The organism is Prosthecobacter debontii (assembly GCF_900167535.1).
Taxonomy (GTDB): domain Bacteria; phylum Verrucomicrobiota; class Verrucomicrobiia; order Verrucomicrobiales; family Verrucomicrobiaceae; genus Prosthecobacter; species Prosthecobacter debontii.
Window position 1 is genome coordinate 458,828 of record NZ_FUYE01000001.1, and the last position, 115,343, is coordinate 574,170.

The following is a 115,343-nucleotide window of genomic DNA, read 5'->3' on the forward strand; positions in this document are numbered from 1 at the left end:
AGACCGGCAAAGAGATAAGTCACAGGATCTGAGAGGAAGGTGGTCTTCAGCCCCATGTTATCCACGCTACCACGCTGGATGACGGCCACTTCGCGGGTTTCATTCACCGCCTTACCGCGGCGGGCAGTGCACCATAGATTCCACAGCATGAGGCCCATGCCCACCAGATATAAGCTGCCGCCGATGATACGGAAGGCCATCATCGGCCGGATGGCAGTGAGGGTTTCGATGAAGTTCGGATACGTCAGAGCTGTGCCGGCGGCATTGGTGGAGTTCAGCATCAGGCCCTGCATGATGCCTGAGACCCACATGGCAGCCACATAGAGAAGGATACCCACCAGGGAAATCCAGAAGTGGAAATTGGCCATCGAAGTGGAGTGGAGCTTCGTTCCATACAGGCGTGGGGTCAGCCAGTAGAACATCCCAGCGGCCATGAGACCGTTCCAGCCGAGGGCACCGCTGTGCACGTGACCGATGGTCCAGTCCGAATAGTGAGACAGGGCATTCACCGCACGAATGGAGAGCAGAGGGCCTTCGAAGGTGGACATGCCGTAGAAGGTCACCCCGGCGATGAAGAACTTCACCACAGGGTCCGTGCGCAGCTTATCCCAGGCTCCGCGCAGCGTCAGCAGACCATTCAGCATCCCGCCCCAGCTGGGTGCCCAGAGCATGAGACTGAAGAACATGCCCAGCATCTGCAACCACTTGGGCAGGGAGGTATTTAGCAAGTGGTGCGGCCCCGCCCAGATGTAGATGAAGACCAGGGACCAGAAGTGAACGATGGACAACCGATAGGAATACACCGGACGCTCCACAGCCTTCGGCAGGAAGTAATACATGATCCCCAGGATGGGGGTGGTGAGGAAGAAGGCGACGGCATTATGCCCATACCACCATTGCACGAGCCCGTTCTGCACGCCCGCGAAGATGGTATAACTATGAGTCCAACTGGTCGGGATAGATAGGTGGTTCACGATGTACAGCATGGCCACCGTGATGATGGTGGCGATGTAGAACCACAGAGCCACATACAGAGAGGGCTCATTGCGTCGGGCCAGCGTCCAAAAGAAGTTCACGGCGAAGACCACCCAGATCAGCGCCACGGCGATATTGATGGGCCAGATCAGCTCCGCATATTCTTGGCCACGAGTAAACCCGAGCGGGAGAGTGACGGCTGCGCTGGCAATGATCGCCTGCCAGCCCCAGAAGTGAATCTTGGACAGCAGGTCCGACGCCATCCGCGCCTTACACAGACGCTGGGTGGAGTAGTAGATCCCCGAGAACATCATGTTCCCCACGAAGGCAAAGATCACCGCGTTCGTGTGCAGCGGGCGCAGGCGACCGAAGGAGAGCCAGGGCGCAAGATTGAGCTGGTGAAAATTGAGCTGAGCGGCGATGAAAACACCCACCAGCATGCCGATGATGCCCCATCCGATGGAGGCCCACATGAACTGGCGGACGATCTTGTCGTCGAACTCAATGGTTTGTTTTTGGGTGGCGAGGTTCATGACAAAAGGGTGCTGGGATTAGCGGCGGTCGGTTTGATCCGCCTCCAGCGGCAGGAGAGAGATCTGCTCCAGAGAGCGACGCTGGCGCTGGCTGCGCTCGGCGAAGAACAGGACGGCGAAGAGCACTGCAAAGGCGAGGCTCATGAAGATGGTGACAGCAAAGACTTCCATACTGGTGCCAAGAAACTCCATGCCTCCCGCACCTGCTCTGCACGCCTTGTTTGTTCATGCACCAATTTTGCTGGCCAGAAATCGCACAGTCTCGGCGTTGTAGCGTTCCTGCCATGAATCGCCGCCGTTTTCTCCACACCACCGCCGCCTCAGTGTCCGCCCTGGGCTTCCCCGCCATCCTGCGCAGTGCCTCGCCAAATTCCATGCTTCAGGTGGCCAGCGTCGGTGTCGCTCGCATGGGTGGCAATACCATGCGCAGCGTGGGGCGGCATGAGAAGGTGAAAATAGTCGCCCTCTGTGATGTGGACGCCAAGCACATGGCCATGGCCGCCAAAGACTTCCCTGACGCCAGCCAGCTCAAAGACTGGCGTGAGCTCCTGGCCAGCCACGCTGATAAATTCGATGCCATCACCATCGGCACCCCAGATCACATGCATGCGGCCCCCGCCGTGCTTTCCCTGCGGGCGAAAAAGCATGTCTATTTGCAGAAACCCATGGCCCCCACGCTGCACGAGTGTCGCGTGATCACTCAGGAAGCGAAGAAAGCCGGAGTCGTCACTCAACTGGGCAACCAAGGCCGCTCCAGCATCGAGGCGCGCATGACCGTGGAGATCATTCGCAGCGGGGCAATTGGCAAGGTGAAGGAGGTCATCATGTGGGAAAACAAGCCCCTCAACTGGTGGCCGAAAAACACCGAGCTCCGCCCCGAGGGGGATCCTTTACCCGAGGGACTGGACTGGGATCTCTGGTGTGGTGTGCGCGCTCCCGTGCCCTATTTGAAAGACACCTACCATCCGCAGAACTGGCGCGCCTGGTTTAACTTCGGTTGCGGTGAGATGGGAGACATGGGCTGCCATCACTTCGACACCACCTTCGATGCCCTCAAGCTCTCCACCCCCATCCGTGCCCGCCTTACGCATGGAGGCAGCAGTGGCCCGCTCTGGGGCGAGAAACGCATCGTCGAGCTGGATTTCCACGGCAGCGAGTTCACTGCCGATGACACAGTGCGCGTCACCTGGAACGACGGCGGCATGGATCCGGACATGACCAAGGTGAAAATGCCGAAAGTCCTCACCAAATTCCCCGCCTCAGGCACCTACTGGGTCGGCACGGAGGGCGCCATCTTCAAACCGTATGGCCAACGTCCCTTCGTCCTGCCTGAAGAGAGCTTCCCGGCGGAGAAATACCCGAAAGGTCTCAAAGGCCAGGATCACTACTTCGATTGGGTGGACGCCATCTTGGACGGCCGCAAAAGCTGCGCCGACTTTACCCACGGTGGCCCACTCACCGAGTCGGTCCTCGTTGGCACCCTCACCGACCGCTTCCCCGGTCAGTGGCTGGAGTTCGATCGCGAAACCTGCACCATCTCCAACCACGAAATGGCCAACCAACTCGTCAAACGCGACTACCGCGATGGCTGGAAGGTGGAAGGCTTGGGGTGAAGAAACCGAAACCTCCTGTTGGAGGAAGCCAAAACACTTTGTTGGCTCTTCGGCGTTAAGCCAAAGGGGCGAATGATTGTCACATGCGGGTTAAGCCACCCGCATTGGATGATGATGCCTGCGTTTGGCTCAATTCCTCCACCATCTCCTGAAGCGTCTTTAAGCCGAGGCCGATCTTCTGGAAAAAGGAGTGGTGGTGGTGGATGAGCCTGAACGCGGGGTGGGGAGCCCAGCAGGCGCGCAGACGGGCATCGAGGGCGATGGCGCGGTCTAGGGTTTCGTTGCGGATGGGATTCCCGCCTTCGATGGAGTCGCCTCCGACGGCGGCGGTTTCGAAGAAGATGGCGGCATCGTAACGCGCTAACTCGGCCTCGCGGGTGGTGTTTAGAGTGTCGTAGTAGTCCTGCTCGCCACCGGGCCAGTAGGCGGCCCCATCCACGGTGCCACGGTCGCAGAGCAGGATGCGGCCGGGATAGAGCATCGCGTATTCTTCCTCCAGGTGGCGTTGGACGTGGAAGATGGCGCTTTGCACATGACGCTGGGCGGCTGGCAGGGTGGAGCGGGGAAGGCCTCCTTGAAAAAGCAGCGTGGCGGCCTCAGGCACGATGACCACTGAATCGCCGATTTCACGTCGAAAGAGGTCGGCTGAGGTGGTCTTACCGCCGCCGGGACCTCCGGTGAGGGCGATGCGGAGCGGACGAGGGGATGCAGTTTCCATGATTCCATCTGAGCACATAGGATTTTCGGTTTCAAAGCAAGATCGTTCCAAAAGCCACGTGCTAGGCAGTGCGCCCCAACCTCGATTCCCCATGAAACCACTGCAGTTCCTGTTCACTTCTCTGACTCTGCCTTTAGCCCTCTCGGCTGCCGATGTGTGGCCGGATCCAGCGGAGGTGACAATGGCGATGAAAAAGGCAACGTCGTTTTACACCGAGAAACTGGCGGTGCATGGCGGTTACGCGTCTTCTTGGGAGAAGGATTTGAGTCAAGCCTATGTGGAGGGGAAGAAAGGTCGCGAATTCATTTCGATTCAGCCCCCAGGGACGACCACCGTGGGGTTGTCTTTGGTAAGAGCGTATTTGGCGACAGGCGATCAGCAATTTTTGAAAGCGGCACGGGCGGCAGCGGGGGCCTTGATCGAAAGTCAACTTGCCAGTGGGGGGTGGCCAGCCGAGTTTGATTTCTCGGGTGAATACGACAAGAAATTCCATCTGCGTCGGCAGGTGCTGGCGGGGGATACCCAGGCTGGAAAACGCAGTGCCTACAGCACGCTGGATGATAACAAGACCCAATCCGCACTGCTCTTTTTGTTGGAGTTGGCGCATCTGCCCGAGACTCAGGACGATCAGGCACTGCAGGAATGCTTAAAAGTAGGAATGGATAGTTTGTTAGGGGCTCAGTACCCGAACGGTGCTTGGCCGCAGCAGTTCGATGCCCCGGCTGACTCTGCCACACCCGTGATCCCTGCGCGTTACCCGGCAGATTGGCCCCGCACCTTTCCCCATGAGAAATACGTGAGCTTTTACACGCTGAATGATCATAACATGCAGAAGATAGTTCAGCTCTTGCTGCGGGCCTATGACCTCATCAAAGAGGAGCGTTACCTCAACTCCGCGAAGAAAGCGGGTGACTTCTTCATTCTTGCCCAGATGCCGGAGCCTCAACCTGGGTGGGCGCAGCAATACAATCATCAGATGGAGCCGGTATGGGCACGTAAATTTGAGCCACCTTGTGTGACGGGTGGAGAAAGCCTGAGCACGATGGAGACGCTGTATGAGCTGTATGTGGTCACCGGAGATGAAAAGTATCTGAAACCTCTGCCCGCAGCCTTTGCGTGGTATGAGCGCTCTGCTTTGCCCGATGGTTTGTATGCACGCTTCTATGAGCTGAAGACGAATAAGCCTCTGTTCTTTGTGAAGGATACCTATGAGCTGGTCTATACCGATGACAATCTCCCCACGCACTATGGTTTCAAGTTGGACTATGTGACGCGTGACCTCGCTCGTCTCAAAGAACAGATGCAGAGGTCTCGCGAAGAGCTTCTAGCGAAACGGCATGCACCTGACACGGAGAAGAGCTGGACCAGTCGCGCGAAGGGGGCGGTGGATAAAACGGTGCAGGCTCTGAAGTCTCAAACCGCCGAAGGTTACTGGCTGAAGGGTGATGAAATCGATGCCGGAGAGTTTGTCCGTCACTTCAATGCCATGGCCGCTTATGTGGAAGGAGCCAATAAAGGAGGCGAAGCTTTTGCAAAAGCTCAGAAGCGGTGAGTTGAAAAATTAGTTAGGGGTTGTGCCTTCGGCTGAGGCGGGTTTCAGTCGCCAACTCGCCCCTCCCTGGAAGGATGTGATTTGCACAGCATCGGTTTGGAACTCCATGCCGATGCTGCCAGTCACCTCCAGGTCCAGTAGGGGGATTTGGTGGTGTTCACAGTAGTGGCGCAGCCTCTCGGGCAGGCGCTCTTCCATCGGAAAAGTGTTGTTGGAACTGATGACCACTTGAGGAGCGGCAGCATGGATGAGTTCAGGCAGCCCTGAGTAATCCGCGCGATGCTGGTGACGAATGAGGATGTCGCATTGCAGCGGGGTGCGTCTGCTCAAAAGGGTCTTTTCCGTGATGAAGCCAGCATCGTTAAGATAAAGCACTTTCCATGGGCCGATGTGCAGCATGAGAACGAGGCCGCGATCATCGGCTTTTTCATACCGGTCTTGAGTGCCGGGATAGAGGACTTGGGCGGTGATGGGCAGAGGCGGATTCGGGGCTAGGGACAAAACGTCCTCGATTTGATGCCGACGCCAGACGGTACTGTTGGGGCGGTATTCACTGCTCAGCTTTTTCAAACTGGCAAACGGTGGATCATAGGCCCAGGGCTCTAGATGACTGGTGTGAATATGTGGCACATGCTGCGCTTTGACAACCCATGAGGTCGCACCGACATGAGCGATGTCGGCATGACTGAGGATGAGGCCATCCAGATGATTGATGCCTTCATGGCGTAGAAAGGGGCGCAGCACACTGCGCCAGGCTCTCAGGCTTCCCGTATCCAAGAGCCATCGCTTCTCACCGCCGCGAATGTAACTGGCTCCACCGCCGCTGGAGAGGTGAAAGACGCGCATCTCCGCAGGGGCAGGAGGACCTTGAAAACGGAGGTCCAAGGTATGATTGGCCATTGGCAGGTCTGCAAAGGTACCGGCGAGAAAGACCATGCCTTTCGCGAGGTAGGCATTGAGTTGGTTGATGCCGATCACGGCCCAGGTTTGTTGCAGAGCGGCCATCATCAGGCTGCTGCAGGATAGAATGAGACAGAGTCCTGAGGCGGGGACTAACAGAATGTTTGCCACGACGGCGACGGGGGTGATGGTCTGAAAGTGACCGATCATCAGAGGTAAGCTTCCGGCCCATGCGGCCACGGAGACACAGAGTAGAGACGAGGCTTCTCGACGTGTGCCTGACCACACCCGTTGAGGGAAAGAAACCAAGGCGGTCGGAAGGAAAGGATCCAGTCGATACCACGAGGCCGCACGTGCTTGAAGCCATGTGGCCGCCAGTGCGATGGCGAGCAGCACCCCGAACGAAAGCTGAAAGCCCGGTGTGAAAAGCTGGTGTGAGTCATAGATCAGTAAGAGCAGAGCGGAAGCACCGAGGGAATTGAGCAAGCGTGGATGGCGGCTGATCAAGGGGCCCATCAACAGGATGGACGACATGAAGGCGGCCCGAGCGGCTGAGGGCCGCCAACCCGTGATGAAGGCATAAACAAAGACGATCACGATGACGGCGAAGATGACCCTGCGGGTGCCAAAGCCACGGAACGACCAGAACACGATCTGACCCAGCATCACAACATGCAGGCCACTGACCGCAAAAACATGCAGCGTGCCGCTATCCCGGAAGGCGTCTTCGATATCTTCCCCGGCCGCGTCGGAGGCTCCCAAGGCCATGGCGAGGATGACGGCTGCATGTTCCCCTTCATTCTCCAAGCCTCGGGTCAGTTGGGTGGTGATCCACTGGCGTGACTTCTCCGCCGCATTCAAAAGATGAAAACGCAGTCCGAGGCCCTCGGGCTCGACGAAGGATAGACTCCGGGTGCGCAGGATGGCGATCCAACCGCTGCGCAGACCGTAGTTCACAGGGTCGAATTGACCAGGATTCATGGCCGGTTGCGGCACAGACAGCCTGCCTTGGATTTCATAACGTCCGGGTTTATCCAACTTCCACCCCGGTGGCAATTGCACCTTGATCCGTGCTCTCATGGGCAGAAACGGCCCTCCGGCGCCCCAGCGCATGTGAGTGACTTCACAGAGGGCAGTGGCTGCATCGAGTTCGGAGCCCTCGACCCAGGGCAGGAGCGTGCCTTGGAGAGTGGCTTCATGCGGACGAGCTGGCAATGAGAGCAGATGAAGCCGTAAGGGATGGTCAAAAGTGGCCTCCATTCGATAAGCATGCAGGAGCGCTAGGCTGATCAGCACGGCGGGAAAAGCCCGAGCAAGGCTCGGTCGTCGAGCAAAGGGTAGCCATGTCAGCAGCGTGATGAGAATCAGGAGCCAACTGGGTTTCCAACTCCAGTGGTCTGCGATCAGGATGCCTAGCACTGCGGCTAGCGAGAGGAGGAGAATGGGGTTCTTTTCCGGCCATGCGAAGATGACGGATCGGAGCAACTTCATCATGCCGATGACTGGTGAGCGTTAGCGAGGTTTAGGCTCCTGTGGATTTCGCCCGTTGTTCCATGATGAGCTTGTATTCCATCTGCTCCATTTCATGCAGCTTGTGGTTCGCATTGGCGCTGTGACGGGTGTTGGGAAAATCGGCGACGATTTGCTCCAGCAGATGGCGTGCGGCGGTAAAGTCTTTGAGAGTATCGAGCTGCACTTCGACCATGCGAAAGCGCAGAAAGGCTGCATCCTCTTCCGGCCACTCGCAAGCACTGAGATGCTTTTGAAGTACTTGCAAGGCCCGCTGCGGATCATTCAAGCGTTTGGCACAGATGTTGGCGATCTCGGCAATCGGGTAGGTCTGCGCAGGATCATTGGCCAGAGCTTTCTCATGCTCGGCGATGGCCCCTTCATAGTCTCCCTGCGCCAGTTTGGCTGCAGCCTTGAGACCCGTTTCATCCGGACGAATCTCCTCGCCCGATGAATAGACTACCGTGCCCACCGCATCGGCAAACCAGGGCAACACATACTTTACGAAGAGGAAGCCTGCGAGGGCTCCCATGGCAATGAAGTAAACCAGCATCATACCCTCGTTATCCCGCACCCGGTCATAACCGAGTTTGACCAGCACCAGAAAGAGGGCAACGAGGCACAGGCGGATGATCTGTGTGCGGTTCATGGAATCACACTAAAGAACCCGCCTGCTCCTGGCAAGCGTCAAGGTTTCTGTACTTCCACACCGGCTTCTTTAGCCACCTCTTCTTTTTTCTTTTCCACGGCAGCATCGGTGAGATCCAGCAGTTTGGGCGGAGTGCCGCCTTTCGGCACGTAATTCAAGGCAACACCATTGATGCAAAAGCGGCGCTTGGTGGGGGTGTTTGCAGAAACACTTTCTCCCTCGAAGACGTGACCCAGGTGTGCTCCGCAGCGTTTGCAGAGGGTTTCTACTCGGGTCATGCCGTGGGAGTTATCCACACGCTCGAACACATTCTTGGCGGTGGAGGCATCGTAGAAGGAAGGCCAGCCACAGCCGGAGTGAAACTTTTCTTTGGAGGTGAAGAGCTCAACACCACAGCACACGCAGTAGTAGGTGCCTTCACCTTGCTTTTCGAATTCTTCATAGATCGCGCCATAAGGCCGCTCCGTGCCAGCTTGGCGGGTGACGGCATACTGTTCTGCGGTCAGGAGCTTTTTCCATTCGGCTTCGCTGAGGGTGACTTCGGGCTTAGGCATGGGGGTAGGGGATTGAGGTTTGTCCTCGGCGCAGGCCATGAGGGACAGCAAGGACAGGGCAATGAAAAGCAACGTGTTCTTCTTCATGATGGATGTCTCGAATAGATTACAAACGTGAGAATCGGCTTGGGTTTGCTTATTCCAGCAAAGTTTAGCCTTTCGTCACGCTGAGGCGTAACTGGGCGAGTTCCTCCTTCGCCTCAGCGGGGTCTTCGACCGTTTGCAGGATCTCGTCATGCAGGGCTTCCTGATAATCGACCAGCATGCGCATGAGCGAGGTGCGGAGAGCTCCATAGGTCACCCCGGCAGCCTCGGCGAGTTGCGGACCGTCAATACCACGCAGGCTACCGCCATCCATCAGCACCGGACGAAGGACCTCGAAGAGACGCTCGCGGCCTTTCTCTTTATACTGCGCTCCCACGCGATTGAGGGCGGCACCGAGCAGGGTGAGGGTCCATTTACGTTGGTAGATTTGATCGGGTGTTTCGTGGGATTGGAAGCACTCGTGTTGATACCGCCTCTCGGAGTCCGAATGCGGATCGTCCTCCACGCTGAATTCCTTGCGGCGGTGTTTATGCAGGCTTTCCCAACTGATGATGAAACGGTCCAAGCTGACATGCAGCATGCTGCGCAGACGTCCCTTAGAGGCATCGGCGGCGTTGAAGCTTTCATTACGCAGCAACTTCATAAAGAAGTCCTGAAGGATGTCATCGGCATCGTAATGATGATATCCACGGCGTCGTAAATAACAAAAAAGCGGGTAGCGATACTGGCTGATCAGTTCATCCAATGCCCGCTGGGCATCCTGCGGCGTGCCTCGGCGCAGACGCGCAATCAGCGTCCACTGAGTCTTGGGCAGATGGCTTTCCGGTGGGGGGGCGGACATGACAATGCGGTGAGAATAATCAATTCCCTATCAATGCTCAAGCACGTGCTCTTTTGAACAATTTTAAAGGGTGCCAAATCGGGAAGGAAGTGTTGATAATCAAACACTTAAAAGTTGCTTATCAGGTCGATATTTTTAAAAGCGCACTGCCGCAGACCCGTCGGCCGGCTAGCCATCAGTCACCCGGAGATCATAACAAAGGATGCGGGTGCCATTCTTGCGGTCCAGTGACTCCGCCTGCTGGTGAATGTAGAGCAGGCCATGGCTCAGGGCAGGCAGGCTCCAGGTATTGAGCGCATAAAAAAGCTGAGTGCGTGAGGTTTCCTCGCAGCCTGAAGGTGACAGCTTGAGCCAGTGAAGGCTGCCCGTTTCGCCCAAGCAGAGAAAGGCGCCCTCCACCTTCAAGAGACTCGCGCGCAGAATGCTCAGATGCATGGGACTGCTGCGCCCCATCGCCTGAGCAAAGGCGGCATCGTCCCACTCGATGTTTTTCGACCAGACTTCGACCCCAGTGTCAGCATTCACACAAACGAGCCGGGAGTTGTTTTCACGTTCGCCGTCGATGGCATAGAGATGACCGTTGTCGTAAACCGGGGTCATCCAATGGACGCCGAGCTTCTTGGACTGCCAGATTTCCTTGGCTTTGAACTGCTCGTCGTATTCCACCATCACACCACCGTGGGGGCGGTTTTTGGGATAACAGGTGGTGATGAACGCGCGGTTCTTCTCAGGGATCGCTACGGGACTGCTGCCGGTGGCTTGGATGTATTCTTCATCTCGCCAGGGGAAGCGGTCATGCAGCGTGCCGGTAGCGGGATCAATACAGAGCAGACCGCCGATGGCAGGATCACTCTCGCCACCCGCATAGATCAGCACCTTGGTCTGACCATGTAGCTTGGCGGAGATGGGTGAAGCATAGCTGGCTCCCCACTCGTCTTCCACTTTCCACAGCACCTCCCCTTTTTTGAGATCAAAGGCGGCGACGCTGACCCCCTTTGTCGCCAGTTTGGCGGCGCGGTCACGGCGATCTTCGAAGCCATCGAAGGGCTCGGCTTTGCCTCCAACATTCACGATGACTCGGCCCTCCACAATGAGTGGGGACGACCCGGCTCCAAAGAAATCCTGCGGCACGTTGTAGTCTTTGCGCAGATCGTGTGTCCACAGCTCCTGGCCCGTTTTCAGATCATAAGCATGAAGGAGAGAGGTGACGCCGAGCGTGACCACCACGCCGTCGGCGATGACTGGACTGCCCCGCGGGCCATTGCTAAAGCCATAACGATCTTGGTATTCGACCGGGTAATCCCGCACCCAGAAACGCTTGCCGGTTTCACGATGCAGGCATTCCACCGTCTCTTTCCCTTCGAGGGCATGAAAGATCACGCAGTAGTCCCCTACGATTGCAGGAGAGGTGTAGCCTTCACCCACAGCCACTTCCCAGACCTTAGTGAGACCGGATTCAGGCCAAGCTTTCAGCAGGTGGGTCTCGGGTGAGGAGGCATCGTCATGAGGCCCCAACACGCGTGGCCAATCGCTCGTTACCGCCTGAGCTGCTAGAGGCTTTGGCTCGGTGTGAAAGGTCAGCCGGTCAAACGTGGCAGGTTCTTGAGCCAGCAATGACCCGGCCATCAAGACGCAGACGAGGGAAAAGGATTTCATGAGTGAAGTGGGGGAGCAGCCTGAGAGATCGGTTAAATAACGCCTTTGATCAGCGGGTTTTCATCCAAACGCACGACTGAGGAAAAACAAGACGCGCCTAAAACACACTCGACGCCGCTGGAGACTTTGTTCAAACTTGGACCTGTTATGCAAAAACTCACTGCTTTCGCCTCCCTTCTCGCTCTCAGCTTATTGGCCTCCTGCACCTCCTGCCCGCTGGGTCATGAAGTCACCTCCAAAGGCAAGGTGGAGCATGTCGTCCTAGTGTGGCTGAAGAAACCGGGGAATGCAGCGGATCGTGCGGCTGTGGTTGCTGCAGCGAAAAAATTCCAGCGCGAGATCCCTGAGATCCAGCACCTGAGCGTGGGCACCCCTCTGGCCAGCGAGCGGCCCGTGGTGGATGACAGCTTCGATGTCGGGTTGGTCATGCGCTTTGCCAATGCTGCGGACCTGAGCACCTATGAAAAGCATCCCGTGCATGTGAAAGCGGTGGCAGACACGCTCAAACCCGTGGCGAAGAAGCTGCTGGTCTATGACGTGGTGACGGAATAAGCCGTGCAGTAAAAAAACAAAAATCCGGCCACCCCTTTCAGGATGGCCGGATGATGAGGTGACCGATGCTGAAGGGACGCAATCAGAAGCTGATGCGGACACCCACGGCCACGTTGTGCGACTCGTAGTTTGAGCGTGCAAGCTGGCCTGTGTAGAACGCATAGGCCGCCACGGCGGGATTGAACTGCACGGTCAATCCTGCCGTCACAATCGCGGCGTCGCGTCCCATTTCAGGGCCATCCACCGTGAAGGATGGGCCAGGGCCACCGGAGAAGGAGGACTCGATGGATTGCGTCGCATCCATGAACTCATGCTGCCAAGTCACCCGAGCTTGTGGAATGATGCGGGCACGCCCTGCTGGGATGGTATAGCTGATGCGGGCACCCAGATTGGTGCGCAGAGATTCCTGATCTTGATCGCGATAGCTCAGCGGAGCTAAGGAACCGGATTCCCGGAAGCCGTCCATTTGCACCCGCGTGTAAGCGACGGATGCCACTGGACCGAGGGAAAGGGCACCCACACGGAAATCATAACCGGTGTTCAGCATGGAAGTAAACTCCCAGCCATTGGTGTCTCCCGTGGCGCTGCCGAGCAGACCCGTGCGATCCGTGTCATAACTGTTGTAGGCAAGGCCGAGCAGACCATCGAGATAGAAGCCACCTTTGAAGTAAGTGCCGTAGAAAGCCGCACGATAGCTGTCGGCCTCAATGTCACCGCCGTTGACCAAGCTGGTGTCCATATTCATGTAACCGCCCATGATGCCCAGAGCCAGGCTCTCGTTGACCAGATAGTCGGCACCGATCATGGCACCGAACATGTCGAAGTCATAGCCTGCGGCATTGGAGGTGCTGCCGACGTTGGCATTGCCTCCCAGACCCTGGAAGAACATGTTCCACCGGCTTTCCTGGCTTTGATAAGCTGGGGCAGGTTCCTCCACAGATTTTCCACCGGCGGAGGCCGTGATGGTCTGGCTCTCTTTATCCCCCATGGGTCTTCTGGCACCCATGCGCACATAGTCCAGATGTTGGATGATGCTATCGGCCTGAATTTCTGCCGCGTGAAAACCCATCTGGAAGATGGCCGTCATCTCCTCAGGGGCGATCAGTTCATAGGCGGCTGCCAAGGTGCCGATAGCTTGGCCGTTGAGGAAGGTGAGCAAGCCTCCTGCATTCCCGGCATTCAGCGCTGCAAAACCTTCGAGCCCCACGGCCACGGATGTTTGATTGGAGGTTAGGCCCGGCACGGAGGTGTAGGGATCACGCACCCAATTCACTGTGGCGGCATTCACATCATAAGTGATCGTGGGATAAAGCAGCGTGTCTCCTTGGCTGTAAACGAAGGTCTGATCGAACTCTGTATTGTAGATGGTGGCCACGGGGAAGTTGGAGGCAAAGGAGCCTGTCAGTCCGCCCGTGGTTTGAATGATGGTCTGGGAATCGCCTGTTGGATTGCCATTCCAGGCCGCTTCAGGGACATAGGTGCCGGTATCATCATACAGGGTGACGATACCGCCCGTGAGATTGCCTGTGCCAGTCACATTGAAGTGAGTGTAGGTCCCTAAAGCGGTGCCTTGCAGGTGCAGGCTGAGCTCGCCGCCGCTTTGCACGAATCCGCCGACATTGATTTGAAGAATCTGGCCATCCAGCGTGTCCACAGTGCCCTGCTGGATCTCTAAGGTGCCGGTGCCAAAGGCCGTGGAGGTCAGAGCCAGAGGAAGCGGATTCCCCACCAGCACCGTGCCGGGGGTATTGATCAAAGTGCCACCGGCAAAGGTGTTGGTGCCCAGAAGGATGGTCGTGCCTGTGCCCGTGATTTCCATGCTGCCCGCGCCGCTGATGACGCTGGCGGCCGCTTGGGTATTGGTGTTGGCGGAGATCCAGTGGACTTCACCATTGTTGAGGATGTCGTTACTCCAGATGCCCCCTTCGGCGAGGTTGATGTGGAGTTCGCTGCCGGGATTCACCGTCACATCCGAGGCATCGTTGAGGGAGCCGCTGCTGCCATCGCCGACTTGCAGGGTGCCGCTGGTGACCACCGTGGCCCCGGTGTAGGTGTTAGTGCCTAGCAGCACTACGGTGTCCAAGGTGTCAATTTCCACATCACCCGTGCCACTGATCACGCTAATTGCTGCCTGGGTATTGGTCCCGGCTGAAATCCAGCGCACGTCGCCGTTGTTGAGGATGTTGTTGCTCCAGATGCCCCCATCCGCCAGATTGATTTCCAGCGTGGCCCCTGCATCCACAGTCACGAGCGAGCTGCTGGCAATGGAACCTCCGGAACCATCACCGATCCGCAGAGTGCCATCTGCGACGAGCGTGGCACCCGTATAAATATTATCTCCAGACAGAAGCAATAAACTGCCGCCGTCTTTGACCAAGCCAACGCTGCCTGAGACGATGCCACTGATGACCAGGCCATCGATATTGTTCACTTCAATGGTGTCAGATCCACTTGCCAGCACGAGGTCAGACCCGATGGTCACCAGCCCCGCGAGGGCATTCACTTGAATCGCAGGCAACACGCCTGTCCCAGAGATGGTCAAGGTGCCTGTCCCGCTGATGCCGACCGCCACAGGATCATTGATGGTGAGGCTAGAAATTTCAGTATCTGCCGTCAAGACGGTGTTTTGATTTGCTGGGATAATGCCCGTGACGGAGAAAACCACATCGGCCCCGGCAGAGAGGTTTTGGTTCACGGCACCAGTGGTATCGGGTGACCAGTTAGCATCCTCCCAGTTAACACTGGAGCTGCCATTCCAAAATTGGGTCTGAGCTTGGCTTTCTTTAGTCAAAAGTGCTAGAGATGATAGAAGAAAGCAACTGCCTAGCAGTGTTTTGGGGACCCATAATCTAGAAGGGTTTTTCCTCTTTCTGGCCAAATTGGCAGCGGGAATCGAAGAGTTAATCATGACAGTTATGGTTATTCGGTGTTTGGGTGCCTCCGATGTTTAGATGACAAATCCGTCACAGATTTACCGGGAGGCACCAACCGTTCGACCTGGCTGCCAAATGTGGTTGTATGATTGTTTGATCTGAATCGCTAAAAAAACCTTATGAGACCATCCGTATTTCATTGGAGAGCGGTCCGGTCTTTCCTTTGTCAAAAGTGTTTGCGGAGGGGCATTGAACATTTCATCTCTGCTCATGCCCAAGCCGCCTCCAACCGCCCGTCAAAATCGTCACTCGTCTTCCAGCACGGGACAAATCCGGGTGTATGATGAAGATGATCTGGGCAGCCTCATGGAAGGCGTGGAAAGCCCTCTGGTGCTCATCTTGGACTGCGTCCAGGACCCGCATAATCTGGGGGCCTGCCTGCGCACCGCCGATGCCGCTGGCTGCACCTGTGTGGTGATGCCCAAAGACAAATCCGCACCCATCTCGGAGACCGTGATGCGCGTCTCCTGCGGGGGCGCGGAAAACGTGCCGCTGGTGCGAGTGACCAACCTCGCTCGGGCCATGGAAAAGCTGAAAAAGCTCGGCATCTGGATCGTCGGCACCGCCGATGAAACGAACCAGTCACTCTACGACATCGATCTGAAAGGCCCGATCGCCATCGTCATGGGCGCGGAAGGTGACGGCATGCGCCGCCTCACCGGTGAGCATTGCGATTTCCTCGCTCGCATCCCCATGTCAGGCTCAGGCCGAGTGCCCTGCCTGAACGTCTCCGTGGCGACAGGAGTGAGTTTGTTTGAAGCCGTGCGCCAGCGTCAGGTGAAGAAGTGAGGGATTGCATCGCTTCCATGGGTATGCGAACACCTACCTATGGCGCCTCCTGTCCTCTACATCATCGGCGGTTGCAATGGTGCCGGGAAGACAACCTTTTCCCGTGAGTTGTTGCCTTCGATTGGGATTAAACGCTTTCTCAATGCGGATGAGATTGCCAAGGGATTGTCTCCGCTGGATCCTACCTTGGTTGCTTTCAAGGCTGGGCGGCTCTTATTGGATGAGGTCGAAGGTCTGCTAGTGGCCAAAGCCAGTTTTGCCATTGAGTCCACCCTCAGCGGTAAAACCTACGTCTCTCTTATTCGGCGGGCCAAGGAACTGGGCTATCGGTTTGTGCTGCATTACCTGACGATTGGATCGTATCAGCAGGCCATTGAACGGGTGCGTCTGCGTGTCGGCCTGGGTGGTCACCATGTGCCGGATGCCGATGTTGAGCGTAGGTTTCAGCGCAGCTTGCGGCATTTCGTGGAGGACTACCTGCCTCTTGCCGACGAGTGGCATCTGTGGGACAATACCTCGCCACCTTCGGTTGAAATTCTTAACTCTCAGCAGGATACAGCAGACACGGTTCAGCACTGGATTCAGCAAACCAAGCTTATGGAAACTCCACCGCGCCCTATTTTAGAATCCACACGGATTGGCCTGGAAGCTCATCAGCGTGCCACAGCTAAGATGCTGGACTTCTATAAGCGCATGGGAATCAAGGTGACACCGCAGATGACGCTGGCTCCTGAGCGGAAGAAGCGGGCCAAAAAGCAGGCTTAATCACAATCCCGCTTTTCCCCTCGACTCACCACCCTTCTCACTGCTTAATTCTCCGGCGATGTCGGACCCTTATGAGATGGATGGCGAAATTCAGTCTGCGGTGAATTCCATCGCGGCATTGAGGCAAGCGCTCAATGAAGTGTTGTTTGGTCAGGAGGAGTTGATTGACCTCGTGCTCTGCGGGGTGATCGCTCGTGGACATGTGCTGCTAGAGGGCCTGCCAGGACTGGGCAAAACGGAGCTGGTGAAAGGCTTGGCCAAAGCCCTCAACCTCACCACACGCCGGGTGCAATTCACGCCCGATCTGCTACCGGGAGACATCACGGGCAATCCAGTGCTTCAGGAAGTGGAGGGCCGTCGTGAGTTTGTCTTCCAGCCGGGGCCGATCTTTACCAACCTACTCCTGGCGGATGAGATCAATCGCGCTTCACCCAAGACGCAATCGGCTTTGCTGGAAGCGATGCAGGAACGACGTGTCACCGTGCTCGGCCACACGCACACCTTGCCAGATCCCTTCTTTGTTTTGGCAACCCAGAACCCGATTGAACTGGAAGGCACCTATCCGCTGCCGGAGGCGCAGGTGGACCGCTTCCTTTTCAAGCTGGAGGTGCTGCGCAACAGCGCGGAGGTGCTGGCACGCATCGTGGCAAATCGTGAGTTGGGGATGGAGCCGGAGGTGCCGGCCATCACGACACGAGAAGAGTTTGCTCAGATTCAACAGACCGCACGGCGCATTTTTCTGCCGGAGATTGTGGCGGATTACATCGCTCGCATTGTCGATGCCACGCATCCGGGGCAATCCAAAGCCGCTGAAGGAGTGCGCTATGGAGCTAGCCCGCGAGCTGCCTTGAGCTTGGCTTCCGCAGTCAAGGCGCGTGCCTTAATGCATGGCAGGCCCAACGCGAGTTTCGAAGATGTGCAAGCCCTGGCTCCGGCGGTGCTGAACCATCGTGTGTTGCTGGACTATGCCGCACGCATGGATGGGCGCAGCAGTGCCTCCGTGGTGCGGGCCATCTTGGCCGAAGTGCCGGTGCAGAAACTGAGTGTGCCTAAAACCCTGAAGGAGGCGGCATGAAACACTGGTTTCTTATGGTTAGTCTCGGCTGGGTGGCCCATGCTCACTCACAGGACGTCATTACCGATGATTTTTTGGACAAAGGCCTAGGTTCTCGCTTGGCCATCCGCAGCGTCTTTGATCCGATGCCGCCGGCAGGTTATGCCCCGGTGCGGATCGTTGCCACCAATGGAGCGTCGGCCGACAGTGTCTGGCGATTTCAATTCAGTTCTGAAACGCAGGACTATCGGCGCAAACAGAGCCATGTGAGCACGTTGAATCTCCCCGTGCCTGCTGCTTCCACCCAATCAGCAGTCTTTCTGGTGCCGTTGGTGGCGAATTACAGCAATGGCTCTGGCTATGGCAACAACGGCCATGCGCTGAACATCGAATTCTCTGGAGGCGAGGTGAGGAAGTTTTCGGCCTATGATAACCGCGTCAGTGAATTTGCAGCGGTCGCGATTAGCAAACCATTGGCGGATGGCAGTCTATCCGCGCTGGAGGAGGAGGTCGAAAAGCTGAACAAAGCGGGCAGTCGCTATTACGGCGAATCGATTTTTGGCAGCCGATTCACGGCGGAAGATTTGCCGGAGGATTGGTTAGGTCTAAGCGGTTTTGATTTCATCATGCTGACGGACCTGGAGTGGCAAAAGGTATCGCCGGGTGTGCGTATGGCTCTACTTCAGTGGTGTAGGTTTGGTGGAGCCCTGCATTTTTATTACACTGGCGCTCGACCCGCCTCGCTGCCTCCCGACAACCCCGCGTATGGTCTGGGTGAAATCCAGAGCTATACCTGGAACGGCAGCAAGCTTCCGGTCAAGGAAACCGTCAAACGCTACCGAGAAGAGAACTCGCACTTCAGTCAGCTGATTGAAGGTCATGCGAAGAATAAAAAGTGGGGGCTTTTGCAGGCTCTAGGGACACGCAATTTTAATTCCTGGCAGGTTGTCGCCTTCCTGGTCATTTTCGGTGTCTTGGTCGGCCCGGTGAATCTGTTCATCTTGGCTCCTTCGGGGCAGCGGCATCGGCTCTTCGTGACCACACCGTTGCTGTCGCTCGGGGCCAGCGCCGTCATGGTGGGACTGATTCTTTTCCAGGATGGTATCGGTGGAAAAGGTGCCCGGGTGACGTTCATCGATCTGGAGCCTGCTGAGGCGACGGCTTATGTCGTGCAAAAGCAGTTTGCCCGCACCGGCATGTTGTTGGGGTCCAGCTTTGAGGTCAAGCAGCCGGCCTTGATTGAGCCTCTGGCTTTACCGTCTTCGCCCTGGGTGAAATTGGATTTTTCGGATGCTTCACAGCCCGTTAACCTGCGTCAGGAGGGTCCGCTGCGCAGTGGAAATTACTTCCAGAGCCGCGCGGAGCAGGCGCAGATGATCCGTGCCTCCATCTCCACCCGAGCTCGCTTGGAGCTTCAACCCGGAGCTTCGCCTGAGGGCCCCCCGGTGGTGGTGTCTGCACTCGGATTCACGGTCGAAGAGATGTTTTATGTGGATGCGGGTGGCAAGGTCTGGTCTCTGGCCTCGCCTCTGGCAACAGGCCAAAAAGCTGCTCTGACTCCAGCCACCATGGATCAGCTGACCGACTGGTGTGCCCGACGAGGTGAGGCGTTGGCTGTGAAGACGCTTGGCAAGTATTTGACGGAGCCTCGCAATCACTTCTTCGCTTCGGCTCAAGCCGCCCCAGGGTTCACTCAAGAGACGCTCCCCTCCATCCGCTGGCAGCAGAATGAGGTCCTCGTTCATGGCAGCCTTCCTCCCCCCTGACCCTATGCATCAGCCCGCATCCCCAGCCCTTGAGATGGATCGCAGTCAGCCTGCGATTTGGGTGGAAAATTTACATCGTTCCTTTGGCCAACTTCAGGCCGTGCAGGGAGTCTCTTTCCGCATTGATCACGGCAAGGTGGTGGGGTTTGTCGGGGCCAATGGCGCAGGGAAAACGACGACCATGCGTATCCTCGCTACCCTGGACTACCCCAATGCGGGCATGGTGAAAATCGGCGGGCATAATGTGGTGCATTATCCAGAGAAAGTGCGTCGTTTGTTAGGCTGGATGCCGGACAGCTTTGGCACTTACGAGCACATGACCGTGCTTGAGTATCTGGACTTTTACGCACGTGCCCTGGGCTACAAAGGCCAGGAGCGCCTGCAGCGCATTCAGGAAGTGATGGACTTCACCGATCTCACGCCGCTGGCAGATCGCATGAGCAACAAGATGTCCAAGGGACAAACTCAGCGTCTGTGCCTGGGTCGTGCGCTTTTGCACGATCCCCAGATTCTCATCATGGATGAACCCGCTGCGGGGCTGGACCCGAAGGCGCGCGTGGAGCTAAAGCAACTCATCCGCATCCTGGCCGATGAGGGGAAGACCATCCTCATCAGCTCCCACATTCTCAGCGAGCTGGGCGAGATGTGCGACAGCCTGCTCTTCATCGATAAAGGCCGCATTGTGCATCATGGCGATGCGGAGTCCATGACGCGGGGCAGTGCGCAGGCGGGCGAGACGCTGGTGAACGTGCAGGTGTTCGGTGAGCCGACCCAACTGGTGCAATGGGCCCTGACCGCGCCCATGATCCAGGTGGTGGAGGAGACGAAGCGCGGTGCACGTTTACGCATCGAATCGAAAGATGAAGCCACGCTGGCAGGGGTTTTGCGCCGAATGATAACTGATGGATTGCAGGTCACTGATTATCACCGTGAAGAGCGAAGGCTCGAAGATGCCTTCATCGACATGCTGGGGCAGATTGACAAAGGCACTTTCAAAGGCGACTCCGCTGTGCATGGGGAATGATGTCCATGAGATGCGGGGCCACCTCCGGTTGGTAAGCTGGCGGGCAGGACTGGCCTCAGTCGTGTTACTGACAGGGGGGGGGCTGTTCGGTGCGGACGATCTCTCGGGGCCTCATGTCATCGAAGAAGCCGGCGTTTCCGTTCAGGTGGTCGGGGGAGACGGCATGGACTGGTCAGACGTGGGTTCAATGCTGAAAGATCAGCTCACACTGTCGGGCAATACGCAACCCTCGGAGCCTCTTGCGGATGATCTGGCCTTCTTCACTCGGCAACTGTATATCCGCGAGGGTTGGCCAGAGGCCGAGGTGGCTTGGGAGATCAAGGGCGGGGTCATTTTACTCACCATCCGTTCCGCTCAGCAGGTGCGCGTGGGCGAGATCACATGGCGGGGAGACATCCTGGTACCTGAGGATGAACTGCGGCGTTTCCTGCTCCGCGCCAGCCTGGAACGTGATGGCGCGGATAAAAACAATCCCGTCTGGGTTCAGCGCGAGATCGAGGCCGGGGTGGGCCTCGTGCAGCGTCGCTACCGGGCTGAGGGTTATCTTCAGGCCGAGGTCTTGCTGCAACCCGCAGCAGAGCCCCACGAGAACGGCCTGCGAGACATCACCGTGGAGATCAAGGCGGGGCCTCATTTCACCTTTGGCACCGTGGCTTTCACGGGAGCACCGCCGGAGTTGGAGCATCTCATGCAGGAGCAGATCGCTCAGACGCCGGGAGTGCCCTTCAATGAAGCGCGCATGCAGCAGATCGAAGGCAAGTTAACCAGCATGGCCAAAGAACGCGGTTGGCTGCTGGCCACCACCTCCTCCAGCTACACGCTCGGCCAAGCAGGTGGCACCGTGGATGTCCAACTGACGATGGAAGCCGGGGAGCGGGTCCTGATCGCCCGGCTGAGTCCGCATGAGAACTTCAGTCGGGGTTCCACCCGCGTGCTGCGAGCAGGTTTTAAAAAGGCGGTCGGCAAATATTACTCGGCAGAGGACCTGGATGTGATGTTCAAGCGTGCCTTGGATACGGGAATGTTTGCGCGCTTGGATGTGGAGCCTCAGCTCCAGGCCGGCATCTCTCCTCCAGTCGCCGAGCTGCGCATGACCGGGGAGGAGACGAAACCGCAAACGCTGGGGTTTGAGCTGGGTTATGATACCTTTCTGGGTGCTCAAGCCGGGGTAAACTACCGCAATACTAACTTTCGCGACACGGGGAACACCCTGGCGGCGGAGCTGAACTACAGCCTCGCGGGTCCGCTGGGATCGGTGGCCTTGACCGATCCGGCGATTTTTAACAGCGGCTTTTCCTCCACCCTTCGCTTGGCCTTGGAGAACTTCAGCCTCTTCGAGTATTCCCGGTATGGTAGCAGCCTGAATCTCCAGCTCACTCGTCAGGTGACCAAGGCTTTTTCATACAGTTTGTTTGCCGGTTTTTCCGTCAATACGGTGTCCACGGACGTGCTCACCGATGCCGAGTTAGGCCCTAGCAATTACGCTCTGGGAACCATTGGTGGCAGTGTGATGCTGGACTTCCGGGACAGCCCCGTGCTGCCGCGCAAAGGCTGGTTTCTCAGCGGTCGCCTGGAGTCCACGGCCGGAGGCGATGTGACCTACATGCGCACCGATCTGCGGGGAGCCTTCTATGTGCCCATCACGAAGAAGTTCCGTTTCGCCGCTGGGGGAGGATTGCTGAGCATTCAGGGCAGCCCCGTGGAGGATCTGCCCATTGATTCCCGAGTGTTCAATGGCGGCCCCAATACCGTGCGGTCTTTTGCCGAGCGTGAGTTAGGCCCGATGACGACCGGCGGCACGCCGCTCGGGGGAACCGCTGCGGTCTTTGGCAGCGCGGAGTTCAGCTATGAGATTTACCCCAACCTGGAGATCGCGCTCTTCGGAGATGTTGGCAGTCTTTCAGGGGCGAATAACGGAACCCCTTTCGACTATTCCTCCGACTTCCGCACCGCCATTGGGGCTGGTTTGCGCTACAAGCTGCCCTTTGGCCCCATCCGCATTGATTACGGTCACAACATGAATCAGCGTCCAGGGGAGGGCAGCGGCATGCTGCACGTGACGGTCGGGTTTGCGTTTTAAAGGTGGCTCTTCCACCTCAGGCGGCGGGCGACTCTTTCTTTTTAAACAGAGCGATCAGCAGGGTGAAGGGCAGCAGAATGATCTTCAGGATCAGGCCCACGACGATGGCGACCAGCTTCATGGGCACCCGCAGGGCGGTGAAGAGGGGCTTGAGGGCCACCTGCACGGACGGCACCTTGGCGTAGAGGATGGAGACGGCCAGGATGATGATGATGCCGATGAATTTGCGCTCCGCACCCACATGCACCGGGCCTGGGAAGATCTGGAAGCCGCTGTGAGGATCGCTGAGCAATTCATACACGAGGATGCCTCCGACGTAACCGATGAGCACAAAGGCGGTATCGGCAAGGATGGGGAATTTCTCCAGCAGCTTGATGCAAGCCCCCGCCACGAAACGCAGGGCCAAGATGCCGATGAAGACGCCCGTGCAGACGACCCAGAGCTTAGGACTCATGGCCACGGCGGCCACGACGTTATCCACGCTGAGGCTGAGGTCCATGATCTCGATGCCGATCACGGTGGCCCAGAAACCCCGCTGATTTGCGCTGTCCGCTTCGCCATCGTTATCTTCATCCCCGGCACCGGTGAAGTGCTCGCTCATCAAGTAAACGAGATAGGCGGCTCCACAGATCTTCAGCCACGGGTTCTCGATGATCCAGGCCGCGAAGGCGAGGCAGAGCCCGCGGAAGACATAGGCGCCGATGATGCCCAGTTTCAGCGCCAGATATTTCTGCCGCTCCGGCAGATGGTTGGCCATGGCAGCGATGGCCAGGGCGTTATCCACGCTCAAAAGCCCTTCGATCACGATCAGGGAGATGATGATGGGCACAGCATCGATCAGTTCCGCTGAGGTGGGGAAAAAGGCGAGGAGAGCGTCGGCGACCAGAAACATGGATAAATCAGAAGGGCGTTACCTACATGGCGGCGCGGGGATGCCAAATGCCTTTTTTCGGGCGGACTGGATTTTCACAGGTTGAAGCTGGCTCTGGCGGACGGCGTTTTTCCGGGCATGGTCAGAGCATGCGTTGGATGATCCTTTTTCTCTTGGCCGCCCTGGTGAACCCCGGGTTTGCCCAAGACACCGGCCCTGCTGCCGATAGCCACGGCGTGCCGACCGACCTGAATACCATCCTGCAGCTTCAGATCTTCTTAGACCGTCACATGTTCGGCCCCGGGAAGCTGGATGGAGCGGTGGGAGAGTTCACCTACAAGGCGGTGGTGAACTACAACTTCGCCCACGGCAACCGGGACCTCTATGATTGGCAGCCAGTGCTGACGGCGGCGGCGCAGGAGGTGCCGGTGGTGTATGCCGCCTTTAAGATCAGGACCGATTTGGAGAAATTTGTGAATCCCCAACTCCCTGAAAAACCCGAGGATCAGGTGAGCCATCCCTACATGGCCTATCGCAGTTGGGCCGAGCTCGTCGCAGAGCGTTTCCACACGGACGAGACTTTCCTCGCGAAGTGCAACCCTAACCTCAAGCTCACCGCCCTGAAGCCCGGTGATGTGGTGATGGTGCCAAATGTGCGCTCCTTCCGGATCGAGGAAGTCAAAGCCATGCAGAGCTTTCCCAAGGACGCCACCTTGAGCCTCAATACCATCGTCGTGGATACCACCGAGCGCATCGCCGCCGTCTATGATCCTGGTGAGCGGCTGCTGGCGGCCTTTCCCATCACGCCCGGTAAACCGGAATTCATCCCCGTGGGCACCTGGAGTGTGAAGACCATCATGACCACCCCGAGCTTCCGTTATGACAAACAATTCCTCGAAGAAGGCGTGCGGGGCAAAGAAGCCTATCAACTGCCCCCCGGACCCAACAGCCCCGTGGGCATCATCTGGTGCGGCTTGAGCAAATCCGGCATCGGTCTGCACGGCACCGCGCTGCCGCGCACGATCGGCCGCAGCCGCAGTGCAGGGTGTGTGCGCTTGGCCAACTGGGATGCCATCCGCCTCCCTCAGTTGGTGCGGCCCAGTTCACCGGTTATTGTCCGGTGATGGCCTCACAGCTTGTTAATCCGCACGCTTTTGCGCAAACATCCACTCCCAGAGCTCAGGGTTGTCATAGGTCTGGGTCCAGGAGTCGTGACCGACACCGGGATAGATGGTGAGCTTGGCGGAGCTGCCCGCTTTTTTGAGGGCGTCATGCATCTTGATGGAGAAATCCACCGGCACCGCTTTATCCGCATCGCCGTGGAAGATCCAGCAGGGCAGGTCCTTGATCCGCTCCGCCATGACGAAGCCGACCCCGGCTCCACCGCAGATGGGGGCGATGGCGGCAAAGGTATCGGGATACGCAAGAGCGGTGTTCCAGGTGCCAAATCCACCCATGCTGATGCCGGTCAAGTAGAGGCGGCTTATATCCACGCGGTGGGTCTTGATGATCTCATCGACCAGACCTTTGACCCCATGTTCATTCCAGATGCTCTTCAGCGGCACCTGCGGGCAGACCACGATGGCCTCGAACTTCTTCCCGGCGGCGATCAGCTTTGGTGGACCGTGTTTCTTCAGCAGTTCCAGATCATCCCCACGCTCACCGGCACCGTGGAGGAAGACCAGCAGCGGCCATTTCTTCGCTGAATCGGCCTCATAGCCGTCTGGCAGAGAGAGCAGGTATCTGTAACCCACCTTCAGTTCAACAATGCCTTCATAGCTCTGCGTGGTGAGGTCTGCGGCAGGAAGGCTGGAGGCGGTCATGAGGGTAGCCACGGCGAGGGCGAAAAACGAGCGGGTCATGGATGCTATGAACGCTGAATCGAGGCCTGTTTTCCAACGGATTGTCGGATTCCTGGCGACACTCGCGTCGCCGTGAAACTCTGTTTGGAACCCGTTAGACTATCCAACCCACTCGATATTGGAACATCGAGCTACCTGCCTATCGATCGCAATCTGAGGTCGCCGAAGTCAGGGAAGGTATTGAGGAAAGTTGCCAAGTTGCCGTAGCTAAGGTGGGCAACTTGGCAACTTTTACCGAGTTAGATGGGAGTGTCTATTTTTTGACGAGCGATTGGTTAGAGTGATCTAAAGCTTCTAGGGTGTGTTTTAAAACTGGGGAGGAGCCGTTGAGTCAGAAAGAGGGGCAGGGCAAGGCGCGAGCGCAGTGCCTGTATCCTTTGCGATACTGGCCCAGCGAAGCAACGCCGCCATGGCTCTCTTTCTGACTCAACCCGGAGGGCCAATGAGGCATGGACCGAAGACCTGCGTTGAACACCTCGGAGCTATGTATCCATAGCCCCAGCGGCGTTCGCCTTGTTCTTCAGCCCCTGTTCATTGGCGGCTCTCTACCCAGTTTTAAACACGCCCTAGCGTATAATAATGCCATTTTGACACATATATTGGCTAAGCGTCGTCAATTCATCTGGCCTTGCGGACAGCTTCCAAAAAGTTGCCAAGTTGCCGTGCTTAGCTACGGCAACTTGGCAACTTTCTTGGTGGGCCTCTTTGTCCTCGCTGACTGTAGAGAGGGCTGATCAGTCTAAGCATGGGGCGGGTCAAAATCCACCATTCACCCACCCGATCCGCATTGCGGGAGAGAATCGGGGTCACGGATAGTCCGCCAGGAGGGTCTTCTCCTTCGGCACCCGCCACTCTTCCTTCAGTTCCAGCGGTTCATCGGCAATGCGCCAGCAGCCATAGGGCAGCTTGGCCCGCATGTAATAAGAGCCGCTACCCTTTCCAATCAGGCTGCCTTCGATCACCTGTTGCTCATTCAAAATAACCGCGCGCCAGCGGGAGGCTTCGATGACGAATCCTTCGTTATCCCAACCGACCTCAATCACTGGCACGAGAGAGCGATCCTGATGCTTTCCGGCAAAGGTGGCGATGCTCCATTCAGGCTGTTTGTAGGTACTGGCAAAGCGGATGCTGAGCAGCTTGTAGCCTCGCTGTTGGAGAGATTGTTTGACGAAGTCCAGCGGCACGGCCAACAGCGCAGCCAGCGCCCAGTAGTCGGCATCATGATCGTGCAATCGGGTCAGGCAGCGCTCCGCCCAGGCCTTGCTTTCCTCGTCGTTCGAGCGCCACTCGGTCCAATACGGAGCGAGGCTGTTGGAAAGCAAACCGACCTCGTGCATGGCACCCGTCACATTGATGCGTGCATCCAGAGACGTGGTGTCAGTGAGCAGAGTATCGAACGCGCTCACCAGCACCCAATGCCCTTTTTCCAGGGCTTTTTTACGTGCGGCTTTGAGTTTGGAATCGGGGACGGGCATGGCAATCGCGGGTGAGGTTATTGGCGAGGATAAGGGCCGAGATGCTCATGGGCAATCAACCAATGGCCTTGTTTCTGGATGAGGATGGTCGTGCCACGCCCGCCTCCAGCGGCTTCTTCGCCCGCAATCTTCCCGCTCCAGCGGAATTCATAATGGCAGGCGGCCATCGTTTCTGTGACGGCCGTCCAGACGATGTGGTGCAGGCTGTAGTGCTCGTCCTGGATGAGAGCGAAGGTCTTTTCAAAGGCCGCCTTGGCCGCTGCGTGACCCACGAACGTGTTCTCGGTGAACATGAACACGGCGTCGTCTGTGACGCATGGGGCGATCTTTTCCCAGGCGTGCGTGTTGAGCTGATCAACGTAGTTGGTTAGGGCTTCGGCGGGACTCATGGCTGCTAGGGCTGAGAACAGTCCGCCGCAGACTACGGAACCTCGGCTTTCAGCTCAATCTTCAAATGCGCAGATCATCCTTCCACATCGGCCAGTGAGCCGACGTCGGCATGCTCGCGAAGATCTTCGAGGGCGGCGAGGATGAGGTCGCGGTCCATTTCGTGGACTTCGAGCTTTTGGCCGATCTTCGGCACGAGCGTGACGGTGAGCTCGCCGCCGAGATGCTCACGGAATTCTTCCAGGCCTTCGAGGATGGTGGGTTCACCCGTGCGGCCTTCGGCGAGGAGATCGGGGTGGAAGGTCTCGAAGCCGATCTTTTCAATGAGGCCCACGACACGGCGGGCGGTCGGAGCATCGAGGATGCCTTTTTTCACGGAGTAGATCAGATCCACGGCCATGCCGATGGCGACCGCTTCTCCATGAGTCACTTGGAAGTGGGTGATCTGCTCCAGCTTATGCGCGGCCCAGTGGCCAAAGTCGAGTGGGCGTGCACTGCCAAGCTCGAAGGGATCACCACCCGTGGCGATGTGCTCGACATGCAACTCAGCACTGCGCTGGACCACGCGCTCAAGTGCAGGCTGTTCCAAACGCGCGAGGGCATCGGCCATCTGCTCGATCTCTTCGAAAAAGGCGCGGTCACGGATGAGGGAGACCTTGATGGCCTCGATAATGCCATTGCGGCGTTCCCGTTCCGGCAGAGTTTCCAGAAAGGCGTGGTCGTTCACCACGGCGAAGGGGACGGCAAAGCTGCCCACCCAGTTCTTTTTGCCGAAGTAATTGACGCCGTTTTTCACGCCGACTCCGCCATCGCCCTGACTGAGGGTGGTGGTGGGGAAGCGCACGTGGCGGATGCCGCGGTGGGCGGTGGCTGCGGCAAAGCAGACGAGATCGAGTGCGGCACCGCCGCCGATGACGAAGACGTAGCTATGGCGGTCGAGCCCGGCATCGTTGATCGCCTGCCAGCAGTGCTGGACGAGAGAGAAATCGTTTTTGCAGGGTTCACCGCCGGGTAGCACCACGGGATCACCGGCCAGATCCATCACCTCCGCGTGAGCGCGGGCGTAGGTGCGGATGTCGTTGAGCAGGCTCGGAGTGGCCGAGGCCACGTGGTCATCCACAAAGACCAGCACCCGGGGCACTTTGTGAGGATGATCCAGCAAAAGCAGGTCACAAATCGTAGTATTCGCAGCCGCGAAGACATCGCGCGTGAAAAGAATGCGATGAGCGTATTCGAGCCTGATTTTCTTCTCCAACATGGCGGGGGTGGTCACGGAATCTTACGCCCGTGGAGGCGAAAGGGAAAGACAGAACGCCCAATATGAGTCAGTTCATGCACGCAGAAAACCAAGAAATCGTGGGCTAAGTGGCTGCAATCCAACGCTGCCACAGTCGTAGGAGCGGCGCGATTCCGACAAACATGCAAGCTAGGCTCAGAGAAACCTGCATGACGGCTAGGGCATCAACGATAGCGATGCCTGCTAGCAGCAGTCCGACTGCCTCGCCAATGGCTGGGCCGCCGCGTTTCATCACCCGGCTGGCGTGCAGCACGAGGCCGATGAAGATGAGGATGAAAACGGCAGGGGCCAGGGGAGTGAGATCCCCCAGTAGGGAAATGAGTTTCCAGTTCGCTCGCGACAACCAATACCCCGTGGCGACGATGGCGGGGGCAAATAGCAGGGTGCGGGCAAACCCCACTTGCCAGGGTTTGACGACGGCTCCCTTGGCCTCCATACGCGCCACTTGGGTCAAACCGACGATGTAAGCCCCGAGAGCCAGGGCAGCGACCAAGACGTCATTCGAGAGTGAAATCATGTCGCTCCAGGTGGTGACGGCTGAGGCGGCCATGGCATAGAGCAACACCCGGCAGGCACCCATCACCCACACCGCTCCCGGCCAGGGCTTATGATAGAGGTCGTAAAACAGGATCGCTGCCGCGAGGGCCAGGGTGACCCGGCCATTGGCTCCGCCGGGACCTGTGGCGAGGATCATACCCAGCACCATCATGGCTCCACCGACGATCCAGGCGCTCGCGAGGGGGATGCGGCCGGTGGGGATGGGGCGCTCTTTTTTATGCAGACGGTCGTGCCCTGCATCGGCCACATCATTGAGGATCATGCCGGCGGTGTAGAGCAGAGAACCGGCGAGGAGCAGCCAGGCCAACCGTGCGTCCCACCAGGGCCCCCCCGCCAGCAGCCAAGCGGCCGTGACATTGGTCCAGACGGTGGGGAGGTTAGAGATTCGGGCGAGTTCGAGCCAGGCACGGAGCATAAGCGCCCTATTCTGCCGCTGGCCTGCCCGGGGAGCGAGCGATTAGTTTTTACCTGCCTTCAGCACCTTTTGATGCTGTAGGATGGCCTCGCGGGCTTCGGTCTGCTTGCCCTGTTTTTTGTAAGTGTGGGCGAGATTCATCCAGGCATGCGGATGCGTGGGGCGGAGGCGCACCGTGTTTCGGTAGGCCTTGGCCGCTTCATCGTAGTTCTCCTTTTTGTCGAACAAGAGTCCCTGGTAATACCAAGCCTCGGAGTAACCGGCATTCAGCTTGAGGCTTTGGGAAATGGCGGCTTGGGCACCTTCATAATCCTTCAAGCGACCGCGCACATACGCCTGGAGATAGTGAGCCTGAGCATAATCTGGTGCCAGTAGGGTAACACGGCGCAGGGCATCATCGGCGGCACCGAGATTGCCATCCCGCACTTCCCGACTCGCCAGCAGCAGCCAGGCGAGTTGATCGTTTGGGCGCTGCTCGACGGCTAACTGAAGGGCCTCGCGGTCTTCGGAGGTATCGGGCAGGCCGCCGGCGTTTTCGCGCATTTTGGCAAAGGCAAGTTGATGCCAGTAGAGGCCAGCTTTCGGGTCCAGAGCCACAGCTTTGCGCTGGCAATTCAAGGCCTCAGGGGAGGCCCCCAGGTAGGTGGCACTCAGTCCTAGCAGTGCCCAGCACTCAGCACTACGGGGATACTTGCGCGTGAGCTGCACGAGCTTGCGCATGGCAGACTCCACACGCTTTTGCTGAAGGGTGGCAAAGGCGGCGACGAATTCAGGATCGTTGGCCACTTCACGCAGTTTGGGGCTCTGGGGAAGTTTGGACAGCGGCTGAAGCGGGGCGCGTTTTTTACGCAATTCAAAAGCGGCGGCATCACAGGGCAGGGCAAAGTTCATCCAGCTCTGGAGCGGCACCTTCATGCCGACGATGGCCATGACGCGTCCATTTTGAGACAACACGGGAGATCCCACGGCCCCAGGGGAATCGGTGCCACGAAGGTTCAACCAACCCAGGCCGGTCAGGGCGCTATCCATCTGCACTTTGGCATCGGCCAACACGAGGCCGCGTTTCTCAGAAACAGCCAGCACATGGCAGGGGCGTTCCTCGGTGAAGTTAGTGTCAGGAGCGAGCTCAAGCGGTGTGCTGGTTTTGGCTTCGCTCTGCAGCAGGGTCACTCCTGTCACCAGATCGGCCACATAGAAGCCACTGATCTTGTGGTTCGTGCCATCCGCGCCGGTTACGGTCATGTAGTCCACCTTTTCGGCGATCTCAGGATGTAACAAACCGGTGTCGGTGAGGATGATGCCGTCCGCGGTGACGAAACAGCCCACGCCAGCACTGAGTTGATTGCCGAACTCGTCCCACACTCGCAAGCTGACGACGGAGGCCGCCACCTTCATCCCGAGGGCGCGGAGCTCCAGCTCCTGGGGAGTCAGCGGTTTTTCGGGATTGCCTTGAGGCAGTTCTTCACCTGGCAGATAGGGTGAAACGGGGGGCAGCAGTTCCAGGTTCTCTTCGTCCGCCATGGGCAGATCCCTTTTCTCCCCCTGGAAGAGCAGGAGCGGGTTTTCATAGTTGTTCACGTCCACTGGGAAGCCGGGCTGCTCAGGCAGGGCAGGTTCGCCAGTGGTAGTCGGAGCAGGGGATGGAGAGATGGGATCCAGCACCGCCGCAGGCTGTTTGGGCTTGGGAGCTGAAGTCTGTGCCACGAGAAAAGCTGGCAGCAGAAGGAGGGTGAGGAAAAACGGACGGCGCATGGCTGGAGGCACTTCGTGCAAGTGTGAATCGAATGTGACAATTCGCGGGGGCTTATGTGTGACGAATTCTTCACATCGAACTCATTTCAGAGAACAAAACTGCGCGGTAATACAGCGCCGACTCCCTATCTACCATGCGCCCCCTTGCCTTGTTTCTCGTTTCATTGTGTGCCCTCACCGCGTCTGCGGCTGAGCTGGAGTTGAAGTCCCTTGGCGGTGGCGAAGGCATCGCTCAAAAACGCAAGTATGGCCCGTATGTCGGTGTGTCTGTCGGTGAGTCCATCAGCCAAGACGGCAATGTCAAAATCGGTGACCGCAAATTCGGCCTCGATGACAGTGACGGTGCCGCCATCTTCAGCATCGAAGTGGGTAAAAGCTGGAAGATGAAGAAAGTGCCTCTCATGATGTCTGTCGATGTGGAGGGCACGTTCATGTCCACCCAATTAAGCGGCAAATCCAAGGATGCTACTCAACCTACCGGTGGCAGCCGCTTGGCAACCGACACGGTGGCCTACAATGCCGACATGAACTCGTTGTTCTTCAACCTGAACGGCACCTTCGCTCTGGATCTCTATCGTTACCGTGCACGCATCGGTAAGTTTGCCGCCGGTTTCCGTCCTTACATCGGTGCGGGTCTGGGTGGTGGACAGGTCTGGTATCGCAATGCGACGGCGAAATCCCGTGCTCAATACAATGGCACAGGCACCGATGCCGCCAGCAGCACACCCTTCAGTGTGGATGAATTCATCAATAGCTGGAACTGGTATGCCGGTCTCGAATGGACCTGGAAAGATCAGTATTCCGTGTTCTTCGAATACCGTGACTTCCACTATGGCGATCTGGAAGAGCTGACCAACTTTGCTTCAGACGGTTATCTGGTGGGCTTCCGTTACCGCTATTGATCTCTTCTTAACGCTCGTTGCCTTTCCCCTCAATCCTCTCTTAGTCTAACATGAAGTTCTCCCGCCTGTTTGTTCTGGGTCTCGCCGCCGCAGCCTTGGTTTCCTGCAAGACCATCACCTCTGAGCGTTTGGCCTTTGCCGATGCACCTGTCAGCTATCAACTCGTCAGCGAGATGGTGGATGAAGAGACCATCGAATACAGTGTCAAATTCCGCAATGTCGGTCAGCAGGTGGTCAGCTTCGACTACACCATCGCCGATGAGCCCGGTGTGCCTCACATCGACTGCCTCGGGCCAAATTCCGGCCTCGTGGAAAACCTCTATCCAGGGGCTGAAGCTTCCGTGAAGAACCCTGTGAAAAGCATGAGCCATGTGTATGTCACTTTGGGTAAAGTGACGGCTGGCAAACGCACGAGCGATCAACTGGCGAAGCAATACAAACCCAGCACGCTGATTCCTGCGACCTCCACCGGTGGTGCCTCACCACTGCCTCTGTTGGAGTCCGTGAATGCTCCTGGTGAATAACCATGTTCGTGACGTCTCCGTCTTTTTCTTTTCTTCGCAGCCCTGTCATCGCAGGGCTGCTTTGCTTTGTTCTGCTCAGCTTCTGTCTTGAAAAGACCCAGGCGGCGGATGATTCAGAAACCGTTCGCCGACTTTATCAAAAAGCTCAGCGGCTGGTGGCAGAGGGGGACTCGGAGGAAGCTCTGGACCGGTTTCTTACGCTTGCGCAAAAGTATCCTCAATCCGAGTGGGCGCCTGCTTCGCTGTGGGAAGTGTATCGCATCAGTGTCCACTTAGGAGATGATGAATCGGCTTTTGAAGCTTTAAATCGTTTGATCATCGGGCAGCCTGGTCACTTTGAAAAAGCCCATGCGGCTCAGCTTCAATTGGTGAAGCGATTGTTAGGCGGTGGTAAAGAAACTCGGCGGTCTTTAGAGCCCGTGCGCAAGTCTCAAACGACTTCACCGGAGATCATCCAGGAGATGCTGAAGACCATCATCAAGAATGGCCCGCAGAGCGAAGTGGGAATCCAGGCGCATTATTACCTGGGCATCGCATTGGAGAAGAATGGCGAGTTTAAAGAAGCCATCGCCATGCACGAGGACTTTGCTGAGACGTATCCCCAGCATGAACTCGCAGACGATGCGGGCTATCAGGTCGGTTATATCGCCTACAAGCAATGGAAAACCATGCGTAGCACCGGCCCGCATCAGCGTGAAAACGCCGCCATTTATCTGGCATGGTTCATCGCTAAGTTTCCAGAAAGTGACAAGGTCGCTCAAGCGCGTTCCTGCCTCTCAGAGGTCCGCTCCTCAGAATTGCGCGAGTTGATGAGTCTCGCTCGCTTTTATGAATCTCGAGGCAATGAAAAAGCGGCTGCCATCTATCATGAACAGATCGCTTCTCGTTTCCCTGAGGCGGTGATTACCGATAAAGACCTGCGTGAGAAGGTGATGAAATCGGCGCAAACCAACCCGGCGGTTGAACCCGATGTGGTCGGACCTGTGCGCTGAGGTGATCAATCTGTCACTCTTTCTCACTACGCATTAGTAGGGAGAAGAGCATGCTTGGGGAGATGCAACGTCGCACATGGCTGCAAGGCTGGATGTTAGGCACCGTCCAAGCTCTGACGGGTTTCGCTTGGTCACGACTTTTGGTTTCTGAAGTGCAAGCTGTCCAGACGGGGCCGGGAGCACTTTACTTACAGGTGGCGGATTATCCTACACTCCAGCAAAACGGTGGCTCGATCATCGTGGATCTCGGGGAGATAGTCCCTCCCTTGATCGTGACTCGGGCTGAAGCTAATGCGTTTTATGCTCTAGATTCGAAGTGCACGCATGCGGGCTGCATCGTTGGCGGTTATTCGGCGGCTCAAGGCTTCATCCAGTGTCCTTGTCACGGTTCTCGTTATGACATCCAGGGGCGGGTGATCCGAGGGCCGGCGGATCAGAATTTGACCTCGTATGCCGTATTTTTAGACCCGAGTGGCGAGTTGAAAATTTTACATCCGAGCCTCACTCTGAATGCCAAGCCTGCACAACTGCTGCGGCGCAGTCCCACCTCGCTGCGGCTAAGACTGACTTTCCGTGCCACAGCATCGCGGCGCTATCGACTCCATTACCTGAGCGCACCGGGTGCGACTTCAATCCAAGTGCCCTTTGCCGTTCAGGAACATTCTAGCTCAACTCAGCAGGAGTTCATCGCAACCAGTGACGGGTTACGCCATCTCTATGTCGATTCCTCGGCGAAACGAGGTTTCTTCCAAGTGATGGAAGTGGAGTGAAAGCGTTTCAATCGCCTAACTCACCACTGAAGATCACGGTGATGTCTTCCTGGCTGAATCCCTTTTGTTGGAGGGCTTCGCGGGTGACTCTGCGTTGTCGGGCCTCATGTGCGTAGATGCGCCGCAGGGTGTCCTGCCGTTTGGCTGGATCGGTGATGGAATCGGCCCAGGTGAGGGCGGTATCCAAGTGTCCCTGACTGGCCATTCCCTGAGCAAGCAGGTGCAAGCTGGGGGCAATGGCCTCGAATCGCTCCGTTTCATTGATCCAGGCCGTCGCTGCGGAGGGGTTTTGGTGGAACCATAACATGAGGCTGTCGTTGAGCTGCTGCATGTCTCCGTCTTTCTCTAAAGCCTTCACTTCGCTCTCGTAGTCGCGGACGATGATCGTGCCCTGAGGCCGGGGAATGACTGCGAGTGCGGCCGGCTCATCCTCGCCAGGATCGGGCACGTCAGCATCTTCCCAGAAAGGCTTGTCGACCTGATTGATCTCTGCGGAAAGTGAGGAAGTACCGGCGTGGCCCGGCTGAGTATTTCGAGCCATTGGTGTCTCCTGCGTTGGCTGATGGCCTGGGCGCGGTGTGTCGTTGGAAGGCTGGCCGAGAAAGAACCCTATGCCGACAGCTACAGCCAGGGATAAGAGGATAGAGACTAATAAAAAGCGATTTTTAGGCATTGGCCGGGGTCATCGGTGTCGCAGTCTCCAAGGACGGAGCCTGTGGGTTTTCTTCATCAAGGAGAAGCTCAAGACCGTCAAAGCGCAGCAATCGTGCGCTGTTGAAAATCACGAAAAAAGCACTGAACTCGTGCATGAACGCTGCCGCGACGGGACTGATGAAACCCAGACTGCTGAGGCTGATGGCTAGGATGATGAAGGCGAAGCCGCAAAGCAGGTTCTGATTGATGATGCCGACGGTTTTGGCTGAAAGCAGGAGAAGGTCCGGCAGGCGACGCAGATCATGAGACATCAAGGCGATATCGGAGGTGTGCACCGTCACATCATTGCCTAGGCTCCCCATGGCGACACCCACATCTCCCTCGGCAAGTGCTGGAGCATCGTTGAGGCCATCGCCAATGACGAGCACGCGTTGGCCTGCGGCTTTCAGCGCGCGGATGTGAGCGACCTTGTCCTCAGGCAGGCATTCCGCATGGAGGTGAGTGATGCCGACCTGAGCAGCGATGTGCTCGGCGGCTTCTCGGCGGTCTCCCGTCAGCATGTGGAAGTTCTCAATGCCCAAAGAGCGTAGCCGCTCCACCGCTTCACGAGATTCAGACCGGACTTGATCGGCGAGTAAAAAGGAGGCGATGTGACGGTCTCCATCGGCCAATAAGACGAGGCTGTGGCGGTTGAACTGTCCCGGATCGATGGCAAGCTGAACACCTTGCTGCCGCAGCCAAGAGCTGCGACCGATCCTCAAAGTGTGCTCTTCGCACTTACCCTCCAGGCCTAACCCAGAGTGCTCCATGAAATCGCTGGGGGTGGTCAAGTTCATACCTTCGCCTGCCTGCGCAATGGCGCGTGCGACGGGGTGATTGGATTGACTTTCCAGGCTGGCCGCAAGTCGAATGACTTCGTCTCGGGAAAAGCGGTCATCGTGAACCAGCACATCTTCCAACTCCAGATGTCCTAGCGTCAGCGTGCCGGTTTTATCAAACACCACAGTGTCCACCCGCCGGGCTGTTTCCAGATGACGCACGCTTTTGATCAAGAGCCCCATCCGCGAGGCTGAAGCAATGGCCGAAACCATCGCGGAAGGGCTGGCCAGCACAAAGGCGCAAGGAATACTAACCACAAGCACGGCAATGGCGCGCTCGATATCCTGGCTGAAAAAGAAAACGCTCGCAGCGATCAATAGAATCAGAGGCGTGTAATAGCGGGCATAATCCTCGGCCAGACTAATGATAGGAGCCTCGGATTCCTTCGCTTGCTCGATGATGCTCTGCACGCGCCCCATGACCGTGTCACTGCCCGAGCCCGTGACACGAGCGTGCAATGATCCATTCAGATTGGCCGTGCCGGCAAAGATGGCTGTGCCGGGTGAGGCTTCGATTGGCACAGATTCACCGGTGATGCGACTTTGATCGATCAAGGCCTGGCCTGAGATCACGGTTGAGTCGGCCGGAATGATTTCACCCGGACGAATGACGATTTCATCGCCAGGTCTTAATTCACTAGCTTCGCACTCGTGCTCGCCCTCGCTGCTTTTCCGGCGGGCGCGGATACGACTGAGTTGACGCAGTTTCGAGAGGGCCATCTCTACCCCGACGGTTGTGCGCTCCTCCAGCATTTGACCAAACAAAAGGATGATGGCCACGATGCCTCCCGTGACATACTTCCCCGTGGCTAGACAGGCGGCTAAGGCCAGCACCACATACTGATCCATGTAGAACTGAGTGGCTGCGAAACCCGTGGCACGGATGGCTGTGATGACTCCGCTCACGATGGGGGCCGCCACGATCAAGGTGGCAACGAGAGCGAGTGTGCCCTGCAAAGCCTCCTGGCCCGGGCGGAGCCAGCCCGTCAGCAGGGATGCCGCCATCAGCGCGGTGGCCATGAATAAGAGCGAGAGACGTCGCCGCGTGGAGGTATCGAGATCGTTCATATTCATCGGGCGAATTCAGGTGCGGGTTCGAGGATGACCGCAGGGCGTGCCTGCTGAGCGGGGAGCAGGGTGCGCGACGACACCTGGCCCATCACACTGTCCAAGGTCTCTCTCAGCAGGCGTTGAGAAACGAGCTGAGGGTTGACGCGATAGTTCTCAAGCAGGGCAACAAAGGCGGCGGCTTCACCTCTGGCATCTTCGACAAGGGTTGTGGCATAACCTTCGGCACGGAACCGAATGGCCGAGGCTTCGCCTTCATATTTAGCTAGAGTTTCAGCATCGTACTGGCGGGCGTTTTCAAACATCGTTTTGGCCTGCTGACGCGCATTCGTCACTTCTTCAAAGGCGGCTAAGACTTGGGCTGGAGGAGAGAGTTCCCGAATATCGAGCCCAGTTATACGGACGCCGAGATTGAGCCTAGTGGCTTCGTCTTGGATCAGCTTGGCGGTCTCGGTTCCCAACTCTCGGCGGTCGTCCGTCAGGCTAGCATCGATGCGCCGAGCCACCAGCCGTGCTGAAAGTGCCCGATAGCTGAGTTGGGCCAGCAAGCGGTCGATCCCCTCCCCGGCAGTGGTGAATAGAAAAGGATCTTCGATACGATAACGCAGAGTGAAACGCCCCTGAATGACATTGGTATCCGCTGTTAACGTATATCCATGAATCACGGGATTCAGGGTCATGTTTTCATATTGCGGATACTCGGCCCCCGTGGTTTCACGGCTGTTGGTGCGCCGGGCCAGTTCTTCCTGGCTCAGCTGCAGGGGCTGGTCGGGATCACCGATTTTCGTTCCGATCAGAGCCCAGGCATCCAACGACAAGCTGGTATCTTTTCCTGTCTCGAAAAGCAAGATTTCATCAAAGGGTTTGGGCAGTCCCACCAAGAGGCCCGGGCCATGGAGGTGTGTCTGTAAACGGCCCAAGCGACGCACCAACGCGGTCTGCTGAGGCTGGATGGTATGGATGCCGGAAACGGCATACAGAAAGAGTAACGCGGCAAAGACCCAGCGGGCGTGAGCCGTGAGCTGTTTCAGGAAAAGCAAAAGGGCCTCAACGAAATGCCCTTCGTCACGTAAGTGAGGTTGGGAAGAGCGGGGTTTCATGGCGTTTGATCCAGGATGCTGGCTGAGGGAGCTGCTGGAGGAGACGAAGTGGGTTTGTCCGCCACAGCACCGGGTTCCTTTGCTTTGAGCCAGTGAAAAGGTGCCACGCTGGTGTCGAGGATCACCGTGGTGTTTTTATCCACCACGGTGCGCAGGCTTTGGAGCTCCCGCAGGAATTTATAAAACTGCGGATCCTGGCCATGAGCTGCGGCATAGATGGAGGAAGCTTCGGCTTCGGCTTTGCCGCGCATTTCTTCAGCTTGGCGTTTGGCATCGGCGATCATGCGTGTGGCTTCCTTATCGGTTTCAGCTTTCATCTCGGCTGTCTTGGCACGGCCTTCCGCCCGGTATTGGGTGGCCTCGCGTTTACGCTCGGCTCGCATGCGACGGAAAACAGACTCGGTATTCGCTTCGGGGAGTTGGATTTGGGTGATGCCTGCGGAAATGAGCTCAATGCCGAGCTGTTGAGCCGCATCACCGGAAGCCAGGGCGAGCATCTCACGCTCCATCTTGGCCAATGAGCTGTCACTTTCTTCCGTCATGAGGAGGTCGGTGAAGTCATGTTGGCCTAACACGGAGTTGCGCGCGCTGGTGATCAGGGCATCGAGTTTCGTCTGTGCGTTGTTGAATTCACGAACAGCGGTATGAAAACGCAGGGGGTCTGCAACTCGCCAAGTGAAGAAGACTGGAACAATGACATTGCGTTGATCGCGCGTTAGGGTCTCGCTCAAACGAATGCTGGCATGCTGGAGTCGGCGATCGACACGCACCACGCGCTCGATCGGCACGGGCAACCGCAGGCACAATCCAGGAGTGCTGATGATGCGATCTGGCCGACCAAAACGCAAGATCAGGACATGCTCAGTCTCACTGACGATGAAGGCGCATGCGGAGGCGAGGACACTGAGCCCAACTGCGGCTAGCAAGACCAGCCGAAGCATGATGGGTTGACGGCGAACGGGGGGAGAATCGGTATCACTCATGGTTGAGATAGCTCGGGCTGCAGGGGCTTGCCTAAATCCGTTTTCAGGAGGTTGTCCGCATCGGACGGGGTGAAGTCTGGGGCTGGCACATCCCCTTGGTCAGCACGCAGGTAGCCTTCGATGTCGAGGTCAAAGGCTTCCATGGATTTGGAAGGCCGTGGCACCAAGCTCTGGGGCCTGGGCGGCACCGTATCGACAAAGTCGGGATTGAGCACCTTACGCAAATCGATATGCGTGGGCATTTCACCCCGGATGGATGCATCGAAGATGGCCTTTTTAGCTCCGGATAGAGTCTCATCCAGCACACGAAAACCTTCGCGCCATTGATACAAGTCGGTGGCTTGCTTCCAAGAGGTGAGCATGTCGTCGAAGCGTGACGCTTGGCCTTTCACCTGCTCGATTCGGTTGTTTGCGTTGGACTGAGCGGTGACGAGAATCGCTTTGGCATCACCTTGAGAGCGGCTGAGGACATCCCGCCGGTAGGCCTCTCCTTCATGAAGCAAAGCTTCTTTTTCTTCCAAGGCACTGATCACCTCTTGGAATGCCGGTGCCACACCCACGGGAGGGTGAATGTCTCGGAGATAAACATTCAACAAGACCAAGCCACTTTGGCTGGCATCCAAGGCGTCTTGAAGATCTCGCTGAAACTGGTGTCTGAGGCTCTCGCGGGAACCGGTCATGATCTCCCGTGCCGGGAGACGGAGCGTCAGATTGAGAAGCACACGCTGTGCGAGGCTACGCAACAGGCCCTCAGGATCACCGGAACTGCGGAGAAAGAGGGCGGCATCCTGGACACGATAGAAAACTGGGACGCTGATGGAGAGAAAATCATCGCCACCACCCACGAGGGACTTCTGTTCGTCCTCGTAGTGCGTCTTTTCCCAGAGGATGGGTTGGCCGGGGTCCGCGCGGAACCCGAGCACCACCTCCCGCATGCGATCGGTCTCCACCGTGCGGATGCCTCCGAGAGGCCAGGGCAGAGAGCCGTGCAGCCCGGGGGCCAAAGCCATCTTTTCCCAGGTTCCGAGGTGTTGGCGTAGGCCCTGACTGCCCATGGGCAGCTCATGAATGCAAGTGAGTAGCCAAACGATGGCGAGGATCGTGACGATCAAGCTGGGTAGAGAGCGCCGCACCGTAGGCCACATCCACATCTCGGCCAGTTTAAGTTCTAATCCTTCATCCTTGGCGGCGGGTGAGGGAAGACAGCTTTTCCATTCGGGGCCTAACCAGCGATAAAAAAAGAAAGCTCCTGGCGCAGGAAGATGAGCCCAATGACGACGGGGGGTGTAAAGTCTGGCCAGAAGGCGGAGCAGGGTATCCAGGCTCAAGATGACCGTGACGAGTGCATAGCCGATAGCGATCCAAAGTTGCCAGGAGCCTTGCAGGTAAAGAGAGCCAAGCATGAGACCTGCCGTCAGAAAATGCAGAAAGACAGCCAAGCGTGTCAGACAACCTGGGATGGGAGATGCGGAGCGTTGTTTGAGGCCGGTGAGAATGCTGATGAAAGCGAGTGAAGAGCCGACCAGCAGGGCGGTGATCGGATGCACTGTGGCGAGGCTGCCCTGAGCCATTCCAGAAGTCCAGGTCCACCCCCAGACAGCCGTTGTGCCGAGGCTGACGAGCAATCCCGTGGCCAGATAGCCTAGGGCGATGCTGCTCAATAAGGCGCATGTCGCAGCCAAAGGCAGTAGCCACCACGTGCCTGTCATACAGGCGGTGATGCCTAGAGCCAGAGCTTCAGCTCCCAAGACATAGCCAGAGAAGGGAGGGCTGGATTTCATCGATTGGACTGGGATAAAAAGGGGGCTTTGAAAAAAGCATTTCCCGGTCAAGCGGATTGCTTGACCGGGAATGAGTCACCTAACTGAAAATGATCCGACGGATTATTCAGCAGCAGGGCGCATGATCAGGACCTGGCCGTCTTCAGCGAAGAGGGAGATAGCTTCAGTACGAGTGTAGGTGCCACCTTCCGGTTTGGGGATGTTGGTGCGGATGGAGGTCACAGCTCCGCCGCCACCGTTGGGAGTCACGCTGGTCCCGTGGGCTTGCACGTTCACGATGAAGGTGCCTGGGCCGAAAATAGCGTCGCCACGAATGACGCCGGAAGTCTCCCATAGACCACGGGTGGTGATGGCGGAGTGGGCATCACGAGCTTCCACACCGGCAAAGTTAAAGGTGCTCTGGAGCTTGGCTGCATAGTTGTTTTTGCGGTTCAGCGTCCACAGCCCTCCGTTACGGGCATACTTAGCAAACACAGCGTCAGCGGGGCTGTTACGATCTTCGCAAATGACGATGAAGTCTTTGGAGACGGCAATATTATCAATACTGACGGGGTAGTTGATCCCGCTATTGATGTTCCCGCCACCGTAAACACCAAGGGAGCCCGTGATGCCGTTGGCGGCATTCAGAGTGCCGGGATAGCCGTTGTAGCTACCGCCAGGCGTCACGATGAGGTCTGCGTTGTAAACCACGTTTAACGTGCCGTTGGCGATTGGGTTGGTGGGATGCATTTTCAGCTCATAAAGACGGCCGAGGTTGTTAGGGCCGCTGCCGCCTGTGGTGGCGATGAACAAGCTACGGGTGGGTTTGACGGGATCGAACTCTGTGTCTTCAACTCGCACGAAGCCAAAGGCTCCCACGGCATCGGCTGCGGCAAGCAGTTCTGTTGCGGAGAGATTGGCACCGTTAGGAATTTGTCTCCAGCTCACAGGCAGACTGCCTGTATAAAAGCTGCCTTCATTGTGCTGGGCGTCCCGACCGCAAAGAACATAGATTTTACCGTTGGTCAGACCGTTGCGATCCAGCGGTACTTTGGAGCGCATCTGCTTACGTCCCACATACATATAGATGTAGGAAGGGGAGCCGTTGTCTTCGGTAGAGATGGCCACCGTTAGAGAGTCGCGACGAGGCATGATTGCTGTGGTCTCGCGGGCGACACGACCTAGATCAGGCACGGTATACATGTTACCGTTGGCAATCGCAACGGTCTGAGAACCTTTGACATCACCATCGTAGTTACCTGTGGCGCTTTCTTCGTTGGTAAAGAAGAACGGGCGGTCCAGGCCATTTTCACGGCTGGCAAAGGAGCCGGAGCAGAAGCGGGTGAAAGCGTTTGTGTCACCTTCCTGAGGAGGGCGGTTCGAGACCTGTGTATTTTCCAGGAACAGATTGGCGTGAGCAGGTGCACCACTGAGGATGCCTCCGTTCGGAGCGAGAACGTAACGGGAAACGAAAGCGCCCTTGAAACGTGTCAAGCCGGGCAGCGGGGCGCTGTGAGTTCCGCTGGGCATTTCATGGGCCACAAAGAGAATGTTCTGGTTGGTAGCCTTGTCTTTGTAGAGCCCCATGGCATCAGGGATACCAACGAAAGCATACTCACTGGCAGCATCACCAGTGAGAGGCACACGGTCGCCTACGGTGACGATGGGTTCATAGCTGAAATCAGCTCCAGCGGCGGGAGTCAGATAGGAGAACTCCGAGGTCTTAAAGCCTTGTCCAAAGGCGGCAGAGGCGAGCAAAGCGCTGGCCAACAGGGTGGTGGATGTTTTCATGGGATGAGTTGGTCAAGAGAACGACAAGAAAAAACATCTCATCGTTACGCACCACACGAACCCATCCGGGAGAAGACGACAAATGCCGTAGAGTAACAGTTCTGCCTCATGGCATAATTGTCACAATCTGTGGCGTAACAAAAGTTGTGTTTAAGTGGGGGCTGAGGAATGATCATGGCTGCGGGTCTCTTGAACGAACATGTTTTGGCCGATGGTAACATTGAAAAAGGGCGGGGGTGTGGGAGGTGATCTTGGCTCCGTGTTTCCCCGTAAATTTGAACCAGTGGATTCCACGGTCTTCAACCAGATGAGAAGTGTTAGAGGCTGAATGTGACAAAGAAGTTACACATCTAATGCTATTGAGAGTAGAGATGCCAACTTTAGGCTCTAAAGGGTTGGATCAGACTGTCTAAAGGTGACGAAAGTGTTGCTGTGGAGCTTTTGTAGCAGGGGGGGAAGTGGGTTCAAATCGCGAGACGGTGCACAAGAACCCCTGCACCCCATGACCCCACCACCTCTACCATGACAATGAAACTAAGCTCTCCATTCGGATGGCTGGCATTGGCGGCGCTGAGCGCCAGCTCACTGCAAGGCCAAGAAAATATGCTGCCGGTCAGCCGCACCACTGGTGTGGTGACGGTGGACCTGCCGATCAATAAGTCCACTCTGGTGGGCGCCCCCTTCACCAGCATCGTGGCAAGCGGAACGGTTAGCGCCGTCAATGGCAACGTGCTCACTTTGAGCTCGTCTCCATCTTCGCTGCCTGATCTGACAACGACGCCTTACGCCATCAAGATCACCAGCCGCGTGGATCAGCGTGGCACGGGCAGTAACGCCCCTTCTGGAAGCAGCACCAATGCTTATGGTTATACCTCCAAGATCAGCGCCCAGGCTTCTCAAGATGTCACCGCAGCACTCGCTGTGGCGCCTAACGTCGGTGATGAATTCGTGATTTATCCGGTCAAGACTCTGGCATCCATCTTTGGGGCCGCGAACAGCGCCGGCTTGAAGGCTGACGCAAGCCCTGTCAACGCGGACATCGTTTATCTGGGTTCTGAAGGTGAACTGGTGGGGTATTTCTACAACAGCTCTGCCAGCGCATGGCGTGCGGTCGCCACTCCAGATTCCGGTGATGCTGGAGCTACTGAGTTGGCTCCCGGCACCGCCGTTCTCGTGGCTCGTAAAGCGGGTGGCAGCGCTGCCAACCTGGTCATCTCCGGTGAGCAGCTTCCAGGTCGCCAAGTCTCCAACGTGAGCGTCGGCTTCCAGGTGATCAACAACCCTTTCAGCGTGAGCACGACTCTGGCTGCGAGTGGACTGGAGTCATCTGTCACAGGCGGCACCGGCCCCGGTAATGCCGACATCCTCTACCTTGAGCAGGATGGCGTGCTGACAGGCTACTACTACAAAAACGGTGGTGTTGGCGGCACAGGCTGGCGCGCACTTGCAGATCCTCTCTCCAACCAGGGTGCAGCTCTGGTCGCCCCCGGGAAATCCATCCTCTTCAAAGAGCAAGTGGGTGCGGCGGGCCTCGTCATCCAAGAGCCCTTCGCCGAGTAACCTCAATAACCCCCTCATCACCCCGCATTTTCCCACATGAAAAAGTTCTTATTCTCTGCGCTACTTGCGGTAAGCGCATTTAGCAGCACCCAAGCTGCCAATCTCTATTCCAGTAACCTGGGTAATGGTCTGACCATTCCTGGAGTCGCTGGCGGTTTGCCCTCTGGCACAGTCCGTTTCGGTATCTTCCCAGACGGTTTCGATTTCGAAGCGAATGCTTCGGACTTTGCGGCTCTAGATGCTGCCTTTACTGAAGTCTCCGGTTTCAGCGGTGATCTGTCCGTCGATGATAACGATGGCTTTTATCAGGTCGCCACGACTTATGTCGCAGGCGGCACCTACGAAGGTGTTTCCTACGATTCCAGCATCGCTGGCAAAAAGATCTATGTGTGGGTGCTGAATAGCACCACACCTGCTAACTCCACTGAGCATGCGATCTTTTCCACCTCTCAGACCTGGGTTCAGCCAGATGCCGTGGTACAGGATTCCATCGTGTCTCCTGACTCCGATGCTCCTGGTCTTCAGGCTCACATCGGTGTTCTCGCAGGTGGCTCCATCATCGGTGCGGATCTGCCTTCTCACCAGATGGGGCTTCCAGCAGCGATTGCTTCTGTCTCCCTGACTCGCACCCCAGCGACGGCGGTGGTGAATGTTGAGGAGTCCATTGTCTTCACCGCTAACGTCGGTGCTGCGACCGGACCTTTCACCTTCAAATGGCGCCGTAATGGTCAGGTCATTTCGACGGTGACGGATTCTGTGAACAACCAATTCGTTATCCCAAGCACGACGACGGGTGACACGGGTACTTATGATGTGCTAGTGTCCAACTCGGAATCGACCGATGTTGCTTCCAATACGAACGTTCTCACGATCGGCACCAAGCCTGTGATTCTTACCCAGCCGCAGTCCACCGTGATCGCTGAAGGGGATACACTGAATCTGAGCGTTGACGCTGTTGGCCCAGGCACTCTGAAGTTCCAGTGGAAAAAAGGCGCCATCATCCCGGGAGCGGAATCTGAGACCCTCACGCTTTACAACATGAGCCTCAAGCAGGCCGGCGCATACACCTTCACGGTGAGCAATGCCCCAGGTGCTGGCACCGCTACGGTGACGAGCAGCAAGGCCGAAGTTGTTGTGGTCAGTCAAGTGACCAACACGGTCGTCGTTGCAGATGGTGCGAAGTCGGCTGCTCTTGTAGCTCTGATTGCTGGCAAAGGAGCGACCTATCAGTGGTTCAAAGAAGGCTCTGCCACTCCTTTGGCCGATGGTGTGGAATACAAAGGTGTGAAGACAACCAAGCTGGCGGTTTTGGCCATCGGCCCTGCCGATGCTGGCAACTACTATTGCCAAGTGACGGTGGGCAGCACGTCGGTGAACTCCGGCATTCAGACCTTGAACGTGGTGACTGGCCAGCCTGAACTGGATGACGCCGCCTTGGCTCTCATGCCTAACGCTCTCCTGGGAGCCACCTACGTGTATCAGGTGCCAGTGCTGGGTGGAGCATCCGCTTCTCCGACGAAGTATTCCGCCAAAGGTCTGCCTGCAGGTCTGAAGCTGGATAGCAAAACCGGTCGCATCACGGGCCGTCCGTCCCGAGTCACTACGACTGATGTCACAGTGACCTTCACCGTGAGCAACGCCAAGGGGAGTGATACTGGCACGGTGTCCATCGGCGTCGATAATTCCGAAGACCTGATTGGTTTGGCCGGTTCTTATGTGGGGCCAATTTCTCGTAACGTGGGCTCCAGCATCTATGGTGCTGAGTTGGGCGGTCGTTTCGAAATGACGGTCACCACCACCGGTGCTATCTCTGGTAAGCTGTTCCTGGGGGCCATGGTGTTGCCAGTCAAAGGCTTCATCGAAATGGATGGTGAGCTGCCCAGCACGGAGTTCGTGATCGTGCGTCCGAGCAATCTGCCTCCTCTCTATCTCGGTATCGAGATCGACGGAGATCTGATCAACGGTTACCTTAGTTCTTCCTCGGAGTCTGGTGAGCCGATCCCCGGTGACGACGTCGTGTTCGATGGCTACCGCAACATCTACAAGAAGAAGACGGCGGAACCTACAGAGTATCTGGGCCAATATAACTTCGTCATCGAACTGGATGAAGAGAATGACGATCTCTTGACTGATGAGACTCTGCCTCAGGGCGCTGGTTACGGCATCTTCACCGTGGCCGCTGATGGCAGACTGAGCGTCAAAGGTAAAACGGCGGATGGTGAGGCTTACACGACCTCTTCCTTCCTGAGCCCAAGTGGAGACGTCTTCATCTATCAGACACTCTACAAAACGGTTAAGAAAGGTTCCATCTTGGGGCGCTTGGTGATCGATGAGGATAAACTCATTGAGGGCGATGCCAGCCAACTTCGTCCGGCCGATCCTTCTGTCAAACAGCGCACCTATGCGGCAGGTTTTGACCTGACCGAAGAAGGCCTGATGCTGATCTCTGGTGGTGCATATACTTATCCAGCCTCCAAGGTGCATCTGAATGCGACGGCTAACAGTGTGACTCAACTGAGTTTCCTGCGTGGTCTGGAAGAAGATGCTGAGGCTGCTGAGGCCGCCATCACTCTGCTTGATAACTTCAAGCTGACGATCGGCACCAATAGCGGCAAGACCAAGCTGGCTATCAACGCCAAGACGGGTCTGATCACGGGTAGCTTCTCGCTGGCTGACAAGCGCTCGACCAAGTTCGAAGGCGTGGTCATCCCACAAGGCAACCAATCTGTCGGTGCTGGTTATTACCTGCTGGCGGAAGATCCTTCCAAAACGTCCCCGATCTTCTCGGGCGTCATGTCACTGGGGCTGCCTTCGGCACCTCCGCCACCTCCCTGCCATTACTAATCCGAGAGTCCCTACAGACGAAGAATCCCAAATTTAAAGATATGAAGCTACCTAAATTCAAAGCCCTCGGCCTCGCTTGCGCGGTCCTTGGCTGTGCCTTCAGCACCGCGCGTGCTGATATCATCGAGGTGAGTTCCAACATCTCCTCTGATACGCGTTGGACGCGTGATAACGTGTATGTGGTCACTCAGATCGTTTACGTTCTGCCTCCGGCTAAGCTGACTGTTGAACCTGGCACCGTCATCCGTGGTGCTAAGGCCTCGGTGACTGGTTTTACCAATAACCCTGGCTCGATTATCGTGACCCGCGGTGCCAAAATCATCGGGAATGCTACCGCAGATGATCCTATTATCTTCACCTGCTTGGATGACCCTCATGTGCCTGGTGGTGTCAATACCATCCCAGCCTTCATCACTGGTCAAAACGGCGTGGTAGAGGTACCTCAGCAGGATTTCAGCCTCAGCGGTAGCCCGGGCGGAAATGCCTTTGCTTACTCCAAAGAGTGCGGTGGTCTCGTTATGCTGGGTCGCACGCCGCTTGGTTATGACCGCGACGGCGATACCAACAACATTCAATGGGATGGAAACACCCACAGCGGCGATAACATCGCTTACCCGACTGTGTTTACCACAGCTACGGGAAATGGCACCGGCTTTGCTCTGATTGAAGGCCTTACCTCGACCACAGTGACCCTTGCTGAGGCATTTGATGCCGATGGTGAAGGTTCCGTCTTTGCTCCGAGCACCACCTTCAATCTTGGCTTTTTTGGCGGTGTGGACGAAGATGACAGCAGTGGTGTTATTCGCTTCTGGTCTCATCGTTACGGCGGTTTCAACATCGCCAGCAACAATGAGATCAATGGTGTGACCATGGGCGGTGTGGGCCGTGGAACCGTGATGGAGTTCCAAGAGGTGGCTCAGAATGCCGACGATGGTTTCGAGTGGTTCGGTGGTTACATCAATGCTCGTTATCTCGCCTCCGTGGTGAACGGTGATGACTGCTTCGATGGTGATTTCGGGTTTTCCGGTAACCTTCAGCATCTGTTTGCGATCAATGACAATGAGAGTTACAATCGCAGCGGTTTTGGCGGTGATTCGGACGGCACTCCCGTGGGTCGTAATAGCTTCGCCGTCAGTGATAAGATGTTTGAGTGGGACGGTTCTGAACCCGATAACTCGACTGTGACTCCACAGACCAACGCTTACATTTACAGCGTGACTCTGATCGGTAACAAAGGAGCTAACTTCGCGACTCCTGCCGCACAGGATAGTGCGATCCACATCCTCAAAGGTGCTTCCGGCCTGTTCTCACACGGCGTGGCTGAAGACATCGGCGGCGGTGGCAGTGGCGACGGTCCCCTCATCTTCATCGGTAACGCCTCCACCACTCCGGTGGGCACGACAGCTGACGTCAATAACTTCTACTACTTCAATATCGGCACTCTTCAATCGGGTGCTGGCGTTGCCAACGATCTGACCGGTGTGAGCGCTGCTGCTTCGACTCAGCTTCGTGGCAAGGGCCACTTGGTCAAAAATGGCCTTGATCCACGTCTGGTCCGTGATGACGCTCCTAACAGCGTGGCTCGTGATCTGACGCTGGCTCTGCCTAGTCGCCCGGGAGTGACCGGATTCTTCTCTCCGGTGCGTTATCACGGGGCGATGCGTGACAACAACTGGCTGTTCGGCTGGAGCTGGACTCACGCTGTTGAGATGATGACGACGACCAACGTGGCTCGTCCTCGCGTCGAAATCAGCGTGGCTGGTGATCAGGTCTCGCTGTCCTTCAATGCTGATCTAAGCGACGTGGCTGCTGGCGACGCTGTGTTGTACGTGATTGAGCGCTCTATCGATGGTCGCGCTTGGACGCCGATTGGCACCGTGCAGGACGGTTCAGCTGAAGATGAACCTCATCTGGTGCTGGCTGACAGCAATGGTGCTGCGGGTTCTATCACTGTAACGGACGCAGACTACACCTACACTGGTTCCCCGATTCTCTATCGCGTGATTCCTCAGTAAGCGAGTCGTGAAGCTCGCCAGAGCATATTGATCCTGGATGGGGTGGTCCTGATGGACCACCCCATTTTGTTCTTTAGATGAGGTGTCGGAAGAATGATATGAAGCAGGTGAGTCTTGGAGCTGGCTTCGATCCTGAAGCCGCCCGAGGCTGATGCATCTGTCGTTAGAGAACTGGGGGCGTATCTTTGATCGCAGTAACGGGCATAACGGTTGCTACACTTCGAAACCCTCCTGAATCACAATTCTGAGAAAGCTTGCTGCGGTGTGTCTGAGATGTCACAAAACTGCGACATGCCGAGCTTTAGTGACCCAGTCTCCCCGGATAATGCAACCAGACTGCTACATTGAGCCGTCCGAAAGAGGGTTAGGTGACTGTTTTGTCACCTAAATCGAGTTTCTTGATGGGGAAGGCGAAGCACTAATCGAACTTGCCATGAGCAGAGAACTCACGGCCGGTTCTATGGTCAACCCCTCCCCTTCTGAAATTCCTTGTTGGCGTCGAGTTTTTCGTCACTTGCACTGCGGCATGACACTGGTGTGCTTCGTCACTGGAGTGGGGAATGCCACTGCCAAAGAGTTGTCATCCACAGAGGCTTTGGTCAATCGTTTGGTGGAGGAGTCTCAGAAACACCAAAAAACCAGACCCGGCGACCCTCACGATCTGTTGAGACAGGCTGAGACTTACGCGGTCGAATTGGCGAGTGACGTCTCTGCTTACAATCACTGGATGCTACAGATCATCCAAGGATATGTAAAAAAGGGGCAGATCGAGGAGGCGGAGTATCTCGTGGATCGTCTGCCTGGTTACGGGAGCGCCCAAGCCCATGCCTTGTTGGCCCTTCACTACGCTCGCCTGCATCAGGCAGATAAGACTGAGCCCCATTTGATCGCTGCTCTGAAACAGGTGGATCAGATGAGCGGTCTATCCGCTGAAAATCTGCGCAGCCAATGCATCTTGGCTCTTTATCATCTCGGCAGAAAGACACAGGGAGACGCAGAGATGGGAAAACTCGGTCGTCTTTCTTTGTTGAGCTTGGAGACGGAACTCCACATGCAGGGATTGGTGCCTGCGATCAAGCTTCTGGATGCGAAACGTCGCCTGGTGTCGGTGCCGGATCAGGGCGAAGATGAGCGGCGCGCGCGCTTTTTGTTAGCCTGCGCTGAGCAGCAGTTTGTGAACGGGGAACCTGACTTGGGCAAAGCCTTTTTGGAAGAGATTGGTATGATGTCAGTACAGAACGGATTGCCGAATGCACAGCGTGTCTTGCTGGACTTGGCTCGTGTCGCTCGGATGGGAGGGCAGGAGCAACTTGCAAAAAAAAGCCTGAATCTGTTTCTGAAGTGCTGTGAGGCTTATGGTGATGGGGCGGACTGGAAGCCCATTTTTATGACCGATGCAGTGGGGGTTCTCCTTGCATGGCAGCAAAACGATCAGGCTCAAGAGTGGCTCAAGCAGGCTGAGGAAAGCATGGCGAAAGTCTTTGTCCTGGAAGCGCCTGCGGCTTATTTGGCCATCGCTCATCAGCATGAAAAGCTGGGCCAGGTCCAGGAGGCGGATGATCTTCTGCTGGCGGCGCTGAAGGCTGGAGCTTCCTACAAGCATCCTCGGGCGCGTGCCGAGGCGGAAGTGCGAGTCTGCCTGTATTTTTCTGAGGCGGGGCGTGCGATGCCCGCCCAGATTTCCAAGTTTTTCAGTCAGGCAACGGCGGAGGTGGCGCAATAAGGCATGAGATCAGTCGGCTTTGTATCAAACATGAGGATGGGCTGGATTGCCTGTTTTTTGTTAGGTTGTTCGCTAGCGTGGGCATCTGTGCTCTCGGCGCAAGAAGCGAACGGTGCTTTGCGTGGAAGCGTGCAGGATGCGGATTTTTACGTCCCGATTCCGGCGGTCAGCATTCAGTTGGAAGGCACGGGCTACACAACCCAGACCGATGATAGTGGGAACTTTTTCATCAATGACCTGAAGCCTGGACAATACACCGTGCTCGCTTCCGCTGGCGGGTATATTCGCGAGCGGCGGGCTGATGTCGTGGTTTCCTCTGGCAGTGTGGCTGAAGTGTCTCTAGGTTTGACGGCCGAGATTGTTGAGCTGGATGAATTTGTCGTCTCCTCCGAGGAGTTGGTGGACACGAACTCCACGGCGGCGGCATTGACGCTGCGCTCGGAAATGAAGAGTTTCACGGACGTGTTGGGTGCCAAATTCATTGCGCAGACGGGTGCCAGCGACGCCTCAAAGCTGTTGGCAAAAACGACTGGCGTCAATGTGGCGGATGGTAAGTTCGTCGTCGTGCGTGGTCTTAATGACCGTTACAATGTCGTGAACCTCAACTCTCTCCGCGTGCCGAGTTCTGACCCGGACCGCCGCGCTGTAGCCCTGGACTTGTTTCCAAGCGCCGTCATTGAGGATATCCGCACCAGCAAGACTTTCGTTCCTGATCTCAATGGTGAATCGACGGGCGGAACCATCAACATCATTACGAAAGCGGTGCCGGATGAGGATTTCGTCAAATTCAAAGCAGGCACAGGCTACAACACCCAATCCACTGGCAACGATAAATTCCTCTCCTACAAAGGCGGCGGGACGGGTATGTTTGGCACGGCGGATTCACGCAAACTACCTGACTTTATCAAAGGTTCATCTTTGCCTGCCATGGACGGTGCCAGCCGCCCAGATAGCCCAGACCGAATGTTCCGCCAGCGCGTCAATAATAGCTTAAGCCCTGTCATGGGCACTCAAGAGGTGTCTGCACCGGTGGACTTCACCCTAGAGGCCAGCATGGGCCATCGCGGGGAGTTTATGGGCGCTCCCGCGGGCGTGACAGTCGCTTTGGATTACTCGAAGAAGTATGTTTATAGTGATGACGATCTCGTGGGACGTTATCAATTTGATCCCTCCACAGGTGAGGTGCAGGTGCTGAAACGTCTTTCCACCATCCGTTCGGGGCAGGAGACGATGCGTGCAGGTTTGCTCGTGGCTGCGGGTATCGAGCCTGATGAGGATGACGAAATCGTCTTTACCTATTTCTTCAACCGCATCGCGGAAGATCGTGCGACGCTTCAGGAAGGCTTACTCGACATCAACCAGTTTGCGGCGACGGATCGCGACTATCGTGAATCTCTCGCTTACACAGAGCGTGAGCTGAAAGTGTGGCAATTAGCGGGTAAGCATAAGTCCGACATTAATGGCAAGAATCTGGACGTGAACTGGGCGGTCGCTTATAACCAGTCGTCTCAGTTAGAGCCCGATCACCGCTTCGTGCGCGGTATTCTGGACCTTTCAAATCCAGTGCCGAATGCCAATGGCGTGGTGGGAATCTACCGCCCTGTTCCTGGGAACCCGACGGTGCCTGAGTTCCAGCGCCTCTGGCGTGAGTTACACGATGAAAACTATTCAGCCCGCCTGGACGTTGCTTCGGACATGTTTGAAGGTGTGGACGGCGAAAAAGTCCGGGTCAAATTCGGTGGATTGCTGGATTACTCCGATCGTGAATATCGGGCGGACTCGTTCGTGTATAACCGCGGTGCGCAGAACAATGAGTTTCCTTCGCTGGCGAAACCCGGTTTTCCTGGGGCGACTTGGGGAGATGTGTTTTTGATAGGTAACCAGCCAGTGGGTGTCGATCTGGATGGCATCCCAAATAACGCACCCTTCAATAGCGTTAACCAATTCAATTACCTTTATCGGGCGAATGGAGTGGAGTTTTACAACGCCTCCCAAATGATCGCGGCAGGTTATGCAGCTTTGGAATTCGATCTCGGCCCGAGTCTAAACATTACGTTAGGGGGGCGCGTGGAATCGACGGATATCAAAATTCAATCTTCCCCCATTTATCAGTATCCAGACGAGTTTCTTCGCTTTGCTCTCTTGAGTGATATTGACCGCCTGGGTCCCGATGACACCATGCGCCAATTGGTGAATGCGGCTTTCAACGGTGATGTTGCTGCTCAAAATGACCCCCGTATTCTTGCGCGGAGTCGGGCGTCCATCCAGGAACAGCATTTCCTACCGGCGATGTCGGTGAATTGGGACATGACGGAGACTATGCGCGTGCGCTCAGCCATATCACGCACCGTCGCTCGGCCTTCGTTCAAGGAAATGGCTCCCGTGGTGTTCTTGAATGTGGAGTCAGGAGACTTGTTCGTGGGAAATGTGGATTTAGAAATGTCCACCATCATGAACTACGATGTGCGTTGGGAGTGGTTCCCCTCAGCAGGCAGTTTGATCGGCGTGAGTTTCTTTGCCAAGCAGATCGACAAACCCATCGAACTCTCACAGGAGAGCGGCACTTCGGGAGACGTTGTTCGCTACGTGAATACCGAGAAAGGATCGGTGTATGGCCTAGAACTCGAGTTCCAGCGTGATCTCAGCTTCATTACGGATGAACTGAAGCACTTCGCCATCGGAGCCAACTATTCCTACATTCAATCGCAGGCGACGAGACCTGAGTTTGTGACGACAGGGACGGATTCCAACGGCAATCCGCTGACAGTGCCCAGTCTTTTCGGCCGTAGCCGCCGTCTTCAGGGGCAGCCCGATTACATTTTCAACTTTAACCTCACGTATGACAATCCCGAGTTCCCCTTGTCGTATGGAGCCTTCCTGAACGTCACCGGACCTCAGCTTTACGCTGTAGGGGGGCGGCCGGAAGATCCTGATGTCTTTCAGGAGCCATTCACCACTTTAGACCTCGGCGTCACTTATCGCATGACCAAAAACAGTAGGGTCAGCCTACGTGCGCAGAACGTCTTGAATGCCGAGTTGACACGCTATTATAACAACCAAGGAAAGCCCACCTATTCGACGCGCAAGACCGGGATTGGCTTCTCTTTGAGCATGACGGTGGACTGGTGACGCTCCTGAAAAAGGCGCTGCTGTGTAGGATTAGGGGAAGTCCGCATCAATAAAGGTTTTCCTGAGTTGCCAGGAATTTGAATTCCTGGCATATGTAGCGGCCTTCCCCCCCGTATTCCTTCCCTCAATGCCTTTGGTTTCTATCAAATGCCCGCATTGCGAGGCCGCTGTTCAGATTCAGGTGACTTCAGTCGCCCGGTCGCGGCCTTGTCCTGCCTGCCAGCAACCGCTGATGCTGCAGGTGGCGGAGCGTGCTTCAGGAGTGAAGCGTAAAGCGTTGTTAGTGGCAGATGCTCCTGCGTCCGATGCGCCTGCCCCCAAGCAGGACATGTTTGAACAGCGGGCTTTCAAAGGGGAGGCTTTTGATCGCATGCGGGCAGACCCTGAGTTGATCAGGGCGAAGCGGCGGCTCATTTATGGGGCAGCTACGGTGGCGGCCTTGGTCGTCATCGCGACGGTCTGGAGCATTTTTTCCAGTTGGAACCGCGCTCCGGGAGAGCCCGCTGCCCGTGCCTTGCCCGAGGAAGCTGTCGCAGCTCCCGAGGCCTTGGTGACGCCCACGGAGGGCTTGCCCACATCGGCTCATAAACAGCAAGCCGTGGCGCCGATGTTCTCTCGGCCGGTGGATTTTGAGCAGATCGTTAAGCGTCGCCAATCCGAACTAGGAGCGAGCTTTGGTGGTGAATGATGGGCAAAAGTTGTTCAGAAAAAACTTTTTCCGAATCTGCAAGAAGCCAATTTAGGGGGCGTAATTCCCAACGGACAGTTTAAACCCCTCGCCCCTCCCGCATATGAAAATGCACCCTCATTGTCAAGGCAATCACATTGATCTCCGTGTCGGAGCCAGTCGTCGCGACTTTCTTTATGTCGGCATGATGGGCGGGCTCGGCTTGACGTTGCCAAATCTGCTTCGTCTCCAGGCTTCTCAGGCCATTCCAGATGTCGAAAGCTTCAAGCCGATCGCGGATTCCATCATCCACATCTACCTGCCAGGTGGGATGGCACAGCATGAGTCGTGGGATCCGAAGCCGTTCGCTTCCCCAGACTATCGTGGCCCTTATACCCCGATCAAGACCTCCATCCCAGGGGAGTATGTGGGCGAGAAGTTCCAGAAGATCGCCAAGATCATGAACAAGCTGACGGTGATCCGCAGCATGACTCACGGTGAGGCAGCTCATGAGCGTGGCACACATAATATGTTCACCGGGTATCGCCCCAGCCCGGCGATCAAGTTCCCTAGCTTCGGTTCCGTGATTTCCCATGAGCAGGGCTCACGCAATAACCTGCCTCCTTATGTGGCGGTGCCCAACGTGTTCGCGCCTGACCAGGGCACCGGCTACATGAGCAGCGCCTACGGGCCTTTCGCTCTGGGGAGTGACCCGGCGGATAAGAACTTCACGGTGCGTGACCTGTTGACGCCGAAAGATATCGACGACAAACGCTTTGACCGTCGCCGCTCCCTGCTGAGCACCGTGGATGAGCACTTCCGCACCGTCGAAAAGGCGGATTCCATCAGTGCCATGGATAGCTTTTATCAGTCCGCCTATGGCCTGATCAGCAGCAGCCAAGCTCGTGAAGCTTTCGACCTGAATAAAGAAACCGCTAAGCTGCGTGATGAATACGGTCGTAACAGCGCCGGTCAGCGTTTCTTGCTCGCCCGCCGTCTGGTGGAAGCTGGCGTGCGCATGGTGTCGGTGAACTTCGGTAGCTGGGACCACCACAGCAATATCAAAGGCTCCTTTGATCGCCAAGCGCCTGAGTTCGACATGGCCTTTGCCCGCCTCATCACCGACCTGGAAGAGCGGGGCATGCTGAAGCGCACCCTGGTGCTCGTCAGTTCTGAATTTGGCCGCACGCCGAAGATCAACGGCACCAATGGCCGTGACCACTGGCCACGTGTCTTCTCCGTGGCGATGGCTGGCGGTGGCGTGAAGGAAGGTTACATCCACGGGGCATCGGATGCCCTCGGTGGTGAGCCTGATCGCGACGCTGTGGGCCCTGAAGATCTCGCTAAGACCATGTATCGTCTCCTCGGCATCAATGGTGAAAAACGCATCATGTCGGATGGCGGTCGCCCCGTGGACATCGTCAATGGTGGCCGCATCATGAATGAGTTGATCGCCTGACCGATCTCACAGGTTTAGACCCTTTTCGGGCGGTGTGGAGACACTCCACACCGCCTTCTTCTTGAGAGGGGTGAGGCCTAACCATGATGCTTTTCTGTTAAAAAGCCTCTTTTTGACTCCGTAGTAAGTCCCGTCGCTATTTTTCCTCATGAACCTCCGCTCTCTCGCCACCCTGCTTTCGATGTCGCTTCTCGGAGCCGCCTCGGTGCATGCCGCCTACCCGGAATTTAACACCCTGAAGCCGAATGGAGCTCAGCGTGGCTCGGAGGTGAAACTGACCCTCACCGGCAATCGGCTCAATGATTTCGAAAGTCTCATCTTCTTCTCCCCAGGCTTCACGCAGAAGAGCGTGGAAAAAGTGGAGAATAACAAAGTGGAAGTGACTGTCGCGGTCGCGCCCAATGTGGAACTGGGGAATCACCTCTTCCGCGTGCGCACCCGCAGTGGTGTCTCTCATGGCCGTCAGTTCTTTGTCGGGCCGTATCCGAATGTGGAGGATAAAGAGCCCAACTCTCAGATCGACACGGCTCAGACCATCGAGATGAACCAGACCATCGAAGGACTGATTACCAGTGAAGATGTGGACTACTACAAGGTCACGGTGAAAAAGGGGCAGCGCATCAGCCTGGAGGTGGATGGCCTGCGTCTGGGTTACACCGTTTTTGATCCCTACGTCGCCATCTTGGACAAGGACCGCTTTGAAAAGGCCTTCTCGGATGACACCATCCTGCACCGTCAGGACGGCTATTGCTCCTATGTGGCTGACTATGATGGTGACTATTACATCATGGTGCGGGATTCCTCGTATCGTGGTGGTAACACCAGCTTCTACCGCCTGCACGTGGGCAGCTTCCGCCGCTCAGATGTCGTTTATCCAGCCGGGGGGGCGCTGGGCAGCACGACCAAGGTGCGCTTCATCGATGCCGCAGGTTCCTTTGAAGAGGATGTGAAGCTGCCTGATGTTGAAGATCCTAACTTTGCCTTGTTTTCCAAAGGTGCCGAGGCCGCTCCCTCCGGTAATCCCTTCCGCCTCGTGCCGTATGGCAACTCCTTGGAAGTGGAGCCTAACAATGATTTCAAATCCGCCACCGTGGTGACCACCGGTGAGCCGGTAGCGCTCAACGGCATCATTGAGACGCCTGGAGATGTCGATGTTTTCAAAATCGCCTTGAAGAAAGATCAGCAGGTCGTGCTCCAAGCCTATGCGCAGAGCCTGGGTTCCCCCCTGGATAGCGTCATCATCATCTACAATGAAAAAGGCGGTAACGTCGGTAGCAATGACGATGGCGGTGGTCGGCGCCGTTTAGATAGCAAGCAGGTCTTCAAAGTGCCTGCCGATGGAAATTACTTCGTGCGTGTTTCCGATCACCTGGAGCGTGGTGGGCCTAACTACGTGTATCGCATCGAGATGGTGGCCAGCCAGCCTGAGCTGACCTTCGCTTCTCCGCACTATTCGGTGAACGATTCCCACTATCGCCAGTTCATCGCCATCCCTCGCGGCGGGCGCATGGCGTTGTTGGAAAACTTCTCCCGCAGCAACGTCGGCGGAGACTTCAAATTTGAAGCGCCCGGGATGCCTCAAGGGGTAAAGCTGCTCACGGATGTGGCTCCGAAGGATCAACCCGGCATGCCGCTGGTCTTTGAAGCTGCGCCTGATGCACCCCTCGGTCATGCCACGGTACCGGTGAAGCTCACCGCCCTGGACCCCAATGTGAAGGTCGTCGGGCAGATGCGTCAGGAGTTCGATGTCGTCCGCCAAGGGAACGTGGTTTACCTCACGGAGTTCCAGGACAAGCTGCCGGTGGCCGTGGTGGAAGAAGCGCCTTATTCCCTCGAGATCGAAAAACCCAAGGTTCCACTCGTTAATGTGGGCTTGCTGAACCTGCGCGTCGTCGCCAAGCGCAAAGAAGGCTTCAAAGCCCCCATCCGTGTGCTCATGGTCTGGAAGCCGAATGGCATCAGCACCCTCGGTGAGCAAACCATTCCTGAAGGGCAAAACGAGTGCACCTTTGTGCTGGATGCCAGTGGTAATGTCCCGGCGGGTACCTGGAACTTTGTGGTCATGGGGGAGGCCGATGCAGGCAATGGCCGTATCTACAACGCCTCACCCTTCTGTGAAGTGACCACCACCCCGGCCTATGTCAATGCCCCCGCCATCCCGCTCGTCGCTGTGGAGCAGGGCCAGGAAACCATCATGGTGGCCAAGATGGAGAATCTGAAGCCCTTCGAAGGTGAAGCGGTGGCTTCCATCGTCGGTGTGCCAGAGACCATCCCGATCGAGACCGCCAAGATCACCAAAGACACCAAGGAAGTGGCCTTCAAAGTGAAGACGACCGACAAATCCCCGGTCGGCAAGCAGGCCAACCTTTTCGTGCGTGTTGAGATCCCTGTTGAAGGCGGCACCACCACCCATCGTGTGGCTCTCGGTTCCACCCTGCGCATTGATGCCCCACGTAAAGTGGTGGCCAAACCGGCTGTGGTCGCTGAGAACAAACCGAAGGAAGCTCCCAAAGCCGCCGCCGCTCCCCCAAAACCCCTGTCCCGTCTGGAACAGCTCCGCATGGAAGCTGCGGGGGGTAAATAATCGCCAAGTTTGTTTGGCTAACCTTGGATTCAACAACCCAGAAAAGAGCCCTCTTCTCTGGGTTTTTTGTGTCTGGGTATGAGGAGTTCCCAGGACGATATGCCTCGCTCTTCATCGCAGAGTCTGCCGCATCTCGGAGCTTGGGGACCATGGGCAGGTAGGGCACGTTGTCCCAACGTGCCGTGGATGTTCCATGGCAAGATGACCTGTTGAGTTGTCAGATTGGCTTGTCGAAGAGGTCACTTCGAAGTGGCCCGCACACTCCGTGTGCGGAAAGCCGTCTAGCAGGCCAGACGAGACGGTGAACCCATGAGGCCTTGCAGAGGGATATCAGGAGGCTGGAGATGGAGAGACTTCAGGACCGGTGGAGATTACATTCCCCACTCAGACTTCGGAGCGGTAACCCGCACACGGAGTGTGCGGACCACTTCTCAAACCCTTCGCAGCAGAATGCCGCCGAGGAGCAGGACCAGGGCGAGCCAGGCAAACCAGGAGGCGATGGGGCGGAGCTGGAAGGCGGGGGGGAGGGCTGCGGTGAGGGTGGCGGGCTGGTAGGAGGCGAGGGTGGTCAGGGGAGCGGCGGGTTGGCCATCCAGGCGATATTCATTCGGGTAGGCGGCGTGGTAGTGACGCACTTCCAGCTTGTCGTGGTCGCGATCATGCAGACGCAGGGCGATGTGCTGGCGGGTGCCTAACGGCAGAATGGCGGCATAACGACCGAGGCCGGTTTCCTCCACCTGGACGGGGAAGGCGCTGCCGTTTTCATCCAGGGCCTGGGCTTCGATGCGCAGACCGGAGAGTGGTGTTTCGTTTTCATCCCGGCGATCCAACCGCACCTGCCAGCGGCCCTCGCTGATCTCGCTGCGGGTGTCCAGGCCCTGACGATCCATCTTGCGGACGATGCCGCGCAGCACTTGGGCCCAGAAACGGCCACAGCCATCCCAGGCCAGCCACTCGCCGCCCCAGACCTCGGTGAGGTCACCGGTGTAGGCCAACCCCATGCCGAGGCCGAATCGACCGACCGCGAGCAGGGGATCGCCATTCTCGGCGGTGAGCAGCACCTGCACGGCGGGTTTGGCCTCCGTCATGACGTAACCCAGCGTGACGGGCAGGCCATCGGCATCATAACCGGCCAGCATGGGATGCTCACTGACCTGGATGTGGGGGAAGAGACCTTCTTGGGTGGCGGACTTGGAGGCTTGTGTGGTTTCCTTGGTGAAGATCTGCGGCAGGGATTCGGCTTCGTTACTTTCGTAGTAACGGCCATGGCCGACCTCAGCGATCTGCTGGAGGAGATCGGCAGCAGCCCCCTGACCGAGACCGATGGTGGAGACGGTGATGCCGGAGTCGGCCATCTGCTGGGTGAGACCGATGTGATCCGCCTCCTGGGTCTGGCCATCGGTGAGACAGATCATGTGCTTCACCTTCGCGCTGGTGCGTTCCAGCATGTCACGCCCGGCTTCCATGGCAGGATACATGAAGGTACCGCCATTGGCTTCCAGGGAATCTATGGCCGCCAGGATGGTGCCGAGCTGTGAGGCCGGCGTCATGTCACACACCACCTGAGCCGCCCCGTCAAAACCGATGACGGCAATCTGATCTCGTGCGGAAAGCAGCTCTGCCGCGCTCTTGGCCGCCTGCCGTGCTAGAGCGATGGGCTCACCCTGCATGGAGCCGCTCTTATCCATGACGAGGACCATGGCCAGGGAGGGCTTTTCCTTTTCCTTCTCGTAACGAGAGACGAGCGGCAGCACCTCCTCCACCGGGGTTTTATAATAACCGCCGAGGCCGAAGCTGTTATCACTGCCCAACATCACCAGACCGCCGCCGAAGTCAGCCACATAGCTGCGCAGCAGATTCATCTGGCGGGTCGTCATGTCCGTGGCGGGGAAATTCGCAATGACGACGGCATCGAAGGCCAGAAGCTCTTCCATACTATCGGGTAGGCCACGCTTGCCACGCATGTCCACCTCGAAGTCCTGCTCCTTCAGCGCTCGGGCGATGGCCCGCATCTCACGCTCTTTCTCATGCAAAACGAGGATGCGTGGCTGACCCTGCACATTGACGGTGAGGGAGGCCTGATTGTTGATGGGGAAATGATCCTGAGCAGGCACGATCTCAGCGCTCCAGACACCAGGACCCGGAGTGATCATCTCCTGATCAAAGGGCACTTTGATTTCTTCACCTGCCTTGAGTGAGGTGGTCTTTTCCTGAACCATCACGCCCTTGTTAAGCAGGCGCACGGTCGCTTGCATGTCGCGATTGGTTCGCACGCGGGCATTCAAGCGCAGCATCTCGCCCTGGAAGGCAAAGCTGGAGGTGCTTTCCAAGGCGACGAGGGCGGCCTCGGGCTGATCCAGAGACCCCAGTTTGACAAAGCGCACGTCCACATCCTCGCGCTGAAGCTGCTCCAGCGCCTCAGTCACCGAGTGATCCGTCTCCACGCCGTCACTGAAAAGGATGAGGCGTTTGGCTTTGCCCGCCGGGAAAGCGAGGCGAGCGCTGAGGAGGGAGTCCCCTAGACGAGACTCGGAGCGGTAAGCATCATCCGCGAGACCTTTTTGCCAGCCTTCCAAAAGGGTGCGCAGCTCCGCCGGGGTCTTTTGCTCACGCACGCCTTTGGCTAGGGTATAGAGCGTGTAGCTATCACCGGTGCGGAGTTGGTGGATGCCTTCTTCGATGGGCTGGAGTGCCTCCAGGGCGGACTTCAGCTCCACCGATTGAGAGACATCCACCACGAAGACCACATGAGCGTCATCGGAGTGGTCGCGAATGTAGGGCTGGCACAAAGCCAGGGCGAGCAGGACGATGCCGAGCACACGCAGCGTGAACGAGGCGATCTTCAGTCCGCTGGGTCGATCCACCAGGGAGCGCCCATAGGCCAGCCCTGCTACGGCGAGCAGCAGGAGCCAGAGCAGAGGCGTGAAGGTGGTGAAAGTCATGAAGGAGTGAAATGCAAAAAGGGGTTAGCCAACTTTCCGCCGATGATAGAGCGCGGACTCCGTGATGAGGGCGACTAGGCCCAGCACGAGCAGCCAGTAGCTGGGGGATTGACCCTGGGCGAGAGGGCGGGTGGTGCTTTGGAGGGTGGCATCGGCCGCGCCTGACTCGGATGGAGAGATGAGCGAGCACGCGATGACACTCTGACCCTGGCGATGGGTGGCGGTGTAAAAGCCGGTTTCTTCCAGACGCAGAGGTGTATCAGCAGTGAGTTTCAGTTCGGCTCCGGTGGGGGTGAGCACGGTGATTTCCTCCGCGGGAGCGGCTCCAGGAACGCTTGTGAGGGTGCCCGTGGGCAGGGTGGCGGCCAGAGGTGTCTCACGATGGCTGAGGTGCGCGGCGGCATTGTGGGTGAGCACGGGAAACCATGCTGATAGGTAAAACTGAGCCGCTAAGGGATCGAGGTTAACGATACAATGCGTTAGGTCACCCTGACGTACGAGGTAGATCAAGGGCACTTGGGTTTCATCCGCCACCAGGATGACTGCTCCTGCGGGCGCTTTGAGCTGACGAGCCCCGGTGAAGTTGATCGTTTCCGCATCCAGGTAGCGCAGGAGGGCATGGTCTTTGATCTGCACCCGGGGCACCGGTGTGAGGATCTCCTCGCCGACTTCACTCCAGAGAGCGCTGGTGCCCTGAGGTTGAAAAATGAGGGAGGAGGCTGACTCCGGCGCACGACCCAGGGCGAGAAAGAGTCGGGCCGAGGCCGCATCTTCGGCCAAGGTGAGTTGCTGCTCACTCCGCTGAAAGGCCTGCACGGCATTCTGAAGAAAGAATGCATTGTCCGCCAGGACCCCGACGGGAAGCGGCTCACGAGGTGGGACCTGGAGCCAGACCTGATTGTCCAAAGCCAGTGCATCATCCAGTTCGATGCTCGTGCTCCAGCGTCCGGTGAGCGCATCCTCCAGCGTCAAGGTCACCGGAGCATTCAGACCGGGTCCCACCTTCAGCGGGATCAGTTTCACCAGATGATCGCTGTCCTCATGCTTCAAGGCAATGTCCACCGCAGTTTCTTCCTTGAAGGTGGATTGCAAGACGAGGAAAAGACCGAGGCGTAAGCCCTCTCCGGGCACAGGCCGTAGATCCGCCCGCACGATGCCGATGTTCGGTGCCTCCCCACCGATGCGGAGCACTTCCATGGTTTTGAGAAGCGTGGGGTCATCCACACAACCGTCGGTGATCAAAATCGCGCGAGTGTTTTTCAGCCCCTCTTCTCCGGCTTGGATCGAACGAAGCGCTTCCGCTCGCGAGGGAAGCTGAGAAGGAAGGATGCCATCCACGGCCTCTAGCAAGCTACGCCGATGTCGAGTGGGCTGGGCGCGAACGGTCAGTCGATCCGCCAGGGCGGCGACGGCCGCACGCTGACTGCCATTGAGGGCCGAGATGAGTTCCCGTGCTTTTTGTTGGGCCACGCTCAAGCGAGTGCCCCCACCGTCCCGTGCCGACATGGAGGCTGAGTGGTCCACGATGATGAGTAAGTCCTTGCGTTCATCACCTTCTAGATCCGGTTCCGCCAAGGCCAAGGCAATGGCAGCAAAGGCTAAAGCCATTAGCAACAGCGACCACACGTCCCTCAAGCGTTTGAAGAGGGCTGAAGAGCGTTTCTCGGTGAAGATCTTCTGCCAGAGGAAATATGCGGTGACGGGTTTCTTTCGCGGGCGAACCTTCAAGAAATAAATGGCCGCTAGCGGGGCAATCGCCGCTAGGGTCCACAGGAGCGCTGGATTGAGAAAAGTCACGTCGGGGAGGTTAAGTCACGAGACCGCCACGGCGCAGGAGGTCGGTGATGACATCTTCAAAAGGTTGATCCGGTGTGGCCCGTGTGTGTCCGATGCCGCGTTTAGCACAGGTGCTCTTAAGGTTGGCGTTCCACTCGTTGACGGCTTGTTCATACAGCTTGGCTTCTCGCGGAGAAATAGTGACGCGTTGGGTTTGACCGGACTCGACACATTCCAGAGTCACGTCCCCCTTCCACTCACAATGCAGGTCGTTGTCGTCGAGGGTTTGCAGGCAGAAAACATCGTGCTTGTGCCATTGCAGTCGGCTCAGACCTTCCTCGAAGCCACCGGGGAGGAGAAAGTCGGAGATGACACAGACCAGTCCCTTGCGCCGATGACGGGCTTCAAACTCTCGGGCACAGGTTGCCAGATCGGTGCCGGAACCGAAGGTGGGGGCCAGTTCGAGAGACTTCAGGAAAGGCAGGACTTGATTGCGACCTCGGCTGGGTTCGACGAGCGGTTGAAGATGATCCGCAAGGCCATACACGGCGAGCCGGTCCAGCGTGTTGAGTGCGATGTATCCCAAGGCCGCGGTCAGTTGTTTGGCGTAAAGCTGCTTGCTGCTCATGGAGGGGCTGCAATCCAGGAGCAGGTAGATGGTGGCGTCTTCTTCGAGCTCGAAGAGCTTGATCAAGAGGGATTCAAACTTGGCGTAAATGCGCCAATCAATGCTGCGGTAATCGTCGCCTAACGAATATTGCGCGTAATCGGCAAAGGTGATGCCCGCTCCCTTCTTCGTGCTGCGCCTGTCCGACTGCAAAGACCCACCCAGGATCTTCCTCGCGAGAAGATAGAGCGAATCAAGCCGACGGATGAAGGCGGGATCGGTGAGCATGCGTGGGGTGGGGGGATGGGTGGATTATTGGATGGGTGGATGAGTGGGGTGTTGGATCATCGAAGGTGCCGCAGGCCAGTTGATCGTTTGGACATCCATTCATCCAACAATCCAGCCATCCCGCTGCTAGCTAGACCTTCACCTTTTCGATCACATCCGCGATGAGCGCATCGGTCTTGATGCCTTCAGCTTCACCCTCGAAGGAGAGCAGAACGCGGTGGCGTAGCGCAGGCAGGGCTGCCTTGGCGATGTCTTCCCTTGCGACGTGATAACGACGATCCAGAAGCGCTAGCACGCGGGCTGCGGCGAGGATGGTCTGAGCTCCACGTGGAGAGGCACCATGGCGGACGTATTTTTTGACGTCATCGGTGGCGTTGACATCGCTAGGATGTGTGGCGCGGACGATCTTCACAAGGTAGTTTTGGATGCCGGTTTCTAAAGGCACTTCACGGACCAGTTTGCCCATTTGCAGAATGTCCTCGCCTGTGGCAACCGCATGGATCTCAGGGACATGACTGCCACCGGTGCGGTTGAGGATTTCGTGGAAGTCGTCGTGGCTGGGCACAGGCACGAAGAGCTTGAAGAAAAAGCGATCCAACTGCGCTTCGGGAAGGGGATAGGTGCCGTCTTGTTCAATGGGGTTTTGAGTGGCCAAGACAAAGAAGGGGCTATCCAGAGGATGGGTGGCTCCGGCGACGGTGACGCGTTTCTCCTGCATGGTTTCCAGGAGAGCGGATTGCGTCTTGGGTGTGGCACGGTTGATCTCATCGGCTAACAAGACGTTGCAAAAGACGGGGCCAGGCTGGAACTCGAAAACCTTGCGTCCTTCTCGCTCCACCAGAATCTGGGTGCCGACGATGTCTGCGGGGAGAAGATCGGGGGTGAACTGAATCCGCTGGAACTTCAGGTGCAGGGCCTTGGCCAGCGTATTGACAAGCGCTGTCTTGCCTAGGCCGGGGACACCTTCAAGCAGGACGTGACCTCCGCAAATGACGGCGATGAGGACGTTCTCAATGATGTCCTTCTGGCCCACCATGAACTTGGCAATCTCAGCCCGGAGTTTTTCAAAGCTTTCGTGAAAGTGTTCGACAGCGGCAGGGGTTTCAGTGGGGGAGGGCATGGGAAAAAAGAGGGGATCAAAGAGTGGGTGATCGATCAATGAGGAGACTTGAGCGCCGTTTGTGAGTTGACCAGGGCTTCCCTGAGTTTCATCCACTCATCCATCCCGTGTGGATTTCAGTTGCTGGCGGGTTGGGTAGGCTGTTCTTCACCCACTTGCTGGATGGCCTTGAAGTATTCCTTCACGCCGGCTTTGACTTCGGCGGGCACATCCTCTCGCTGAACGAAGCTCTCCACTTGGCGCTGCCAAGTGCGTTCCTGATGGGAAGCCTGGCGGCTGACGGTGCCGGAGCCGCTGTCCGCAGCTTCGATGCTGGTGCTGCTAGGGCCTGCGCCTTTTTGACCCTGGAGTTGATCCCGCTTACCGTTGTCCTGACTGAGCTCACTCTCGGTGCGGCGGCTTTCACTGCTGCCTGCACCGATGCCTTTGCCCGTATTTTGACCGAGGGACTGGCTGAGTGAGTTGCACTGTTTGTTAGAAAGGTAGCTCTGACACTTGGAGGTGCACTGGCTCAGTGAGGTGAGTTTTTTCGCCGCGTTGCATTGTGCGGCTGAGCGGCAGAGGCTCTGAGAGAGTTTGGCAATCTGTTGCTGCACCTGGTTCTGGCAGTTTTTGCATTCGGTGCTGGAGGGGTTCTGCTGCATGTGCTGCTCCAGTTGATTCACCTGCTGCTCCAGGGAGATCATTTGCTGGTCCATGCTCTCGCTGCTGGAGGCGCCTTGGCTACCTTGAGCTTGTTGGCCAGACTGGCTGCTTTTGGGGCTGGTGCTGGCGTTGTTCTGAGATTGGGATTGGCTGCCGGATTTCTGAGATGAGTTCTGGCCACTGCGCTGCTGATAGCTACGGGCTGCGGCAGCCATACGCTGGGCGGCAGCTTTGAGTCGGGCCAGTTCTTGGCGGGCTTCATCAGGCTTTTGGTCATCGGCCTTGGGTTGCATCTTCCGCAGTTGTTCGGCGGCTTGCTTATAGTCCTTCTGCTCCAAGGCTTTGGCCATAGGCCGTAGAGGGGCTTCCTGGCTGAGTTCAGCGGCGGCTTTAGCGAGCAATTGCTCCTGGCTGCGCAGGCTGAGCTTTTGTGCGGCCTCTGTGATGCGGCGTTCCAGTTCTGCGTATTGGCGCAGCGCAGCTTTTTGATCCTTCGTCTGCCGCAGTTCCTCCAGCCACTTTTTCCACTCCTCAGGCTGGAGGAGTTCACGCTCATCTTCAGGAGATTGGGTGAGCAACTCTTCGATCTGTTTTTCCAGCTCTTTGTTGATCTCTTCGGTCTTGGCTGAGGTCTCTTGCTCCAGAGACAGACGCTCCATCACGATGGGAGAGGGCTTTTTAAAACCCATGACGAGAGAGCTAACCAAAAGGATGGCTCCCCAAGTCAGAAGCCGACGCGACCAACGAATGGGAATGCTGGCCGGTTCACAGCTCTCGATGCGGCGGGCGGTGTCTTCCACCTGGAGCGCGATGAACTCACCCTCGCGCTGTTGTTCTTGGAAGCCCAGGTGAGAACTCAGCGCATCTTTCAAGCCAAAATGGTCATCGGCAAAACGGGCCGCTTTTCGTTGATCTGGGCGGCTCAACCACCACAGGAGAGTGCTGAACAAAGCCATGCCAAAGGCGGCCCTGAAGTAGCCATATTTAGGCACGGCATAACCTTGGAGAATCCACAGGAGACACCAGATGGCCAGCAAGACGCTGACGACGCAGAAAACGGCGGAAACGATTCTTGCCAGCCTTGCCCGATCCATCCGGGCGCGCACAGCATGGAGGAAAGTCTGGATGCGAGTATGTGCAGGCATGGCGCAGGGGGGATTTCTAAGGGTTTTATCAGGCGGGGGTTAAAAAGGCAAGGCTGTAGAGCAGGGAGGCTTGGATTATGGGGTGGACGTCTCGCTCACTGCAGCCGTTTGAGCGCGTTTTCGGCCGTGCGTTTGGGATTGGGGCCGAGCTTGGGTTCTTTGAGCAGTTGTGCGAGCAGGCGGCGTGCCTCTTCCTTACGTCCCAGGCGTTCGAGAACATCGGTTTTGCGGAAAAGATAGTTAGCTCGCAAGCCGACATCGTTGCCGACGTCAGCCATGGCTTGGTCGTAAAGCGCGAGTGAGGATTCGCCGGCGGAGGGAGCCACGAGATCGGCGGCTTCTGCGGCGGTGCGACCACGGCGAGGGAGGGCCTTTGCAAAAGCGAGGCCGGCCTCCGGCAATTCTTCCAGAGTGATGAGCTTGTGCGTGTTGACGATCAGGCTGATCATGTTGGGGATGCCGGTGCCAGCGGTGGGGTATTTGTCCTGCACCCAGGAGTCTGCCATCATGCCGGTGAGGATCTGGATGCGTTCTTCGATGGGAAGCTTGGGTTTAGGTTTGCCAAAATAACCTTGGCACACAAAGAACGTGTTGCGGTTTTTGACGAGGGTTCGCAGTTCCTCCGCATCTTTTGAGCTGAGGTTCTTTTTCCACGTTTCGAAGGCTCGGGCATCACCCTCGATCGTGTGCAGCATCAGCTTGAGCAGAATGGAGGTGCCAAGCGAAGGGTTGTTCCCATGGCGGGGGCTGGCTTCGATCAGTTTGTCCGTGTAAGCCAATACCTTTTTCAGATCACCGCGCTCATTACGGCTCCAGTGCCACTCCAGATAATCCAGAACCGGGCTAGCGAGATAATTGTAGGTATAGGCGCGCAGCCTTTCGTCTGTTGTCGCTTCGCTGTCGCGGAGTTCCTGAAACAGGCGCAATAGATTTGTGTCATCGCCAGTCGTCCAGAATTGATGAGCCAAGCCTGCGGCGATGGGTTTCATCCGGCGGAAGGTCTTCCAGGTATCCGCCAACTCCAAAATCTCTGAGGCCTTGCTTTTTTGAGCGAGTGCGAGGTATTCCTCGTGAAGAAGCGAGAAGGTCTCGAATAAGGTGGCGGTATGCTCCAGGCAGCGGGTGCGGATCTCGTCGTCCTTGAAGGGGGTCGCTTTGAGTTTCGGCACGGCATTGAGAATGCGCCGGTTATGATCGATGAAGCCTTGGGCTTGGAGTTGTTTGGGCGGGTCTTTCAAGACGGCGCAGATCATTTCACCCAGCATCGCGAGGTCCGGATTGTTGGAGCAACTGGCTATGAACTTGGGTAGTTCTTCAGTGAGTGCGGGGGTGAACTCAATGCCCGTGTAGGGATCGTAAAGAAAGTTGGCCCACTGCTGCTCCAGCCACTGCTGAGCCGCAGTGTGAGCGCCATTGGTGACCAGGGTGACGAAGGCGCTGGGATCGTCATTGAGGGAGGTCATACCCTCCGCCAGCAGACGTCGAATGGCTTCGTCATGGCCTAGCCGGGCGACGATGCCCAGCATGGCGCATGGCGTTTCATCCCGTGGGCTGTAGGCGCGATTGCGTGAACTGTTTTCATTGTTCCGGCTGTTTCGCACGACCCAGGCTTCCCACTGCTCCTGAGCTGCGGTTTTCCAGGCTTCATTGAGCGGTAGCTGGCAGAAGGCCCGCGCCAGTGGCGTGAAGTGAAAGTCACCGCTGACGGCATGAAAAGCACGCTGCTCTTTGGCGATCAGGTCCATGCTCTTGCGTACGATGTCAGGATCAGGTCTGCGGATGTCTTTCGTGGCTAGATGCGCGGCCAAGGCGATGCGAACTCGGGGATTGATCTGCTCATCATTCATCTGTTGTCGGTAGTGCTCCCAAGCGGGAGCGAGGCCACCCAGTGAGCTCAGAGTTTTTTGCAGCTCTTCATTGCCGAGTGCATTGCTCTCCGTGCCGAGATAGAATCTGCCGGCACAGGCCAGTTCGCGGCGCAGAGATTGCGTGTCCGTGGAGTCTTCTTTGAGCGCGGCTTTCAGCACGGGCACACGCATGCCTGGGGGGAGCTTGACATAAAATTCGTAGAAGCCTAAGGCGAGTAAGGTGGGAGAGGTCTGGCCTAACTCGCGATGGAGTGAGGTGAGAAGCTCATTTACAGCGGCGGCGGGTCTGGCTTGGCCTCCGGCTTTCTTCCAGGCATCCATGAGGGTGTTGCTCCAGTGGCCTTCCTGGCTTTTGCCGTCCAGGATCAGCATGCCACTATCATCTTCTTGACAGAGCTGAAGGGTGAAGGCGAGGGCCGTTAGGCCGGAGGCTTGATCATCAAAATCATCCACAAGCTCGCTGCGATAGGTCCAGCCTTCGGACCAACTGTCGCCGTTCCAGCCGTTGCTCCGGGCCTTGGCCTCGATGAGCTGGGCTGCATTCAGGAAAAGCTGACGAGCCAACTCGCGATCAGAGTTGACGAGACCTGCCATGAGACGAGGCACTTGGTTCTCGAAGATGTTGTCTGAAATGTTCACTTCTGCCAAGCTGGAGGCTTTCGTGATGCGCTCGATTTCGTCTTTCTGGGCGTTCGTTTCCTTTTCCAACAGCGGAGCCAGAGCTTGGACTAAAGCGGCATCGGCAGTGGCGGGATTGTTCAGGGCCGGGATCGCTGTTTTGAGCAAGGCGTTGAAGGTGTTCGCTCGCTCTGGGGGGATCTTTTTCAAGTCTTCACGGCGCTTTTTCAGCGCCTCAGTCAAGGTGGCGGGGACATTCTCTTGAAGCATGGCTAAGAGAATGTCGCTGCCAAAAGTTTGCGGTGTCCGAGCTTGAATCTTTTTCTTCACCTCGGCTAGGAGTGAAGGTTTATCGCGCAGATTTTTGACAAGCTCGGTAAGCGGGTGCTCGCGTCGATGGGTCGCTTTGAAGCTTAGGTAAGTGGGGGCTTCGCTCAAGGCATGGATGGCATCGAGGAATGTGAGAGTCTCGTCCGCGCCGTTCGCGGCGACGCTGCTCATGCTGTAAATCTGGTTGCCCATCCAGGTTTCATTTTCGCTGAGGCCGATCATTGCGGCCAGCTTCATGCCTATGCTAAGGAGGCCCTCTTTCCGGGTCATGTCTTCAATCGTTTGACCGGTGCAATAGGCTTGCCGATCGTTGAAGGCACCGCCGTTTCCGTAGCGGGTCGTTACCCAAGTATCCATGCGTTTTTTCCAACTCGTTTCAGCCCCCAGAGCGCTGATCAGCCATTGATGCAGAAACTCGTCTTCGGAGGCTCCTGCGACCTGCTTCCGGCGCGTTTGTAGAAAAACGCTGAGATAATCGTAGCCGTCATAGTCCCCTGAAGTGTTGCTTTTGTGGAAGGTGTAGATGACTTCATCGAGGACGGGGTTGCGGATGTCACGAGCCGCCCAGCAATCCGAAAGCCACACGAGCTTTTGTTGATGTTGTTTGAAACTGGTGTCCAATTTGACTCCCGTCTTCAGGTAGCTGAGTGCGGTGCTCGTGAAGTCCTCTTCCGGGCAGGTCCAGAGTTTGGCTTGCAGTAGCCAGGGGGCTGAGTCCTCCCGTGTGCGAGCACTGGTGATGAGGGGGAGGATCTCTCTCTGTAGGCGCTCGGTTTCACCCTTCTGCCAGGCCTGCCAGATCAGATATTCCGCCGGGGTGGGATTGGGGAGGGCCGCAGCCATCTGCATGTAGCCGTTACTGGATTTGGGCATACGTTGGACGCGGCTGAGAGCGGCTGCGGACTTGAGGATCTCAATGGCCCGTCGGTGGAGGTCTTCTTGCACGGCTTTAGAGTCGCCCGTTTCGGCCAGTCGTGTGCAGGCATACCAGCGGAAGCCTTCATCGGCCAGGGACGGATAAGCCATCATGGCGAGGCAGAGACGCTGATGCACCTCGATTAGGCGCCGCATTTTAGGGCCATCCTGGCTTGCACTGGAGCTAGACGCCTGGTTTTGATAACGTTGATGGAGGTAGAGAGGATTGCGCCCATACTGAAGTGAGCGGGTCAGGGCGACGGGCAGATCGACAGCCCATTCCAGAGCTTTCGACGATTGTTGTATGGGTTCAGATGCAGGCTCTTCCAATCGGCTGGCGATGGCCTCGATCAAACCGAGCCGTGACTCGAATTCCATATCCCAGGAATTGGACAGCACCTGGATGAGTTCATTGCCCAAACCGCTTCCCAAGGATTTGAGTGAGATCTGCTTGAGCAGTTCGGCGGCTTTCTGGGGCTCTTTAGGGGCTGTGACGATGATTAACCGAACACGTGTGTCATGGTCATTGGGGTTCTCGTCCAATAGTTTCTGATAAAGGGCGGTCGCCTCAGGGACCTGATCCAGCATCTCCAGCAGGCCTGCATATTCACGTCGTTTTAACACCGAAGAGCCCTCTCCAGGATTGAGATTTTTCATCAGCTCAGCGCGCGCCTCTTTGATTCCCGTCAGATAGGTGAGCACGCGCTTGGTTTCGGATTTGGCGTAGCTCGAATTGTTTTGGCGGAAGTTGCTGCTGTAGAGGTTTTTGAGAACGTTCGAGGCTTCACGAAGGATGGCTTCACGATTGCCTTTCGCGATGAGATTTTGGAGTTTGCTGGTCGAGCTCGAAGAGGAGTAAGAAACATAGTTGCTGCTGCTGGAGGCAGGCACCATGGCGGCCACTCGTTTCCATTGATTCGCCTCCTCGGTCATGCCTAGCGTAGTCATCGCGACGATGAGTTCGTCTCTCTCGGAAGTGGTGACTCGTTTGCTGCGCAGACGGCGCAAGGCTTGGCTGGCCGCCTGGAGCAAGGGTGGGGCAGGTTTGTCGAGAAGGGTGGCTGAATAAACCAGGGCTGCATCCACCTGGGCGCGAAGATCTTGGTCCAGCGGCTGAGACTGGATCTTCATCAGCCACTCCGCTGCCTGCCGATGATCTTCTTTTTGTTGCGCCACTCCTGCCGAGAGCAGCCAGTCCTCCACACTTGCGGACGGATTTTCCAATCGGGCTTTGAGCTCCTTTTCCATACCTTCCGTATCGCCAGATTTGCAGGTGAGGACGAAGCGGAGGACCGGATTCTTGACTGTGGATAAAAGGGGTTTCAACGGCTCGAAATCTGATTCGATGAGGACTCCATCGGAAGGATCTGGATTGTAAAAGTCTTTCCGTTGGAACCAGAACGCCACATGCGGTGGTAGGGTGATTGCCGGAGGAAAGGGAATGGCCTTCAGTAATTTGATTTGAGCGTTACGAATCTGTGGAAGTCCCAATTTGGCGATCATGCCGGTGCGTTTGGCAGGGTCTTGAAACAGTTCGACCTCGGCTTCGAGGATCTGGATCAGTTCCGGCCAGCGTTCAGCTGCACGGGCGGAGTTGGCGACCCAGGCGAAAGGCGTGGTGCGTCCGTTGTTGTCTTGGGTTTCGGTCAGTAGCCGGGTTAGGAGCTTGAGCATCCGGCTGGTTTGATCGTCTGTTAGGTCATAGTTCATCCCGTAGGAATTGACCCGCTGGCCTCCACCCAAAAGCTGACTGAAGGAAAAAAGGGTAGATGTCGAAACTTTACCTTTTCTTTCAAATGCGTCCAAAGCTTGGTCTAACCACGACCGTCCTAGTAGCGGATCCGTGGGGAGTGTGGAGATGACAAGCGCCAGAGAGATGACGGGGTAGTTTTTGCCAAAAGCTTCAAAGGCTTTTTGGGACGCTAAAGGCTCCATCGAACTGAGGGATGAAGTCAAGGCCGCATGAGCTAAAAGCCCTTCGTCCCAGCCGGAAGCCTCCAGATTTTCCTGCGGCACGGAGATGCTGTAGCGTGCCATATCCGGCACCATGTAACGCAGTTGCCGCGTGGCAGGCAGCCCGGCGGTATCGGCTTGAGACCACACCAAGGCGGCACGAGATGGGGGGAGGGACTGAGTGAGGCAGATGAGGTGTGCCGCGACCATGGCAGGGACCGATTCCACATTTGGCGGGAAGTAAATGATCCCGTTTGAGCTCCGCATGTTAAAGCGCCGTTGATACTGATGCTGATAACTCTGATAGAGCCCCACATTGAGCATCTTTTGCAGAGCCTGATAGGAGGTGGGGAGTTCTTTGGCCGCTTCATTGACCAGGCTCATGTAGAACCAGGGGGCGGTGGCTGTGACGGTTTTCGTTTGGGTATTGCTGGGGAGTTCGGCTTTGATTTTGATGAGATCACAAAAAGCCTGGGCGGCTTCTTCTAGCTGATCATCTTCTTCCAGAGCCACGGCCCGTACATAAGCCAAGCGGTAGTCTTCGGGGTGTTTCTTGAGGATGGGATCGATGAATTCCAGCAGCCGTTTCCAGTCTCCCCGCGCCGCCATGCCATCAGCGAGACGTATGGCATCTTTCGGCTCCATCTCCGCGCCGCCTGCGATGTTGAAAAGCATGCGGTAACCGGCGGCTTCATCTCCATACGTGAGATGCAGAGAGGCGATCTGCTGGAGGCTGCGTGAGGTGGTATCCAGGGCGGCCGCTTTTTCCAGGGTGCGCAGGGCGTCTTGCCACTGTCCGCCATCTTCTTCCGCACGGGCGAGCTGCTGGAGAAGATTCACATCGCGTGGCGTGAGGCGTGATGCTTCGGCTAGGGCCAGGCGGCGCTCCGCATCGTTTTGACCGATGCGGTGGATCTCTGCCAGAGCCAACCAGGGCATGGGGTCTTGTCGATGGGCGCGCTGGCGCTCTTGAAAGGTCTCGATCACCCGGCTGAGAGTTCCGCGTGCATAGGCGGCCTGGGCGAGGGTGGTGACCCAACGTTTTTTGGTGTCCGGCTCTTCAGCTTTGTCATAATACGTTAGGAAAAGCCGCTCCGCTTCGGCCGTCTGACCGGAATAGATGAGAGAGGTGGCTAATGAACTGGCGAGGCCTTCTTCATCTTCGAACTTCCGCACAGCGCTGCGTAGCACCTTCACCGCTTCTTCGGGCTTGCCATCGGTATTGAGCAGCTGGGCTTCCATCAGCCAAGGCTGCGCGGCGCTTGGAGAGAGGGCTTTCCAATCAGGAATCCATTTCAGGGCCTGCTGGGGGAGGCCGGCACGGGAGTAGAGATCCACCACCCGCTGGAGATTCTGCGAGGTGCGTCCTTCGGGGAGGGGGATGATTTTTTCAGCTTCCTGAGCGGCGCGGGTGAAGTCCTGACGTTTTTCGATCAACCGAACGAGTTGGTTTTGCGCCAGCAAGGTGTCCGTGGGTGACGGGTTTTGTAAAGTTTGTTCGGCGGCTTCTTTGTCTCCGCTGGCTTCCTGCAGTGCAGCCAGGAGGCAGCGTTCCTGGATTTTTAGCTCTGTTTGTCCGCGCAGGCGGTCGAGTATTTCTTTGCCTGCGTTGGCTTGGGTGAGCAGTTCTACGGTTTGCCTGACGGCATCTTCGAGGAGACTTTCATCACGGGCCAGACGCACTCGAGTGAGAGCCCATGGGATGGCTTCTTTCAGCCGATTGAGGCGGAGTTGTACCCGGTCAGCTTCTTCCTTGGCATTGATCTCACGCGAGTTCAGGGTCGCGTGGATCAGCGCTGTGAGATAGCGGTCTTCCTGGCTAAATTTCTCGCGATGCTCATACAGCACCTCACGTGCCGCGTCAGGCTCCAGCCGGGTGGTGAGGGATTGGGCTATGGCGAGGAGTTGCTCCAGATCATCTGTTTTGGCCAGTTCCCGCCACAGGGTAAGAGCGGCGTCGCGCTCGCCGATGCGATGTAAAAAATGCGCCTGGGCTTCTCGCGCGGAGGGACTCTGCGGGAAGGTCTTCACCAGGGCTTCATAAGCGGCCTTGGCTTCGGCCTTGAGCTCCCAGGTCTCCAGCAAGCGTGCGGCGCGCAGGTGCTCGTATTCACCCGAGTTGGGGAGGGCTAGATAATGGGTGAGGGACTCCTGCGCGGCTTTCAGGTCCTTGTTTTTCTGGTGCAGACCGGCCAACCGGATGTGCAGTTCTCCATCGGTGGGGTTTTGTTCTTGAAGCAGTTTTGTTTGTTCAATCGCCTCGCTGTATTTTTCCAACCGAGTCAGGAGGTCCAGATAAGCCTCACGCAGGTCCCGTTGCCCCGGGGTGCGCTGGAGGAGATCCTGATAAATCATCAGTGCTTTCTCACCCGCACCAGTTTCCGCCAGAATGCGCGCCTGCTGCTGGAGCAGGCGGGAACGCTGCGGATGGGTTTTTTGCAGCGTGCTGAGGTGAGTTGTCAGTCCAGATAGATCACCGCCTTTGCGAAAGGTACCCTCGATTTGAGCCAAGATCTCGCCTTCCACCCAGCTACCCTGGCCGGACTTTTCTAGGGCTTCGGCATAGACCTTCAGGGCTTCTTCACGCTTGCTGGCACGCGTGAGGATATCCGCCAGGAGAAGACGGCGGGTGACCGCCACGGAGGTGTCCTTGGTTTTTGAGATCAGTTGGCGGCAGAGGGCGGCGGCTTCATCCAGCAGGCCTTCGCCCACCTGGACGTCGATCAATTCTTCCACCAGATCTTCATCGTCTGGATGTGCGGCCAGGAGATCCTGCCACACTTGAAGCGCCTCTTTCGTGTGGCCCGTGCGCAGCAGGAGGCGCCCCTGGAGCTTGCCAATATCGAGCGCGAGTTCGGGGGTAGGCTTCTGCACCGTGGCCTGGGTGAGGGATTGCAGCGCTGCGTCAAAGTTGAGCATCCGCGCTTCCAGGCGCCCTCGCTGAAGCCAGGCTGCGGCATTGCTGGGGTTTTGGGTTAATGCGTCTTGATAGGCTTTGAGCGCTTCAGCTTCCCGGCCTTCGTATTCATGGAAGAGGGCCAGCACGAGGAGGTCGTTCGCGGTGCCCGTGCGCTGCTGGAGGTAGGCGGCTAGGGATTCACTGCTGTCCGTTTCCAGCCAGGCATTGATGAATCGATCCATCACCAGCCCGGGTTGAGGGCGCTTGCGCAGCAGCTCGTGATACTTCGTGGCTTGCTCGGATTGAGCTTTGAGGCCTTCCGGCAGAGCTAGCCAAGCCAGCCCAACCGCTGGAGCGAAGAGCGTGGCCTGACGTAGAAAACGAGAACGTGACCGGGATGGCATGGCAAGGTGGAGAAATTCCGACGCGGTTTATCAAAACAGCCCTGAAAAAACAAGACAGTTAGGGGGCCCAACTTATAAACACTTCGCAAGACGGTCACGGTATCGTCTGCACACGCAGACGCTGCCGCCTGACGTTTTGTTCAATCCTCAGACGAATGGGCCGGGGGTGTTTCTTTGAAACAAAGTGCACAGGTCATGGATTTTTCTGGCACGCAGGGGGATTTCAGAGAGTGTTTTTCGTCCATTATCGAAAAAATAAGTCCGGTGCGGCGTAGGTATGCCCAAGCCCTCATCCTCGTCTCCATGACACCCCCTCGTTTCGCTACTCGTTTCACCCTGCTCAGCCTCGCTGTGTGGCCGTCTTTTGCGCTGGCCAACCCGGCACCTGCGCCTGCGACTGCACCCGCTTCGGCGGCGGCATCGGCACTGGTGGATTTTACCCAGGTGCAGGCCTTGCTGGAAAGCAAGTGTTTGGAGTGCCACAACCCGGATAAGGTCAAAGGCAAGCTGCTGATGAACACGGCGGAGGCCATGATCAAGGGCGGCTCCTCCGGTCCCTCCCTGGTGCCGGGTAAGCCGGACGAGAGCGAGCTTTTCAAGCGTGCCCTTCTTCCCGCAGATCACGACGACATCATGCCACCCAAAGGCGGACCTCTGGCCGCAAATGAGCTGGATCTGCTGCGTCGCTGGATTGCGGAAGGAGCCCATTGGCCCCAAGGGCTGACCCTGCGCCACAAGAGCCCCGAAGAGCTGAAGGCCTTAGCGGACCTTAATGCCAAGCTGCCTTCTCTGACCAAGCTGGAAATCTTCCCAGAGAAGTTCGCCCTCGAAACCAAGCGCGACTTCCACAAGGTCGTGGTGATGGCCACCTTTGCGGATGCCACCACCCGGGACGTGACCCGTTTTGCCAACCTGCGGACGGCGGATGCCAAGATCGCCACGCTGGACGGTGATGTGCTGAAGCCAGTGGCCGATACGGGCAGCACGGAACTGCAAGCCACTCTGGGCACGACGAATGTAAAGGCGGCCGTCACCCTGGCCAATGGTCATAAAGACCGTCCGATTTCCTTCAATCTGGATGTGATGCCCGTTTTCTTGCGCGGTGGTTGTAACGCCGGGGGCTGCCACGGCGCGGCCCGTGGCAAGGATGGCTTCCGTCTCAGCCTCTTTGGTATGGACCCTCAGGGGGACTTTATCCGCCTGACCCGTGAGATGGTGGGTCGTCGCATCAACCTAGCCATCCCTGAGGAGAGCACCTTGGTGGAAAAAGCCGTGGGTGCCGTGCCTCACTCCGGCAACCAGTGCTACGAGCCGGAGTCTGAATACAATAAGACCATCCTGGAATGGATCAGCAACGGTGCGCCTAACGACGGCAAGGACATTGCCAAAGTGACTGGCATCGAGGTTTTTCCGAAACAGATCGTCCTAGAAGGCGTGGGCAACACCCAGCAGATCACCGTGCGTGCCACCTACTCCGATGGATCGGACCGCGATGTAACCAAGCTGGCGTTGTTCATGTCCAACAACGACCCGACCGCGACGATCAACAAAGACGGTCTGGTCACCAGCGGCGAGCGTGGCGCAGCCTTCATGCTGGCACGTTTCGATGTTTACAGTGTCACCGCTCAAGTCCTGGTCATCCCGGCCAAACTGGAATACGAACGGCCTAAGCTGGCGGAAGTGAACTACATCGATAAGCTGGTGGACGAAAACCTCCACAAGCTGCGCATCCTGCCCAGCGGTATCTGCACCGATGAAGAGTTCGTGCGTCGTGCCTACATCGATGTCATCGGTTTGTATCCCAAGCCTGATGAAGTGAAAGGCTTCCTGGCAGATGCCAACCCGAACAAGCGCGAAGCTCTGATCGACAGCCTCACTCAGCGCAAGGAGTTCACCGAGCTGTGGGTGATGAAGTGGGCGGAGCTGCTCCAGATCCGCTCCGACATCGCCAACAACAACAACCAGCCCCCTTTCTACAAGAATGCGCTCTTGTATTACAACTGGTTGGCCGAGCGTATCGGCAAGAACATCCCTCTCGATGAGGTGGTGACCGAGCTGCTTTCCTCCACGGGCGGCACGGTTTCTAGCCCAGCCGTGAACTTCTACCAGACCGAGCTCGACCAGCTCAAGCTCACGGAAAACGTGGCGCAGGTGTTCATGGGCATGCGCATCCAGTGCGCTCAGTGTCATAACCATCCGTTCGACCGCTGGACCATGGACGACTACTATGGGTTCAAAGCTTTCTTCGCTCAGATCGGCCGCAAGCGCACGGATGACCCCCAAGAGGTGATCATCTATAACAACAAGGGCGGTGAATCTCGTCACTTCTTGACCAATGCGGTGATGAAACCCAAGTTCCTGGGGGGGGAGGTGCCGGAGATCAAACCTGGTGAAGACCGTCGCAAAGTCCTGGCTGAGTGGATTGCTTCTCCCCAGAACCCTTACTTCGCTCGCAACATCGCTAACATCATGTGGGCGCACTTCTTTGGTATGGGTATCGTCGATCCGGTGGATGATGTGCGCGTCTCCAACCCGCCTTCCAACCCAGAACTCCTGGCGGCTCTGGCGGAAAATCTGACGAACTACAAGTATGACATGCGCCGTCTGGTGAAGGACATTTGCAACTCCATGACCTACCAGCGCAGCACGAAGGTGAATGAAACCAATGCGGGGGATAAGAAGAACTTCTCCCACGCTCAGGTGCGTCGTGTGCGGGCTGAAATCCTGCTGGATGCCATCTCTCAGATCACTGAGACGCCTAACAAATTTCAGGGTCTTCCGCTGGGTGCTCGTGCGGTGCAGATCGCCGATGGTGCCGTGAGCAATTACTTCCTCACCACCTTTGGCCGCTCCAAGCGTGAATCCGTCTGCTCATGTGAGGTGAAGATGGAGCCTAACCTCTCACAGGCCCTGCACCTGATGAATGGCGATGCCATCAATGATCGCATCAAGCAGGGCAAGGTCGTGGCCAAGCTCATTCAGGAGAAGAAGAACGATGCTGAGATCGTCGAAAATCTTTATCTGCGTGTCTTTGGCCGGATGCCCAATGACAAGGAGAAGGAATCCCTCTTCCAGACTTTGGCGGCAGCGCCCGAGCAGCGTCAGCAGGCCCTGGAGGATGTGTTCTGGGCGCTGATGAACTCCAAGGAGTTTTACTTCAATCACTAATGCCACACGGAATGCGGACGATGCCGTCCGCACCGCTCGCGAATGCTACGGCATCCGCCCGTCTCTCTATTTCTGATTTTTCGCTATGAAGACCCACGCCAAGATCCTTTCACTGAGCTTTCTGACAGCTGCCAGCGCAGCGGCTCAGGATGCCGAAAAGATCACTTATGAAGATCACATTCGTCCGTTGCTGGAGAATAAGTGCTTTTCCTGCCACAGCCCGGATAAGAAGAAGGGAGATCTCGATCTCACCAGCTTCGGTGCCCTGATGACGGGTGGCGGTGGTGGTGCCATCGTGGATGCTGGAAACTCGGATGCCAGCCGCCTGTGGACGACCTGTGCGAAGAAGGAAGAACCTTTCATGCCACCGGAAGGTGCGCCCCTGAACGAGAAGGAACTGGCCATCCTCTCCAAGTGGATCAACGGTGGTTTGCTGGAGACGAAATCCAGCGTGGCAAAAAAATCCACCAAGCCCAAGGTGGATATGGCTGTGGCTGTGACCAGTGGTAAACCTGAAGGCCCAATCGCCAAGCCCGAGAACGTTCTGCTGGAGCCGGTGATCGTGACTCCACGCACCACGGCGGTGACGGCCATGGCGGCGAGTCCTTGGACCTCCTTGGTCGCTCTCGCGGGCACCAAACAAATTTTGCTTTACGACACGGACACACGCCAACTCGCGGGGGTGTTCCCCTATGAGGAAGGTTATGCCCGCAGTCTGCGTTTCAGCCGCAATGGCTCGCTCCTGATCATGGGCGGCGGTCGTGGTGGCAAGATGGGCCATGCCATTGTCTGGGATGTGAAGACGGGCAAGCGCATCGTCGAGGTCGGCAAGGAGTTCGACCAAGTGATGAGTGCGGATATCAGCCCGGATCAGAAAATGGCCGTCATTGGCAGTCCTTCCAAGAAAGTGAAGGTGTATGACACCGCGACGGGTGAAGAGCTGTATGTGATCAGCAAACACACCGAGTGGATCATGGGCACTTCGTTCAGTCCTGATGGAGTGCTGCTCGCCACCGCAGACCGTAATGGCAACGTCATGGTTTGGGAAGCCTCCAATGGCGGTGAGTTTTACATCCTGGGTCAGCACAAGGGTGCTTGCACCGATCTGGCTTGGCGTGGTGATTCCAATGTGCTCGCCTCCTCTTCCGCCGATGGCACCATCAGCATCTGGGAGATGAATGAAGGCAAGCAGATCAAAAATTGGGCTGCCCATGGTGGTGGCGTCCAGTCCGTCTCCTTCACACCGGATGGTAAGCTCGTTTCCAGCGGTAACGATGGCTTGATCCGCCTTTGGGACATCAATGGTAACAAGGTGGGTGAAGCACCTAGCCAAGGGGATGTGGTGACGAAAGTGACCGCGCTTTTCGATTCTAAGTCGGTGGTTTCGGCCAACTGGCGTGGGGAGATCAAGCTGTGGTCCCTCGAAGCCAAGATGGCGGAGCGGGGTCAGCTTTCCAGCAATCCCCCATTGATTGCGCAGCGCATCGTCGAAGCTGAAAAAATCGCGACCACCCTGGTGGCGCAACTGCCTGAAGTGGAAGGCAAGGTCAAACAAACCGCTGATGCAGTGGCCGCCGCAGAGGCTCGCCTGGCGGAAACCAAGAAGCAATCCGCAGCAGCTCAAGCGGCGGTGGCTGCTCTGGAAAATGAGATCAAGAATCTGCCTGGCCAGATCGCTGCAGGCGAGAAAGCTGTGACGGAAGCTCAATCCAAGCGCAATGCTCAGGCGGAGCTGCTGAAGAAGCATGAGCAATCCCTGGCGGAGATCAAAACCACCGAGGCTGCCTTGGCGAAACTCAATGCCGATAAAGCGGCTCTCACGAAGCCAGAAGATGCGCCTAAAGTCGCAGAGCTAACCAAAAGCATTGGTGAGCAGAGCGGTAAGCTGGAAGCGCTGAAAAAAGCCGCAGCGACGCCCCCACAAGCCCTGGCTGGCTTTGATCAAGCCGTGAAGGCTGCGCAGGACCAAGTGGCTGCGCTCAAGGCCGCCAAGCCTGGGAAAGAGAAACAACTGCCTGAGCAGAAAAAGGCCCTGGAAGCATGGCCCAAAAAGATCGCGGATAACGAGAAGCAGATCGCTGATGCCAAAGCGGCTGCGGCTTCGGCTCAAGCCCAACTGGCCGATCAGAAAGCTCAGATCGCGCTGTATCAAAAACTGCCCACCGTGCTCAAAGCCGCTCAGTTCAATGTCGGCGTGTTGAGTGAGAAGGAAAAACTTGCGAAGCTGGAAGGCGATATCAACGACTACACCGCTGCGAAAAAGGAGAACGAAGACGCCAAGGTCGCCAATGCCGCCAGCATCGAGAGCGCCAAGAAAGCCATCGCCGAAGCGGTCAATCAAATCCCGCAACACGAAGCGACTCTCGCACGCTTGAAGGCGGAACTGGAAGGCCTGGAAAAAGCCACGGAACCGACCCGCGCCGCCGATGCGGCGGCCGCCGCAAAACTGAATGAGCACAAGCAAATGCTGGCGGCTCGTGAAGCCGAAGTGGCTGCGCTGGCCAAGACCCGTGATGAAGGCGCTGCAGCTGCTAAAAAATCGGCGGAAGACATTCAGAAGGTCATTGACCCGCTGAACAAAAAGCTCGTCGAAGTCGCGGCCAAGCTCAAAGGCCCTGAAGAACAACTGAAGGCCAAACAAGCCAATGTGACTCTACAAGAAGGCAGTTTGGCGAAGGCCAAGCAGACCGCAGCGGAGCGCACCGCTGCCCTGCCTGCTCAGGAGAAAGCCGTGAAGGATGCCGAAGCGGCCCTGCCTCAACTCGTCGCAGCGATCCAATCTGCCGATAAGACCCTGGCTGAGATTCGCCGAGCCACCGCAGGCACCGGCTCCGCCATCAAGTCCGCGCGCCAAGCCGTGGCTCAAGCCGAAAAAGCTCTCAACGACGCAAAGGCGAAAAACGAAAACGCTCAGCCTCACGAGCAAGCTCTGACCGCTGCCCAAGCGAAGCAGGCCGAAGCCGAGAAACAAGCGGCTGAATCCACCCTGAAACTGGCCGATGCTCAGTCCGAGTTCGATGCCCGTCGTGAAGCCCGCGAAGCGGCTGATAAAGCTTTGAATGCCGCACGTCAGACCTTGGCTAAAACCAAGAACGAACTGAACGCCGCCAATGCCGCCGCCGCCCAAGGTGAGAAGCGCGTGGCCCAAGCCAAAGCCGAAGTCGCCGCAGCCGAGAAAGCCGTGGCTCCGATCCGAGGTCAGCATGACAGCATCAGCAAGGAAATCGCTGCCCAGAAAAACGCCCTCGCCGCAAAGCAGGCCATCCCTGCGGCCCTGGAGAAAGAATTCGCCAGCAAAGCTCAACCGTTGAACGACGCCATCGCTCAACTCAAAGCTGCCCTACCGCCACTGGAGAAAACCTATGCGGACGCACACGGTAAACTCGTAGCCGAGGTGAAAATCCTCGATGCGAAGAAAGCCGAGATTGGTCAGTCCATGCTGGCTCTAGAAACAGCCAAGAAAAAGAAAGCCAGCTCCGAGGCCACCATCGCCGCTGCTGAGAAAGACACTCCACAGCGCGACAGAAACCTCGCCGAGATCAACACCGAACTCGCCAAGATGCAGCCTCAACTCGAACCCCTGCGCACCAAAGTGAAGCAGATGGAAGAGCAGTATCTGACGATGCTGCCGAAGTGAGTCGAAGCCCAAGAGAGGAGTCTCCGCGCTCCTCTCGTGTTCGGTTGTGTCGGGTGGGTGCTTTTTTCTTTTCAGCAGTCGGTCCTTTTTCTAAACTGCCGACATGGACATAGCTTCCCCAAAAGATCTGGATACTCGACGCGGACGGATCTTCTTTTGGATCGGTCTGGCCTTTCTCCCGCTCTTCTGGGTTTGGTGGATGACTCCCCGCTACTTTAGCCGGAGGCAACGTGGGATGGCGTGGGGCTGGCTCGCGATCTACACAGCGGGACTGGTCTTTTGGCATGAGGCAGTGTTAGGCTTCATGCCTCCCTGGGCGGTGAGTTATCCAGGCATCGCAATGCGATTGAACTTGGCGTTGTTCGTGTGGTTTGTTCTTCGATGTGTCCCCTTTGATCTATTCGTATCAATGACCATTGTCTCGGTGGATGCTTTAGCTAGCAGTACAGTTTTAGCGCTTATAACCTGGAATAGGATTGAAAACACCATGCCTTACTTGAAGCCCCTGATCTTCGCCCCGGCCGTGGTTTTAGCCGTCATGCATTTGTTGCTCGACCCAGTGAGGAATTGGTATCGAGAGCGACAGTCGAGCAGTCTGATGGAATTGAGTGAGTAGATTCTTGCGGCATGCATTTCTCTCTAACGAAAGTCCAGCCTGTCCAGGTGGCGCAACGACGTGGCTGTCCCTGAGTGAATGCACTGTGCCGGACGATCCCGTGGCCTCGCTTCGCTCCACCACGGCTACTTATGTTAACCCGCAATGCGGGTATACCGGAAAGTAGCGCTTTCGTTTTTGTCGCCCGTTCGGCTTCATCTGGGCTTGAAGCGCTGCACCGACTAAAGCCTGGACTCCAGTGCAAGGATTCCTTCCGCACCGCTACGGATCTCCCCCCCTTGACTCCCGGCCTGTGAATCCCCCAGGTCCGGGATGGCATGGCGACGGGTGGATTCGGTTGTCACCTTTTGTTCCCTGGTTTGTTCCCATTCTGAGCCTTGGGAGACAACGGGTTACGGTGGGAGGCGGGACAAAATGAAAAAGTCGACAAAAAGGCCGGCCGAGGTTCACAAAGTTTCATTTTGAGTGTCCGGTTTGGGCCTCTGACGTGGGTTGGTTGATCCAGGCGAAAAGTTTCGGGGTTGATGGTCCGTTTCCTTGCGTCTGCTTTTCCCCAACCGCGTTTATGAAATCCAGCCTCTTTACTTTTCTCGCTGCTTTGGCGCTGAGCTTGCCTTTGCAGGCTCAGGTCGAGTTTCAACCGGGTGATTCGATTGCCATTCTGGGCAATGCGTTGCCGGACCGCTCGCAGCATTTCGGGTGGCTGGAGACGATGCTGGTGCAGGCAAATGCGGATAAGGATCTGACTTTTCGTAACCTAGCTTTCTCAGGGGATGAGGTGCAGACCTGGCATCGGGTGGATGGCTTTGGCACGCGGGATGAGTGGCTGGCGAAGGTGAAAGCGGATGTCATCTTTGCCTTTTACGGTAACAATGAGTCTTTCAAAGGTTACGACGGATTGGATGCCTTCAAAAAGAACCTGGATGCGTTTTTGAAGGAAACGAAGGCAAAGAACTACAACGGCAAGGGCAGTCCGAGAATTGTGCTGTTTTCTCCCATCGCTCTGGAGAAGCTGGCGGACCCGAGCCTGCCGCCTGTGGAGGAAAAAAATACGAATCTACAAAACTACACGGCGGCCATGAGTGATGTGGCTGCGGCCAACGGGGTGGCGTTTGTGGATCTCTTTGCGGTCAGCCAAAAAGCTTACGGGCAGAAGCCGCTGACTCTGAATGGCCTCTTGCTGACGGAAGCGGGCGACAAGGTGGTGGCCGAAGCTGCCTACAAGGCGCTGACCGGCAAAGAAGCGGCTGAGGTGAATGACAAGCTGCGCCACGCGGTCGTGGAAAAAAACTGGGAATGGCACCAGCGCTATCGCTCTGTGGATGGCTACAATGTTTACGGCGGCCGTAGCGGCTTGGCGTATCAGGCAGGTGTGGGCGGCTTCAAACAAAACGAGAAGACGCCGGAGAAACCCTACATCTCCAACTACCAGGTGATGCAGGAGGAGATGACTCAGCGTGATGTGAAGACGGCGAATCGTGACATGCGCGTGTGGGCCATCGCTAAAGGGGGCGATCTGGTGGTGAAGGATGATAACCTCCCTGCCGTGGAGAAGGTGCCGACGAACATGCCGGACCCCAAGGAAGGCAAAGAGTTTAACAAGGTGCCGATGACTGGCATGACCTTCACGGAAGATGGTCTAGTGGCGATCCCCGATGCCAAGGAAAAGCTGAAGGACATCCAGGTGCATAGCGGCATGAAGATCCAGCTCTTTGCAGATGAAAAGAAGTTCCCTGAACTGGTCAATCCAGTGGCGATGCAGTGGGATACTAAAGGCCGCCTGTGGGTGAGTGCCTGGCTGAACTATCCTGAGCGCACGCCGACAAGTCCGAAAGGCGACAGCCTGCTGATCTTTGAAGATACCAATGGCGATGGTGAAGCCGATAAGATGACCACCTTTGCCGATGATCTCAACTGCCCCACAGGGTTTCAGATCTACAAGGATGGCGTCATCGTCATGCAGTCCCCGAGCCTAGTTTACATCGCTGATACCGATGGTGATGGCAAAGCGGATAAGCGCGAGCGCATCCTGACCGGTCTTTGCGCGGCGGATAGCCATCATGAGACCTGCTACCTGAGCTATGACAATGGTGGTGCTATCTATCCCAGCGACGGCGTTTTCCATCGCACGCAGGTGGAGACGATCTATGGGGTGGTGCGCAATACCAATGGAGCGATCTATCGCTACGATCTGAATCGACAGGAACTGCAGCGCTTCACCACGGATGCGACGGTGAACCCGCACGGGAAGATCTGGGATCGCTGGGGCAATGCTTATTTCACCGACGCCACGGGTAATGTGAATACCTTTGCTGAGGCTTCCTCATGCTACCTGCCGCGTGAAGGCGGGGGCAGTGCGAAGATGAAGCCATTTTGGGATCGCCCTGCACGGCCGAGCCCTGGCAACGGCATCATCAGCAGCCGTCATTTCCCGGAGGAGTTTCAAAACAACTTTCTCAACTGCAACGTCATCAGCTTTCAGGGCATCTGGCGTGTGAAGCTGAGTCAGGAAGGCGGCGGTATGAAGGGGGAAACCGTGGAGGATCTGGTGAAGGCTGATCCAGCGGTCTATCCAACGTTTCGTCCATCCTGTGTGAATGTGGGGCCCGATGGCGCTTTGTATTTCTGTGATTGGTCCAATGCGATCATTGGCCACATGCAGCATCATCTGCGTGACCCGAATCGTGACCACAAACATGGCCGCATCTACAAGGTCACGTATGAAGGTCGTCCGCTGCTGAAGCCGAAGAAGATCGATGGCGAGCCGATCGAGAAGCTGCTGGATCTGCTCAAGGAATGGGAAGATGGCACCCGCCAGTTGGCGAAGGTGGAATTGGCCAAACACGATCATTCAAAGGTCGCTGCCGCAGCGAAGAAATGGGCGGCTGCGTTGGATAAAAACGATCCTGAGTATGAGCATCATCGATTGGAAGCACTGTGGACGCATCAATGGGTGGATGTGGTGGATGTGGAGCTGCTGAAGCAAGTCCTGGCTTCCCCCGATCCGCGTGCACGTGCCGCAGCGACACGTGTGTTGTGCTATTGGAAGGATCGTGTTCCAGGTGCCTTGGACTTGCTCAAGGTTTCTGTGAATGATGAAGACCCCCGCGTGCGCATGCAGGGGGTGCGTGCGCTCAGTTTCTATCAGCCGACTCCTGAGGCTGAGAAGGCGCTGGAGATTGCTTATGATGCGCTCAAGTATCCGATGGACTACTACACGGAGCACGTCTTTGGCGAGTGCCGTCGTGGTCTACAGAGTGTGGTGAAGACCAAGCTGCTGCCGAAGGACCCACAAGCTTTGGCGGAGTTCATTTCGAAGGCCAGTGATGCCGACCTGAAAGGCCTGCCCGATGTGGAGCCTGTGCTCATCGAGAAACTCACGCGTCCGAAGCTGCCTGCCGATGTGCGAGCCAATGCACTGACGGAGTTGGTGAAGCTGACGGGGAATGATCGCACGCTAGAGATCGTGAAGATCCTCCAGCGGATTGATGCCGCAGGTGGTCGCTTAAACGCCACGGCGGAAGAGATTGGCAAGATCCTGGTGCTGGAGCTTCAGGGGCACTTGCAGCGTCATCGTTTGGCCATTCAAGATCTGGCCTTGAAGGGAACCCAGGAGCCTGTGATCCGATCCGCCTCCGCGGCGTTGGTCATCACCGATTCGACACCCGATGAGGTGTGGAAAAGCGCGACTCCGAAAGGTCGCTTGGCCTTGCTGGAATCCATCGCCTTGATCCCCTCCACCAAGCTGAGTCTGCGGGCGAAGTTTCAGCCGCATCTTCAGGCTCTGCTGGAGGACTCCAAGACGGATGCAAAGACGCTGCGTGCCGTGCTGGCCGCCCTGCCGCTGATGAGTCCGGCGAAAGCCAAGGAGAACTTCGACCTCGTGGCGAAGTATCTCATCGAAGGCAATGAGCGGTCAACGGCAGCTCGCTCGCTGATCAAGTTTCCGAAAGCTGTCTGGAACGCAGGTCAGGCGAAGCCGATCACGGACAGTGTGTTGGCTTATGCTAACACCGTCCCTGCAGGAGATCGCTCCAAGCAGGCATATGTCGAGATCATCACCGCTGCGAAGGAAATGGCGGCTCTGCAGGGCGCTGCATCCGAGGCTGTGCTGAAGGAACTGCGCTCCGTGAGTGTGGATGTCTTCATCATCCACACCGTCCATGAGCAGCTGCGCTTTGACACCACGCAGCTGACCGTGCGGGCCGGTAAACCGTTCGAGGTCATCTTCGAAAACGATGACGTCATGCCGCATAACTTCGTCATCGTGCCTCCAGGCAAGCACATGGAGATCGGCAATGCCGCCATGACCATGACCCCGGATAAGCTGGATAAACAAGGTCGTGCTTACATGCCACCTGTCTTTGAAAAAGACATCATCGCGGCCACGAAGCTCTTGGAGCCTGGTCAGAAGGATCAGCTCAAAGTCAAGGCCCCCGCCCAACCCGGTGACTATGAATTCGTCTGCACCTTCCCCGGTCATGCCCTCGTGATGTGGGGCACGCTGAAGGTGACGAAGGATTGAAAGTCTTCTTCCCATTTTTAACCCTCACTGATAGATACCACCAACCCACTATGATTCGTCGTCGCACACTCCTTGCTTCTCTCTTGGCCACCCTGCCTCTGGGCTCCTGCCTTGCCGCAGAAGATTACCTCACCTATGCGCCTTCGGGCCCGAGCATCAACAAGCACGTCGTGCTGCTGGCAGGGGATGAAGAGTATCGCAGTGAGGAAGCCATGCCCATGCTGGCGCGCCTGCTCACAGAGCGTCACGGTTTTAAGACCACCGTGCTGTTTTCCGTGGGTGCGGATGGTGGGGTGGACCCGACGGCTGGCGGTAGCCTGACCCATCCGGAGGCGCTGGACAGTGCCGATGCCATCGTCATGCTGATTCGTTTCCGTAAATGGAATGAAGAGACGCTGGCCAGGTTTGATGCGGCCATCAAGCGTGGCGTGGCGGTGGTGGCGCTGCGCACGAGCACGCATGCCTTCTCCGGTATTCCCAAGGATAGTGCTTATGTCTCCTGGAACTGGAACAATGAGGGTGGCTGGGGCAAAAAGGTGCTGGGTGAAACCTGGGTGAGCCACTGGGGTAAACACAAGTTTGAAGCGACCCAAGCGGTCATCGAAAGCGCCAATGCCAGCGATCCGGTGCTGCAAGGTGTGACGGATATCTTTGGCACCAGCGATGTCTATGAAGCCTATCCGGCTGCCGATGCGAAGATCCTGCTGCGTGGCAAGGTGCTGACGGGCATGACCCCCGACACGGCGGCTGCCAGCCATGTGAAAGCCCGAGCCTCCGATAAGCAGGAGCAGGCGGTAAATGAGCCGATGATGCCCATCGCCTGGACTCGGGTGGTAAAGAACGACGCTGGCACGGAGAATAAGATCCTCTGCACCACCATGGGCGCTGCGACGGACCTGACCAACGAAAGCCTGCGCCGCCTCGTGGTGAATGGCGTTTACTGGGGCCTGGGCATGGATGTCCCCGCTAAGGCTGACGTGACGCTGGTGGGCGATTACAATCCGACCGCCTATGGGTTCAATGGCTTCAAGAAGGGCCTCAAAATCTCTGATCTGAAGTAACCGCACTCTCACTCGAATCGATGCAAAGGATGGCTCATGGCCATCCTTTGCTATTTGTGGAGAGGCCGAGCTGTGGCTACAGTAGCGATTCACATCCCATGCTCGCCCTTGGTCAAATCAATCCACTCCCCGTTCTCCGCAGCACGCCTCAGGGCGTTTACCTGGGAGGAGGGGAGAATGAAGAGATCCTGTTGCCGACTCGCTATGTCCCTCGCGGCACCCAGCTGGATGACGTCCTGGAGGTCTTCGTTTACCGCGACTCGGAGGATCGGCTGATCGCTACCACCGAGCGACCTCTGGCTATGGTGGGAGAGTTCGCTGCGCTGAAGGTGGTGAGCGTGAACCGCAATGTGGGGGCCTTTCTCGATTGGGGCCTGCCCAAGGATCTGATGCTGCCGTTCCGTGAGCAGGCAGACCCCATTTATGCGGGCGATAAGGTCTTGGTTTACGTTATGGTGGATGAGCGCTCGCATCGCATCATCGCAACGACGAAGCTGAATCGTTACCTCAGCAAACAACCGCCGCGTTATCGTCCCAAGCAACCCGTGTCGCTGGTGATCGTCAACCGCACCCCTTTAGGTTACAATGCCATCGTGGAGAATGCTCACCAGGGTCTGCTTTACCATAACCAAGTCGGCGCGACTTTGGAGCCTGGGCAGAAGCTCAAGGGCTTTGTCTCCGCCATTCGGCCCGGAGGTAAGATCGACCTCAGTCTGGATGCGGCGGGGTATCAAAGAGTGGCTTCTTTGACCGACCAGATCCTGGATGCCTTGAAGGCCGCAGGTGGGCGCTTGGATTATGACGATGACACGGCTCCAGAGGTGATTCGTCAGCAGTTCGATTGCAGTAAAAAGGCCTTCAAGCAGGCGCTCGGAGCTTTGTTCCGTCAGCGTCGCATCCAGTTTACCAACCCGGGCATCTCGCTGGTGGATCTACGCGTGGCAGGCGATAGCGAATGGACGCCGGGGGAGGGGAAGAAGTAACGTAACTGAGGTCGAACGATCAATGCCGATTGCGCAACGCGGCGCGGATCATCAGCACCTCACCGACATTCTCGGCCGTGAGCAGTCCGATGAGTCGGCCCGTGTTGGCATCCACGACGGGCATCATCGGGCAGCTCGTGGCGCGTAGGCGCTCCAGGCCTTCGCTCAGGCTGACGGCGCTGGTCACGGAGTCAGGGCAGATTTCCAAGACCTCCTCGGCAGGGTGCAGCGGTCCGTGCTCGGAGAGGGCGGATACGAGTCGATTGCGACTCAGCACGCCGAGCAGATTGCCCCCGGCATCCAGCATGGGGAAATCCTGCTGAGAACCCGACAGCAGCAGATCCACGGCATCCCGCAGTGTGGCGTGCTGGGGCAGGGTATGAAACTCCGTCATCATGGCATCCCTCACCCGCAGGCCATGAGTGGCTTCGTCTTGCGTGACGGCGGCGGCTTCCTGGCCCGCAGCCATGAAGATGAAGAAAGCGATGATCATGAGAATGGGGTGGAAGTGGCCCGACAGAATCATCCACAGTGCGACCGAGAGCGCGATGCCTTGGCCAATCGTCGCCGCCCAACGGGTGGCACGACCGTAGTCGGTGAACATGGCCAGGAAGGCCCGCAGCACACGGCCTCCATCCATCGGGAAGGCGGGCACCATGTTAAACACCACCATGATCAGATTCCACTTCATGAGGTTTTCCCAAAAGTGTCCGGTTTGTGCAAACTCCAGGTCGGGTTTCAGCACTCCCTTGATGCCGATGGCTAGCCAGATAGCGGCGGCGATGGCGACATTCACGAGAGGGCCACAGACCGCCACGACGAGCTCATGCGTCGGCTTGCGCGGCATGCGTTCCAGGCGGGCCACGCCTCCAATCGGCAGGAGCGTGATATCTGGCGTGCGGATGCCATAACCGCGAGCGGCAAAGACATGCCCAAACTCATGCAGCAGGACACAGAGGAAAGCCGAACTGACAAAGAGGATGGCTTCGATGGCACCGCTAGCTCCATGGCCTCCGCCCATGCCCTGGAGAGCGACCAGCAGCAGCAGAATGAAAAACGTGAAGTGAATGCGAACTTCCGTGCCTGCCACTGTCGCAATTTTCAGGGACCATTTCATGGAGCCCTATAAACATCACTTGGAAGAAAAAGCAAAGGGTGCCTGGAGAAAGTCTCCAGACACCCCGCTCATCAACTGCAAACCAAAGTGATAAAAGCGGCCCGACCTACAGGCCGCGACTAACTCAGAAGCGGATGCACACATCCACCGTGAAGCGATCCTCGGTCAGGCCGTGGGGCTCGATGATGGCTTTTTCATACGCAAAGCCGAGGTCCACATTGTTCAGAATCCGTGAGCGGAAGCCGACACCGAGGGTGCCTTGGGTCACGCCATTGGCTTCACTGGAGCCAAAGTTGATGACGTCATATCCCTCGGTATCTAGCCCGATGTTGTTACCATCATCCAGCACGGTGTAGGCGTTGAACGCTACGAAGGGGATGAACCAGCGGCAGGTGTAGTAGTCCGCCATCATGCTGTAGTGAAGGAAGGTGCTGTTTTCATCCGTGTTGTTAGGTAGGCGAACGCCGAGGTTGCTGGAGAGGTGGAAGTCTCCGAAACCCTTCTGCGCTGCGATGAACAGATCCCACTCACCACCCCCGCGGCCTTGGAAAACCTCACGGTCACCGGTCGGGATCTTGAAGGTGAACCCAGGTGTCAGGATGAACTGGCTGGCTTCATCATCGATGACTGCATATTTGAAGCCCAAGGCCAGATCCATCCAGCCTTCAGGATTGGCAATCGCATCGTTCTGAATGTCGAAGTAGCCATCCTGAGTAGCGATGAAGGCTAAGCGATCGGTGATGGCATAGCGGATCTGCATGGCGTAAAGTTGGGCATTGCCGCCACCGAGGAATTCATCGTCGATGTTATGATAGACAAAGACGGGACGAATCTCCGAGCGGATAACCGCATCTTCATGGAAGAAGGGGTTGGCTACTGGAGCGATCGTGTGTTCTTTCCAGCTTACCGCTTCCACCGGCACGGTGGGCGCTTTGCCAGAGAGAGCCGGAGTGCCAGCCTGAAGAGCACTGATGAATGATAGGGCTGCGCATGAAGTCAGACTGAGACGACGCAACCAACGACGGGAGTGAGTTTGTGGGTCCATGGTTAAACCAAAGCATCGTAATCCCCGATGCGATGCGCTTGGTTTGTCATTCACTGAGCACCTGTTATGCGGCATTGATCAAAAAAAGTGGCCGACAGGTCTATGGCGCAAGATTTACCTCATCAGGGATGGGCTTGATCAGCAGGGGGGATGCCGATCAAGCCCCAGATGAGCCATGCGACTTTAACCGGCTGCACGGCTTTTTTCGACATCGAGAATCCGCATGGGGATGGACTGATCGCGGGTGCGCACCGTCACCACATCGCCTTGGCGACGATGCAGCACAGCCTTTGCCAGAGGCGCGTCAGCCGAGATGCGGCCGCTCAGGACATCCGCTTCATAGTTGGGCACGATTTGGATGATGAGCTCCCGTTCATCGACAGGCAGTTCCGCCTCCTGCAAAGCACGCAGGTGGACTCGGTCATAGTAGAGAATCTTGTTCATGGTCTGTAGCGGTTATGTGTGGAGGATCAGGGCGTGGACATGCAGCGCCTGTTTCTTTACAGGGGTGAAATCAAAGAAAGTTAGGCCGACGGGCCTGGGCAGCTCAGGGGTGCGAGTGGGGAAATTCCTGAATCAGGCGAGATGGTCTCAGGGATAGAGCCTGAGACATGGCTTGGGCCGGTCTCGCATGGAATTTCTCTGCGGATGCGGGCAGGCTCTCGGAGCTGCAAAGAGTCGCCCGCTTAAGCCCGGCTTGCCACGAGGCGGTGGCACCGGACCGCACGCGTGCCCATCCCTGCTTTGAGGGAAGTGGCTGAGTAGCGTGCCGGTTTGGATTTCATTACAACCTCGAAAATAACTCAAGATGAAATGAAAGCAAGGTCTTCGTTATTCAGCGTGTGCAATGAATGTTAGGTCGTGAATCGGTCGGCTGCTTCCGCGAGGTTTGAGAGGTCTGCCTTCGCGATAAGATCTGGCAGAGACGCAGTAAATCGTCTTCCGTGATGTCCACAAACGAGTCGAGGCTCTTGAGGGCATGAACGATCTCTTCGTGGGTGGGTTCCTGAGGCGTCGGAGCCGTAGGTTGAGCGGCTTTTGGCCGCACCCATTTGGCGGGATAGCGCCGCCAGCGGAAGGCCGCATTCAACAGGATGGCTAAGAGGACCATCCACAGGGCGTTGATCAGAATGGGCCAGACGATGAAGCCAAATCCCAGCTCGCGGATCATGGGGCCTCCGATGACGGCGGTGAGTGCGGTGGCTCCTCCGGGCGGGTGGATGCACTTGAGCTGATGCATGGTGCCTATGGCTAGACCGACAGCCGCCGCTGCGGCCAGCTCGGGAATGGGGATCCAACCTGCACAGAGCACCCCGATGAGGGCTGAGAAACCATGCCCCGCAATGACGGGCCAAGGCTGAGAGAGCTGACCGTGCGGCACGGCGAAGAGGAGCACCGCAGTGGCTCCCATGGAGCCCACGACGAAGTGGCGGCCGAGACCATCCAGTCCCCAACGCCCAAGGGTGATCAGAATCCAGATGGAGGCGATCCCTCCGAGGGTGGAGATCAACTTTTCCTTCAGACTCACCTCACTGAGTTCAACGCCTAGCCATTCTCTCCAAGTCTGCATTTAAGTGGCAAAGCTGAGGTGAAATCATATCTTCTCACGATTGTATCGTATTACGATTTGTCAAATATACTCCCGGTTTGGCACGGTTATTGTTTGCATACGTGCGCGATGCGCCAGGAACGCCCGATCACCCAGGCTCAATATGAGCACCTAGCTACCTTCCGGTTTGCCATGCGCCAGTTTCTTCGGTTCAGTGAAACGGCTGCTCAGGAGGCCGGTGTCACACCGCAGCAGCACCAGGCCTTGTTGGCCATCAAGGGCTTTTCTGTGGCCGGTCGCATGACGGTGGGTGAGCTGGCAGAACGTCTCCAGATCACGCATCACAGTGCCGTGGGGCTTGTGGATCGGATGGTGACGGAACATCTCGTGACACGACAGACTGACCCTGTGGATCGCAGACGTGTGCATGTGGTGCTGACACGGCGCGGAGAGCGCGTGCTGGAGAAGCTCTCCTATGCTCATCGCGACGAGCTCCGACGCATCGGGCCTGGAATGCGTGAGTTGCTGGATCGCTTAAACGTCGAGCAAGGGGGATGAAAATTGGAGTCGACTCAGCCGCCAGGTCCTTCATCGGCTCGGATGGTGGCGCATTGATAACCCGGGTAGCTCTTGGCCAGTTCATGCAGCGCTGTAGCGAGAGCATCTGTGCGTGAGGTGGCGGTGACATGGCATTCAGACTGGACGGACACAATGCCAAAGACGGCCTCGCGAGTCAGGGTGGCGGTGACTCTCCAGCACAGGGCAGTGCCTGGGCGCGGGTGAGTTGACGCCGTGGGCCCCACGGAAAGTGACTGATTTGAGCGAGGGCGGAGATCTTTGACTGCTTGGAGCAGCCTTTGGAAAAGAGTTGGGGCAGGGGATAGGACATCCATGGTGGACATCCGCATGCGGGTGGGATTCATGACCAGAAAAGGGAAGTGCGAACAGGCTCTCGCGAAAGAGCATGATGTGGACGCAGAAGAGGCAGTGGGTGATGTGATTCAGGCTGGGGTCTGCGGGCAGTCCTGGAAGCACACCTGGACTGTCCGCTTACGCCCGGCTGGCCCCGAGCCTGTGGCACAAAGACGCTCCCATACACTTCGCCGCCAGGATGGTGCGGCGATGGCTGTGAAGCGTCTCTTTTCTCATGATTAAGGGCTAGTGTGCCGTATCTATGCTGCAGATGCAAGCTTTCCTGCCGGATTGATTTTTATTGGTTAGGCGGACCTGTGCGGGATGACGAAAAAAGCTTTGCGGTCCGGGCTTGAATCGAGGGCATGTCACGCCTAGCAAATGCGGCATGAAACTCTCCACCTGGAACGTCAACGGCATCCGTGCCTCCCTCAATAAAGGCCTGCGTGAATACCTGCTGAGCCATGATGCGGATGTGATCTGCCTCCAGGAAACCAAGGCGGAAGAAGCGCAGGTGGATCTCAGTTTCCTCACCGGTTATCAGGCCATCTGGAACAGTGCCGAAAAGAAAGGTTACTCAGGCACCTGCATCCTCAGTCGAGTGCCGTGGAAGAGCCCTTCATTAGGCATGAGCTTGGCCGATCATGATCGCGAAGGGCGGATGATTACCGTGGAGTTTCCTGACTTTTATTTGGTCACGGTTTATACACCAAACAGTCAGGCGAAGCTGGCCCGTCTGCCCTACCGCCTACAGTGGGATGAGGCCTTCCGCGCCTATCTGAAGGGGCTGGAGAAAAAGAAGCCGGTGCTGAGCTGTGGAGATCTGAACTGCGCTCACAAAGAGATCGATCTGGCCAACCCGAAATCCAATCGCATGAACCCGGGTTTTAGTGATGAAGAGCGTGCGAGCTTTACCCAACACCTGGAGGCAGGGTTTCTGGATGTGTTTCGTGAGTTCGATCCGTCACCAGGTCGCTACACGTGGTGGACTCAACGCACCCCGGATGCGCGGGAAAAGAACATCGGATGGCGTTTGGACTACTGGCTGTCTTCCGCAAGCTTGCGTCCGGCCATCACATCCTGCAGGATTCGGGACGATGTCCGTGGCAGCGACCACTGCCCGGTGGAAGTTGTTGTGCAACCCTGAGCCTGACTCTGAATCCCTTTTTCCATGAAGCCATTCCTCTTGAGTTTTCTGATTTTGACGGCCGCTACTCCCCTAGTTTTGAGGGCTGAGGACGCGCCGAAATCGGTCGCGGAAGTGACCTATAAAGAGCTGAAGTGGGAGGATGATGTGTATTTCCTCAATGGCCAACCCTTTACCGGCGTAGCGAAGGATAAATTCAAGAGTGGCAGCCTGAAAGGGGAGTATCCCTTCAAAGAAGGCCGCTTGCATGGGGTGGTGAGGGAGTGGTGGGAAAACGGTCAGCTCTCCACTGAGACGAACTTTGACAATGGCAAGCGCCACGGGCTGAACCGTTATTGGTCCCAGTCAGGCCAGCTCATGAAGGAGCAGGTCTATGATCATGACCACTCTGTCAGTGAGAAGCACTACGAGGTGAAGGACTGAGCTTTTCTATTCAGACTCCAGGCGGCCGCTTTTATGGCGGAAGCCCTGAATGGTACCCTGGCCGAGGTCCATGTTATACATTCTCTTGAGATCCTCCAGCTCCAGGATCACCCAGGGGATGAGCGGGTTGGCACCGTTCTTGGTGTAAACCAGATCGTCCGCCAGATAGATGCAGGAATGGTAGGCATTGCCCTTGGCATTGATGAACATCAGCACGTCACCGAAGCGGTAGGGCCCCTCGATCTGTTGGAAATTCTCCAGCACGGCGCTGGAGGCCAGATGGGAGTCGAGATAGTAGTCCTGGGCGGTGAAATTGAAGAAATTCAGTGTGGTCCAGTGGCAGTCGGGAAAGCGGATGTGCGTGGTGAAGTCATCCGCAGGGAAGGTGTAGAGCAGCTTACGCGGCAAGGCGGGGAGCACATGCAGAAGGTCCAGGTAATCGATTCCCGGTTGTGCGGCTGTGGCTTGGAAGAGGGGCTCCAGTTCCTTCCGGCGCAGATTTAACCCTGTGGACCAGTAGTCCAGCATCTTCTGGATGTCCGTTTTGGGATTGATCTGGAGGCGGGCGATGAGGGTGCGCGTGCGGGTGAGCTTCTTTTTGATGAATTGAGCCTCGGAGGCGGACTGAGCCATGCCAAGCAGCATGGGGATGTCACTGAAGGCCAGGGTGTCTCCCCGTTCATAAGAGAGGTGGCGGATGATCGCCACGAGGTCTTCTCTAAGGCCGGAGTTTTTCGCCCAGGAATCCACATCGCCACCGAGGAAAAAGATGGGATATTCGTAAAATTCATTGAAGGGAAAACTAGCTAGCTTGGCGTAAATGCGCTGGCGATCGATTTTATTCATCGCCTCCAGCAGAGCAGAGCTTGGAAAGAGATTGACGATTCCGTTGCGGCGAATGACGCCTCGTGGATTGAAGAGAGGGCTGACGAGGTCGTTTGAGAGTTCCGTATCGGAAATAAGCCGCTCAAATTCCGTAAATTCCGATTCTGGGATCCTCCAGCGGGTCTGAGTATCGGGTGTGGGCGCACGCGAGACGACGGAATCAGGGGCCTCCAGATAAAAGTAATAGCATTGCAACTTGCCCCAGGGGCCTTCTTTGGTGAAGAAGCTGCTGTCAGGCTTTAGGTTATCTTCCTGAGCATGAGCTGTATCCGCAGGCAGAGTGAAGAAAAGCAAAGCCACACTGAGAAGGCTCAGTGTGACAAGCGCATTTCGATGAGGTTGGAATGGCTTTCGCATAGGGCTGGGGACTGACTAACAAACCTTTGAGACGGTCTCTGGCAACCTTGGAGTGATAAAGCTTTGGCGTATCGAAAGGTTTCTATCCTTTGTTGGTTGGCTAGTCATTGCTTAGCCTTGCGCAAGCCATCGTCTAATAGCCGGATAGCGGCAAATCAGATCAAAATTTGAGAGCAAAATAAATCAGCGGAGACCTCCACTCCTCTGACCACCTGTCAGGCAACAGGTGGAAAACACTCCCAAAAACTCGATCTGACCACCATGAAGAAACCTCATCTCGACCTCCGACGACTAGGGCGTCTGGCCTTGATTTGTAGCCTTGTGAGCTGCGCTATAAACACGGCATTCGCACAAACCACGGGGTCTTGGAATTCCGATACTTCCGCCAACTGGAGTGATACCACACGTTGGTTGAACGGCACAGTTCCGAATGGGGTGGATCACATCGCGCAATTCAATTTCCAGATCAGTACCAATCGCACGATCACACTGGATTCCGGGGTCGGTTCAGCGGTCACTTTAGGGGGGCTCAGGTTGGGGGATGTGTCTGGGGGCAGTGGCTACACCATCAGCGGTGGGACCCTGACCTTCGAAGCCTCTGCGGGGAATGCCTTCATCACAAAGCTGAACAAGGGCGGGAATGATACCATTGCCTCCACCATCCGCCTGAACAGTGCGGTGGACGTCGAGGTGCAAGACACCAATTCCAACAGTCAGGGGATCATCTTTTCCGGGTTGGTGACCGGTGGCACCTCCGGGGTCCCCATCATCAACTTCAGCGCTCTCAATGCCGATACCTCGGTGCGTTGGCTCTTGATCAACCGGAACACCAATGACTTTGCCGGTCAGATCGTGGTCAATTCGGGTTTGCTACGTCTGGAGGGCGGAGCGCGCAATACCACGTCCAACACCTTCGGTGCTAATACTGCGGGTCTGCGCGGGGTGGGCAATGAAACCATCATCAACAACGGTGGCCGCGTGGATCTGCGGGACAGCGACTACGATGTGCAGGCGGATGATACGGAGATTTTCTCCATCGCTGGAGCCGGACCTAACAATTTGGGTGCCCTGGTCAATACCTCTTCGACAGGCACCTTGTCGCATTTGATCCTGGCAGAGGATGCCACCGTGGGCGGCTATTCTACCATCGAGTTACGCCCTCACCTGAATGCTGCTGGAGATACCACCATTGCCGCTATTCTGGACATGGGGGGAAATGATTTCACCAAGATCGGCACCAACACGTTCATCATTGATAACGCGGATATTCAAAACAAGACCGGTTCCTCCTGGAATATCCACGAAGGCACCCTGCAGTTCCGCAATCGCGGGTTGATGGCCGGTGGGCCAAGCTCTAATAACAACGTGGATGGAATGACCTTCAATGTGGGTTACTACAGAGGCACCTTCGATGGCGTGGATCTGACCAATGGCAGTCGCACGTCAGATCCCTTTAACCCCAATCGCACCAATAGCGATCTAGCGGGCAATGCAGTGGCAGCAGCCCGCGTGACATTCCGCACAGACTGGGGAACAGGCAATACGCATCCTGCCAATACGAAGGTGACCGAAACCTTTGATGGCCTAACGTTCAATTTGAACAACGGATCTCTGGTTCGTGAAGGCAATACCGAGGCGGGGCGCATGTTTGATCAAATCTTCACAACGACCACCACATTCAATCTGGTGGGCGGAGATCTGAGCGGTAACATCTTTAACATGAGCGGCGGCTCCGGCGGTTACAACAGCGCCACGGCCACTTATGATCATCCTGGTGTCACGGAGATCCAGGGACAGATCGATAACACTTCTGGCGAGAATGACGGTACCGGCTTCACCAAGCGGGGTAACCGTGAGCTGCGTCTCACCAATAGCAACCCCAACTTCAAAGGGGAGGTGCTGGTCAAACAAAACACCGGGCGTTTCATGCCTGCCCAATACAGCACCAGCTCTCCCACTACGGGAGCACCGGAGTCGCAGTATTTCAGCATGTCTCTGGCCGGTGCAGACGGTGGCCTGAACCAGGCTAGCTCCATCACGCTGACACGCTGGGGTTCTCTGGCCCTGTTGAACAATTCCACCAATCCTGTCTTCAACAGCGTCAATAACAATGACCGCTTGAATGACAATGGGCTGCTGAATTTGCGTAACGGTTTCCTCATCATGGAAACGGACGCCTTCGATGCGAATACGGAAAACTTCGGCAACGTGGTGGCGGATCTCGGCACCAACTACCTTTTCCTCGACACTCGTGCTGGCGGTCAGTTCGATGGCAGCTTTGAGTCGCTCGATTTCAACAACGGCGGAGTGCTCAAGATCTACAACATGAACGGCAATCATGTCTGGGGCACGCAGGCCACGGATGATCGCTTGCAACTGAATAACACAGCGGGCCTGCCGTTAGTCGGCAGCAGCAGCCCTGGCAGTAACACCCAGCAGGTCATCCCTGGCCTCTTTGGCGGCAGTCTGCCCGCCAGCTTCGTGGCTACCACGGGGCTGCCTGTAGCGCGCACGGACTACACCATCCAGAATGCCTATGCTTATGGTGGTTCTGGCATCGGATTGATGACGCTTGATAACGGCTATCTGCGTCCTCTGACCGCTTCGGAATACAGCGTGGGCGACACACCGGTGGCTAACTCGAACTGGCTTGTCGATCGCTACATCCCTGCGGGCAATGCCTCCGACCGTGCGAACTACGAGCAGAGAAACATCACCAGTGATGTGACCGTCAATTCCTTGACCATTGCCTTCAATCCGACGTCTTCGGGTCAACTTGACCCCACCGCCGCACGTGACTACATCATCATCGAGCCCGGCAATACCCTGACGATCAACTCCGGCATCATCAACTTCGCTTCCTTCATCGAATCGGTGAACTCCAATGCGGAGGCGATCATTCGTGGGGGTTCCTTGGACATGAATGGGCAGGCAGCGATCATCAACTCGGCTTTGACGCGCCATGATCTGGATGCCAACAGCGGCACCTTCACCACCTTCATGCCAGGCAGCAGCGCCTTTATGCGCAGCAACATCATCAATGCGACGGATCTGGTCAAAACCGGGCGTAACAATTTGTATCTGGAAACCTGGAACGACATCACTGGCAATATTTACGTGGGTGAGCAAGCTGGGCTCTATGTGCGCCATCCCGGCGCGTTGGGTGAAGGAGCTGCCGGACGCGAATTGGTGATCGGCGGGGCTGGAAACCTCTACCTGGAATACGGCACCAACATCAGTGGCGTCGATCTCCGCGTCACCAATTCCCTGGATACCTCACGCACCGTTCTGCGTGCGGAAGGCACCACCCACAGCACCTGGGGCGGAGACATCATCATGGACATTGCCGACCAAGCCGGTTCAGGTGAGTTCCAAGCCAATGTGATCACGGCTCGCAACAACGGCACGCTGACCATCTCAGGCAATATTTATACCGCCAACAATGAGAACTACACGGACAACGATACCTGGAATGATCCGGCGATCCTGTCCACCGCCATCGGTGAACGTGGGACCATCAATCTGAAAGGCCAGGTGCGGGATACGGTAGATGGGCCGCTGGCGAATGTCGGTGCTACAGGGGATAGCGCCACACGTCTGGACCGCAATCACTCGATGGTGTTCCAGATGCGCGGTCACGATGAGATCAACGTGAATGCCTTCCAACAATGGGATGCTACGGGCTCCCTCTTTGCCACCCAGGGTTACTTCCGCATCATGTATGATCCGAATGCGGCTGGGCTGGATGGGGTCGGTTTTCACACCGATGCCGCCCGTGCAGGGATCTCCCAAGATAACCAGTGGAACCAAATGTGGTTAGGTGGGATTCAAAACTTTTTGGGCATTGCCAACTCAGCGACGAATGCCTATCACGGACACGTCTTCCTGACGCAGCCGGATCAAGTGCTGAACTTTGCCGACCGCATCAACATCAGTAACAACAACCGCAACCACACGCTGACGCTGGGCGGTGAACACACGAGCGGCACCGCCTATATTGGCAGTCTGGATAACACCACCGGTTACCGGATCTTGTTTCAAAACTCCAACACGGAGCGTGACCTGCGTTTCCTCCAGGCCAAAGGTGGCACACTGGTGGTGAATGCCCGTCTGGAGGATGGGAACACCACGGCGGATAGCTTTAACTCCACCGTCTCCATGGTGGGGCCTGGCACGGTCGTCTTTAATCGCAGCACCCTCGGCAGTTACACGGTTGACCGCTGGAATTTCATGGCCGGTAAAGCCGTCTGGAATGAGATGACGGGCAACAACCAATTTGCCCGCACTCGCAGCACCGGCACGAATGCCATCGCCTCTGTTTCTACTTGGGGCGGCGGTCATCTGGAGCTCAGTCCACAGGCTTCCACACGCACCCAAACTTTGGACGGTAATATCTACCTCTTGAACGGTGCGAGCATGATCACCGTGAATCCTAGCACCATTCTTGCCCTCGGAAGCACTAATTCTGGTCGCACCTTCACACGTCGTTCAGGCTCCTCTCTGGCGTTCTTGGAAAACGGCAACGGTGCGGTAACTTTGAATGCACCTGGCATCTCGACAACGGCAGGTGATTTCCTGGGCACCTGGGCTGTGTATGGCGACTCCACCAACGGTGTTATCCACTGGGCAGGTCGCCAGAGCACCAACGGCATTCAGGCCTTTGCCGCCTATGACGCGGATAATTTCACCGCCACCAGCCACACGAATCTGACTGCGGCGACGGTGCTGGCTGCCGATACGGAAACCAGCACACTGCGTTTCAACGATGCGGTGAATCTGGACGTCGGCGCAGGCAACAAGCTGACTCTGAATCAAGGCGGTTTGCTTGTCCCAGCGACGATCACGGGGGATATCGCCATCACGGGTGGCAGCCTCACCAGCACCTGGTCGGCGGGCAGCAGCGATTTGATGCTGTATAACTATGGCCAGGGTAAAACCACCATCGGCTCAGTGATCACGGATGACGGCAGCAATCGCGTGAATCTCGTGCATGCGGGCAGCGGCACGACCGTCTTGACCGCTGACAACACCCTGACAGGAGAGGTTTATCTCAACAACGGCGTCCTCCAGATCAGCAGTGACTCACAGCTCGGCCAGGTGGATGGTGCCATTTCCCGCATCATTCTGGTGGCAGCAGGGAGCAGCTACTCCAACGGCACGAGTGGAAACCCAGTCACCATCTCGGGCGGTGGCACGGGCTCAGGCCTCTCCGCGACTTTCAATACCGCTAGCAACAGCACGGCGAGCAGTCGCGTGGTGAATAACATCACCGTGGCCAATGGCGGCAGCGGCTACAATGATGGCATCTACGTCACGCTCAACGACGGCACGGGCTCCAACGGCAGTGCCTGGGCGGTCCTGGATAGCGGGAATTTGCACTTCAACGGCGGTGTTTTACACGCCACTGAAAACATCACCCTCAATGGTGGTCGCACCATCTTCCTGGGTGGGAATGGCGGCACGCTGCGGGTGGAGCCAGGCAAGGTTCTAACTATCAATGGTTTCATCAGCGGAGAATACAACCACGTTCACTCAGGCAATGGTTACACGCAGTCCAACAGCCTGGGCAATGCGTGGGATGCCTCCTATGTGCGCAATCCTGACATTGGTGACTTGATCATCGACGGGGGGGGCACCGTGGTATTGACGGGCGCACCGGATGGCACGGTGCGTGGAAACATGTTCAACACCTATGGGGGCATCACCTGGATCAACGATGGTATCCTGAGCATCGCTGCTGCGGGCAGCTCGGCGGGAGCGGGCACCTTGGGCACGAATAACTCTTGGATCGATGGCACGGTGCTCGGCGCCACCGGCACCTTGGATCTGCGCACTACCTCAGATGCGACGATTCAGGAGTGGTTTACCCTCAATGGTCAGGGTTATCAGGACGCGGGGACCTTCCGCACGGTCGGCACGGCACGGGTCTATCGCCTCGCCGGTCAGGTGCAGATTCTGGATGATGCTCGTATCCAGCTCATGAATGGGTCCGACTTCCGCATCAATGAAAGCGGCGGTGACTTCTTTGGCAATGGCGATGTGATCCGCGTGGGCAGTGGTAACTTCCGGTTCTATGGCAACAATCCAGATTGGCATGGACGCTTCATCTCGGCCAGCGGCACCAGCTATGTGGCCAGCGCGGGTAACTTGCCGGGCATGACGGAGATGGTTCTCGAGCGTAACTCTATCTTCCTCTATTCTTCCGGCGGCACCTCGGTGGATGAGTTTCGGGATCGTCTGTCGGACGATCTGGCCATCGTCGGAGATGGTTATGCTCGGTTGCGCATGGATGCCACGGGCGGCGTGTTTTCCGGCATTGAAAAGGTGGGCACGATCACGGTTTTGGACGGCGTTTTAGGGATCGAGTATAACCTGGGTGCGGATACCATTAACAACGGAACGCGCCTCCAGGGAGACTACGCGGGCTGGCACTTCGATGAGATCGTGCGTCAGCCTGGGACCTCGGTGCATTTGCGTAACTTCGATGCCGACACGGATTTTGCCGGAGCTGACTTCACCACTGGGAATGTGAATGACAAAGCCGTGTTGATCGTGGATACTGCGCCGACTGTCTTCGGCTCTGGTAACGGCAGCAATGGCAACGCCCCAATCATTCAAGGCTTTTTCGGTGGCACTCGCACGGCATTGATCGCCAGCACGAATGCCACCAGCGTCACGGGTGGGGTCACCCAGCGTTATGATGAGTCTTACACCGCCAATCGGTTGGTCACGGTGGATACGGATGGCAATGGCCGGAATTACCTGCGGCCGCTCAAGGACTCGGAGTATGTCACGGTGGGCAATCCCGATACAGGCACCTCCAGCACGGTCTCTCTGGACAATCAACTGACGGCGGATCAGAACCTGCGCATCGTCGGCCGCACCTCGGATACCCTCACTTCAGGGCAGTTTGGCAGCACACGGCAAAACTCCATCCTCACCCTGAATCTGAATCAGACGGTGAATTCCCTCACCTTCAATTCAGACACCTATGTGCTGAACACGGTGGCTAACCCCACCTCATCCAGCACGCTGGGCGGGGACTACACGGCTCTGCATCTGGGCAATGGCACGACGATGACCGTGGCCTCCGGCATGATCCAAACTGCTAACTACGGGGTGTTGGATCGTGGTGGAAGTATCACCAACAGCAGCAATGCGAACTTGGATCTGCGTTCGCAGATCAATGGAGGTAAGCTCGACTTCGGTGGGCAGGAAGCTCAGATCTATGTGGGTGGCTTTTTCACACGTTACAACACTTCAACGCAGCAGAATGGTTACGAAGGCGTGGATGGAGATAACACCACCCTGACCATCGCTTCTGAAATCACCCATACCAACGGTCTGGTGAAAACAGGTCCGGGGGCCCTGATCCTCACAGGCAATAACAGCTACACAGGGAACACCTACATCAACCATGGCAGCATCTATGCACGCAGTGACTTCGCCCTGGGGCAGAGTGAAAACGTCTATCTCAGTGGTGCGGGCAGCATGGTGGTGAGCAATGGTGTGACGGTGACGGGTGTGGATCTTCACGTGGGCAAGATCAGCGGTAACAACTTGGCCATGGCTCTGGAGCAGGGCGCGACCTGGGGTGGCAACATCATCTTGGACAACGTGGACAGCGCCGGAGCCACGGGCTACACCCGTAACTTCATCCCGCGCGTTTACACGAACAACACCAACATCGGCAGCATCCTGGGAGATGTCTATGGAGGGAGCACTGCGGTGGCGGGAGCCTTGGGCACCGAGTCACGTATCTTCACCACCTACACCGGTGCCGGTGGTATCTTGGACTTCAAAGGCAGCATTCGGGATTCGGTCGGCGGCGCCGTGGGATCACCCATCACTGCGGCGAATCAAAACCAAGTGCTGCGTATGGAAGTGATCGCCACCACGAACGAAGCGAACGTCCAGCTCTGGCAGCAGTATGACTCCGCTGGCCAGATCATCCTGAAGCGTGGTTACCTCCGCTACTCGGGCACTGGAGACTTCTACACCACGGCGGCAGCCTCGGCTCTGAATCCCGACAATCCGATGTCGGGACTGCACATGGGCGGACGCGGGCTGATCGCCAGCGGTGACAGTGATGGTCAAACCACCTCGAATCTCGCCTTCGTGCTCGCCAATGAAGGATCGGTCTTTAACCTCTCCTCCTGGACTGTGGGAGGGGACACCACGGATCCTGACAATCTCTTCGGCTCTGGCAACTGGGGCCGTGGCAATACTACGGGGAACTCCATGATCGGCGGTGAAAACCGTTCTGGGGAAGTGGTCTTTGGCACCGGCAGCGGCACCATCAAGTTCACCCCTTACCTCACGGTGACCGATCGCGATCTGCGACTCTATGCCGCACCAGGCGGTGAAGTGAGCATCCGCGCCAACTTTGTCGATGGTGGCACGGTGGCGAATGGGGTGAATACCTCCATCACCAAGATCGGAGCTGGCACGGTCAATCTCCAAGGCTCCACGGCCGGAGCCAGCACGGTGGAAGGCGTGAATGTGATGGGCGGTCTCTTGCTGCTGGAAAACTACGATGTGAATCCTGACCGCCGAGTCGGGCTGGATGCCAAGCTGCTCATGGGCGGCGGTGTCTTGGCCTTGGCGAATGCCGGGCAGGAGAGATTCAGCACTCTCACCCTAACGGCGGGTGGTTCAGGTCTGGCCTCAGCAGGGAGTGGTTTGCTGGAGATCGGTAGCCTGGGCACACGCAGTGCCGGGGCGACTCTGCACTTCCAGAGCATCGCAGGAGGCACACTCCGCGTGGGCGGCTTGGCCGATGGCACGCGCTTGGATTCCTACGCGACTTTTGGTGCGGCATTGGACGCCACGCCGACAGCGACAGGCTGGGCCATGGCGAACGCCTCAGGCGATGTGGTCGCCTTCACTGGATATTCCACAGACGGCTTGGGAGCCGGTTTGCATACCGATCTGACTGGAGCCGCTGTGGTCGCAGGGACGACGGAGTCTGTGCGCTTCAATACCGCCGGTGCGGCCTTTGCCAGCGGGGCGCTGACGCTCAATGACGGTGGCTTGCTCTTCACCAACAACTACACCGGAGGCATCGCCATCGCGGATGGTGTGACGGTGACGGCAGGCGCAGGCAAAGACCTGATCTTGCACAACTACGCTTCAGACGCGGTCACCATCGCAGGCAGCATCACGGGCAGCCAGAACGTGATCTTCACGGGGGTGGGCACGACGGTGCTGACGGGTAGCAACAGCTACAACGGCACCACCTACATCACCGGTGCGGCTACCCTGGCCATGGATGGAATCAGCCGCCTCGGCAGCGGCGCTCTGCACATGAATGGCGGCACGCTGAACCTCACCGGCACAGGCACGGATACCCTGAGCGCGAACGTCACCCTGGGCAGCGGTGATGGAACGGTGGAACTGGACGACGCCTCGAAGACTCTGGTGCTCCGCGGCGTGATCTCGTCCGAAGCCAATCCGGTGGCTACTCTGACGAGCAACCCCAACAGCGGTGGTTTGCAGATCATGGGCACTGGCACGGTGCAGTTCGGCTCCCGCACGGATGGTGGGACGCTGGTGGGGGTGGCCAATACCTATACCGGTCTTACGGTCTTGGGAGATGGTGCCACACCGCTCACCATCAGCCTGCAAGGTGGCGGTGCCAATAACGCCCAGCACACGCCTTTCGGCACCACCGACTCGTGGACCGATGGCACGATCGTGCGTAACAACGTGACGCTGGAATTTGCTCCTCAGCAGGCTGGCGGAGCAGGGAATGACCAAGTGCGCTATCGCGAGTGGTTCCAGTTCGGTGAGCAGGCTGGAGATCAAGTTTATTTCCAGCACACCACGGCCCGTCAGATCGCCTTGGATGGTTTCTACAATATCGTCGGTGACCTCCACATCCACACGCAAAACGCCACTCTCACTGGCGGGGGCACCGCCAACCGGGATGTGTATTTCAACCCCAATGAAGGTGGGTTCTTCGGGGCTGGTGACATCATCAAGACCGGCGCGGGCAACATGTATTTCTTCAACAGCATGATCGACTGGACGGGGGATTTGGATCTGCGTGAGGGTCTGGTCATTCAGAACTCCTACCCCGGCGAGCCACTTGAAAGCACGGGTAAAATTTTGTTAGGCGATCCGACCGGAACCTCCACAACCACAACTCAGTATCGTGTGCAGACCCGCTATGGTAACAGCACCACTGCCCTGGATAGTGGGCGTCAACGTTTCATCATCGGTCGCGATATCAGCGTTCGGGATGACCTCCGGCAAGAGATCCGCATCGGTGCCAGCTACTCCTCCGAGATTCAGGTGGAATACACCGGTAATATCTACCTCGGCTCGGGCAGCACCGGGGGCAGTGATAGCAATGGCCGGGTGCGCTTCTACTATGAAGACACCACCGGTTATGATGCCACTCTCGTGGGGCATCAGCAGCATGCGCTCTTGATGTTCACTGGCAATTTCAGTGGATCAAACAACCTGATGCTGGATGCCAACGAAGGCGGCAGTGCCAATGATGACGTGAACGATCAGTTTGTGACCTTCCTCTTTAGCGGTGATAACAGCGCTTACACGGGTAAGCTCACTATCGGTGCAGAAACTGGCGTTTCGTCTGGCAGCTTTGACCGCGATGACAACGAGATCTTCCGAATCGGCTCGAGCAAAGCTCTGACCGCAGCCAATATTGTGGAGATGCGCAATCACACCACCTTCCAGGCGGGCGGCAATGACGTGACGATTGGTGGTTTCATCGCCAATGATGGAACCAGCGCCAGCGGGCTGTATTCCTTCACCAGCCCCACGTGGGATAGCACTCGCCAGACTTCGGCAGATCTGGATATCGATGGCACGAACTTACCGGTGGGTCGCAGCACGGCGATTGTCGAAAACGCTTCTGCCACCCCGGGCACCCTGCGCATCACCCAGGAGGGTGAGAGTGTGTGGGATGTGTATTTCCGGGATGGCGTGCCCTCCGAAGTGGTGGAAGATCGCTCCCTACCAGGAGCTTCTCTCAGCCTAGATAAGCGCGGCTCAGGCACCGCTGTCCTGTCGATCTTCAATGACTACACCGGCGCGACGACGGTCAGCGAGGGTAACCTCCAGGTGGGCCAGGGTGGCACAGGTGAATGGATGGTCGTTTCCCAAAACAGCGTTGCCGTGGCCACCAGCGGCACCAATAGCAACCGGGCCTTTGGCAGCACGGGTACGGGGCTCACAACCGTCATGGCTGGTGCCATGCTCAGCGGTTCTGGCCATGTGCGGGGCAGCCTCGTCGTCAATGGTACGCTGGCACCCGGGGATGCGGTGGCAGGTATCGGCGGAGATGGGTTGAGCACCCTTCATATCGGGGATGGTTTTGGGGGGAATCTGACCCTCAGTGCCGGGGCGATCCTGTCCATGCAGGTCGCCACTTCAAGTGCCTTCGATGCTCAATTGAGAGCTGGTAATTACATGATCGGTGGCCCCGACTATGAGCTTTACATGAGCTACTTGGCAGACTTTAACCCTGGAAAAGCTGCCCCGTATTACTTCGGTGAATCCGGTAGCCACATCGCCACTGGCATCCATGATCACCTCGAAATCAGTGGTGACATCATCTGGAACGGAGACCGAGTGGAGGTGATTCCTACAGGCACCTTCAATCCTCAAGCGGGTGACATCTACAATCTCCTCGATTGGTATGGGGTCTCGGATTGGGGTAGCTTCGATACAGGTGGTCGCTATCTCGTGGGCAATGGCGATGACAATGCCAACCTGTGGCTGCCGGATCTCTCAGCTCATCCAGAGCTTCGCTGGGATACCGGTTTGTTCACCACCCATGGCATCCTGGTCATCTCCAATATCGTCCTCGTGCCTGAGCCCAGCCGTGTGCTTCTGCTACTGGCCGGGTTGAGCTTCGTTGGTTTCCGTCGGCGCAGATAGACAAGAGGCGTTTTGTTTGGCGTGGTCGTGATGGGGGATGGGTGGTTCTACCACCCATCCCTTTTTATTGCGATGGGTGAGAACTTTCTCAGATCATACGTAATCTGCGGCCTCATCATTTGTTTATGCGGCGTTTTATTCTTTCGGTTTTGCTCGGCATCGGGGTGGTTCAGGCGGAGGTCAACTCCGAGGCCTTTCCTCAGGCACCCAACATCAAGGGCCTTCAGGTGCAGATGGTGGCAGATGCGTTGGAACTCGGTATCCACCATGCCGGTATCAATGTAAACTTGAGCGCACTATTGGATCTCGAGCAGAAGCCCGGGCATTCCGTGTGCACGGTGGAGGGACATCGATTTGCATTCAATGACGAGTATCTGGCGTCGCTGGATCGGCAAATCCAACCGCTGTCCGAGCGTGGCGTTATCGTTTATTTGATCCTGATCGCCTATCCATCTCAAGAAGCAGCGCGGGATACCATCGTGATCCATCCCTCCGCCAGGGCAGATCACAAGTATAGCGTGGGAGCTTTCAATAGCGTGACGCCGATGGGGCGTGCCTATCTACGTGCGGTGATCGAGCTGCTGGCAGAGCGATGGTCTGGAGCTCATCCAGAAAAGGGACGTGTGTGGGGCTGGATTGTCGGCAATGAAGTCAATTCTCATTGGCTCTGGTATAACCTGGGGGCGATGCCCTTGGAGCAGGCGGCGAGTCATTACGAGACCGCCTTCCGCATCATTCATCAGGCCGTACGGAGTGCTTCTCAGCAGGCGCGTTTGTATGTGTCCTTCGATCATCATTGGGCTCAGGCCATGGCAGGCATCAGTGTCCAGGAGGCCACCGCGGGCCGAAATTATCTGGATACCTTCGCACGGTTGGTTCGGGAGCGTGGCGACTTGGATTGGCATGTGGCTTGGCATCCTTATCCAGAGGATCTGGGAAACCCGCGTGCTTGGGCGGACCAGACGGTTACCACCACCAATGACAGTCCTAAAGTCACCTTCAAGAACCTGGAAGTGTTGCCTCGGCATTTGGCTCGGCCTGAGCTGCTCTATGAAGGCAAACCAAGACGCATCATTCTCTCCGAGCAGGGGTTTCATACCCTCGCTATCCCTGAGGGGGAAAAGCTCCAAGCGGCTGCCTACGCCTATGCTTGGGAGAAGTGCCGTCTTCTGCCCACCGTGGACGCCTTCATCTATCACCGCCATGTGGATCATTCTCAGGAAGGCGGTTTGCGTCTGGGCTTGTGGCGTAACGTGCCGGGCAGCATTGCTGATCCCGAGGGGAAGAAACTCCTGTGGAATCTGTTTCAAAAAGCGGGCACCGACCCATGGCGCGTCGCAGCGGATGCTTGCCTCCCCATCACCGGGCTCCAAGCTTGGCCTCAGGCCGCTCCGTCAACCGATCATCCCTCGGAACCGGAGAGATGATCTCCTCTTGCGTGAATCGCCGGTCTCCGCCACCATCGCGCCATGTTGAAACTCGGATTGATCGGCTGCGGTAAAATGGGCGGCGCGCTCCTGCGCGGTGTGGAAAAGGCTTTGGGCCAAGCGGAACTCTCAGTGGCGCTCAGTGACGTGGTGCCTGCCGCTGTGGATGCTCTGCGCCAATCCCTGGCCTGCACCGCTACGACCGGCACACCGGCGGAGGTGGCGGCAGCCTCAGACATCATCCTGCTGGCCGTGAAGCCTGGGGATATGAAGACCCTCTGCGAGAGCTTAGCCACCGTCTCTGGCAGCCGTCTCTACATCAGCATCGCCGCAGGTATTTCGTTGGCGAATTTGGAAGCTTGGTTGGGGGGTACACAGCGGGTCATCCGCTGCATGCCGAACACTCCCGCTCTGGTGGCGACGGGTGCGGCGGCTTTCGCGCGAGGGGCCCTAGCCACACCGGCGGATGCTGAGCAGGCGGTGAAGATCCTTGGCAGTGTCGGCACGGCGGATGAGGTCTCCGAGAAGCTACTGGATGCGGTGACCGGCCTCAGCGGCAGCGGACCAGCTTATGTTTATACCGTCATTGAGGCCCTCGCCGATGGAGGCGTCCTGATGGGGCTACCCCGAGCGGCGGCGTTACGCCTCGCAGCACAGACTGTCGCGGGTGCAGCTCAGATGGTGATGGAAACTGGCAAGCATCCCGGTGTATTACGGGATGAAGTCACCAGTCCAGGGGGCACCACGATTGCAGGGCTGGAGCAGTTGGAGGCCCATGGTCTCCGCCATGCCCTGATGCAAGCCGTGCGTAAAGCCACCGAGCGCAGCAAGGAACTGGGTGCTAACTGAGATCGGGAATGGTTTAGGCCTTCTCATGCAGGAGGCGCTGGACTTCCTGCAGAAGTTGCGCGGCGGTGTAGGGCTTGCGCAGGAGTACGGCCTCATCCGATAGCACGGATTGGCGGCGGAAGGTCTCTGCGGAATAACCGCTGGTGTAGATGACCTTGACTTCAGGTTTTTGAAGCATCAATTGTTGGGCTAGTTGATGGCCGGTCATGCCGCCGGGCATCACCATGTCGGTGAGTACGAGATCCACATTCGCGCGGATCTTGGGCCAGAGCGCCAGGGCTTCCGGGCCGTTGATGGCCTCGTGCACTTGGTAGCCATGGCTGGTGAGCACATGTTTCACGATGTTTCGCACCGTGGCTTCATCCTCCACGACCAGGATCGTGGCCGTGCTGCATGGTGTGGTGGGCTTAGGTGGAGCGGGCTCTTCTGGGGCGGTGGGTTGCACAGGTGTGGCCAGTAAAGGGAAGAAAACGCAGAATGTCGAGCCTGCACCTTCTTGACTGTCCACGGTGACCCAGCCGTGATGCTGCTGGACGATGCCGAACACGGTGGCCAGGCCGATGCCGGTGCCCTGGCCCACTTCCTTGGTGGTGAAGAAGGGCTCAAAGATGCGCTCCAGGTGCTCCTCGGAGATGCCGATGCCGGTATCCCGCACCTCTAGGCAGACATAGGTGCCAGGCTCGGCGCCGACGGGGGCTTGCGGTGGGGTTTGCTTCAGCGGGAGCAGCCGGGTGGTGAGGGTGAGCGTGCCGCCTTTCGGCATGGCATCCCGGGCATTGACGGCGAGGTTCAGCACCACTTGCTCCATCATGCTGGCATCGGCATGCACCACGGGCGGCACGGGGCTGAGGCGCAGATTCACCTGGATGTGCTCCCCAATCAGGCGCTGGATCATCCGGTTCATATCCGAGACGACCTGATTAAGATTGAGTGAGACTCGGTTGACGGGCTGCTGGCGGCTGAAGGTGAGCAGTTGGCTGGTCATACTGCCGGCGCGGTTGGCGGCGTCCAGGATCTCATTGAAGGCCCGGTTGATCATTTCCGGCGTCATCTTCATGATCTTGGGCAGGGAGGCATTGCCCTGAATGACGGTTAACAAATTATTGAAATCATGTGCCACGCCTCCGGCGAGTTGGCCGATGGCTTCCATTTTCTGGGACTGGCGGAGCTGGTCCTCCATGTGTTTTTGCTCAGTGACGTCATCGCAAAAGATCGAAACGCCCGTGACCTCGCCGCCGTGGCGGATGGGGTTGAAGGAGGCTTGATAGACCCGGGCTTTTCCGCGCACTTCTTGGTCGAAGGTGGCCTTGAAGCGCTCGCCTTTCAGGGCTCGCTCATAGTGAGGGCGCCATTGGCTGAGGTGGCTCTCGGGCTCCACCTCCTCCACACGCAGCCCGGTCTGGGCCTTTTTACCGCCCAGGGTGAGGATGTGATCTTGATAGCGGGTATTGAAGGCGAGGTAGCGCAGGCGGGAGTCGAGGGACCAGATGGCACCGGAGCTATTTTCGAGCAGGGCCAGCAGATTGGATTCTGAAACGCGGCGGGCATCCTCGGCGCGTTTGCGGTCTGTGATGTCGTAGCCTTCCACCATGAGGTAGTGCAGCTTAGCGTCCTCCGTGCGCACGCCGCGCATGGAGAAGTCGATCACATGGGCGGCACCGGTGCGATCCAGGTGCGCGGTTTCAAAGCGCACGCAGTCCTGCCCCTGCTGGATCTGCTGCACGGCGCGGCGGAGTTTTTCCTGCTCGGTGGTGGAGTGAGCCCACCAGGCGGTCTCCCAAAACCATTTTCCCAGCACAGCTTGGCGCTCCACGCCGGCAAAGGAGAGGGAGGTGCTGTTGGATTCGAGGATGCGGCCTTCAGCATCCAGCAGTCCCTGGAGGAGAAAGGTGTTGTCGAGGATGGAGGACAGCTTGTGCTGGCTTTCTTTCACCTCCCGGGTGCGCAGTTCCACTTCATGGCGAAGCTGCACCGTCCAGAGGGTGGAGAGTCCGACGATCACCCCCAGCACAACTAGGCCCCACAGCAGGGGGCGCAAGTCAGGCGCGAAGACGGAGGAGAACATGAAGCCATCCAGGTTCGCCACCTTTTTGACAATGCCGGTCTCCACGAAGGCGTGAGCGATGCGCTCCCACCGGCCTGCGTTCATGTGGCCGAGCTCCACGAGATCGGCCTGGATGAGCGGCACCATTTCCCGGGCTTCCGTGGTGAGGTGTTCGCGGGTGATGCCGCGCTCTTTCACGCCCGGCATGATCAGGATGCGTTCCACCATTTCCTCAGGATTGGCCATGGCATACTCCCAGCCTTTCATGGAGGCCTGGACAAAGGCGCGCACCAGAGCCGGGTCACGCCTCACCAGCGCCTCCGTGGTGAAAAGGGTGTCTCCATAGAAATCCACGCCGTAGTCACTGAAGCGGATGCTGGAAGGCTCATGCCCTAGGAGGCGTAGCTGGGTCGGCTCCACGGTGCTGTAGGCGGAGATGGCATCCACCTTGCCTTCGATGAGATCCCGGTTGTTCCAGGTGTGAGGTAAAAAATTGATGCGCCCGCCGGGGAGCCCCTCCCGCATGATCATGGAGCGCACCTCCGCCTCCCCTTGATCGGTGGAGACCATGACGCGCTTGCCCACCAGGTCGGAGGGCTTGGTGATGCCCTTGGAGGCTAAGCTGAGGAGGATGTAGGGCGAGTGCTGAAAAATGGCCGCACAGACCACCACCGGCTTCCCCTGAAGGCGGGCCAGCAGCACATCACAATCCGTCACGCCAAAGTCTGCCTCTCCCGCGAGCACGGAGGAGAGAGAACGACGGCTGGGGTTTCCCTCCCTCAGCTGCACATCCAGCCCCGCCTGCTGGTAGTAGCCCTGGCTCTCTGCGGCGTAGTAACCGGCGAATTGAAACTGGTTATGCCATTTGAGCTGGATGGTGACCTTCTTGAGATTCGCTGATTCCGCTTCGGCTGCCGGGGTCACCGCTCCCATCCCCACCAGCGTGCAGAGGGCCGTCCAGCGCAAGATGCACTCAGCGGCAGAGCGGATTTCATGAATCATGATTATTTCCAATCACAATAAAGGAGCGGCGGCGTTCGGCAAATATCGAATCTGCATTCTGCATGCAACTCTCTGCTTCCTTCAGTCCACCTGAGCGGTGCGCACGGCATCCAGGGTGAGTTGCCACTGCTCCTCCCCACGCCAGAAGTTCCGCTGCACCCGCATGGCTACATCCCAGGGCGGCTTCGGCAGATTCTTCAGCGGCGCATTGAACCAGCGGGCCTCCATGCTGGCGCCATCCTGACTCAGCATCACGCGCAGATGTTTCTCTTTCATCAAGCGGCCCGGCAGACGCGGCATCACCCGGCGGCAGAGCAGCAGCGGCTCGTGATTGCGTTGGCCGAAGGGTTCCATCAGCTTGTAGTTGCGCAGGAACTCCAGGGAGAGATCCCGCAGACGCACCTCCACATCGATCTCCAGCACGGGCGTCAGAGCCTCGGTGCTGAGAGCGAGGCGGGCGGCTTCGGAAAAGCGCTCGCGGAAGACTTCCAGCTTGTCCTCATGCACGGAGACTCCGGCGGCCATGGCATGCCCACCCCCGCGCACGATGTGCTCGCGGCAAAATTCGATCGCCTCCACCAATGAGAAACCGGGGATGCTGCGGCCACTGCCCTTGCCCATACCGTTTTCATCGAAGGAAAACAGAAT

At 57.2% G+C, this 115,343-nt stretch carries 71 protein-coding genes (2 of these 71 running past the window's edge); 35 read left to right on the top strand and 36 right to left on the bottom strand.

What is annotated here, in order from left to right; translation table 11 throughout:
* Both ccoN and B5D61_RS26055 read right to left on the bottom strand, forming a co-directional pair.
* Nucleotides 1–1,508: the 5' portion of a cytochrome-c oxidase, cbb3-type subunit I gene (gene ccoN, locus B5D61_RS01940; RefSeq protein ID WP_078811602.1), read on the bottom strand. 874 nt of this gene lie to the left of the window's left edge; the window shows 1,508 of its 2,382 coding nt (coding positions 1–1,508); its start codon is at nt 1,506–1,508; its stop codon lies beyond the left edge, outside the window.
* An 18-nt stretch (nt 1,509–1,526) separates the two neighbouring features.
* Complete coding sequence (locus B5D61_RS26055) at nt 1,527–1,679, bottom strand: hypothetical protein (protein ID WP_176159172.1); 153 nt, start codon at nt 1,677–1,679, stop codon at nt 1,527–1,529.
* A 113-nt stretch (nt 1,680–1,792) separates the two neighbouring features.
* Between B5D61_RS26055 and B5D61_RS01945 the strand changes: the two genes are divergently transcribed.
* A complete protein-coding gene (locus tag B5D61_RS01945) occupies nt 1,793–3,121 on the top strand; it encodes a Gfo/Idh/MocA family protein (RefSeq protein WP_176159173.1) in 1,329 nt (442 codons plus the stop codon).
* Nucleotides 3,122–3,200: 79 nt separating this feature from the next.
* On the opposite strand, the gene B5D61_RS01950 is transcribed toward B5D61_RS01945, so the two are convergent.
* Nucleotides 3,201–3,839, bottom strand: coding sequence for an AAA family ATPase (locus B5D61_RS01950; protein WP_078811729.1), 639 nt, complete (start codon nt 3,837–3,839; stop codon nt 3,201–3,203).
* A 91-nt stretch (nt 3,840–3,930) separates the two neighbouring features.
* On the opposite strand from B5D61_RS01950, the gene B5D61_RS01955 reads away from it, so the two are divergent.
* The gene (locus B5D61_RS01955) at nt 3,931–5,391 is read left to right on the top strand and encodes a pectate lyase (RefSeq protein ID WP_176159174.1); all 1,461 of its coding nucleotides are present in this window, start codon (nt 3,931–3,933) and stop codon (nt 5,389–5,391) included.
* Nucleotides 5,392–5,400: 9 nt separating this feature from the next.
* Here B5D61_RS01955 and B5D61_RS01960 read toward each other — a convergent pair whose 3' ends face one another.
* From B5D61_RS01960 to B5D61_RS01980, 5 genes are all read right to left on the bottom strand, one after another.
* Nucleotides 5,401–7,785 (bottom strand): ComEC/Rec2 family competence protein, encoded by a 2,385-nt coding sequence (locus tag B5D61_RS01960; RefSeq protein ID WP_078811605.1) that lies wholly within the window; start codon nt 7,783–7,785, stop codon nt 5,401–5,403.
* Between the two features lie 28 nt (nt 7,786–7,813).
* Nucleotides 7,814–8,449 (bottom strand): hypothetical protein, encoded by a 636-nt coding sequence (locus tag B5D61_RS01965; RefSeq protein WP_078811606.1) that lies wholly within the window; start codon nt 8,447–8,449, stop codon nt 7,814–7,816.
* Nucleotides 8,450–8,487: 38 nt separating this feature from the next.
* Nucleotides 8,488–9,090 carry a peptide-methionine (R)-S-oxide reductase MsrB gene (msrB, locus tag B5D61_RS01970; protein WP_217698875.1) on the bottom strand — a complete coding sequence of 201 codons (603 nt, stop codon included), beginning with the start codon at nt 9,088–9,090 and terminating at the stop codon, nt 8,488–8,490.
* A gap of 64 nt (nt 9,091–9,154) precedes the next feature.
* Nucleotides 9,155–9,889: an RNA polymerase sigma factor gene (locus tag B5D61_RS01975; RefSeq protein ID WP_078811607.1), complete on the bottom strand. Its 735-nt coding sequence runs from the start codon at nt 9,887–9,889 to the stop codon at nt 9,155–9,157.
* 168 nt (nt 9,890–10,057) lie between these two features.
* Nucleotides 10,058–11,545, bottom strand: coding sequence for an outer membrane protein assembly factor BamB family protein (locus B5D61_RS01980; RefSeq protein ID WP_078811608.1), 1,488 nt, complete (start codon nt 11,543–11,545; stop codon nt 10,058–10,060).
* Between the two features lie 147 nt (nt 11,546–11,692).
* Between B5D61_RS01980 and B5D61_RS01985 the strand changes: the two genes are divergently transcribed.
* Nucleotides 11,693–12,097: a Dabb family protein gene (locus B5D61_RS01985; RefSeq protein ID WP_078811609.1), complete on the top strand. Its 405-nt coding sequence runs from the start codon at nt 11,693–11,695 to the stop codon at nt 12,095–12,097.
* An 82-nt stretch (nt 12,098–12,179) separates the two neighbouring features.
* Here B5D61_RS01985 and B5D61_RS01990 read toward each other — a convergent pair whose 3' ends face one another.
* Nucleotides 12,180–14,888 (bottom strand): autotransporter family protein, encoded by a 2,709-nt coding sequence (locus B5D61_RS01990; protein WP_176159175.1) that lies wholly within the window; start codon nt 14,886–14,888, stop codon nt 12,180–12,182.
* A gap of 352 nt (nt 14,889–15,240) precedes the next feature.
* On the opposite strand from B5D61_RS01990, the gene rlmB reads away from it, so the two are divergent.
* The 6 genes from rlmB to B5D61_RS02020 are packed head-to-tail and all read left to right on the top strand — an operon-like array spanning nt 15,241 to nt 22,508.
* Nucleotides 15,241–15,819: a 23S rRNA (guanosine(2251)-2'-O)-methyltransferase RlmB gene (rlmB, locus tag B5D61_RS01995; RefSeq protein ID WP_078811731.1), complete on the top strand. Its 579-nt coding sequence runs from the start codon at nt 15,241–15,243 to the stop codon at nt 15,817–15,819.
* A gap of 39 nt (nt 15,820–15,858) precedes the next feature.
* A complete protein-coding gene (locus B5D61_RS02000) occupies nt 15,859–16,584 on the top strand; it encodes an ATPase (protein WP_078811611.1) in 726 nt (241 codons plus the stop codon).
* A gap of 58 nt (nt 16,585–16,642) precedes the next feature.
* On the top strand, nt 16,643–17,659 hold the full coding sequence (locus tag B5D61_RS02005) for an AAA family ATPase (protein ID WP_078811612.1): 1,017 nt from the start codon (nt 16,643–16,645) through the stop codon (nt 17,657–17,659).
* The gene (locus B5D61_RS02010) at nt 17,656–19,404 is read left to right on the top strand and encodes a hypothetical protein (RefSeq protein ID WP_139373004.1); all 1,749 of its coding nucleotides are present in this window, start codon (nt 17,656–17,658) and stop codon (nt 19,402–19,404) included. The genes B5D61_RS02005 and B5D61_RS02010 overlap by 4 nt, the downstream gene beginning before the upstream one ends.
* A gap of 4 nt (nt 19,405–19,408) precedes the next feature.
* On the top strand, nt 19,409–20,428 hold the full coding sequence (locus tag B5D61_RS02015) for an ABC transporter ATP-binding protein (protein WP_217698876.1): 1,020 nt from the start codon (nt 19,409–19,411) through the stop codon (nt 20,426–20,428).
* A gap of 10 nt (nt 20,429–20,438) precedes the next feature.
* Nucleotides 20,439–22,508, top strand: a complete 2,070-nt coding sequence (locus tag B5D61_RS02020) for a BamA/OMP85 family outer membrane protein (protein WP_217698877.1) — start codon at nt 20,439–20,441, stop codon at nt 22,506–22,508.
* 16 nt (nt 22,509–22,524) lie between these two features.
* Here B5D61_RS02020 and B5D61_RS02025 read toward each other — a convergent pair whose 3' ends face one another.
* Nucleotides 22,525–23,400: a TerC family protein gene (locus B5D61_RS02025; protein ID WP_078811615.1), complete on the bottom strand. Its 876-nt coding sequence runs from the start codon at nt 23,398–23,400 to the stop codon at nt 22,525–22,527.
* Between the two features lie 137 nt (nt 23,401–23,537).
* Here B5D61_RS02025 and B5D61_RS02030 point away from each other — a divergent pair, with 137 nt between their 5' ends.
* Nucleotides 23,538–24,503: a L,D-transpeptidase gene (locus B5D61_RS02030; protein WP_217698878.1), complete on the top strand. Its 966-nt coding sequence runs from the start codon at nt 23,538–23,540 to the stop codon at nt 24,501–24,503.
* Between the two features lie 15 nt (nt 24,504–24,518).
* Here B5D61_RS02030 and B5D61_RS02035 read toward each other — a convergent pair whose 3' ends face one another.
* The 6 genes from B5D61_RS02035 to B5D61_RS02060 form a co-directional block, all read right to left on the bottom strand.
* Entirely contained in the window at nt 24,519–25,241 is a 723-nt protein-coding gene (locus B5D61_RS02035; RefSeq protein WP_217698879.1) for a carboxylesterase family protein, read from the bottom strand.
* A gap of 806 nt (nt 25,242–26,047) precedes the next feature.
* A complete protein-coding gene (locus B5D61_RS02040) occupies nt 26,048–26,716 on the bottom strand; it encodes a hypothetical protein (RefSeq protein WP_078811617.1) in 669 nt (222 codons plus the stop codon).
* A 17-nt stretch (nt 26,717–26,733) separates the two neighbouring features.
* Nucleotides 26,734–27,105, bottom strand: a complete 372-nt coding sequence (locus B5D61_RS02045; protein ID WP_078811618.1) for a nuclear transport factor 2 family protein — start codon at nt 27,103–27,105, stop codon at nt 26,734–26,736.
* A 74-nt stretch (nt 27,106–27,179) separates the two neighbouring features.
* A complete protein-coding gene (locus tag B5D61_RS02050) occupies nt 27,180–28,376 on the bottom strand; it encodes a 3-dehydroquinate synthase (protein ID WP_245846428.1) in 1,197 nt (398 codons plus the stop codon).
* Nucleotides 28,377–28,464: 88 nt separating this feature from the next.
* Nucleotides 28,465–29,373: a UbiA family prenyltransferase gene (locus B5D61_RS02055; RefSeq protein ID WP_078811620.1), complete on the bottom strand. Its 909-nt coding sequence runs from the start codon at nt 29,371–29,373 to the stop codon at nt 28,465–28,467.
* 42 nt (nt 29,374–29,415) lie between these two features.
* Nucleotides 29,416–31,125: a tetratricopeptide repeat protein gene (locus tag B5D61_RS02060; protein ID WP_078811621.1), complete on the bottom strand. Its 1,710-nt coding sequence runs from the start codon at nt 31,123–31,125 to the stop codon at nt 29,416–29,418.
* 134 nt (nt 31,126–31,259) lie between these two features.
* On the opposite strand from B5D61_RS02060, the gene B5D61_RS02065 reads away from it, so the two are divergent.
* The 4 genes from B5D61_RS02065 (at nt 31,260) to B5D61_RS02080 (ending at nt 34,313) form a co-directional block, all read left to right on the top strand.
* On the top strand, nt 31,260–32,027 hold the full coding sequence (locus B5D61_RS02065) for an outer membrane protein (RefSeq protein ID WP_078811622.1): 768 nt from the start codon (nt 31,260–31,262) through the stop codon (nt 32,025–32,027).
* A 50-nt stretch (nt 32,028–32,077) separates the two neighbouring features.
* The gene (locus B5D61_RS02070; RefSeq protein WP_078811623.1) at nt 32,078–32,551 is read left to right on the top strand and encodes a hypothetical protein; all 474 of its coding nucleotides are present in this window, start codon (nt 32,078–32,080) and stop codon (nt 32,549–32,551) included.
* A 2-nt stretch (nt 32,552–32,553) separates the two neighbouring features.
* Complete coding sequence (gene bamD, locus B5D61_RS02075) at nt 32,554–33,543, top strand: outer membrane protein assembly factor BamD (protein WP_078811624.1); 990 nt, start codon at nt 32,554–32,556, stop codon at nt 33,541–33,543.
* 62 nt (nt 33,544–33,605) lie between these two features.
* A complete protein-coding gene (locus tag B5D61_RS02080) occupies nt 33,606–34,313 on the top strand; it encodes a Rieske (2Fe-2S) protein (RefSeq protein WP_217698880.1) in 708 nt (235 codons plus the stop codon).
* A gap of 7 nt (nt 34,314–34,320) precedes the next feature.
* On the opposite strand, the gene B5D61_RS02085 is transcribed toward B5D61_RS02080, so the two are convergent.
* The 6 genes from B5D61_RS02085 to B5D61_RS02110 all read right to left on the bottom strand — a co-directional run bounded on the left by B5D61_RS02085 (nt 34,321) and on the right by B5D61_RS02110 (nt 42,547).
* Nucleotides 34,321–34,854 (bottom strand): hypothetical protein, encoded by a 534-nt coding sequence (locus B5D61_RS02085; protein WP_078811626.1) that lies wholly within the window; start codon nt 34,852–34,854, stop codon nt 34,321–34,323.
* Between the two features lie 124 nt (nt 34,855–34,978).
* Complete coding sequence (locus tag B5D61_RS02090) at nt 34,979–36,913, bottom strand: heavy metal translocating P-type ATPase (RefSeq protein WP_217698881.1); 1,935 nt, start codon at nt 36,911–36,913, stop codon at nt 34,979–34,981.
* A gap of 2 nt (nt 36,914–36,915) precedes the next feature.
* Nucleotides 36,916–38,013, bottom strand: coding sequence for a protease modulator HflK (gene hflK / locus B5D61_RS02095; RefSeq protein WP_078811628.1), 1,098 nt, complete (start codon nt 38,011–38,013; stop codon nt 36,916–36,918).
* On the bottom strand, nt 38,010–38,996 hold the full coding sequence (hflC, locus tag B5D61_RS02100) for a protease modulator HflC (RefSeq protein WP_078811629.1): 987 nt from the start codon (nt 38,994–38,996) through the stop codon (nt 38,010–38,012). Before hflC ends, hflK (B5D61_RS02095) begins: the two co-directional genes overlap by 4 nt.
* A complete protein-coding gene (gene hflK / locus B5D61_RS02105) occupies nt 38,993–40,777 on the bottom strand; it encodes a protease modulator HflK (protein ID WP_078811630.1) in 1,785 nt (594 codons plus the stop codon). The genes hflC and hflK (B5D61_RS02105) overlap by 4 nt, the downstream gene beginning before the upstream one ends.
* A 102-nt stretch (nt 40,778–40,879) precedes the next feature.
* Nucleotides 40,880–42,547, bottom strand: a complete 1,668-nt coding sequence (locus B5D61_RS02110) for an alkaline phosphatase PhoX (protein ID WP_078811631.1) — start codon at nt 42,545–42,547, stop codon at nt 40,880–40,882.
* A gap of 522 nt (nt 42,548–43,069) precedes the next feature.
* Between B5D61_RS02110 and B5D61_RS02115 the strand changes: the two genes are divergently transcribed.
* From B5D61_RS02115 to B5D61_RS02150, 8 genes are all read left to right on the top strand, one after another.
* Nucleotides 43,070–44,107, top strand: coding sequence for a hypothetical protein (locus B5D61_RS02115; RefSeq protein ID WP_139373005.1), 1,038 nt, complete (start codon nt 43,070–43,072; stop codon nt 44,105–44,107).
* Nucleotides 44,108–44,143: 36 nt separating this feature from the next.
* Nucleotides 44,144–46,951, top strand: a complete 2,808-nt coding sequence (locus B5D61_RS02120; RefSeq protein WP_078811633.1) for an immunoglobulin domain-containing protein — start codon at nt 44,144–44,146, stop codon at nt 46,949–46,951.
* Between the two features lie 41 nt (nt 46,952–46,992).
* Nucleotides 46,993–48,966 carry a hypothetical protein gene (locus tag B5D61_RS02125; RefSeq protein ID WP_078811634.1) on the top strand — a complete coding sequence of 658 codons (1,974 nt, stop codon included), beginning with the start codon at nt 46,993–46,995 and terminating at the stop codon, nt 48,964–48,966.
* Nucleotides 48,967–49,492: 526 nt separating this feature from the next.
* Nucleotides 49,493–50,689 carry a hypothetical protein gene (locus tag B5D61_RS02130; protein WP_139373006.1) on the top strand — a complete coding sequence of 399 codons (1,197 nt, stop codon included), beginning with the start codon at nt 49,493–49,495 and terminating at the stop codon, nt 50,687–50,689.
* 87 nt (nt 50,690–50,776) lie between these two features.
* On the top strand, nt 50,777–53,818 hold the full coding sequence (locus B5D61_RS02135; RefSeq protein ID WP_176159178.1) for a TonB-dependent receptor: 3,042 nt from the start codon (nt 50,777–50,779) through the stop codon (nt 53,816–53,818).
* 127 nt (nt 53,819–53,945) lie between these two features.
* Complete coding sequence (locus B5D61_RS02140; protein WP_139373007.1) at nt 53,946–54,506, top strand: hypothetical protein; 561 nt, start codon at nt 53,946–53,948, stop codon at nt 54,504–54,506.
* Between the two features lie 103 nt (nt 54,507–54,609).
* Entirely contained in the window at nt 54,610–55,944 is a 1,335-nt protein-coding gene (locus tag B5D61_RS02145) for a DUF1501 domain-containing protein (RefSeq protein ID WP_078811638.1), read from the top strand.
* A gap of 148 nt (nt 55,945–56,092) precedes the next feature.
* Entirely contained in the window at nt 56,093–58,528 is a 2,436-nt protein-coding gene (locus B5D61_RS02150; protein WP_139373008.1) for a PPC domain-containing protein, read from the top strand.
* A gap of 431 nt (nt 58,529–58,959) precedes the next feature.
* Here the strand turns inward: B5D61_RS02150 and B5D61_RS26060 are convergent, their stop codons facing one another.
* The 6 genes from B5D61_RS26060 to B5D61_RS02180 all read right to left on the bottom strand — a co-directional run bounded on the left by B5D61_RS26060 (nt 58,960) and on the right by B5D61_RS02180 (nt 76,038).
* Complete coding sequence (locus B5D61_RS26060) at nt 58,960–61,470, bottom strand: VWA domain-containing protein (RefSeq protein WP_078811640.1); 2,511 nt, start codon at nt 61,468–61,470, stop codon at nt 58,960–58,962.
* A gap of 24 nt (nt 61,471–61,494) precedes the next feature.
* Nucleotides 61,495–63,267 carry a vWA domain-containing protein gene (locus B5D61_RS02160; protein WP_078811641.1) on the bottom strand — a complete coding sequence of 591 codons (1,773 nt, stop codon included), beginning with the start codon at nt 63,265–63,267 and terminating at the stop codon, nt 61,495–61,497.
* Nucleotides 63,268–63,277: 10 nt separating this feature from the next.
* Nucleotides 63,278–64,141 (bottom strand): DUF58 domain-containing protein, encoded by an 864-nt coding sequence (locus tag B5D61_RS02165; protein ID WP_078811642.1) that lies wholly within the window; start codon nt 64,139–64,141, stop codon nt 63,278–63,280.
* A 130-nt stretch (nt 64,142–64,271) separates the two neighbouring features.
* On the bottom strand, nt 64,272–65,261 hold the full coding sequence (locus B5D61_RS02170) for an AAA family ATPase (protein ID WP_078811734.1): 990 nt from the start codon (nt 65,259–65,261) through the stop codon (nt 64,272–64,274).
* Nucleotides 65,262–65,377: 116 nt separating this feature from the next.
* Nucleotides 65,378–67,051, bottom strand: coding sequence for a hypothetical protein (locus B5D61_RS02175; protein WP_078811643.1), 1,674 nt, complete (start codon nt 67,049–67,051; stop codon nt 65,378–65,380).
* A gap of 95 nt (nt 67,052–67,146) precedes the next feature.
* Entirely contained in the window at nt 67,147–76,038 is an 8,892-nt protein-coding gene (locus tag B5D61_RS02180; RefSeq protein ID WP_078811644.1) for a tetratricopeptide repeat protein, read from the bottom strand.
* 303 nt (nt 76,039–76,341) lie between these two features.
* Between B5D61_RS02180 and B5D61_RS02185 the strand changes: the two genes are divergently transcribed.
* The 6 genes from B5D61_RS02185 (at nt 76,342) to B5D61_RS02210 (ending at nt 90,028) form a co-directional block, all read left to right on the top strand.
* A complete protein-coding gene (locus B5D61_RS02185; RefSeq protein ID WP_078811735.1) occupies nt 76,342–79,206 on the top strand; it encodes a DUF1549 domain-containing protein in 2,865 nt (954 codons plus the stop codon).
* A gap of 85 nt (nt 79,207–79,291) precedes the next feature.
* Entirely contained in the window at nt 79,292–82,843 is a 3,552-nt protein-coding gene (locus B5D61_RS02190) for a c-type cytochrome domain-containing protein (protein WP_078811645.1), read from the top strand.
* Between the two features lie 103 nt (nt 82,844–82,946).
* A complete protein-coding gene (locus tag B5D61_RS02195) occupies nt 82,947–83,459 on the top strand; it encodes a hypothetical protein (RefSeq protein ID WP_078811646.1) in 513 nt (170 codons plus the stop codon).
* 565 nt (nt 83,460–84,024) lie between these two features.
* A complete protein-coding gene (locus B5D61_RS02200) occupies nt 84,025–87,984 on the top strand; it encodes a PVC-type heme-binding CxxCH protein (protein WP_078811647.1) in 3,960 nt (1,319 codons plus the stop codon).
* Nucleotides 87,985–88,034: 50 nt separating this feature from the next.
* Nucleotides 88,035–89,045 (top strand): ThuA domain-containing protein, encoded by a 1,011-nt coding sequence (locus B5D61_RS02205; RefSeq protein WP_245846430.1) that lies wholly within the window; start codon nt 88,035–88,037, stop codon nt 89,043–89,045.
* Nucleotides 89,046–89,143: 98 nt separating this feature from the next.
* Nucleotides 89,144–90,028 (top strand): CvfB family protein, encoded by an 885-nt coding sequence (locus tag B5D61_RS02210; protein WP_078811737.1) that lies wholly within the window; start codon nt 89,144–89,146, stop codon nt 90,026–90,028.
* A gap of 19 nt (nt 90,029–90,047) precedes the next feature.
* On the opposite strand, the gene B5D61_RS02215 is transcribed toward B5D61_RS02210, so the two are convergent.
* The 4 genes from B5D61_RS02215 to B5D61_RS02230 all read right to left on the bottom strand — a co-directional run bounded on the left by B5D61_RS02215 (nt 90,048) and on the right by B5D61_RS02230 (nt 93,760).
* Nucleotides 90,048–91,145: a site-2 protease family protein gene (locus B5D61_RS02215; protein ID WP_078811648.1), complete on the bottom strand. Its 1,098-nt coding sequence runs from the start codon at nt 91,143–91,145 to the stop codon at nt 90,048–90,050.
* A 124-nt stretch (nt 91,146–91,269) separates the two neighbouring features.
* A complete protein-coding gene (locus B5D61_RS02220; RefSeq protein ID WP_078811649.1) occupies nt 91,270–92,190 on the bottom strand; it encodes a transporter in 921 nt (306 codons plus the stop codon).
* 183 nt (nt 92,191–92,373) lie between these two features.
* Complete coding sequence (locus B5D61_RS02225; RefSeq protein ID WP_078811650.1) at nt 92,374–92,634, bottom strand: GreA/GreB family elongation factor; 261 nt, start codon at nt 92,632–92,634, stop codon at nt 92,374–92,376.
* A gap of 391 nt (nt 92,635–93,025) precedes the next feature.
* Nucleotides 93,026–93,760, bottom strand: coding sequence for an HPP family protein (locus tag B5D61_RS02230; protein ID WP_078811651.1), 735 nt, complete (start codon nt 93,758–93,760; stop codon nt 93,026–93,028).
* 108 nt (nt 93,761–93,868) lie between these two features.
* On the opposite strand from B5D61_RS02230, the gene B5D61_RS02235 reads away from it, so the two are divergent.
* Nucleotides 93,869–94,297, top strand: coding sequence for a MarR family winged helix-turn-helix transcriptional regulator (locus B5D61_RS02235; RefSeq protein WP_078811652.1), 429 nt, complete (start codon nt 93,869–93,871; stop codon nt 94,295–94,297).
* Between the two features lie 14 nt (nt 94,298–94,311).
* On the opposite strand, the gene B5D61_RS02240 is transcribed toward B5D61_RS02235, so the two are convergent.
* Nucleotides 94,312–94,662 (bottom strand): hypothetical protein, encoded by a 351-nt coding sequence (locus B5D61_RS02240; RefSeq protein ID WP_139373009.1) that lies wholly within the window; start codon nt 94,660–94,662, stop codon nt 94,312–94,314.
* Between B5D61_RS02240 and B5D61_RS02245 the strand changes: the two genes are divergently transcribed.
* The 3 genes from B5D61_RS02245 (at nt 94,661) to B5D61_RS02255 (ending at nt 96,221) form a co-directional block, all read left to right on the top strand.
* A complete protein-coding gene (locus B5D61_RS02245) occupies nt 94,661–94,894 on the top strand; it encodes a hypothetical protein (RefSeq protein WP_139373010.1) in 234 nt (77 codons plus the stop codon). The genes B5D61_RS02240 and B5D61_RS02245 overlap by 2 nt on opposite strands.
* A gap of 145 nt (nt 94,895–95,039) precedes the next feature.
* Nucleotides 95,040–95,798 carry an exodeoxyribonuclease III gene (locus B5D61_RS02250; protein WP_078811655.1) on the top strand — a complete coding sequence of 253 codons (759 nt, stop codon included), beginning with the start codon at nt 95,040–95,042 and terminating at the stop codon, nt 95,796–95,798.
* A 24-nt stretch (nt 95,799–95,822) separates the two neighbouring features.
* Entirely contained in the window at nt 95,823–96,221 is a 399-nt protein-coding gene (locus B5D61_RS02255; protein ID WP_078811656.1) for a toxin-antitoxin system YwqK family antitoxin, read from the top strand.
* A 6-nt stretch (nt 96,222–96,227) separates the two neighbouring features.
* On the opposite strand, the gene B5D61_RS02260 is transcribed toward B5D61_RS02255, so the two are convergent.
* Nucleotides 96,228–97,463 (bottom strand): hypothetical protein, encoded by a 1,236-nt coding sequence (locus B5D61_RS02260; RefSeq protein WP_078811657.1) that lies wholly within the window; start codon nt 97,461–97,463, stop codon nt 96,228–96,230.
* A gap of 261 nt (nt 97,464–97,724) precedes the next feature.
* Between B5D61_RS02260 and B5D61_RS02265 the strand changes: the two genes are divergently transcribed.
* The 3 genes from B5D61_RS02265 (at nt 97,725) to proC (ending at nt 111,649) form a co-directional block, all read left to right on the top strand.
* Nucleotides 97,725–109,373, top strand: a complete 11,649-nt coding sequence (locus tag B5D61_RS02265; protein WP_078811658.1) for an autotransporter-associated beta strand repeat-containing protein — start codon at nt 97,725–97,727, stop codon at nt 109,371–109,373.
* Nucleotides 109,374–109,498: 125 nt separating this feature from the next.
* Complete coding sequence (locus B5D61_RS02270; protein WP_078811659.1) at nt 109,499–110,800, top strand: DUF5722 domain-containing protein; 1,302 nt, start codon at nt 109,499–109,501, stop codon at nt 110,798–110,800.
* A 42-nt stretch (nt 110,801–110,842) separates the two neighbouring features.
* Nucleotides 110,843–111,649 (top strand): pyrroline-5-carboxylate reductase, encoded by an 807-nt coding sequence (proC, locus tag B5D61_RS02275; RefSeq protein WP_078811660.1) that lies wholly within the window; start codon nt 110,843–110,845, stop codon nt 111,647–111,649.
* Between the two features lie 13 nt (nt 111,650–111,662).
* Here proC and B5D61_RS02280 read toward each other — a convergent pair whose 3' ends face one another.
* Both B5D61_RS02280 and recJ read right to left on the bottom strand, forming a co-directional pair.
* On the bottom strand, nt 111,663–114,695 hold the full coding sequence (locus B5D61_RS02280; RefSeq protein ID WP_078811661.1) for an ABC transporter substrate-binding protein: 3,033 nt from the start codon (nt 114,693–114,695) through the stop codon (nt 111,663–111,665).
* An 81-nt stretch (nt 114,696–114,776) separates the two neighbouring features.
* Nucleotides 114,777–115,343: the end of a single-stranded-DNA-specific exonuclease RecJ gene (gene recJ / locus B5D61_RS02285; RefSeq protein WP_078811662.1), read on the bottom strand. Its footprint extends 1,161 nt past the window's final position; only the last 567 of its 1,728 coding nucleotides appear in the window; the start codon falls outside the window, past its right edge — the gene reads right to left on this strand; it ends in the stop codon at nt 114,777–114,779.

Coding starts and splice junctions, on each gene's coding strand:
- B5D61_RS26055 (WP_176159172.1), bottom strand. CDS start 1,679: ATGGAAGTCTTTGCTGTCACCATCTTCATGAGCCTCGCCTTTGCAGTG.
- B5D61_RS01945 (WP_176159173.1), top strand. CDS start 1,793: ATGAATCGCCGCCGTTTTCTCCACACCACCGCCGCCTCAGTGTCCGCC.
- B5D61_RS01950 (WP_078811729.1), bottom strand. CDS start 3,839: ATGGAAACTGCATCCCCTCGTCCGCTCCGCATCGCCCTCACCGGAGGT.
- B5D61_RS01955 (WP_176159174.1), top strand. CDS start 3,931: ATGAAACCACTGCAGTTCCTGTTCACTTCTCTGACTCTGCCTTTAGCC.
- B5D61_RS01960 (WP_078811605.1), bottom strand. CDS start 7,785: ATGATGAAGTTGCTCCGATCCGTCATCTTCGCATGGCCGGAAAAGAAC.
- B5D61_RS01965 (WP_078811606.1), bottom strand. CDS start 8,449: ATGAACCGCACACAGATCATCCGCCTGTGCCTCGTTGCCCTCTTTCTG.
- msrB (WP_217698875.1), bottom strand. CDS start 9,090: ATGAAGAAGAACACGTTGCTTTTCATTGCCCTGTCCTTGCTGTCCCTC.
- B5D61_RS01975 (WP_078811607.1), bottom strand. CDS start 9,889: ATGTCCGCCCCCCCACCGGAAAGCCATCTGCCCAAGACTCAGTGGACG.
- B5D61_RS01980 (WP_078811608.1), bottom strand. CDS start 11,545: ATGAAATCCTTTTCCCTCGTCTGCGTCTTGATGGCCGGGTCATTGCTG.
- B5D61_RS01985 (WP_078811609.1), top strand. CDS start 11,693: ATGCAAAAACTCACTGCTTTCGCCTCCCTTCTCGCTCTCAGCTTATTG.
- rlmB (WP_078811731.1), top strand. CDS start 15,241: ATGCCCAAGCCGCCTCCAACCGCCCGTCAAAATCGTCACTCGTCTTCC.
- B5D61_RS02000 (WP_078811611.1), top strand. CDS start 15,859: ATGGCGCCTCCTGTCCTCTACATCATCGGCGGTTGCAATGGTGCCGGG.
- B5D61_RS02005 (WP_078811612.1), top strand. CDS start 16,643: ATGTCGGACCCTTATGAGATGGATGGCGAAATTCAGTCTGCGGTGAAT.
- B5D61_RS02010 (WP_139373004.1), top strand. CDS start 17,656: ATGAAACACTGGTTTCTTATGGTTAGTCTCGGCTGGGTGGCCCATGCT.
- B5D61_RS02015 (WP_217698876.1), top strand. CDS start 19,409: ATGCATCAGCCCGCATCCCCAGCCCTTGAGATGGATCGCAGTCAGCCT.
- B5D61_RS02020 (WP_217698877.1), top strand. CDS start 20,439: ATGCGGGGCCACCTCCGGTTGGTAAGCTGGCGGGCAGGACTGGCCTCA.
- B5D61_RS02025 (WP_078811615.1), bottom strand. CDS start 23,400: ATGTTTCTGGTCGCCGACGCTCTCCTCGCCTTTTTCCCCACCTCAGCG.
- B5D61_RS02030 (WP_217698878.1), top strand. CDS start 23,538: ATGATCCTTTTTCTCTTGGCCGCCCTGGTGAACCCCGGGTTTGCCCAA.
- B5D61_RS02035 (WP_217698879.1), bottom strand. CDS start 25,241: ATGACCCGCTCGTTTTTCGCCCTCGCCGTGGCTACCCTCATGACCGCC.
- B5D61_RS02040 (WP_078811617.1), bottom strand. CDS start 26,716: ATGCCCGTCCCCGATTCCAAACTCAAAGCCGCACGTAAAAAAGCCCTG.
- B5D61_RS02045 (WP_078811618.1), bottom strand. CDS start 27,105: ATGAGTCCCGCCGAAGCCCTAACCAACTACGTTGATCAGCTCAACACG.
- B5D61_RS02055 (WP_078811620.1), bottom strand. CDS start 29,373: ATGCTCCGTGCCTGGCTCGAACTCGCCCGAATCTCTAACCTCCCCACC.
- B5D61_RS02060 (WP_078811621.1), bottom strand. CDS start 31,125: ATGCGCCGTCCGTTTTTCCTCACCCTCCTTCTGCTGCCAGCTTTTCTC.
- B5D61_RS02065 (WP_078811622.1), top strand. CDS start 31,260: ATGCGCCCCCTTGCCTTGTTTCTCGTTTCATTGTGTGCCCTCACCGCG.
- B5D61_RS02070 (WP_078811623.1), top strand. CDS start 32,078: ATGAAGTTCTCCCGCCTGTTTGTTCTGGGTCTCGCCGCCGCAGCCTTG.
- bamD (WP_078811624.1), top strand. CDS start 32,554: ATGTTCGTGACGTCTCCGTCTTTTTCTTTTCTTCGCAGCCCTGTCATC.
- B5D61_RS02080 (WP_217698880.1), top strand. CDS start 33,606: ATGCAACGTCGCACATGGCTGCAAGGCTGGATGTTAGGCACCGTCCAA.
- B5D61_RS02085 (WP_078811626.1), bottom strand. CDS start 34,854: ATGGCTCGAAATACTCAGCCGGGCCACGCCGGTACTTCCTCACTTTCC.
- B5D61_RS02090 (WP_217698881.1), bottom strand. CDS start 36,913: ATGAACGATCTCGATACCTCCACGCGGCGACGTCTCTCGCTCTTATTC.
- hflK (WP_078811628.1), bottom strand. CDS start 38,013: ATGAAACCCCGCTCTTCCCAACCTCACTTACGTGACGAAGGGCATTTC.
- hflC (WP_078811629.1), bottom strand. CDS start 38,996: ATGAGTGATACCGATTCTCCCCCCGTTCGCCGTCAACCCATCATGCTT.
- hflK (WP_078811630.1), bottom strand. CDS start 40,777: ATGAAATCCAGCCCTCCCTTCTCTGGCTATGTCTTGGGAGCTGAAGCT.
- B5D61_RS02110 (WP_078811631.1), bottom strand. CDS start 42,547: ATGAAAACATCCACCACCCTGTTGGCCAGCGCTTTGCTCGCCTCTGCC.
- B5D61_RS02115 (WP_139373005.1), top strand. CDS start 43,070: ATGACAATGAAACTAAGCTCTCCATTCGGATGGCTGGCATTGGCGGCG.
- B5D61_RS02120 (WP_078811633.1), top strand. CDS start 44,144: ATGAAAAAGTTCTTATTCTCTGCGCTACTTGCGGTAAGCGCATTTAGC.
- B5D61_RS02125 (WP_078811634.1), top strand. CDS start 46,993: ATGAAGCTACCTAAATTCAAAGCCCTCGGCCTCGCTTGCGCGGTCCTT.
- B5D61_RS02130 (WP_139373006.1), top strand. CDS start 49,493: ATGACACTGGTGTGCTTCGTCACTGGAGTGGGGAATGCCACTGCCAAA.
- B5D61_RS02140 (WP_139373007.1), top strand. CDS start 53,946: ATGCCTTTGGTTTCTATCAAATGCCCGCATTGCGAGGCCGCTGTTCAG.
- B5D61_RS02145 (WP_078811638.1), top strand. CDS start 54,610: ATGAAAATGCACCCTCATTGTCAAGGCAATCACATTGATCTCCGTGTC.
- B5D61_RS02150 (WP_139373008.1), top strand. CDS start 56,093: ATGAACCTCCGCTCTCTCGCCACCCTGCTTTCGATGTCGCTTCTCGGA.
- B5D61_RS26060 (WP_078811640.1), bottom strand. CDS start 61,470: ATGACTTTCACCACCTTCACGCCTCTGCTCTGGCTCCTGCTGCTCGCC.
- B5D61_RS02165 (WP_078811642.1), bottom strand. CDS start 64,141: ATGCTCACCGATCCCGCCTTCATCCGTCGGCTTGATTCGCTCTATCTT.
- B5D61_RS02170 (WP_078811734.1), bottom strand. CDS start 65,261: ATGCCCTCCCCCACTGAAACCCCTGCCGCTGTCGAACACTTTCACGAA.
- B5D61_RS02175 (WP_078811643.1), bottom strand. CDS start 67,051: ATGCCTGCACATACTCGCATCCAGACTTTCCTCCATGCTGTGCGCGCC.
- B5D61_RS02180 (WP_078811644.1), bottom strand. CDS start 76,038: ATGCCATCCCGGTCACGTTCTCGTTTTCTACGTCAGGCCACGCTCTTC.
- B5D61_RS02185 (WP_078811735.1), top strand. CDS start 76,342: ATGACACCCCCTCGTTTCGCTACTCGTTTCACCCTGCTCAGCCTCGCT.
- B5D61_RS02190 (WP_078811645.1), top strand. CDS start 79,292: ATGAAGACCCACGCCAAGATCCTTTCACTGAGCTTTCTGACAGCTGCC.
- B5D61_RS02195 (WP_078811646.1), top strand. CDS start 82,947: ATGGACATAGCTTCCCCAAAAGATCTGGATACTCGACGCGGACGGATC.
- B5D61_RS02200 (WP_078811647.1), top strand. CDS start 84,025: ATGAAATCCAGCCTCTTTACTTTTCTCGCTGCTTTGGCGCTGAGCTTG.
- B5D61_RS02205 (WP_245846430.1), top strand. CDS start 88,035: ATGATTCGTCGTCGCACACTCCTTGCTTCTCTCTTGGCCACCCTGCCT.
- B5D61_RS02210 (WP_078811737.1), top strand. CDS start 89,144: ATGCTCGCCCTTGGTCAAATCAATCCACTCCCCGTTCTCCGCAGCACG.
- B5D61_RS02215 (WP_078811648.1), bottom strand. CDS start 91,145: ATGAAATGGTCCCTGAAAATTGCGACAGTGGCAGGCACGGAAGTTCGC.
- B5D61_RS02220 (WP_078811649.1), bottom strand. CDS start 92,190: ATGGACCCACAAACTCACTCCCGTCGTTGGTTGCGTCGTCTCAGTCTG.
- B5D61_RS02225 (WP_078811650.1), bottom strand. CDS start 92,634: ATGAACAAGATTCTCTACTATGACCGAGTCCACCTGCGTGCTTTGCAG.
- B5D61_RS02230 (WP_078811651.1), bottom strand. CDS start 93,760: ATGCAGACTTGGAGAGAATGGCTAGGCGTTGAACTCAGTGAGGTGAGT.
- B5D61_RS02235 (WP_078811652.1), top strand. CDS start 93,869: ATGCGCCAGGAACGCCCGATCACCCAGGCTCAATATGAGCACCTAGCT.
- B5D61_RS02245 (WP_139373010.1), top strand. CDS start 94,661: ATGACCAGAAAAGGGAAGTGCGAACAGGCTCTCGCGAAAGAGCATGAT.
- B5D61_RS02240 (WP_139373009.1), bottom strand. CDS start 94,662: ATGAATCCCACCCGCATGCGGATGTCCACCATGGATGTCCTATCCCCT.
- B5D61_RS02250 (WP_078811655.1), top strand. CDS start 95,040: ATGAAACTCTCCACCTGGAACGTCAACGGCATCCGTGCCTCCCTCAAT.
- B5D61_RS02255 (WP_078811656.1), top strand. CDS start 95,823: ATGAAGCCATTCCTCTTGAGTTTTCTGATTTTGACGGCCGCTACTCCC.
- B5D61_RS02260 (WP_078811657.1), bottom strand. CDS start 97,463: ATGCGAAAGCCATTCCAACCTCATCGAAATGCGCTTGTCACACTGAGC.
- B5D61_RS02265 (WP_078811658.1), top strand. CDS start 97,725: ATGAAGAAACCTCATCTCGACCTCCGACGACTAGGGCGTCTGGCCTTG.
- B5D61_RS02270 (WP_078811659.1), top strand. CDS start 109,499: ATGCGGCGTTTTATTCTTTCGGTTTTGCTCGGCATCGGGGTGGTTCAG.
- proC (WP_078811660.1), top strand. CDS start 110,843: ATGTTGAAACTCGGATTGATCGGCTGCGGTAAAATGGGCGGCGCGCTC.
- B5D61_RS02280 (WP_078811661.1), bottom strand. CDS start 114,695: ATGATTCATGAAATCCGCTCTGCCGCTGAGTGCATCTTGCGCTGGACG.